We start from the raw sequence: 113166 nt of genomic DNA on the forward strand, positions 1-113166 counted from the left end.
CGTGGGTGGGGGGGTGGGGGGGGGGGGGGGGGGGGGGGGGGGGGGGGGGGGGGGGTGGGGGGGGGGGGGGGGGGGGCCGGCGCCCCCGGGGGGGGGGGGGGGGGGGGGGGGGGGGGGGGGGGGGGCCCCCCCCCCCCCGACAGGGAGCCGAAGAGGACAGCCAGGACAACCAGCAGACGTACTCGGATAGTCGGCATGTCCACTACAGTCCGGTGATTTCAGGACACCGTCAACACCCCTGACTCTGGAGTAAGTTCCCTCTCGGCCAGCGCGCACACCTCAACCGCCCACTCTTCGTGTCACGTTCAACAAGTACTCCTTCCTGTTCAGCGGGTTGTGGTCGGTGCGCGGACGCTCGGGAATCGTGCCGTGCATGACTGGCGCATAGTGGTCGAAGGCGCTCTCCAGTTCCCCCTCACCGCGTGTCAGCCCCGGCAGCAGTTGTCCGAGGGCGTGCACCCGGGCCGCCGGCACGGTGCCTTCGAGGACGCAGAGGTCGCCCCGGTTGCGCGTCGCCTCCGGTACGGCCGCGAGCCCGGCGAGGACCGGCAGCAGGGCGCCGAGGGTGTCGGCCGGGGCCTCGATGCGGAAGCGGTGCATCGGCTCGTGCACCCGCGTCCCGGCCCGCCGCAGCGCCTCGACGAGCACCAGCGGGGTGACGCCGCGGAAGTCGGCCCCGGTGCTCGACATGCTCTTGTCGAAGCCCTGGTGGGCGTGGCTCTGGCGGGGCGAGTAGCCGCTGTGGGTCATGGTGACCACGCAGTCGGCGACCTGCCAGCCGTGCAGCCCCTGGCCGAGGCTCTCGCGCACGGTGTCCTCGACGGCCTTGAAGAAGGCGTACGGCATGGAGCCGAGCTCCACCTCCAGCCGGAAGTCGACGCCCGAGCCGACCGGTGCCGGTTCGACGCGCAGGCCGACCGTCGCGAGGAAGGGGTTCGCGTCCTTCTTGTTGAACTCCACGGCATGCCCGCTGCCGACGAGCCGTTCGACACACAGCGGGGTGGTCTCGCGGAAGGTGACGTGGAGACCGTACTCGTCCGCCAGGGTCGCCTGGACGACCTCCTTCTGCACCTCGCCGTAGAGGGAGACGGAGGTCTCCTGCCGGCGTTCGTCGTGGCGCAGGCCGATCAGCGGGTCCTGTTCGGCGAGCTGGGTGAGCGCGAGGTGCAGTGCGCCTCTGTTCACACCGGGCCCCGGGACGACGACCGTCTCCAGGGTGGGCGGGGCGAAGACGTGCTCGTACGCCTTGCGGGGTTCGCCGATCGCGTCGCCGATCCTGATGTCGGCGAGACCCCACAGCCGGGCGATCTGCCCGGCGGCGACGGCGTCGGCGCGGGTGTCCGTGCCGTGGCCGAAGACGCTGATCCCGGTGATCCGGCCCTCGGCGCCGTCCGCTCCGCAGGGGATCCGGTCGCGGGTGCGCAGCGTGCCGGAGAACATCCGGGCGTAGGCGACCTTCTCCCCCGCCGGGCCCCGCTCGACCTTGAACACGGTGCCGGAGACCGGCCCGTCCGCGTCCCCGCCGGCGGCCGGCAGCAGTTCCTCGATACCGGACAGGAGCGCGTCCACGCCCGCGCCCGTCGCGGCGGAGCCGAAGTAGACCGGGTGGACCAGGGCCTCCCGGGTCTGGGTGACGAGTGCCCTGTGCAGGAGGCCGTCCGTGACTGTGTCCTCGACGTACGCGGACAGCAGGGCGTCGTCATGCTCGGCCAGGACGTCCAGGGCGGCGGCCGGGCCGGGCCCCGGGACGAAGCGGGCCGCGCGCGTGCCGAGGCCGGTGGCGGTTCCCATCGGCACGACCGCGGGTGTCAGGCGGGCCGCGACCGCCCGCAGCACCTCCTCGTCCCGCGCCCCGCGCCGGTCGATCTTGTTGACGAACAGCAGGGTCGGGATGCGCAGCCGCTGGAGGGTCCGCATCAGCACCCGCGTCTGCGCCTGCACCCCTTCGACGGCGGAGATCACGAGGACGGCGCCGTCCAGCACGCCGAGCACGCGCTCCACCTCTGCGATGAAGTCCGGGTGACCGGGTGTGTCGATGAGGTTGACCGTCACACCGTCGAGCGGGAACGAGACGACGGCGGACTTGATGGTGATGCCCCGCTGCCGCTCCAGCGCGAGGGTGTCGGTACGGGTGTTCCCGTCGTCGACGCGGCCGACCTCGTCGATCACCCCGGCCGAATGGAGCAGCCGCTCGGTCAGGCTGGTCTTACCTGCGTCGACATGGGCGAGAATTCCAAGGTTGAGCAACTGCACGAAGCGTCATGTCCTTCGGAGAGGGAGCCGTTCCTGACTGGGGGGACATGGACGCCTGGCGCATCTGGGCTCCTCGGGACTCGGTGACGTCGTCGCATCGTCGACCCGTGCAGTGCAGCAGACCGGCCCGGTGGGCCACAACGGAATTAACCGCCGACGGGGTACCCGGCGGGGGCACGGAAGGAGAGGAGCCGGTCGTGCGTGACATCCTCCCGGTGCTCGGCCGCTGGTACGCGGCCGGGCTCCCGTTCGGCCTCGCGACGGTCGTCGAGGTCAGCCGCAGTGCGCCGCGCGACCCGGGCGCGGCGATGGCGGTGGGTCCGGACGAGGAGGTCGTGGGCAGTGTGTCCGGTGGCTGTGTCGAGGGCGCGGTGTTCGAGCTGGCGCAGGAGGTCGTGGCAAGCGGTGAGGCCCGGCTGGAGACCTTCGGCTACAGCGACGAGGACGCCTTCGAAGTCGGTCTGACCTGCGGCGATGAGATCACGCTGCTGGTGCGTCCCGTGACGCCCGGGCTGGATCCCGCCTTCGGCACGGTCGTGGACTGCGTCGCGGCCGGAGAACCGGTGACCGTGGCGACGGTGACCGACGGCCCGGCGCCGCGCGGGGCGGCGCTCGCCGTCCGGCCGGACCGGGTGTCGGGCACGCTGGGCGCGAGCGGCCTGGACGCGGCCGTCACCGCCGACGCGCGCGGCGAGCTCGCTCTCGGTGCCACCGGCCTGCGGCACTACGGGCCTCAGGGACAGCGCCGCGAGGACTCCGTCAGCGTGTTCCTCCAGTCCTTCGCACCGCCGCCGCGGATGCTGGTCTTCGGCGCGATCGACTACGCGGCGGCCGTCGCCCGCATCGGGGACTTCCTCGGCTACCGGGTCACGGTCTGCGACGCCCGCCCCGTCTTCGCCACGCCCCGGCGCTTCCCCGAGGGCGTCGAGGTGGTCACCGAGTGGCCGCACCGCTACCTGAGGGACACGGACACCGACGAGCGCACGGTCGTCTGCGTCCTCACCCACGACCCCAAGTTCGACGTGCCGCTGCTGCTGGAGGCCCTGCGCCGGCCCGCCGCCTACATCGGGGCGATGGGCAGCCGCCGTACCCACGCCGACCGGGCGCGACGGCTGGCCGAGGCCGGGCTCACCGAGCGGGAGCTGTCCCGGCTGCGCTCACCGGTCGGGCTCGACCTCGGAGCCCGTACGCCCGAGGAGGTGGCGGTGTCGGTCGCCGCGGAGATCGTCGCGCTGCGCTGGGGCGGCACCGGGGCTCCGCTGACCGCCACGGAGGGAGCGGTGCATCCGCCCCGCCCCCGGTGAGTCAGGGCCGTCGGCCCCAGGCCGAGATCATCGGTGAGGTGGCGAGGTCGAGGCGCCCGGCCTCCACGTTGGCGAGGTGCCGCTCGATCTCCTCGTCCGTGGCGAGTCCCTCGGCGACCAGCTTCTCCCTCACCTGTCGGACGGTGGCCGCCTCCAGGACGTCGCACGCGGGCGAGGTGATCGGGAAGTAGGCGTCGGCCTCGACGTCGGTGAGCCCGGCCTCGCGCAGCAGTCGCGGCAGCCTGCGTCCGTAGGAGAGGTCGGCTCCCCGCTGCCGCAGCAGCTCACGGAAGCCGGTGCGGAGCCGATTGGCCAGCTCCTGCTCGGGGCCGTACTCATCGGGGCAGATCAGCGGCTGGAGCGCGGGGTCGGCGTCTTCCAGCAGCAGCCAACCGCCGGGGCGCAAGGCCTGGATCATGGTGCGCAGGGCGGCATCGCGCTCGGCCACGTGGACCAGGACGAGGCGGGCGTGGACCAGGTCGAAGGGCCCGGCCGGGGGTTCGTCGCGGCCGACGTCGTGGCGGAGCACCTCGACTCCGTCGGTCACGGCCGCCTCGGTCCAGGACACGTCGATGTCGGTGGCGAGCACGCGCCCGCGCGGCCCGACGCGCTCGCGCAGCCACGTGGCGACGCCGGGCCCGCCGGCTCCGACCTCCCAGCACCGCCACCCCTCGGCGATCCCGACCTGCTCGAAGTGCCGGAACGTCGAGGCGTCGAAGAGGGAGGCCAGCGCGTCGAAGCGCGTACCGGCCTCGGTCTGCCGGTTGTCCAGGAGGTATCCCTTGTCCCGCTTGTCCCGCACCATGCGCCGATCATGACATGGCGGTTCTGCGGCGGCCGCACGCCCCCTAGCTGGGCGTACGGGGTGGCAGCCGGTGCAGTTCGACGTCGGTGAGCCGGCCGTCGGCGACGGTGGCGGTCAGGTACGTGCAGTGCGGCTGACGGCGGCGGTCCGTCGGGGAGCCCGGGTTGAGCAGGCGCAGGCCGGTGGGTGCCGTGGTGTCCCAGGGGATGTGGCTGTGGCCGAAGACCAGCACGTCGAGGTCGGGGAAGCGGGCGGCGCAGCGCTTCTCCCGGCCCTGCGCGGGGCCCGTCTCGTGGATCACGCCGAAGCGCAGCCCGCCCAGGTCCGCGTACGCCACCTCGGGCAGCCGGGCGCGCAGGTCCGGTCCGTCGTTGTTGCCGTACACGCCGACGAGCCTGCGGCAGCGGTCCTCCAGCAGGTCGAGGGTGGCCGTGTCGACCCAGTCGCCGGCGTGGAACACGACGTCCGCGTGCGGGAGTTCGGCCAGCAGCGGGGCGGGCAGGGCCTTGGCCCGCTTGGGCAGGTGAGTATCGGACATGAAAAGCAGGCGCACGTCCTCACCCTAGAGGCTTACCTTCCCCCCGCCCGGGAACCCGGCCGATCTTCGAACATGCTGACTCCGCAGCTCAGTTGCCTCGTGGCCGGAGATGATCACGGCCCGGTCTCGAAAGGTGAGGCGGCATCGCCGACCGGGTTAGCATCGGGCATCACGCAAGACAACAGGACGTCTACGGCAAGCGACCCGAAGGGGCCCCGAAACCCGATGCCGGTCAAGGTCAGCGTCATCGTCCCCGTGTACAACCCGGGGATCTACATCGAGGACTGCATCGCCTCGCTCCAGAGGCAGTCCCTGCCTCCCGAAGAGTACGAGGTGATCTTCGTCGACGACGGCTCGACCGACGAGACACCGGCCCGGCTCGACGCGCTCGCCGCCGAGGACTCCCGGATGAAGGTCATCCACCAGGAGAACTCCGGCTGGTCGGGCAAGCCCCGCAACGTCGGCATCGAGGCCTGCCGCGGCGAGTTCGTCATGTTCGTCGACAACGACGACTACCTGGGCGACGAGGCCCTGGAGCGGATGTACGACTACGGCGTCGCCAACGGCGCCGATGTCATCGTGGGCAAGATGGCCGGCAAGGGCCGCGGGGTGCCGGTGGAGCTGTTCCGCCGCAACCATCCGCGCGCCACGGTCGAGAACGCCCCGCTCATCGACAGCCTCACCCCGCACAAGATGTTCCGCCGTGCCTTCCTGGACCGCATCGGACTGCGCTTCCCCGAGGGCAGAAGGCGCCTGGAGGACCACGTCTTCATCGCCGAGGCGTATCTGCGCGCGGAGAACGTCTCCGTGCTCAGCGACTACGTCTGCTACTACCACCTCCGGCGCGACGACGGCTCCAACGCCGGTTTCGAACGATTCGATCCGGTCGGCTACTTCAAGAACCTCCGTGAGGCCCTCGACGTCGTCGAGCGGTACACCGAGCCGGGACCGGTGCGCGACAAGCTCTTCCGGCGCTGGCTGCGCGTGGAGATGGTCGAGCGGCTGCGGGGGCGGCGTCTGCTGAAGCTGCCGGACGGCTACCGCAGGGAGCTCTTCGCCGAGATCCACGAGGTCGTCGTCGAGCGGTTCGGTCCGGGCGTCGCGGCCGGGCTCCAGCCGACGCAGCAGGTCGTCGCCGCGCTGACCGCGGCCGACCGGTACGACGACGTCGTGTCCTTCGCCCAGTGGGAGGCGGGTGTCGCGCCCAAGGCGTCCCCCGGGCACGTGGAGTGGCGGGACGGCTCCCTCAGCATCGGCTTCACGGCCGAGTACACCTCCGGCGGCGAGCCGATGACCTTCCCCGCCGACGCCGAGGCGACGCCGCTGGACGACGCGCCCAAGGACGTCATGGAGGCGGTGGAGTGGGTGGCCGCGCAGACCGCCGCACGCTTCGGCCAGGCCACCGCCGACCTGCTGCTGCGGGAGCGGTCCAGTGCCGCCCAGTACTTCCAGCCCGTGCGGTTCACCCGCGAGACCGTGCCCGTCGGGGACGGCGAGGAGGCCCGGCTGGTGCTGCGGGCGACCGCCACCGTCGATCCGGCCGACCTGCCGCGGGACGGCGTCTGGGACGCGCTCGTCCGGGTCAAGCTGGGCGGCTGGACCAAGGAATGCCGGCTGGGCCCGGCGCCGACGGCGAGCCGGCCCACGCCGGACGCCGGGGTCGTCGGGGGCCGTGCGGCGCTGCCGTACTGGACGGACCCGCACGGCAACCTCTCCCTGGAGCTCGGCCCGCGGGGCAAGCGGCTCGGGCTGGGCCGCGTGCAGCAGTCCGCCGTCACCGTCACCGGGGAGCAGGTGCGGGCGCGGCTTCCGCTGTACGTCCCCGGCGACACGGAGGTGCGGCTGCGGTTCGTCTCCGCCCAGCAGATCCTCGAGGCGCCCGGCACGCTCTCCCCCGCCGCGGGCGGGACAGAGGCGGTACTGACGGCGGCGCTGCCCGCGGAGAGCCGCTCGGGCGGGGTCTGGCGAGTGGCCCTGTGCCTGAGCCCGGACGCCGCCCGGCCCCTGTACACCGGGCTGCCGTTCGCGCTGCGCGCCGCGGGTGGGACTGTGCAAGTGGCGCCCGTACCGCAGCCGGGTGTCGCCCTGCGGGTGGCGCGCCGTGCGCGGCGCGTGCTCGGTGCCGCGCGCCGCAAGGTTTCCCGTCTCAGGATCGGAGGGCAGTGACAGCATGCGACCACTGGGGATAGAGGGCGCCTGGGTTCTGGAGCCCAAGGTCTTCCCGGACGACCGGGGCAGCTTCCACGAGTGGTACCGGGGCGCGGAGTTCCGTGAGGCCACGGGCTACGACCTGTCCCTGGCCCAGGCCAACTGCTCGGTCTCCCGGCGGGGCGTGCTGCGGGGCGTGCACTTCGCGGATGTGCCGCCCAGCCAGGCCAAGTACGTCACGTGTGTGCGCGGTGCCGTGCTCGACGTGGTGATCGACATCCGCGTGGGCTCCCCCACGTACCGGCAGTGGGAGGCCGTCCGGCTCGACGAGGAGACCCGGCACGCGGTGTTCCTCGCGGAGGGGCTGGGTCACGCGTTCATGGCCCTGACGGACGACGCGACGGTGGTGTACCTGTGCTCCGAGGGCTACGCCCCGGAACGTGAACACGGCATCCACCCGCTCGACCCGGCCCTGGGCATCGAGTGGCCCGACGGCATCGAGCCGCTCCTCTCCCCCAAGGACGACGAGGCCCCGACCCTGGCCGAGGCGGAACGCGAGGGCCTGCTGCCGTCGTACGAGACGTGCCTGGCGTATTACGAGGAACTGCGGGGTCGGCGGCAGGACGGCTGACGTCCACGGCGCTCCCGGCGGAAAGGCCGGGTCGCCTCACCCCGGCACGCCGAAGGCCCGGGCGCGTGCAGCGCCCGGGCCCGGATCCGCAAGGCGCCGGAGGCCTCAGCGGCTGACGCCCACCTGTTCCAGGGCCTTGCGCAGGGGCTCCCAGCCGATGGAGCGGGGCAGGCCGCGGTTGCGGGCCTGGACGAGGGGACGCCAGAAGCCCGCTTCCACGAGGGCCTCGGGGCGCACCGCACCGGCCCGTTCCAGGATCGCCTCGGGGACCTTCTGCGGGTCGGGGATCTTGTACTCGGCCATGATCTCGTCGTACTTGTCGTGCAGGACCCGGTTGTTCGGGTCGGCGCCGAAGACGACCAGCTGGCCGGTCGGGGCGGTGTCCACCTGGACCGTGACCAGGTCGGGGCGGTAACGCGCCAGCACCTCGGTGATCTTGAAGACGTCGCCGGTCCAGGCGTTGGTGTGCCGGTCCCGGGCCGCCTCGTCGATGCTGCGCGGCAGCATGTCGTCGAGGACGATCACGCTGGACCAGTCCGAGTACTTCTCGACGTTCATGAAGTCGCGCAGTGCGAACTCGAACAGGTGCATGCCGTCGATGAACGACAGGTCCAGCGTCGTCTTGCGCCAGTAGCCGATCGGGCTGCGGCCGCGGCGCAGGTTGCGCAGTGGGTGACGGCCGCCCTTGAGGTGCTGGAGGGGGTTGTCACGGGCGAAGAAGTCGTCGCTGGTGGCCTTCACCAGGTGGACGTCGCACTTCAGCTCCGAGACCACCTTGAAGGCGGGGTCGATCGCGATGCTGGGGACGCGGGACAACGTCAGGCTGCGGCCGTCGTTGACGCCGATCTCCAGGTAGTTGCGGTTGGCGCTGACCTTGTGCAGTTCCCGGAGGAACTCATGGCGTTTCACGAAGGGGGACCTTCCTTGCGGATACGGGGCAGTGCTTCGTGCAGGGCGGAGCGCCAGTCACGCGGCAGCGGCAGGCCGATCTCCTGCCACCGGCGGTGCGCGAGGGCGCTGTACGCCGGGCGGGGCGCGGGCCGGGGGAAGGCCGCGCTGCTGGTGGGGCGCACCCGGTCCGGGTCGGCACCGACGAGGGAGAACACCTCGCGGGCCAGTTCGTACCAGGTGGCCTCGCCGGAATTGGTGGCGTGGAAGACGCCGTGCGCGTCCGGTCCGAGCCGTACGCCGAGGTCGGCGATCCGTTCGGCGACGTCCGCGCTCCAAGTGGGCTGCCCGCGCTGGTCGTCGACGACGTCGAGCGTGTCGCGGCGGGCTTCGAGACCGATCATGGTCCGCACGAAGTTAGCGCCGTGGACCCCGTAGAGCCAAGCCGTACGCACGATCGCGCTCGCCCCGGGCAGTTCCTCGAGCACGGCCCGCTCGCCGGCCAACTTGGTGCGGCCGTAGGCGGTGCGCGGGCCCGTCGGATGGTCCTCCGGGTAGGGGGTCGTGCGGGCCTCGCCGGAGAAGACGTAGTCCGTGGAGACGTGGATCATGCGAGCGCCGTGCGCCGCGCAGGCGCGGGCCAGCAGGTGCGGCCCGTCGCCGTTGATCTCCAGGGCGCGGGCCTCGTCGCTCTCGGCGTCGTCCACGGCCGTGTACGCGGCGCAGTTCACGACCAGGTCGGGCCGGTGGTCGCGGACAGCCGTGTCGACGGCCGCGGGCGCGGTGATGTCCAGGGCCGCACGGTCCAGCCCCACCACGTCCTCGCCGCGCCGGGTGAGCTCCTCGACCACGTCGTGGCCGAGCATGCCGCCCGCCCCGGTGACCAGCCACCTCATGCGCGCTCCTGGGCGACGCGCTGCTTGAGGGGTTCCCACCAGGAACGGTTGTCGCGGTACCAGGCGACGGTCTCGGCGAGGCCGGTGGTGAAGTCGTGGCGGGGGCTGTAACCGAGTTCGTCGCGGGCCTTGGACCAGTCGACGGAGTAGCGCAGGTCGTGGCCCTTGCGGTCCTCGACGTACTCCACCCGGTCCCAGTCCGCGCCGCAGGCGTCGAGGAGCAGACCGGTGAGTTCCTTGTTGGTGAGCTCGGTGCCGCCGCCGATGTTGTAGACCTCGCCGGGCCGGCCCTTGGTGCGGACGAGGTCGATCCCCTGGCAGTGGTCGTCCACGTGCAGCCAGTCCCGGACGTTGCGGCCCTCGCCGTACAGCGGCACCTTGTGGCCGTCGAGGAGGTTGGTGACGAACAGCGGGATGACCTTCTCGGGGAACTGGTGCGGGCCGTAGTTGTTGGAGCACCGGGTGACGCGCACGTCCAGGCCGTGGGTGCGGTGGTAGGCCAGGGCGAGCAGGTCGGAGGAGGCCTTGGAGGCCGAGTACGGGGAGTTCGGTTGCAGCGGGTGGTCCTCCGGCCAGGAGCCGGTCTCGATGGAGCCGTAGACCTCGTCGGTGGAGACGTGCACGAAGGGGCCCACGGCGTGGCGCAGGGCGGCGTCCAGCAGGGTCTGGGTGCCCAGCACGTTGGTGCGGACGAAGTCGGCCGCGCCGGTGATCGAGCGGTCCACATGCGACTCTGCGGCGAAGTGCACGACCTGGTCCGCGTCGGCCATGAGCTTGTCGACCAGTTCGGCGTCACAGATGTCGCCCTGTACGAACTCCAGCCGTGGGTGGCCGAGTTCGAGGTTGTCGAGGGTGCCGGCGTAGGTGAGCTTGTCCAGCACGGTGATGCGCGGCGCGTCGGGTGTGTCCGGGGCGAGCAGTGCGCGGACGTAGCGGGAGCCGATGAACCCGGCTGCGCCGGTGACGAGGAGGTTCATGAAGTGATCTGCACCTTGCTGTGGTCTCCGAGGACGAAGCGGTGGGCGCTGGGGACGCTGGGGGCCGGCGTCACCTCGACGTGCCGGCCTATCAGCGAGGCCTCGATCCGGCCGACGCCCTGGATCGAGGAGTCCCGCAGCACGATGGAGAACTCGACTTCACTGTCGGTGATCCGGCAGTTCTCCGCGATGGAGGTGAAGGGACCCACGTAGGAGTTGCTGATGACGGTTCCGGAGCCGATGACGGCGGGGCCGACGATGCGGGAGTTGACGATCCGCGCGCCCTCCTCCACCACCACGCGCCCGATGGTCTCCGACGCGGTGTCCACGTCGCCGTCGATCCGGCGGTCCATGCCCTCGAGAACCATGCGGTTCACCTCGAGCATGTCGCCGACGTTTCCGGTGTCCTTCCAGTAGCCCGTGATGACCGTGGAGCGCACGTCGGCGCGGGAGTCGATCAGGTGCTGGATGGCGTGGGTGATCTCCAGTTCGCCGCGCCAGGACGGTTCGATGGCGCGTACCGCTTCGTGGATCAGGGGGGTGAACAGGTAGACGCCGACCAGCGCCAGATCGCTTTTGGGCTGGTCGGGTTTCTCCTCCAGGCCGACGACCTGGCCGGAGGGATCGAGTTCGGCGACGCCGAAGGCGCGTGGGTCGGCCACGCGCGTGAGCAGGATCTGGGCGTCGGGCCGGTTGCCGCGGAACTCGTCGACGAGGTCGGTGATGCCGCCGACGATGAAGTTGTCGCCGAGATACATCACGAAGTCGTCGTCGCCCAGGTAGTCCCGGGCGATCAGTACCGCGTGGGCCAGCCCCAGGGGCCGCTCCTGGGGGATGTAGGTGACCTTGAGGCCGAACTGCGACCCGTCGCCCACCGCTTCCTCGATCTCCGCGGCCGTGTCCCCGACGATCATGCCCACGTCGGTGATGCCGGCCTCGGCGATCGACTCCAACCCATAGAAAAGCACGGCCTTGTTGGCCACTGGCACCAGTTGTTTGGCCGACGTGTGCGTGATCGGCCTCAGTCTTGTTCCTGCGCCGCCGGACAGCACGAGAGCCTTCATTCGGTTCACCTTAGTCGTGATCCGGCGGATGTGAACATCACTTCTTTTGGTTGTCGATGCGCGGAGTTACGACCGTCGTCACCGCGCGGCCCCCTGGGGAGCGGTCAGTCCTCGCCCCTGACGATGTTCCAGTCCGGCTCGGAGCGCGCGGTCCTGGTGGTGGCCCGGTCCTCCACGGCGGGGAGGCAGGTCCGCAGCGCGGCCTTGCCGTGCAGGCGGCGTGCCTTCGACCAGCCGGTCTCGGGCCGACGGGTGAGGGGCTTGTCACTGGTCTCCATGGTCGTCACGGCTCATCATCTTCCTTCTGCTTTCCGCTGCTGTTCGAGTCCCCATGGACAAACCGAACAAACACGAGTCGTGACGTCTCGGCGGCGCTCTGAAGTCCCATGCGCCTCAAGGCCGTTGACTCCCGACATGCGACGGTCCCGCGCACCGTGCGTGCGCGGGACCGGCCGGCCGGCTGCCGTGGTCAGGTGTTGGGGCGCGCGGCGCTGATGTCGCCCAGCGCCGAGTCCGGGTCGCGCTCCATGGCCATGTCGCCCAGGGAGACGATGCCCACGGGGTGGCCGTGGTCGACGACCGGGATACGGCGCACGGAGTGCTCCCGCATCAGCTGCACCGCCTGGTCCAGGCCGTCGTCGGGGCTGACGGTGACCAGGTCGTCACTGCACGCGCCGGCCACGGTGGTCTGCTCCGGGTCACCGCCCTGGCTGATCGACCGGACCACCAGGTCACGGTCGGTGACCACGCCGCGCAGATCGTCGCCGTCCGTCACCAGGACGACGCCGAGGTCCTCGTCGCGCATGATGCGGGCCACCTCGGCGACGGAGGTCTGCGGCTCGACCGTGGCCGGATCGCTGGTCATGATGTCGCGGACATGCTGAGCCATGACGTTCCTCTTCCTTCGGCTCGGGTTCTCCGTCTTGCGCCGCCCGGGTACCCGGCGAACGGGCACGGTCACAGATGATCGTGGAGGTGTTCACCGCCCGAGCACGACCTCCGCCCACACCTGCTTGCCGCCGCTGACCGGCAGGGTCCCCCACGTCGCCGACAGGGCCTCGACGAGGAGGATGCCCCGGCCGCCCGTGGCCTCCCAGCCGATGCTGGTCGGCCGGACCGGGCTGCGCGGGGAGGCGTCGGCGATGGCGACGCGCAGGCGGTTGTTGATGAGGGTGAGGTCCATGCGGACCTGGCCGTCGGTGTGGACGAGGGCGTTGGTGACGAGTTCGGAGACGATGAGCAGGACGGCGTCGATGTCCTCGGTGACGCCCCAGGAGCGCAGGGTGCGCCGGGCGAAGCGGCGGGCGTGCCCGACCGCCTGCGGGACGCGCCACACCGTCCAGCTCTCGCGCAGCGGACGCAGGTCCATGCCGTCGTAGCGCAGGAGGAGCAGGGCGACGTCGTCGGTGCGCGGAGCGTTGCCGAGGAGGGCGTCGGCGACGAGCCCCAGGTCGGCGGGGGCGGCTTCGGCCAGCCGGCCGGCGAGCCGGTCCATGTTCTCGTCGATGTCGGTGCCGGGCGTCTCGACGAGCCCGTCCGTGACCAGGGCGACCACGGTGCCGGGCGGGAGGCGCAGCGGGCTCATGGGGAAGTCGGCCCGGGTGATCACCCCGAGGGGCGGGCCGCCCTCGGCCTCGGCGATCTCGGTCCGGCCGTCGGGGTAGCGCAGCACCGGCGGCAGGTGCCCGGCGCGCACGCACCAGGCGGAGCCCTCCTCCAGGTCGACGTCGACGTAGGCGCAGGTGGCGAAGAGGTCGCTCTCCATGTCCATGAGCAGCCGGTTGGCGTGCGCGACGACCACGTCGGGCGGGTGCCCCTCGACGGCGTAGGCGCGCAGGGCGGTGCGCATCTGGCCCATGAGGGTGGCGGCGCCCGCGCTGTGCCCCTGGACGTCGCCGATGATCAGGGCGACGTGGTTGTCGGGCAGCGGGATGACGTCGTACCAGTCGCCGCCGAGTTCGAGTCCGGCCGTGCTGGGCAGGTAGCGGGCGACGGCCACCGCGCCGGGCAGCCGGGGCAGGCGGCGCGGCAGCAGCTGGCGCTGGAGCATGCCGACGAGTTCGTGCTCGGCGTCGAAGGCCCGGGCCCGCACCAGGGCCTGCCCGGCGAGACCGGCGCAGGCGGTGAGCAGGGCACGCTCGTCCGTGCCGAAGTCGTGCGGGGTGTCCCAGCCGATCAGGCAGGCTCCGGCCATGCGGTTCCCGGCGGGCAGCGGCAGGACGGCGAGGCCGCCGGGGCCGACCTCCGCCAGGGCGCGTTCCAGGGGACTGCCGGCGGGCCAGATCCGGGCGCGGCCCTCGCGCAGCGCGGCGGCGAGGGTGGGCATGGCGCGCACGGGCGCGTCGGGCCACTCGCCGCGCCACTCCGTGCGCCACAGCTCGGGCCAGGCCTCGGGTTCGGGCGGGTCGAGGACGGTGACGACGAGCCGGTCGCTCTCCAGCTCGGCGAGGGCGATCCGGTCGGCCCTGAGCGGCCGGCGTAGGGCGGCGACCACGGCGTTGCCGACGTCGCGGACGGTGACGGCGGTGGCCAGCGCGGTGGCCAGGCGCTGGACGCGGGCGACGTCGGTGACGTCGGAGCGCAGGGTGGAGGCGTCGGCGACGGTGCCCACGAGCCGCGCCGGGTGACCCTCGCCGCCGGGCAGGAGGCGCCCGCTGAGCCGCAGCCACTTCGGCGGCCCGGTGGGCTGGAGCACGCGGAACTCCAGCTCGCGGTCGCCGATGGACATGTGGTCCGCCTCCACGACGGACATCAGCGAGGGCAGGTCCTCCGGCACGGTCAGGCCGAGCAGGGTCTCGACCCGGCCGTCGAACTCCACGGGGTCCAGTCCGAACAGGTCCAGCAGATCGTCGCCGATCCGGACGCGTCCGGTGTCCATGGCGAGGCTGAAGGCGCCCGGCGGCAGTTCACCGCCCTCGGCGAGCGCGGCCGGCGCGGTGAGGGCGACGGCCTCGGAGATGAGTTCCAGGCACGTGCGGTCGTCGGTGTCGAACCCGGCGGGGCGCTCGCTCACGGCGAGCAGGCAGCCGCCGCCGTTCCCGTGCACGGGCAGGGCCAGCAGATGGAAGTCACGGGACGGCACGCGCCGCGCCTGGGCGTGCTCGGCGAGTTCGGCCGGGCCCATCGAGACCGGCCGTCCACCGCGGTGCGCCTCGGCGACCGGGGACCGCCCGGCACGCGGGTAGCTGTCGCGCAGGCCGTACAGCGTCCTGGGCACCCCGGCCGACTCGACGAGGCAGAGCAGTTCGCCGTCCTGACCGGGCGCGTACACGGCGACGAACGCGGCACCGGCGAAGACGAGTGCCTGTTCGAGGGTGCGGTGCACCCGTGCGGGCGACTCCTGATCGGCCGCGATCGCTTTGAGGGCACCTTCGGCACGCACCGTTCGCGTTCCGCGCTCTTCGGCGCCCTCACTGACCACGTTGGCCATTACAGCGCTTATGAGACACCTGCGCAGCCCCTGTGAGCGTTCCGTGGAGCCCGGCCGGTGCGGGCGCTCGAAAGCCACCGAACATGTCTTTACCCATGCGTTCCGCACGGTGTTCTCGTGACAGGCGTGACTGTCCGGGCCCGTCGCGTGGCTGGAAGGCTCGGTGCCCGTCACGACAGGGGGACGCATGGACAAGCGGTACGAGGTGTACGCGCTCGCCGACCGGCATTTCTACGAGACCCCGGACCGGCTGGCGCGGGGCGGGCAGGATGCCGCGCAGGGGCCGGCCGCGCACCTCTACGAGACGGCCCGCCGGCCGGTGCCCGAGGGCTGGGAGGCGGCGCGGATCGGCGACTGGCTGACGATGACGCCGCTCGGCGCGGACGGCGAACCGGTGCAGGGCCCGGCGCAGGGCTGGAAGATCCACGCCTCGGCGACCCGGGCGAACGCGGAACAGATCGCCGGGATCGTCTGGGACTACTGCGTCGAGCGGCGGATCCCCTTCAAGTTCGTGCCGGGACCGCACCTGCTGCACCTGCGCAACACCAAGTACGCGCCGCGCGACGGCAGCGGCAAGTTCGTCACCGTCTATCCGGACGGCGAGGAGCAGCTGCACGAGGTGCTGCGCGAGCTGGGGGCGCTGCTGGAGGGGTTCGAGGGGCCGTACATCCTGACCGACCTGCGGTGGGGCGAGGGCCCGCTGTACGTCCGGTACGGTGCCTTCGCGCGCTCGTTCGTCGTGGACGACCGGGGCTCACTCGTGCCGGCGGTGCGGGACGGCGAGGGGCGGCTGGTGCCGGACCGGCGGGCGCCGTCCTTCCAGGTTCCGGAGTGGGTGACGCTGCCGGAGTTCCTCGAGCCCCATCTGGACGCGCGCAACAACACGACGACGGGCGACCTGCCCTACCGCATCGAGAAGGCGCTGCACTTCTCCAACGGCGGCGGTGTGTACACCGGCACCGACACGCGCGACGGGCGCAAGGTCGTGCTGAAGGAGGGCCGGCCGCACGCGGGGCTCGCCTCGGACGGCGCCGACGCGATCACCCGGCTGGAGCGGGAGAAGCGGGCGCTGGAACAGGTCGCGGGCACGGGTGTGGTTCCGGAGGTGCGCGACTGGTTCGAACTCGGCGGCCACCGCTTCCTGGTGATGGACTTCCTCGAGGGGCGTCCGCTCAACTCGTTCTTCGCCGAGCGGCATCCGCTGCTCACCCAGGACCCCGAACCGGAGGCCGTCGCCTCCTACACCGCGTGGGCGCTGCGCATCCACCGCAGGGTGGAGGAGGCCGTGGCGGCGGTGCACGCGCGCGGCATCGTCTTCAACGACCTGCACGTCTTCAACATCATGGTCGCGCCGGACGAGGAGACGGTCTTCCTCCTCGACTTCGAGGCCGCCGCCCCGGCCGGGGAGAACGGCCGCCAGGTCGTCGCCCACCCGGGCTTCTTCGCGCCGCCGGACCGGCGGGGCGCCGACGTCGACCGCTATGCGCTGGCCTGTCTGCGGCTGGCCCTGTTCCTGCCCGTGACCACGCTGTTCGTGGTCGACCGCGGCAAGGCGGCACATCTGGCCGAGGTGATCGCCGAGCAGTTCCCGGACGTGCCGCGGGAGTTCCTCGACGAGGCGGTCGCCGAGATCACGCGGGAGGTGTCCGGCCGCACGGTGGCCGCTCCGTCCTCTCCGGTGAACCCAGGCGACTGGCCCTACAGCCGCGACTCGATGGTCAAGGCGATCCTCGCCTCGGCCACCCCGGAGCGCGACGACCGGCTCTTCCCGGGCGACGTCGCCCAGTTCTCCGACGGCGGCGGGCTGGGGATCGCCCACGGCGCGGCCGGGGTGCTGTACGCGCTGGACGCGATCGGCGCCGAGCGGTACGAGGAGGGCGAGCGCTGGCTGCTGGCCCGGACGGCGCCGGCCCCGGTGGGCACGCCGCTCGGCCTCTACGACGGGCTCGCGGGCGTGGCCCTGGTCCTGGACCGGCTCGGGCACCGGCAGCGGGCGCTGGACCTGGTCGAGGGCATCCTCGCGGAGCGGTGGCAGAACCTGTCCTCCGACCTGCACGGCGGACTGGCCGGACTGGGCCTCGTCCTGGGCCACTTGGCGCACACCACCGGGGAAGCGGCGCTGCGCGAGCGGGCCGACGAGGCCGCCCGGATCCTCGTGCGACGGCTCACCGAGCCGCCGCCTGCCACGCCCCGGCGGCGCGCCGGACTGCTGCGGGGCGCGACCGGTCCGGCGCTGCTGATGCTGCGGCAGTACGAATGGACCGGCCGGGCCGAATGGCTTCAGGCGGCGGCCGTGGCCCTGCGCCGGGACCTGGAGTCCTGTGTGACCCGCGAGGGTGGTGCGCTGGAGGTCGACGAGGGCTGGCGGACCCTGCCCTATCTCGGCGACGGCAGCGCGGGAATCGGGATGGTCCTCGACGACCTCGTGGCCCACGCCCCGGAAACGGCCGGGGAGTTCGGCCCGGCGCGCTCCGGGGTGCTCACCGCGGCCACCTCACGTTTCTACGCGCAGCCCGGGCTGTTCCAGGGCCGCGCCGGAATGATCCTCCACCTCGGCCGCACCACCGAACCGGGCGCGACCGCGGACCGGCTGGCCGCCCAGATCGCCGGTCTCGGCTGGTTCGCGATGGCCTACGAGGGCCAACTCGCCTTCCCCGGCCACCAGATGATGCGGCTGTCCATGGACCTCGCCACCGGAACGGCAGGGTGCCTGCTGGCGCTCGGCGCGGCCCTCGACCCGGCGACCGACGCCCACCTGCCGTTCCTCCCGCCGCCGCACCGGCGGCCCACCGATACGCGGTTCCGCGATCCCGCGGAGTCGTGACACCACCCCGTCCCCACGGATGACCACGGACGGACACCCAACGGAAGGACACACCATGGCACTTCTCGACCTGCAGACCATCGAGTCCGAGGAGCGGACGGACGGTGGCGGCGCCAGCACGGTGAGCCTGTTCTCCTGCATCAGCGCGGCGAGCGTCCTGCTCTGTCTCTGACCGACGGTCCGCGGCATGGCTCCGGGCGGCTCCCTCCCTTCCGGGAGGGGCCGCCCGGGGTCCTCCCGTTTCCGAAAGGCCCGTATGACCACGCGTGGTGACGACGACCCGGCGACCGGACACGCCCGCGCGCTGCTCCGTACGGCCGGCCGGTACAGCGGGGCCCGCTGTGCGGCGCTGTGTCTGGTCAGCACCGCCGCGACCGGTGCCGGACTGCTGCTGCCGGCCGCGCTGGGCCGGGCCCTCGATCTGCTGCTGGCGCAGGCCCCGGCGACCCGCTGGGTGCTGTACTGCGCCGGCCTCGTGCTGTTGCTCGCCCTGCTGGACGCGGCCCAGACCGTCCTGACCGGGACCGTCGACGCCCGCAGCACCGCGTGGCTGCGCCGCCGACTGACCGGACATGTCCTGGGCATCGGCCCGCGGGCCGCCGACCGCTTCGGCTCCGGTGACCTCGTCGCGCGCCTGGTCGGCAACGCCGCCGAGGCGGGGACCACTCCGGCGGCCCGTGCGGCGCTGCTCGCCGCCCTCGCCGGTCCGCTCGGGGGCGTGGTCGCGCTCGGCCTGATCGACTGGCGGCTCGCGGCCGTCTTCCTCGCCGGGGCGCCCGTCCTGACGTTCCTGCTGCGTGCCGTCGCCCGGGACACCACGGAGAGCGCGACGCGGTACCAGCGGGCCCAGGGCCGGATCGCCGCCGCGCTGGCCGAGGCCGTCGAGGGCTTCCGCACCGTCCGGGCGGCGGGTACGGAGGGCCGGGAGACGGCCCGGGTGCTGCGGCCGCTGCCTGGCCTGTCGGAGGCCGGGCACCGCATGTGGCGGGTGCAGGGGCGCGCCGCCGCACAGGCGGTCGCCGTGGCGCCGCTGCTCCAGCTCGGGGTCGTCGCCGTGGCCGGTGTGCTGCTGACCCGGGACCTGCTGACGGTGGGCGACGTGCTCGCGGCGTCGCGGTACGCCGTACTCGCGACGGGCGTCGGCGTCCTGGTCGGCCGGCTCGCGGGCCTGGCCCGGGCCCGGGCGGCGGCCCGGCGCCTCGGCGAGATCGAGGCCGAGCCCGCCCCCGCCTTCGGCGCACGGCGGCTGCCCGACGGGCCCGGGCGGCTGGAGCTGCGCGGCGTGACGGCCCGGCGCGGCGGACGCCCCGTCCTCGACGGAGTCGACCTCGTCGTACCGGGCGGCACGACGCTGGCCGTGGTCGGCCGGTCGGGCGCGGGCAAGTCGCTGCTGGCCGCACTCGCGGGACGGCTGGCCGACCCGGACGCCGGTGAGGTGCTCCTCGACGGGGTGCCGCTGCGCGAGCTGCCGCACGACGACCTGCGGCGCGCCGTCGGATACGCCTTCGCCCGTCCGGCCCTCCTCGGCGGCACGGTCGAGCAGGCGATCGGCCTCGGCCTGGCGGCCCCCTCCCCCGACCGCATCCGCGAGGCGGCCCGCACGGCCCTCGCCGACGACTTCGTCCGCCGCCTCCCCGACGGATACGGCACGCCCGTCGCCGACGCCCCGCGCTCCGGCGGCGAGTCCCAACGGCTGGGTCTCGCCCGGGCGTTCGCCCACGACGGCCGGCTGCTGATCCTCGACGACGCCCTCTCCAGCCTGGACACGGTGACGGAACGCCGCATCACCGACGCCCTCCTCGGCGACGGCCCCGCCGGAACCCGGCTCCTGGTCGCCCACCGCGCCACCACGGCCGCCTGCGCCGACGCGGTGGCCTGGCTGGACGGGGGGCGCGTGCGGGCGGTGGGGCGGCACGAGGAGCTGTGGCGGCTCACGGAGTACCGGGCCGTGTTCGGGGAGGGGACGGAATCGGCGTACGCCGGGGCCGGGAGCGGGGCGGAGGCATGACGAGCGTGACGGGCATGACGGACAGCCCCGTGCGGCGCGGGCTGCCCTCACGGGGCCTGCGGTTCCTGCTGGCCCGGTGGCGGGTCCTGCTGCGGCTCACCGCCTGGTCGGTGCTGGAGACCGGGCAGACCTTCCTCATCGGGTACGGGACCGCCCGGGCCCTGGACGAGGGGTTCCTGCGGGGGCGGCCGGATGTAGGGCTGGCCTGGCTGGCGGTGGCCGGGCTCGGTGTCCTGGCCGGGGCGTACGGGACGGGGCGGGTGTACGCCGCCGTCGCCGCGCTGGTCGAACCGTTCCGGGACCGGCTCGTGGAGCGGGTGGTGTCCCGAGGAGTGCGGACCGGTGACGCGAGTTCCCTGTCGGGGCTCACCCAGCAGGTGGAGATCGCGCGGGACACCTTCGCCGGGCTGGTCATGGTCTCCCGCTCCTTCGTGTTCACCGCCGCCGGTGCCCTGGCCGGGCTGTTCACGCTCGCCCCGCCGCTCCTGCTGGTCGTCGGGCCGCCCCTGGCCGCGGGGGTGGCGCTGTTCGCGGCGACACTGCGGCCGCTCGCCCGGCGGCAGGAGGCGTTCCTCGTCGCCGACGAGGCCCTCGCGGGGCACCTGGGCACCGTCTGCCCGGGCCTGCGGGACATCACGGCGACCGGCGCCGAGGCGCACATCGCCGCCGGCACCGCCGACCGGGTCGAGGCGGAACTGCGGGCGGCGCGTGCCCTGGCCCACTGGGGCGTACTGCGCGTGGCGTCCCTGGCGCTCGGCGGCCAGCTGCCGATCGTGCTGCTGCTCGCCACCGCCCCGTGGCTCCTGGCCCACGGCGTCACCACGGGCGCCCTGGTCGGCGCCCTCGCCTACGTCACGCAGTCCCTGCTGCCCGCCCTGCGCAACCTGGTCCACGGCCTGGGCACGAGCGGCTCCCGCCTGACGGTGGTGCTGCGCAGGCTGACCGGGGCGGGTTCCGCCGAGGCCGGGGGCACGGGCGACGCCGGAGCGCGGGCCGGGGCGGCCCTGCGCGTGGGACCCCAGTCAGCGGACGCGACACAGCGGCAGGCGCTGCGCCCCGCCCCCGGCACCCGCGCCGACGGGCCCCGCGGCGCGATTCCGGACGCGGCAGGGGCCGCCGACGACACGCGCCGCACGCCGGCTGTCGCCGACGACACTGAGGGCACACAGGACACGCCCCCCGTCACCACCGGCCCCGACGGCACACACGACACGCCCCCCGTCACCGAGGCCACCGCTGGCACCCGCCACACGCCCGCCGCCACCCGCCGGACCGACCCCGCCACCCCCTCTCCGTCGCCCTCACCCTCCCCCTCTCCCTCTCCCCCGGCCCTGTCCCTCTCCTCCGTCACCTTCGCCTACGGCCCTGCCAGCGCCCCCGTCGTCGACGGGCTCGACCTCACCCTCCCGGTCGGCTCGCACCTGGCCGTCGTCGGGCCCAGCGGTGTCGGGAAGTCCACGCTCACCGGCCTCGTGGCCGGGCTGCTCACGCCGGACGAGGGCACCGTCGCCGTGGGCGGGCACCCCGTGCCCGGGCCGGAGGCGGCCGCCGCGCGGGTGCTCATCCCGCAGGAGGCGTACGTCTTCGGCGGCACCCTGGCCGAGAACCTCGCGTACCTGCGCCCGGACCCGGTGCCCGAGGAGGAGCTGCGGGCCGCGGCCGAGGCGGTCGGTCTTGTTCCGTTGGCCGAACGGCTCGGCGGCCTCGGCGCCCGGGTCGATCCGGCCGCCCTGTCGGCGGGCGAACGGCAACTGGTCGCGCTGGCCCGGGCGTACCTGTCGTACGCCTCGCTCGCCCTGCTCGACGAGGCGACCTGCCATCTGGACGCCGAGACGGAGGAGCGCGCGGAGCGGGCCTTCGCCGCGCGGCCGGGCGGGACCCTGGTGGTCGTCGCCCACCGCATCAGCTCCGCCCGCCGCGCCGAACGCGTGCTGGTCATGGACGGCCGGGACACGGCCTGCGGCGGCCATGCGGAGCTGATGCGGTCCTCGGCGCTGTACCGGGACCTCGTCGGGAGCTGGACGCCTGCCCCGGCCCGGCGGTCAGAGCCATCCCTGGCCCTGCGAGATGCGGATCGCGTCGATGCGGTTGCGGGCCCCGGTCTTGCGGGTGATGGCCGCCATGTAGTTCCGCACGGTCCCGTGGGACAGGTGCAGGCTCCCGGCGATCTCCGCGATGGAGGCTCCCTCAGCCGCGAGGGATAACACGCTCAGCTCTCTTCGGGTCAGCGGCATCTCGGCCGCCTTGAGGAAGCCGAAGCCCAGCGAGTCGTTGACGAAACGTTCCCCCTCGGCGACCCGGCGGATCCCGCGCAGCAGGTTCTGCGGCGAACCCTCCTTGTCGACGTAGCCGAGCGCCCCCGCCTCGGCAGCCCGTTTCAGCAGTCCCGGCCGGTTCGCGGTGGCGAGCACGAGCAGGCGCGGGCGCGTCCGGTCCGGGCCCGGCCGGCACAGCTCGCCCAGCGGAGGGATGCCGTAGGAATCCGCGCACTCCAGGTCCGCCGCGCAGACGTCCGGCCGCACGGTCGGCAGCAGTGTGGGCGCGCCTCGCCACGACGTGTCGTGCACCACGAGATCGGACTCCCCCCGCAGCCACTCCGCCAGCACCGATCGCACCAGACACTCGTCGTGCACCAGAAGCACCCGGATCACTGCCACCCCCTCGGCTCGCCGTACGCCTGCCTCGTCGTCGTGTTGAGCGCGTGACCCATTGTTCGGGACCGTGACCCTGCGTGGGCGCGATGATCCGGCCATCAGGGTGCGCGGGGGCGCACACGCGGCGCCCGTACACCCTGCCGCGCTTCGACTTCGGCGGCATGGGTCGCGGCGGTCGGGGTACGCGGGCGCCTGCAACGGGACCCCGTGAGTGTGACCGACGGTAACCAGGTCTGCCCCCCGGGCCGCTCGTCGTGCGCGACGGGCCGCCAGGGAGGACATTTGTTCCTGAGTCCGGTCGCGCGGCCGTGCGAGGAGGTGGTCGGCGTGTCCGACGGGCAGTCGTCCGCGCAGGCGCCGGCAGCCGCCAGGACGCCGGTCGGCCGTCCCCTGCTGTCCCTGGCCCTGGCCTCGATGATGGACGAGGTGCACGCCCACTCCGGCGCGGTGTACCTGCTGGGGCGGGACCAGCCGGTGCTGGAGATGGCGGTGATGGCGGGGCTGCCCCGGGCGTTCGCGGCGCCCTGGGAGCGGGTGGGGTTGAGCGCGCCGATCCCGGTCGCCGACGCGGCGCGCGAGCGGCGGCTGGTGTGGGTCGGCGGCGAGGAGGAGATGGCCCGCCGCTACCCGCGGATCGCCATGGTGCTGCCGTATCCGTTCGCCCTGGCCGCCGTGCCGGTGGCCACCGAGTCCACCGTGTACGGTGCGGTGTTCGTGACCTGGCCGGGCGGGCATCCGCCGGAGCTGACCGACCGGGAGCGCGAGCACCTGACGGCGGCCTGCGGGCGGCTGGCGGTCCGGCTGGAGCGGGCCGCCGAGCACAGCATCCCGCCGCACCCCGAGACCGATCTGGTCGCCTCGCCCTTGGTGGGCGGGATGGCCGGCACGCTCGGCACGGTCGAGGCGGCCCGGATGGTGAGCCGGCTGCCGTACGGGCTGGTCTCCCTGGATCTGCACGGGCGGATCGGCTTCGTCAACGCGGCGGCTGCCGAGCTGCTGAACGTCCCGGTCAGCCGGCTGCTCGGCACACAGTTGTGGGCGTCGGTGCCGTGGCTCAACGACCCGGTCTACGAGGACCGTTACCGGGCCGCGCTGATGAGCCAGCACACCGCCTCGTTCGTGGCGCTGCGTCCGCCCGGCGAGTGGCTGTCGTTCCGGCTGTATCCGAGCACGACCGGCCTCAGTGTCCGGATCACCAGGGCCCGGGCCGTGGCCGAGATGAACCGGACCGCACCGCCGCCCGACGGGACGCCGACCCGGCTGGTCACCATCACGCAGGTGCTGAACCTGGCCAGTGCGCTCACCGAGGCGGTGGGGGTGCAGGACGTGGTGCAGCTGGTCGCGGACGAGATCGCCCCGGCCGTGGGCAGCCAGGCCCTGGTGCTGCTGGGCTCGCGGGCCAACCGGCTGCGGGTGCTCGGGCACCGCGGGTACCGGGACGCGAACGTGGTGGAACGGTTCGACGGGATGCCGCTGACCGAATCGACGCCCGGCACACAGGTGCTGCGGACGGGCGTGCCCGCCTTCTTCGAGTCGCAGGAACAGCTGGAGCGCCTCTACCCGGCGCGGGCCGCGACGCCCGACGGGTTCGCGGCCTGGGCGTATCTGCCGCTGATCGCCCAGGGCCGGCCGGTGGGGACGTGCGTGCTCTCCTACACCGAGCCGCACCCCTTCCCGACGGAGGAACGGGCGGTGATGACCAGCCTGGCCGGGCTGATCGCCCAGGCGCTGGAGCGGGCGCTGCTCTACGACGCCAAGCACCGGCTCGCGCACGGCCTCCAGGAGGCGCTGCTGCCGCACTCCCTGCCGTCGCTGCCCGGCATCGAGGCGGCCGCCCGCTATGTGCCGGCCACGCAGGGCATGGACATCGGCGGCGACTTCTACGACCTGGTGCGCACCCAGGGCATGGCGGCGGCGGTGATCGGTGACGTGCAGGGCCACAACGTCACGGCGGCCGGGCTGATGGGGCAGGTCCGCACCGCGGTGCGCGCGTACACGGCCGTGGGCCAGGCGCCCGAGGAGGTCATGCGCAGCACCAACCGGCTGCTGCTGGACCTGGGGGCCGACCTGTTCGCCAGCTGCCTGTACCTGCGGCTCGACCCGGCGCGCGGCCGGGCCGTGATGTCGCGGGCGGGCCATCCGCCGCCGCTGCTGAGACGCCCGGACGGGCGGGTGCGCGTGCTCGACCTGGCCGGCGGCCCGCTGCTGGGCATCGACGCCTCCGCGGTGTACCCGACGACGGAGGTCGCCTTCGCCCCCGGCTCCCTGCTCGTCCTCTACACCGACGGGCTGGTCGAGTCCCCCGGCACCGATTTCGAGGAGGCCCTCGCGGCCCTGGGCCGTCGCCTGACCGACGCCGGGGACCAGCCGCTGGACGAACTGGCCGACAGCCTCGTCCGCCCGGAGCGCCACCGCACGGACGGGGAGGAACGACTCGACGACATCGCCCTGTTGCTGCTCAGGGCCGTCGGTTAGGACTCCGACGTTCCGCGCTCCTGCGATTTCCACTGACGCGCGAACGGACCGGCCCTCCCGCCGAAGGACCGGCCCACTCCACCGCCGGGCGGAACCACGAGAGCGCGGCTCAGGCCGGTCGGCGGCTTCGAGCGCCCGGCGCCACCGGCCGGAACCACGAGAGCGCGGCTCAGGCTGGTCGATGGCGCTGAAACGCCGGGGGCCTCCAGCCCGGACCCGCTCCAGCCCATCTCCAGCCGCTCAGCGGCCGGAAACGCCGGTGGGCACCGCGGACCCGGAACCGCGCCTCAGACCGCTGAGCTGCCGACATCGCCGACAGACACACCCGGCCCGGACCCGCCCAAGCGCCTCGCAAGCCGTTCCGCGGCGGGAACGCCGCCGGTGGGCGCCATCCGCCCGCGACCGCGGCTCAGTCCGCTCCGCTGCCGGAAACGCCGGTGGGCCGGCCCGGTCCCGCCAGGAAGGGGGCGGGACCGGGCCGGCATCGTCGGACCGGCTGCCGACGCTTACGGGTCAGCGGGACTCGGTCAGACCGGACTGGTCCTCGGCACCCTGGCCCGCGTCCTGACCGGCGCCCGCACCGGCTCCGGCGCCCGCTTCGTCGCCTCCGGCCTGCTCACCGGCACCAGCGCCGGCCTCTTCACCGGCACCAGCCTCTTCACCAGCGCCAGCGCCAGCCTCGCCGCCGGCTCCGGCTCCGGCTTCCTCACCGGCGCCCGCTTCCTCACCGGCACCGGCGTCCTCGCCGGCACCGGCCTCTTCGCCCGCGCCGCCGGCCGCGCCGCCCGCGCCGAGAGTCGCGCCGACCGCTTCCAGCGCGGTGGTCACCGGCTGGAAGAACGTCTCGCCGCCGGCCGTGCAGTCACCGCTGCCGCCCGAGGTCAGGCCGATCGCGAGACCGTCCTGGGTGAACAGGGAGCCGCCGCTGTCGCCGGGCTCGGCGCAGACGTCGGTCTGGATGAGGCCGGTGACCGTGCCCTCCGGGTAGTTCACCGTGGCGTCGAGGCCGAGGACCTGGCCGTCGGCGAGCCCGGTGGTGCTGCCCATCCGGAAGACCTCCTGGCCGACGGTCGCCTCCGCGGCCTCGGTGATCTGGACGGTCTGGTCGCCGGTGTTGACCTCGCTGGGCGCCTCGGTCGCCGGGTCGTCGTACTTCACGAGCGCGAAGTCGCCGTCGCCGGGGAAGGTCGACTGGTCGACGGTGGCGATCGGCTGGCCGCCCTGCGTGTCCGACCACTCGTTGCCGCCGAGGGTGCAGTGACCGGCCGTCAGGAAGGCCGGCGAGCCGTCGCCCGCGGTGACGTTGAAGCCGAGGGAGCAGCGCGAGCCGCCCGCGAAGATGGCGTCACCGCCCGAGACGAACGGCTTGAAGGTGCCCGAGGACTTCTTGAGGGTCGCCATGCCGGAGCCGAGGCTCTGCACGGTGGACTCCAGTCTGTCCCACTTGGCGCCGGTGACGGTGCTGTCGGCCGTCACCAGGAGCTTGTTGGTGCGCGGGTCGATCGCCCACGAGGTGCCCGCGATGGTCGCGTCCGACTTCAGGGTCTGCGCCCCGCTCTTCAGCTCCGACCAGCTGTTGTCGACCTCGCGGACCTTCGCACCCGCCGCCTTCGCCTGCACGACGACGTTGTTGTTGTCGCCCGGTACGACGTTGACGACGAGCTGCTGGCTGTCGCTGTCGTAGTAGGAGCCGCCGAACGCCTCACCGAGGAGCCCGGACAGCTGCGAGGCGAGATCCGAGGCGTCGCCCGCCTTCAGGGTCTTCGGCGCGGCCGCCGCGTCGTCGGACGAACCGTCCTGCGAGGCGTTGGCGTTGGGGAGCAGGATCGCGGCCGCGCCGAGCGCCACCACGCTGCCCGCCGCTATCGCGGCCTTGCGCTTCGGAATTCGCTTGTGACTCAAACTTCTCTCCTCCTGGGGAACGGAGTAGGTGCCGCCGTCCGGCAGCTTTGGGGGGCGCCTGGATGGCTGTTGGTACGCACGGGCTTCCTGGGGCGTTCAATTCCGTTTGCAAGTGATCCGTTCGCATCGCGGAATCAGCCAACTCCCGCCGCCCGCGCACCGAACCGCACGGTCTGCGACCCTCCTGGTCACGGCGGCACGCCGGGGAGTACGAAACGCGTCGGCCCACCGCTCCCCCATGGCCGGATGACGGCGTTTCAGGCCCGGGCCTCTGACGGCATACCGAACGATCACGATCCGTATCCGATCGGGAACGGTCTGTTGAGATCACGGAGCGGAATCCCACCTTCAGCGAATCTGCACACCGAATGCTCAACCTGGTCACCGAGTCCAGGATTGACCGGGCGCCGGCCGCGTCGGTCACGCCTTTGGGGCGGGAGTGCCGGATTCGCCGCTCCCCGGGACAGGGGCCGGATGAGCCGATGCCGTGCCCCCATGTGAAGAAGTCGCCACGAAGGCGTGCCCACACCTGCACGCTTCGGTGCCACTGGGGCGCAAGTTGCCTGGTGAGACGGCTGGTTGATTGGAAGCCCGCGCCCGCAGCGTGCTTTGATCCATCGCACCGCGGGGGCCGCACAGGGCACTCGGAAACGAGAGTCCGGCACCCGCGGTCGCGGCCGTCATCTGTCCCCAGAGGGGGCCGCTCCCCCCTTGTGAGATATCCATACGGAAGGAAGTTCCATCATGAACTCCACCCCCCAGGTTGAGACCGTCGAGATCGCCGACGCCGAGCTCGACGCCGTCTCCGGCGGCCTGTCCGTGAACGCCGTGAACACCGTCACCGACACGGTCGACGGCATCGCCCCGGTTTCCGGCCTGGTCAACACGGCCGTCGGCACCGTCGAGGGCGCCACCGGCCTGAACACGGCCCCGGTCACCAACCTGGTCGCCGGTCTCTGATCGAGCCCCAGTGCCGTTGACTCCCGGAGCCGCAGCCGGCGGTTCCGGGATCTTCGGGTGCCGTAACAGCCTCTGCTGCGGCCGTAAGAACCTCTTCTACGGGTGAGGGAAGTTCCTTGCAGTTCCGCCAACAGGCCCTCGCCAAGCTCCAGTCACCTGAGGAACTCGACCTGCCGGTGCGCTTCGCCCGCCCGCAGGGCTGGCTGGTGCTCTCGGTGACGGTCGTCGCGATGGCGGCCGCCTCGGTGTGGGCGGTGACCGGCTCGGTGACCTCCACCGTCAGCGCGCCCGCCATCCTCACGCACGGGCAGGGCAGCTACCTCCTGCAGAGCCCCGTGGCCGGCCAGGTCACCGCGGTCCTCGCGAAGCAGGGCCAGACGCTGCCCGCGAACTCCCCTGTGCTCAAGGTCCGTACGCCCAAGGGCGAGACCGTCGTCCGCACGCTCGACGCGGGCCGTGTCTCCGCCCTCGCCGCGACCGTCGGACAGATCATCCAGACCGGCGCGAACGTCGCCTCCGTCGAGAAGGTCGCCCACACCAAGGACGCCCTGTACGCGACGGTCTACGTCCCCGCCGAGAACGCCGCCTCCATCCCCGACGACGCCGCCGTCGACCTGACCGTGCAGTCGGTGCCGACCCAGGAGTACGGCGTGCTGCGAGGCCATGTGAAGTCGGTGGACCGCTCGGCCCAGTCCCCGCAGCAGATCGCCGCGTTCCTCGGGGACAGCCAGCTCGGCGAGCAGTTCACGAAGAAGGGCAGGCCGGTGGCCGTGACGGTCCGGCTGGACAAGTCGTCCGCCACGAAGAGCGGTTACAAGTGGTCCTCCGCGGACGGGCCGCCGTTCAAGCTGAACTCCATGACGCTGGCCTCGGGGTCGATCCAACTGGCCGACCAGCGTCCCGTCGACTGGCTGCTGCCGTGACCGCGACCGCACCGGACACCCGGGGCCGGCGCCGCGCCGCCCCGCCCAAGCGCAAGGTGCCCAAGGCCTCGGCGAAGACCGTCCGCACGCCCACCGTGCTCCAGATGGAGGCCGTGGAGTGCGGTGCCGCCTCCCTCGCGATGGTGCTCGGCCACTACGGCAAGCACGTCCCGCTGGAGGAGCTGCGCATCGCCTGCGGCGTCTCCCGCGACGGCTCGCGCGCCAGCAACCTCCTCAAGGCGGCCCGCAGTTACGGCCTGACGGCCAAGGGCATGCAGATGGACCTGGCCGCCCTCGCCGAGGTGAAGTCGCCGGCCATCCTGTTCTGGGAGTTCAACCACTACGTCGTCTACGACGGCATGGGCCGCCGCTTCGGCCGCCGTGGCGTCTACATCAACGACCCGGGCAAGGGCCGCCGTTTTGTCCCCATGGAGGACTTCGACGGCAGCTTCACCGGTGTCGTGCTGGTCATGGAGCCCGGCGAGGACTTCACCCGGGGCGGCCGCAAGCCCGGCATCCTCGGCGCCATGCCGGCGCGGCTGCGCGGCACCGCGGGCACGATGCCCGCCGCCGTCCTGGCGAGCCTGCTGCTGGTGGCGGTCGGCGCGGCGGTGCCCGCGCTCAGCCGCACCTACATCGACGAGTTCCTGATCGGGAACCAGACCTCGCTGCTGCCGACGCTGTTCACGGCGATGGCGGCGTGCGTCCTGTTCACCGTCGTCCTCACCTGGCTCCAGCAGGCCAACCTGCTGCACGGCCGGATCATCTCCTCGACCCTGTCCAGCGCCCGCTTCCTGCGCCATCTGCTGCGGCTGCCGGTGACGTTCTTCTCCCAGCGCAGCCCGGCGGACCTGGTGCAGCGGCTGCAGTCCAACGACGCGGTCGCCGAGACGCTGTCGCGCGACCTCGCGGCGGCGGGCGTGGACGCGGTCGTCGTCGTCCTGTACGCGGTGCTGCTGTACACGTACGACCCTCAGCTGACGTTCGTCGGCATCGGCGTGGCGCTGCTGAACATCGTGGCCATGCGGGTCGTCATCCGGCTGCGGGCCACGCGCACGGCGAAGCTGCGCGCCGACACGGCCCGGCTGACCAACACCGCCTACACCGGCCTCCAGCTGATCGAGACGATGAAGGCGACCGGCGGCGAGGACGGCTACTTCCGCAAGTGGGCCGGGCAGCACGCCACCACGCTGGAGGAGCAGCAGCGGCTCGGTGTGCCGAGCGCCTGGCTGGGCGTGGTCGCGCCGACGCTGGCCACCCTCAACAGCGCGCTGATCCTGTGGATCGGCGGTATGCGGGCGGTCGAGGGTCACATCTCGGTCGGTCTGCTGGTCGCCTTCCAGGCGCTGGTCACCCGGTTCACGGCCCCGCTGACCCGGCTGAACGGCGTCGCGGGCCGCATCCAGGACTTCGCGGCCGACGTGGCGCGGCTGAAGGACGTGGAGAACTTCAAGGCCGACCCGCTCTACGGCCGCCCCGAGTCCGGCGAGTCGACGCGCCGCCTCCAGGGCCACGTCGAGCTGGAGAACATCACCTTCGGCTACAGCCCGCTCGACAAGCCCCTGCTCACCGGCTTCGACCTGACGGTCGGTCCCGGGCAGCAGGTCGCGCTGGTCGGCGGGTCCGGCAGCGGCAAGTCCACGGTGTCGAGGCTGATCTCCGGCCTGTACGCACCGTGGGAGGGCGTGATCCGCATCGACGGACAGCGCATCGAGGACATCCCGCGCGGGGCGCTGGCCGCCTCCGTCTCCTTCGTCGACCAGGACGTGTTCCTCTTCGAGGGCACGGTCCGCGACAACGTGGCGCTGTGGGACCCGTCGATCCCGGACGAGGCGGTGGAGGACGCGCTGCGCGACGCCGCCCTGCTCGACGTGATCACGCGCCGTCCGGGCGGCATCCACAGCAAGGTCGAGCAGGACGGCCGCAACTTCTCCGGCGGGCAGCGCCAGCGCCTGGAGATCGCGCGGGCGCTGGTGCGCCGGCCGAGCATCCTGGTGCTCGACGAGGTGACGAGCGCGCTGGACGCGGAGACCGAGCTGGTCGTCATGGACAACCTGCGCAGGCGCGGCTGTGCCTGTGTGGTGATCGCGCACCGGCTCAGCACCGTCCGCGACAGTGACGAGATCGTCGTCCTCCAGCACGGCACGATCGTGGAGCGGGGACGGCACGAGGACCTGGTGGCGCGCGGCGGAGCGTACGCGGCACTGGTCAGGGAGCGGTGAGATGACGGCCGTTCAAGGACACGAGGGTGACCTCGTCCTCAACGCGTTCGGGCAGATGGGCGCGCGCATCGACTGCGCCGGGTTCAACCGCCTGGACCTGGAGGGCCCGCAGGTGCTGTGGCTGGTCGCGTCGGGTGCCGTCGACCTGTTCGCGGTGGACGCCGGCGGACAGGGCCACTGGCACCACCTGGGCCGGCTGGAGGCGGGCTCGCTGGTGCTCGGGCCGGTGCCGGGACCCCAGCACACGCTGGTGGCCCGCCCGCTGCGGGACTGCGTGGTGCACCGCATCGGCCTGCGCGAGCTGTACCAGCCCGCCAACACCGCGACCTGGTCGTACGACGAGTACGGCAACCCGCAGTACGTGCCGCCGACGACGAGCCCGCTGGAGTACGCCCTCGCCCTGGGCGTCGGCCGCAGTCTGTCGATCCTCTTCCAGGCGCCGATGGCGACCGAGCGGGCCGCCGCGCCCACGGACGACGACGTGTTCTGGATGCAGGTGCCGCCCGGCAGCGTGCAGTACGGCTCGCTGTACGGCGCGGAGGCCGCGGCCGACCTGCTGATGGACCCGGCGCTGTGGCAGTCCATGGTCGACCAGCAGTACCGGCTGCTGACCACGCTGGACCGCTGGATCGAACAGCTGGAGCGCACCCACGAGTCGCGCACGGCCGAGGGCATCAAGGCCGGTGAGGCGGTGCGCGCCCAGGCCGACCAGACGCTGCTCGCGTCGATCGGCAAGCGGTCGTCGAAGCGGACCACCGCGGCCGACGCCGACGCCACGTACGCGGCGTGCAAGCTCGTCGCGCAGGCGGCCGGGATCAGCCTCACCGAGCCCACCCAGAAGGGCACCGGCGGGGACCGTCTCGACCCGGTCGAGCAGGTCGCCCTGGCCTCCCGTGTCCGCACCCGGGCCGTGCGCCTGGACGGCCGCTGGTGGCGGGACAACGTCGGGCCGCTGGTCGGTCACCGGGCCCTGTCGGGCGCGCCGGTGGCGCTGCTGTGGCGGCGTGGCGGATACGTCGCCGTCCATCCGTCCACCGGCCGTGAGACACCGGTCGAGAAGGCCAACGCCGACGAGTTCGAGCCGCGCGCGGTGATGTTCTACCGCCCGCTTCCCGAGCGGGGGCTCAGTCCGCTGAGGCTGCTGCGGTTCTGCATGCAGGGCACGCGCGGCGATCTGACGGGGCTGCTGCTCAGCGGACTGGTCACGGTGGCGATCGGCGCCCTGGTGCCCATCGCGACCGGCAAGGTGCTCGGCGAGTTCGTGCCGAAGGCGCAGACGGACCTGATCGTGCAGGTGTGTCTGGCGGTGATGCTCAGCAGCGTGGTGGCGGCGGCCTTCATGCTCTTGCAGAACCTGACCATCCTGCGACTGGAGGGCCGGGTCGAGGCCACGCTCCAGCCGGCCGTGTGGGACCGGCTGCTGAGACTGCCGACGAGGTTCTTCACCGAGCGCTCCACCGGCGAACTGGCCAGCGCGGCCATGGGCATCAGCTCGATCCGCAGACTGCTGGCGGGAGTCGGGCCGACCGTCGCCCAGTCGGTGACGGTCGGGGCGATGAATCTCGGGCTGCTGCTGTGGTTCAGCGTGCCGATGGCGATGGCCGCGATCGGCATGCTCGTGGTCATCGCGGCCGTGTTCCTGGGGCTCGGGCTGTGGCAGGTGCGCTGGCAGCGGCGGCTGGTCGTGCTCTCCAACAAGCTGAACAACCAGGCCTTCCAGACGCTGCGCGGGCTGCCCAAGCTGCGGGTGGCCGCCGCCGAGAACTACGCGTACGCCGCGTGGGCGTCCCAGTTCGCGCGCAGCCGTGAGCTCCAGCAGAAGGTCGGCCGCATCAAGAACCTCACGTCGGTGCTGGGCGCGGTGTACCTGCCGCTGTGCACGCTGCTGATGTTCATGCTGCTGGCGGGTCCGGCCCGGGGCTCGATGTCGGCGGCCGCGTTCCTCACCTTCAACACCTCGGTGACGATGGTGCTGACCTCGGTGACGCAGCTGACCAACGCCTTCGTCTCGGCCGTGGCCGCGCTGCCGATGTACGAGGAGATCAAGCCGGTGCTGGACGCGACGCCGGAGGTGCGCACGGCGAGCACGCGTCCGGGCCCGCTGTCCGGGGCGCTGGAGGCGCGGCGGCTGTCCTTCCGCTACTCGGACGACGGTCCGCTGGTGCTGGACGACGTGTCGTTCGAGGTGCGGCCGGGCGAGTTCGTCGCGGTCGTCGGCCCGAGCGGCTGCGGCAAGTCGACGCTGCTGCGCCTGCTGATCGGCTTCGACCGCCCGGTGTCGGGCAGCGTCCTCTACGACGGCCAGGACCTGGCCGCGCTCGACCAGTCGGCGGTGCGCCGCCAGTGCGGTGTGGTGCTCCAGCACGCGCAGCCGTTCACCGGCTCGATCCTGGACGTCATCTGCGGCACCGAGCCGTACACGCCGGAGGAGGCGATGGCGGCGGCCGAGATGGCCGGGCTCGCCGAGGACATCAAGCGCATGCCGATGGGCCTGCACACCATCGTCTCGGGCAGCGGCGCCGTCTCCGGCGGCCAGCGCCAGCGGCTGATGATCGCCCAGGCGCTGATCCGCCGGCCGCGCATCCTCTTCTTCGACGAGGCGACCAGCGCCCTCGACAACGAGACCCAGCGCACGGTCATCGAGAGCACCAAGGCCCTCAACGCCACCCGGATCGTCATCGCCCACCGCCTGTCGACCGTGCTGGACGCCGACCGGGTGGTGGTGATGGAGGACGGCAAGGTCGTCCAGCAGGGCCCGCCCGCACAGCTGCTCGCCGACACCGGTGGCCGGCTGCACGAGCTGGTGCGGCGCCAGATGGCGTGACGATGCCCGGTCCGCCCGGTGGCGCGTCTTCGCCGTACGACGGGGCCCCGACCGTTGGGTTCTCCCGGAAATGGGTACCCACGGCCCATGCGAATCAGCGTGGTGGACGTGGGATCGAACACGGTCAGACTGGTGGTCGCGGACGCGGACGGTGGCGTACCGCTTCCGGTGCACACCGCCAAGTGGCGGCTCAGGCTGTCCGAGCAGGTCACACCGGGGGGACCCATCCCTGAGCAGGCCGTCGAACAACTGGTGCACGCGGTCGCCGACGCGAGCCGGACCGCCGCCCGGTGGGGCGCCGCGGCCCCGCTGGCGTTCGCGACCGCCGTGGTGCGCGGCGCGTCGAACCGGCACGAGGTGCTGCACGCCGTCCGGACCCGTACCGGCGTGGACCTGTGCACCCTGCCGGGCGAGGTCGAGGCGGAGCTGACGTTCCTCGGGGCCCGGCGCTGGATGGGCTGGCGGTCGGGCCCGCTCGCCCTGCTCGACATCGGCGGTGGCTCGCTCGAAGTCGCCTTCGGACGCGGCCGGTTGCCCGATTTCGTGGCCTCGCTGCCGCTGGGCGCCGGGCGGCTCACCCACGAGTTCTTCGAGGACGAGGACCCGCCGTCACCGGAGCGGGTGCGGGCGTTGCGCCGCAAGGTCCGTCACCAGCTGCGGGACGTGGCGGCGCGGATCCGCTGGGAGGGCCCGCGCACCGCGGTCGCCACCTCGCGCACCTTCCAGCAGCTGGGACGGCTGTGCGGTACGGCGCCCGGACGCCACGGTCCGTTCGTGGACCGGCAGTTGCACCGCGCGGCGCTGCGGAAGGCGATCCCGCGGCTGGCCGCCCTGCCCGCCGCGGAACGCGCGCAGCTGCCCGGCATCTCCGCCCCGCGGGCCGCGCAGAGCCTGGCCGGGGCGGTCGTCGCGCACACCGCGATGAAACTGACCGGCCTCAGATCCGTCACCGTGTGCCCCTGGGCGATCCGCGAGGGCGTGCTGCTGCGGCACATCGAGGACGGCCCGGCCTGGTGGGCGGAGGTCACCCGCCGCACCGAGGAGGCGGCCCCTCCCGACCCGGTGCCGCTGCGCATCGCCACCGCCTCCACCTGATCGCCGGCAGACGACAACGGACGCACCGAACGCAGGAAGGAGACCCCCGTGTCCCAGGACAACCATCACGACGGCTCCGACAAGAAGCCCGAGACGGCGCTGGAGGAGGTGCTGCGCGAGATCGAGGATGCCGAGAACCGTACGCAGGACTCCGCCGAGCAGCGACGCCACCGGGGCGAGGCCGGAGAGGCCATCACCCCCAACACGCGCGCCCAGGAGGAGTCCCACGGGGACTGAAAGGAAGGGCCGGGCGGGGCCGGGCTACTGGGGCGGCGGGCCGAGCGGCCGCTGCGCCAGGGCCCGCGCCACGCCGAGCAGGTTGGCCGCCATGGCCCGCCCGGTCGACCGCGACCAGTCGTGGCCGCGCTCGGCGTCCAGGAAGCTGGGCCCCGGGCCCGGCCCCTGGTTCCAGTATGTCCACGCCTGGCCGGGGATCGTGTAGCCGATGTCCTCCAGGGCGCCCGTGATCTCGTTGATCACATGGTGCGCACCGTCCTCGTTGCCGGTGACGACCACGCCCGCCACCCGGTTGTAGGCGACCGGCCGGCCCTCGTCGTCGGTCTCGGACATCATCGCGTCCATCCGCTCCAGCACCCGCTGGGCGACAGAGGACGGCCCGCCGAGCCAGGTCGGTGAGGCGATGACGAGGATCTCGGACTCCAGCAGCCGCTCGTGCACGCCCGGCCAGGCGTCGCCCTCGTGCACCGGCTCGCTGGTCACCCCCGGGCCGATGTCCAGGTCGACCGCCCGCACGACATCGACGGCGACACCCTCCTTCTCCAGCTGCTCGACGACGACGCTCGCCAGGGCCCCGGTGTTCGAGGTCTCCGGCGACTTCTTGAGGGTGCAGTTGACCACGAGTGCCTTCATGAGGTGCCGGAGTAACCCTCCGTACCGGCGCTACGCGGGTAGGTGACTGCGCACGCCGGCCGGGTACCCGGCGCGCATGGAGCACGACCGTGGAGGACCAGGACTGCCCGCCCCGCGCGGCCCCCTGAGCGGAGGCGTCGAGGCGTACCTGCGGGGCGCGGGCCGGCTGCCCCGCCTCGAGGACGTCGCCCGGGCCGCGGTGTACGGCGAGGATCTCCAGCTGGCCCTGTACGTGTGCTACGAGCTGCACTACCGCGGGTTCGCGGGGGTGTCCCCCGACCATGAATGGGACCCCGGGCTGCTGCGCACCCGCGCGGCCCTGGAGCACCGCTTCCTGTCGGCCCTGCGCGCCGACGCCCGGGTCCACGACAGCGTGGACGAGGCGCTGGCGGGCCTGCTGGTCGAGCCGGTCGACGGCACGGGCGTCAGTCATTTCCTGCGCGACGAGGGCGAGCTGTGGCACCTGCGCGAGTACGCGGTCCAGCGGTCCCTGTACCACCTCAAGGAGGCGGACCCGCACGCCTGGGTGCTGCCGCGGCTGTGGGGCCGGGCGAAGGCCGGGATGGCGGCGGTGGAGTTCGACGAGTGGGGCGGTGGCCGGGCCGACCGGGTGCACGCCCGGCTGTTCGCCGACCTGATGACGGACCTGGGCCTGGACACCACCTATGGCCGCTATCTCGACGCGGCGTGCGCCGAGGCCCTGGTCACGGTGAACCTCATGTCCCTCTTCGGCCTGCACCGGGCCCTCAGGGGCGCCCTGGTCGGCCACTTCGCGACGGTCGAGATCACCTCGTCGCCGGGTTCCCGGCGGCTCGCGGAGGCGATGCGCCGCACGGGCGCCGGGCCGGCGGCCGAGCACTTCTACGACGAGCACGTCGAGGCCGACGCGGTCCACGAGCAGGTGGTGCGCCATGACGTGATCGGCGGTCTGCTGGCGGAGGAGCCGCACCTGGCCGCGGATGTCGCGTTCGGGATCGACGCCACCGGGTTCGTCGAGGACCGCTTCGGCGCCCGGCTGCTCGCCGACTGGCGTGCGTCACGTTCGTCACTATGTGTCCCGATTGCGCATGAAACAGCCCATATCTCCTGAATGCCCGGGTACCCGAGCGCCGTGAACCCACTGGTCCCCCCGGGCGTGTACGCCCCGCAGGAAGACACCGAGCTGCTGGCCGGAGCCCTGTCCGACGAGCCGTTGCCGCCGGGCGCGGAGGTCCTGGACGTCGGCACCGGCACCGGCGCTCTGGCCCTGGAGGCCGCACGCCGGGGCTTCCGGGTGACCGCTGTGGACGTGTCACGCAGGGCGGTGTGGGCCGCACGGCTGAACGCCGTGCGGGCGGGGCTGCCGGTCCGCATCCGGCACGGGAACCTCTTCGATCCGGTGCGCGGCGAGTCGTTCGACCTGATCCTGGCCAATCCGCCGTACGTGCCGGCGCCGGACGGCACCCGCCGGCCGCGGGGCGCTGCCCGCGCCTGGGACGCGGGCGACGACGGACGGCTGGTCGTGGACCGGATCTGCCGGGAGGCGCCCGGCCTGCTGCGTCCGGGCGGGGTGCTGCTGCTGGTGCAGTCCGCGCTCAGCGGCCCGGACCTGACCGTCGGGTGCCTGCGCTCGTCCGGCATGAAGGCCGCGGTGACGCGCCGGCGGCGGATCGCGTTCGGCCCGGTGCTGCGCGGCCGGGAACGCTGGCTGCGGGTGCGGGGGCTGCTGCCCGCCGCCGAGGACAAGGAAGAGCTGGTGGTCGTCCGTGCCGAACTCCCCGTCTGACCGGTCCGCGGCACCGCGCCGCGTCACGGTCCAGCGCAAGGGCCCGCTGCTGCTGGAGGGCCCCGTCGAAGTGGAGCTGGAAGACGGTTCCGTCGTCACCTCGGACCGCTTCCGCGTGGCCCTGTGCACCTGTCGCCGCAGCCGCCGCTATCCGTGGTGCGACACGAGCCACCGCGACCGGGTCTGAGCCCGGTGCGCGGTGGCCGGTGAGCCCAGGGGCCGGCGGGTGGCCCCACTCCGCCCGCCGGCCCCCTTGTGCGAGATCGCAGGTCCCCGCGACAGCGGCCCGGCTCCCCAGCCTCGAACCGCTGTGCCTCACGGGAACAGCGCGATCCCGGTCCTTCAGAACGCGAAGACGCCGGAACCGTAGGCGTTCTTCACGCACTCGTTGGAGAACGTGCGCTCGTACGAGACCCTCTGGCCCTGCCAGACACCGTCGACGGTGACGACGACCGGGTCGTACTGCTTGGTGCACATCACGCCGTCCGTGGCGGTCAGGGCGTGGATGTCGCCGCCGACGCCGCGCAGTTCCGCGCAGGCGGAGGTGGCGACCGGGTGCGTGCCGGAGGACGTCGGGGCACAGGTCAGGGTGACCGCGCGTTCCGGTGTCGCTTCGGCCGCGCTCTCACCGTGGCCCACCGTGAGAACGAGGGCCGACGGGGCGTAGAGCGCGGTGGGGGCCTGACCCGGAGTGGCGAGCGCGGACCCGGTGAGGGGTCCGCAGACGGCGGTGGCCGTCAAGCCGAGAGTCATGGCCCAGCGCGCGGTGTTCCGCATTGTGTGCATCCTTCCGCTCGATTACAGGGTGTGCCGGCCCGTGCTCGGTCGGTGCCCGGGACGGCGAACGCGAGTCTGCCGAGTCCGTCGCCGAAGCACACATCGACCCCACGGGTTTCAGTAACCTTGCGTGTTGAATCAGTGGCGCGAAGTTACGGAACCCGCCCGCGTGAAGCCCGTAACCGCACGGCTCCCGGGGGCACGAAGCGGCCAGATGGCCGATTCCCACGTGTTCGTTAATAGGCCTGAAACATTCCGATTCCGCTCTCGGCCGACTGCTTTGTTACCCCTTGTGTTCAAGCTCTGGCGGAGTAATCGTCATTACATGATTACGACAGAGCAGCGAGAGAAACTGCGCGGCTGGTTCGCCGGCCGCCTTCCCGACGACCTCTTCGAGGAACTGACCGAGATCACGGTCGACCGCGAGGAGATCACCGTGATCGGCCGCATCCCCGCACCCCGGCTGGCCGAGGACGCCCCGGCCGCCGAGCGGGAGGCGGCCCTGGAGAGCCGGGTGCAGGAGTTCCGGGAACGCACGCGCGAGGACCGGATGGCCGTGGCCCGGGATGCCGAGCACCGGTTCCGCCGGAAGGTGTCCTGGGGTGTGGAGTGCGGCGGGCGGCGATCGCTCTTCACGCACGTGGCCGCGCCCGTCATGACGCGGCTGCGCCAGCCGGAGCGCCAGGTCCTCGACACCCTGATCGCCGGCGGCGTCGCCCGCAGCCGCAGTGACGCGCTGGCCTGGTGCGTGCGCCTGGTCCAGCGCCACACCGACGACTGGCTCGCGGAGTTGCGCGACTCCCTCGAACACGTGCAACGGGTCCGGGCCCAGGGGCCTGACGCCGAGCCGGATCAAGCGGATCACGCCGAGCACACACATGACGAGGAGTGACCACAGGGTGTACCGCCCCTGATCCACCGTCGCCCATACCGCTCGGTATCGTCGGCCGTGAAGCACGGTCTCGACGAGGAGACACGAGAGGCGGTTGCGTACGGTGGGCAAGCACTGGGCGGACTTCCAGTACGAGATCTATCTGAACGGGATGACGGGTGCCGTACCCCGGCTGCCCACCGATCTGACGCGGCTGGAGGAGCTGACCGAGCAGCGGCTCGGGCCCGGCCCGGTCGGCTATGTGGCGGGCAGCGCGGGCAACGGGAGCACGGCCCGCGCCAACCGGGCCGCCCTGGAGCGTCGCCGGATCGTGCCCCGCGTGCTGCGGGACGTGCACGAACGGGACCTGTCGGCCGAGGTGCTGGGCCGTGCCCTGCCGGCCCCCTTGGCGCTGGCCCCCGTCGGTGTGCTGTCGATCATGCACCCGGACGCCGAGTCCGCCGCGGCCCGGGCGGCCGCCGCGCAGGGTGTGCCCTTCGTGCTGTCGTCCGCGTCGAGCACGCCCATGGAGCAGGTCGCCGAGGCGATGGGTGACGCCGAGCGGTGGTTCCAGTTGTACTGGCCCAGGGACCCGGAGGTGGCCCGCAGTTTCCTGAACCGGGCGAAGGCGGCCGGGTTCAGCGTCCTCGTGGTCACTCTGGACACGCCGCTGCTGGCGTGGCGGCCGCGCGATCTCGACCAGGCGTATCTGCCGTTCCTGCACGGCGTCGGCACGGCCAACTACTTCTCGGACCCGGCCTTCCAGGCGGGTCTGGCCAAGCCGGTGCAGGAGGATCCGAACGCGGCCGTGATGCACTTCGTGGGGATGTTCGCCGACCCGGCGAAGTCCTGGCCGGACCTGGCGTTCCTGCGGGAGAACTGGGACGGCCCGATCGTCCTCAAGGGCGTGCTGTACCCGGACGACGCCCGGCAGGCCGCGGAGGCGGGCATGGACGGCGTCGTCGTCTCCAACCACGGCGGGCGCCAGGTGGCCGGGTCCGTCGCGGCGGCCGACGCGCTGCCCCGCGTCGCGCAGGCCGTCGGCGACCGGCTCACCGTCCTCTTCGACAGCGGCATCCGCACCGGCGACGACATCTTCAAGGCGCTCGCCCTCGGCGCCCGCGCCGTCCTCGTCGGCCGCCCGTACGTCTACGGTCTCGGCCTCGACGGCCGGTCGGGCGTCGAACACGTCATCCGCTGCCTGCTGGCCGAACTCGACCTGACCCTCGCCCTGTCGGGCCATGCCACGCCGGGCACGATCGGTCCGGCCGACCTCGTCGAGGACCCGGCCTGAGAAGGGGGCCGCGCGACGCGTGCGCCGCGCGGCCCCGCTCAGACGCCTGGGCCCCTGCTCACGCCGTCCGGCCCTGGGGCAGGGTCACCTGCCGGGCCGTCGGGCCCTCCTGCTCCTCGATCGACAGGGAACCCGCCGTCGTCGGCACGGGCTCGGCCTGCCAGCGCTGTGCGTCGGAGCGGTCGCGGACCTTGACGACGATGTCGGCACCGGGGTCGTCATGCGTGGCGGCGAGGGCGAGCTGCTCGTCCCAGCGGGGCAGCAACTGCCCCTGCACGGTGAGGTCGTAGCGCACGTCGTCGGTCCGCTCGGCATCCTCCTCGGCGCAGGTGCCGAGGACGACGACGCCGGCGTCCTTGTGCGAGTCCAGGCACAGGCCGGGATCGGCGACGCTGCGCAGCAGCCCGTCGTTCTCGTACGTCCACTGCTGGGTCCATTCCGCCGAGCACGCGGCCAGCTCGGTCCCCGCCCCCTCCTTCGGCAGGTCCCGGACGTCGAGGCACAGGTCGGCACCGGCGTTGCGCAGCCGTGTCACGCCCGGTGCCGTGGGAAGCCCGGCCGTGTCGGGCGGGGTCACGGTTTCGGCGCCGTTGCCGCCGGCGGCGCTGTTGGAACCGGCCGGGTCGGCCTGGCCGCCGTCGTAGGACGACGCGCTGAGGATGAGCACGGTGGCCAGCACCCCGGCCGACACCGCGCCGACGCCCGAGAGCAGCGCCCGTGAGGAGCGCAGCGCGTCCGGGATGCGCACGCCCTGGACCCGGCGTACCTGGGCGGGGAGCCGGGACAGCAGGCGGTGGCGTCCGCCCCCTGGCCGCCCGTCACCGCGCCCTGCGCCGCGCCGGCCCGCGCGTCCGCCCCGCGTGCCGTGCGAGTTCCGGCCCGGGCGGGAGTCGAGGTAGCGGCGGGCGCCCCAGCCGAGGACCGCTTCGGCGATCAGCAGGCCGAGCCCGCCCTCGAAATGGCTCAGTTGTTCGGCCGCGTCGCGGCAGTAGCGGCACTCCGCCAGATGGTCCTGGACGTCGGGCAGCAGTGCGCCACCCCGGCGGATCGGCACGTCGAGGAGGCGGTTGTAGAAGCGGCAATCCTGCGTCGGCGCGAGTTCACTATGGGCATGTACACAACCCTTGCGGAATTTTTCACGCGCTTGTTCGAGTGCGGCCGACGCGAGATCGGTATCCATGCCCAGCAGACCGGCCGGGACGCTTAAAGGATCGGCCTCGACCTCGACATGCCAGAGCAAACAGCGCGCGGCTGCGGGAAGTGCCTGAAATGCCCGCTCCGCGAGGACGCGATTTTCGGGCGTCATGGACGTCGCCGCGCGCAGCCCGCGCCCTCCGGCCGGTTTCTGCAACGCCGGAAGTACGGTGGATATTCGATCGTCGCCGGACCACTCGCGGACCGTGTCGCGCACGGTCACCAGAAGCGCCGGGCGCAGCGCGACGGCCGACTCACCGAAGGCGAGGCGGTTCAGGGTCCGGTGGAAGACGGTCCCGGTGACCATCTCGGCGACCTGCGCCGACGAGGCGAGACAGATGACCGTGTACTCGTACACCGGCTGCCAGTGCCGCGCCATCAGCAGCGCGACGGAATGGGCGGCGACCCCGCCCTCCGGGCTGCCTCTCAGCGGAGCGGCGAGAGATTCATCGGATTCCCCGGGATCCCCGCCGGGCGGGGGATACGGAGGGCGAGGGGGGTGGGGGGTGGGCACTGAGATGGTTCCTTCCCACGCGCATGTGGCACCAGAAGTCCTGCCGCCGAAAAAGGAGCCCGGTTGGTGCGTACCTTTTTGACGGGGCGCGGGAGGTGCGAATTCACCGACGGCGAATCGGACCCGGTCTACAAAAAGCGTGCGACACCCGGCCATTCCCCCCGCACGTGTGTTTCACTCTTGCACAACCCCCACAGGACCAACAAGGCGCCGGTGCAACATCAAGCCCATTGACAGAAAGTCAGAAATGGGAACAGGCGCACGCCGTTCGTACCGGTTTTCGACCTTTCAGATCTGCCAGGACCGCAGCCGGTCCGCCGCACCGTAGACGTCGGTCGTGCCGGACATCAGATCGCGGGCGAGGTCGACGAGGGCGCCGTAGGGCGGGTCGATGCCGACGCCGCTGACGAACATGTACGCCACGGCCGTCGCACATGCGAAGCGGGCGTTGGCCGACGGGAGCGGCCGCAGCAGGGTGATGGTGTGCAGCAGCGCGGCGGCTCGCCAGGCCGGGTCGGAGTTGACGCCGAGACGGGGCGGGTCGACACGGTGCCGGGCGACCGCGGCCACCAACGCGGAGAAGTCGTTGATGGTGGGCTGGTCCGGCAGGACCTCTTCGTGGCGCTGGAGCAGCCAGGGCACGTCGATGTGGAGGACGGGTGCCATCGGTCAGGCAGCCCGCCCCTCGCCCTTGGCGGGCGGTTCGTCGTCCGGGAAGGCGGCGGCGAACTCGTCGGCGTGGGTCGCGAAGAACCTGCGGAAGGCCTCCGCGCCCTCCTGCAGCGCCCGGTGGCGGGCTATGTCGGCGGCGGCCGCCTCCCGCACGAGCGCCTTCATGGACGTACCGCGCTCCTTGGCGATCTGCCGCAGGTCCTCAAGTTCGCGGTCGCTGAACTCCACGTTGAGAGCTGGCATGCCTTCACGGTACCGCTCGGGTACTGACTCGTAAATACGCCCAGGTCAGAGGGTTGAGCCGACGGTACCGAAGGCGGTGCACCACGAGTCATCCGCTGAGATCTGCATCACATCGCACCACCCGATGTCACATTCCGGGCCCCCGCGCGGCTCGCAGTAGTGAGCGCGTCTCTGGGAGGACCACGCATGACCGAGATCCCCGTACCCGGCACCGCCGCCCCGCTCGACGAGGCGACCGGGGTGTTCGTCGACCACCGCGAGCTGCTGTTCGGCGTCGTCTACAACATGCTGGGCAGTGTCGCCGACACCGAGGACGTCCTGCAGGAGACATGGCTGTCCTGGACGGCCCGCGGCGGGGGCGCTCCCCTGGCCGGCGTCGACAATCCCCGGGCCTATCTGGTCCGGGTGGCGGTCAACCACGCGCTGCGCCGCCGCGCCGTGATCAGCCGCAGGCAGGAGACGTACGTGGGCTCCTGGCTGCCCGAGCCGCTGGTCACCGACGAGGGCGCCGACACCGCCGACGGCCCGGCCCTGCGCTCGGAGTCGGTGTCGCTGGCGATGCTGGTGGTCCTGGAGTCGCTCACCCCGCTGGAGCGGGCCGTGTTCGTCCTGGGCGAGGTGTTCGGCTACCCGCACGCCGAGATAGCCGGGATCATCGACCGCTCCCCCGCCGCCGTACGGCAGTTGGCGCACCGGGCCCGGGAGCATGTGAACGCGCGGCGGCCCCGGTACGAGGCGCATCCGCGGGTGCGGCGGGAGGCGACCGAGCGGTTCGTGCGGGCGGCGCTCGGTGGGGACATCGCCGAGCTGATGGAGGTCCTCGCGCCGGACGTCACGGCGTGGACGGACGCCGGCGGGAAGCGCAGGCCGGCGAGCCTGCGCCCGGTGCACGGCCGGGACAAGGTGGCCCGACTGCTCACCTCCGGGCGGGGCGGCCCGAGCAACCCGGTTTTCCGCTACCGGCGCGTCAACGGCGACGACGCGGCGGTGCTGTTCGACGGCGACGCGCCCTACGCCGTCCTGGTCCTGGACCTCACTCCGGAGGGCGACCGGGTGCGCGGCATCTACGTCGTGGCCAACCCGGACAAGCTCGCCCACCTGCCCAAGGAGGCGGCGTGAGCGTCGGACGCGGTGAGCGGCTCGCGGACTGGTTCGACGGCCGGCTCGGGACCCACCCGCTCGGCCGGAAGTACCTGCGCAAGGTGTTCCCCGACCACTGGTCCTTCCTGCTCGGCGAGATCTGCCTGTACAGCTTCGTCGTACTGGTCCTCACCGGCGTGTATCTGACGCTGTTCTTCCATCCGTCCATGAACGAGGTGACGTACCACGGGAGTTACGCACCGCTGAACGGCGTGCGCATGTCCGAGGCCTACGCCTCCACGCTGGACATCAGCTTCGACGTGCGCGGCGGGCTGCTGATCCGGCAGCTGCACCACTGGGCGGCGCTGGTCTTCGTCGCCGGGATGCTGACGCACATGATGCGGCACTTCTTCACCGGCTCCTTCCGCAAGCCGCGGGAGGTCAACTGGCTGTTCGGCTGGCTGCTGCTCTTCCTCGGCCTGTTCGAGGGGCTGTTCGGCTACTCGCTGCCGGACGACCTGCTCTCTGGCACGGGCCTGAGGTTCGTGCACGGCGCGCTGCTGTCGGTGCCGATCGTGGGGACGTACCTGGCGATGTTCCTGTTCGGCGGCGAGTTTCCCGGCGACGACATCGTGGCCCGGTTCTACTCGCTGCACGTCCTGCTGATCCCCGGGGTCATGGCGGCGCTGATCGTGGTCCACGTGCTGCTGGTCGTCTACCACAAGCACACCCAGTTCGCGGGCCCCGGGCGCACCGAACGCAATGTCGTGGGCGCGCCCTTCATGCCGGTGTACCTCGCGAAGGCGGGCGGCTTCTTCTTCCTGGTGTTCGGGGTGCTCGCGCTGATGGCGGCGGTCGCGACGATCAACCCGGTGTGGTCGTACGGCCCCTACCGCGCCGACCAGGTGTCCACGGGCGCCCAGCCCGACTGGTACCTCGGCTTCGCCGAGGGGCTGGTGCGGATCATGCCCGGCTGGGAGGTCACGCTGTGGGGCCACACGCTGGTGCTGGGCGTGTTCATCCCGATCGTGGTGTTCCCGCTGCTGCTGCTCTTCATCGGCGTGTACCCGTTCCTGGAGGCGAGGTTCACGGGCGACCGGCACGAGCACCATCTGCTGGACCGGCCGCGCAACCGTCCGGTCCGCACGGCGATCGGGGCGGCCTGGATCAGCCTCTACCTGGTGCTGCTGGCGGGCGGCGGGAACGACATCGTGGCGACCCGCTTCCACCTGTCGATCAACACGGTGACCTGGGCGGTGCGGATCGCGGTGTTCGTCGTCCCGGCGGTCGTCTTCGTCGTCACCCGGCGGATCTGCCTGGGGCTCCAGCTGCGCGACCGGGAGCTGGTGCTGCACGGCCGGGAGACCGGCGTGATCAAGCGGCTGCCGCACGGCGAGTACGTCGAGGTGCACGAGCCGCTCGACCGGGCCCGGCTGCACACCCTGACCGCCCATGAGCGGCCCGGGGAACTCGTGGTCAGGAGCGGGCGCGACAGAACTCCCGGACAGTCCGGTTGAACGGCTCGGGGGCCTCGAGGTTGCTGAGGTGCCCGGTGCCGGGGAGCACGACCAGGGTGGCCTCCGGGATCGCCTCCAGGAGGGGACGGGCGACGAGGTCCACCGGCGAGCGTGCGTCGAGCTCGCCCCACAGCAGCAGGGTCGGCACCCTGATCTTGGGCAGCAGGTCGCGCTGGTCGGCCTCGGCCATGACGGTGAGCTCCGTCCGCATGCTCCGGGGCCGGGTGTCGGCGGACATCACGGACAGCAGGCGGACGGCTTCGGCCGGTGGCCGCCCCGCGAACAGGCCGGGCACGGTCGGCGCGAACTCCTCGTCCGGGACCGCGAGCATCCGCTCCGCGCCCTCGACCCGCTTGCGCACCTCCGCCGGAGGCAGCGAGCCCTTCCACCCCGCATAGGTGTCCACGAGGAGCAGGGTCCGGACCAGCTCGGCGTGGTGCCGGTAGAGCTCCAGCACGACGGTCCCGCCCCACGACAGGCCGAGGACGTGCGCCGGACCGAGGTCCACGTCCTCGATGACGGCCGCGAGACAGCGGGCGTAGTCCGCCAGGACGAAGGAGGGCGGTACGTCGGAGGAGCGGCCGGCCCCGGGCTCGTCCCAGGCGACGACGGTGAACTCGTCGGCGAGGTCCGCGAGCTGCGGACGCCACACGCGGGCGTCGGTGGTGGCGCCGTGCACGAGCACCAGGGGCGGGCCCTGGCCCACCCGGTCGTAGGCGACCTCGATGCCGTCTACCCGCACCGCGTGCATGACACCAGGCTACGCGCGGGTGCCGGAGGCGTCCTGTCGGCGGACTCCCCCGGCACCCGGCGTGCCTGGGCGGTCCCTATCCCTGGTCCGCCACGAAGGCGGCCATGCGGGTCAGGGCGGCGTTCCAGTTGATCGTGTGCTCGTTGGTCGACCACGACTGGATGTCGTCGATGTAGCAGAACTGACCGACGCAGCCCTGGAGTTTGCTCTGTGCGTAGGGGTCCTGGATGCTCGAGTTCGGTCCGCCCGCGAGGGTGCCCTTCGGCGGGTTCGGCTGGCTCGGGTCGAGCTGGCGGGCGTACCAGCGGCTGTGCTGGTTCTGGGCGCTGACCTCGCCGTAGCCGGTGACGTAGGAGATGTTCAGGGCGTTGCGGCCCAGGATGTAGTCCATGCTCTGGAGCGCGCCGTCCCGGTACTTCGAGGCGCCGGTGATGTCGTACGCGGTGGCGAGCACGACGGCGTTGTTGAGGACCTGGTGGCTGGAGCCCCAGTCGTACTTGTTGCCGTCCGGGGCGTACGGCATGCCGTAGGGGTGTGCCTTCAGGGTGGCCAGGTAGCGGTCGGCGCCCTTGACGACGGACTGGCGGACCTTGTCCCGGCCGGGCAGCCTGTTCGGCACCGTGGCGAGGTCGAGCCGTCCCGCCGCGCCCGTGCGGGCCCAGTCGAAACCGATGGGGGCGAAGATGTCGGCCGTGTGGACCGGCGACTTCAGTACGTAGTCCTGGAACTGCTTCTCGCCCGTGCTGAGGTACAGCTCGGCCGCCGCCCAGTAGAAGTCGTCGGTGACGTCGCCGTCGGCGTAGGCGCCGCCGCCGACGCCGTCGCTCTCGGAGGCGTAGCGGTCGGGGTGGGCGATCGCCGCCGCCCAGGCCTTGCGGGCGGCTGCCAGAGCCCGGTCGGCGAACGCCTTGTCGTAGGGCCGGTAGAGGCGGGCCGCCTGTGCGGCCGTGGCGGCCAGGTTCAGGGTCGCGGCCGTGGACGGCGGGTGCAGTTCGCGCTTCTGCGGGTCGTCGCTGGGCAGCAGCGGCAGGCCGGTCCACTGCTCGTCGTGCATCTTGTGGTGGGCCATGCCGGCCAGCGGCTTGCCGTCGGGCACCTGCATCCTGAGCAGGAACTCCAGCTCCCAGCGGGCCTCGTCGAGGATGTCGGGGACCTTGTTGCCGCTCTCGGGGATGGCGAGCGTGCCGTCGCCGAGCTTGCGGGGGTCGCCGGTGCGGGCGTGCAGCGCGCGTTCGTGGGTGCTCAGCACCTCCCAGGTGGAGATGCCGCCGTTGACGACGTACTTGCCGTGGTCGCCGGCGTCGTACCAGCCGCCGCTGACGTCCAGGCTGTAGTCGCAGACGCCGGGCTGGCACGGGACGTCGGTGTCGCCCTTGTTGGGGGCCACGCCCACGTGCCCGGCCGGGCGGCCGTAGCCGGGCCGCAGGTCGTCGCGTATCGCGATGCCGCTGCGCTGGGTGTAGTAGTACTTCGCCGAGTCCAGCCGGAGCCGCTCGTAGGCGCTCGCGTCGATGTCGAAGGGGCGGCTGGTCTCGCCGTCGGCGACGAGCGTGAGGCCCGTGCCCTTCTTGCGGTACGCGCCGAAGTCGATCGAGTGGACGTTCTGCCCGGAGGAGGCGTCGACGCCGCGCGGCACGGTCGTGCCCCGGGCGACCGTCTTCCCGCCGGAGGTCCTCAGCTCCCAGGGCAGTTTCGCCGTGGCGTCGGTGACCAGGGTGGCGTTCTTCGGCCCGGCGGGCAGATAGGCGACCTGGTTGACGCGGACCCGGGGCCCGGTGTCGGGCTCGTACGGCTCCGGGGTCACCCCGCCGAGCAGGGAGACGTCGTCCATGCAGAAGCGCCAGGGGTCCGCGCTGCCGCCCAGCTGGAAGCCGACCTGGCCCTGGGTGGTGTCGGCGGGTGCGGTGAAGGTGTAGGAGTAGGTGTCGCCGGAGACGCTGAGCTGCGGTGTCACCTCGTGGTAGGTGTCGTACGGCGACACGGACAGGCCCACGATCGCCCGCACGACGTGCCCGGCGGGCGTGCCGGTCGCGCTGAACGAGAAGCGGTACGACTCCCCCTTCACGAGGGTGATGTCGTTCTGCCCCACGGCGGCGTCCCAGCGGTTGGTGGTGCCGCCGGGGACGTCGGCGCAGAGCCGGCCGTCGGACAGCCCCGCGGTCACGTTGCTGGTGGCCCACCATGGGTCCATGGTCGTGTCGAAGGTGCCGTTCCTGACCTGCTCGACCTCCTCGGCCCCGGCCGGTGCGGAGGGCAGCGCGGTGAGCGCGGTCGCCAGCAGGGCCGTCAGGGACAACAGGGCGGTTCTGCGTCGTTTCACGTCCGGGCTCCTCTGGAGAGGTGCGGGTGGCGCTCGGCGTGGGAGCGCTCCCAGATGTGGATGCCCGCCATGGTTGTTGCTGATGTGACGCCCCGTCAACGGTCCGGACGGGAATGGCTGTTCGCCGCCCGTCCGGACCGTGGTGACCGAGAGGTCAGGCGGCCGGGGTCTCCAGCCTGCTGATGCGGAGGGCGCCCCGGGCCTCGTCGGGGTGGCGGCTCGTCATCGTGAGCCGGATCCGGGAGCCGCGGACGGCCTTGAAGGTGATCACGGTGGGGGCGTCGGAGGCGGTGGCCCAGTCGATCGCCGTGTCCCGCACGGCCCGCCACGCCCGGCCGTCCCACACCGCCACCTCGATCGTCGCGGGCAGGCTGTGCGTGGCGTCGACGGTGAAGGAGACGTCCACCCGGTCGAAGCCGCGGGTGCGTCCGTGGTCGACCGTGACCCAGTCCTCGGTGCGGGCGCCGTCGAAGGCGGGCAGCAGGGCCGTCGCCTGCTTGTAGAAGCCGTTGGACCAGCCGGTGGCCGGGTCGCCGTCGAGCATGGCGGCGGGCAGGGTGTCCGGGCGGCCGGAGTAACTGGCGTCCGCCTGGGGGTGGTCGACGGGCGCGGGGTGCTCCGGCCGGAAGGCGGGCGGGGTGGTCTCGGCCCGGTCCGCCGCCCGGGTGGCGCGTACGGTCGTCGTGCCGGTGCGCAGGCCGTCGGCGCGGGCGGTCACCTTCACCGTGCCCGCCTTCGTGCCGGAGCGGACGATGGCGAGGGCCTTGCCGTGGAAGGCGGTGCGGGTGCTCGCCTGGTAGCGCTCGGCGCTCTCCTGGCGGCCGTTGTCGAGCCCGGCGAGCGAGCCGCCCGCCACCTCGAAGGAGAGCAGGTGCTCCGCGTCCGGCACCACCACACCGCGCCGGTCGACCACCTCGGCGGTCACGAAGACCAGCGAACGCCCGTCGGCGGCAACGGAGTTGCGGTCCGGTGTCAGGCGTATCGCGTGCGGGGCGCCGGCGGTGCGCAGCACGTCGGTGGCGACCACCTTGCCGTCCCGCCGCGCGACGGCCTTCAACTGTCCCGGCCGGTAGGGCACCTTCCAGGTCAGGTGCAGCTTGCCGGCGCTGCCGTTCGGGCTGGTGTAGCTGCCGGGATACGGGCCGTCGGTGAAGGTCTTGTCGTCGCCGGTCGCCTCGGTCGTCTCCAGGTAGGTGCGGCCGTCGACGGTCTTCTTGGTGTCGAACCGCCGTACGCCCAGGGACTTTCCGTTGAGGAACAGCTCGACGGTGTCGACGTTCGAGTACGCCCACACCTCGACCGTGTCGCCCTCGGCGTGGTTCCAGGTCATCGGCAGCAGGTGGACCATCGGCTCCTCGGTCCACTGGCTCTGGAAGAGGTAGTACATGTCCTTGGGGAAGCCCGCGGTGTCGACGGCGCCGAAGAAGGACGCCTTGACCGGGAAGACGTCGTAGGGCGTGGGCTCGCCGATGTAGTCGATGCCCGACCACAGGAACTGCCCGGTGAACCACTTGCGGTCCCGGTCCTTCTTGTGGCCGTACTCGCCGCTCATGGTCCAGGAGGCGAGGTTGTTGTCGTAGGAGGAGGTCCCGCGCCTCCCGGGGGTGTAGTTCTCGCCGGTGTTGAGGTGTTCGGGCTCCTGGTACTCGCCCCGGGTCGAGGTCTCCGAGGAGGACTCGGACTCGAAGAGGAAGAGGTGCGGGTAGGCCGCGTGCAGTTGGTCCACCGACTTGGCGGTGTTGTAGTTGAGGCCGAGGCCGTCCAGCTTGGCCAGCATCAGGTCGGCCGCGGAGCCCTTGGCGGGGAGGCGGCGGTACTTGTCGGAGCCGATGACCAGCGGGCGGGTGTCGTCGGCGGCCCTGATCGCGGCGATGATCCGGTCGGCCATGGCGAGACCGGCGGTGGAGGTGGAGTCGGGGACCTCGTTGCCGATGGACCACATCAGCACGGCGGGCGAGTTGCGGGCCGCCAGCACCATCTCGGTGGCGTCCTTCTCGCACCACTCGTCGAAGAACCGGCCGTAGTCGTACCGGTTCTTGCCCGTGCGCCAGCAGTCGAACGCCTCCACCAGCATGACGATGCCCAGCTCCTCGCAGACCTGGATCACCTCGGGCGCGGGCGGGTTGTGGGAGGTCCGCAGGGCGTTGACGCCCATGGACAGCATGATCTCCATCTGGCGGCGGACGGCATCGATGCTGACCGCGGCGCCGAGCGCGCCCAGATCGTGGTGGAGGTCGACGCCCTTGAGCTTGTGGTGGGTGCCGTTGAGGAAGAAGCCCTCGTCCGGGTCGAAGCGGAAGGTGCGGAAGCCGAAGACCGTGCGGTAGGTGTCGGTGGTCCTGCCGCCGACGCGCAGCTCGGTGTGCAGGGTGTAGCGGTGCGGGGCCGCGATGTCCCACAGCTGAGGGCGCCGGACCGTGAGCTCGTGGGTCTCGGTCCTGGCGTCGGTGACGGCAGCTGTGGAGGAGGTACGGGCGACCGTCCTGCCCTTGGGGTCGACGATCCGGGAGACGACCTCCACGTCGGCGCCCGCGCCCGACGCGTTGACGACCGAGGTGTCGACGCGGACGACGGCCCGTTCGGCGGAGATCTCGGGTGTGGTGACGCGGGTACCCCAGCGGGCCACGTGCACCGGCTCGGTGATCACCAGGCGGGCCTCGCGGTAGATGCCGCTGCCCGAGTACCAGCGGCTGCTGGGGAGCCGGTTCTGGACCTTGACCGCGAGCACGTTCTCGGTGGTGCCGTCGGTGTGCACCAGGTCGGTGAGGTCGAGCGCGAAGCCGGTGTAGCCGTAGGGGTGGCGGCCGGCCTCCTTGCCGTTGCAGTGGACGGTGGAGTCCATGTAGACGCCGTCGAACTCCACCGAGATCCGCTTGCCGGCGAGGGCGGGCGGCAGGGTGAAGGCGAGGCGGTACCAGCCGAGACCGCCGGGGAGGAAGCCGGTGCCGCTGGTGGTGCCATGCTCGGTGGTGGGGGCCCGCTCGATGCTCCAGTCGTGCGGGACGGCGACCTCACGCCACTGCGAGTCGTCGTAGCCGGGCAGGGCCGCGTCGGCATAGGCGCCGGTCGGGTCGGTGATCCCGCCCGGGTTGACCAGCGCGAAGCGCCAGCCGTCGCGCAGCGCGACGGTACGGCGACCGGACGCCCCGCGCGCCGCGTCGGCGGCCCACGCCTCCGGAGCACCCAGCAGTGTTCCGGCCGCGGGCGCGGCGGCGGAGGCGAGCAGGACCGATCTGCGCGTGACCGACATGGCGGCTTCTCCCTCATGAAGACCCAGAAGTACTCACAACTGATCGTGAACAAACAGATTCTGTCGAGGTGTCACACCGGGCCGTCAAGGGTGCGGCAGCGCTGTTCTGCCCCAGAGGCCACATCGGCCGGAATTGCGCCTTCACCGTGCTCGGCCGGGCGGCACAGGGGTTACCGGGTCACGTCGGGCACCCACGGTCTAGTCTGGAACTCAAGCGACCTCCCTGATCACTGTGAGTGTCCGTATGGAGTGGCGACGATGAGCCCGGACGAGTCGATCGACGATGCCGTGGCCGCCCGTGCCGTCATCGCCGCCGACGGCACGCTCACCGAGTGGAGCGAGGGCGCCCACCGCCTCCTGGGCCACACGGCCGCCGAGGTCCTCGGCCGCCCGGCCGCCGAACTGCTGGCCGACGGAGCGGCACCGCCGCCCGTGCCGACCGACGCACGCTGGAACGGGGTGCTCACGCTGCGTCACCGCGATGGGCACGCGGTGACCGCGTGGGTGCTCGCCCACCGCAGACCGCCGGACGGCCCGGAGGCGACCGAGTGGCTCGCCGTCTCCCCTCCTCAGGCCCCCGGCCCGGAGCCGACGGACGATCCGCTGGTGCGGGCGGCCCTCACGCAGTCGCCCTGCGCCACGATGATCTTCGACGAAGGGCTGCGGCTGCGCGGTGTCAACGACGCCATGGCGGACCTCCTCGGACTGCCCGCCGACCAGCTGCGCGGCCTGCGGCCCACCGAAGTCGGCAGCCGGCCGCAGAACACGGAACTCGAAGAGAATCTGCGCCGCGTGCTGAGCACCGGCCGGCGGCAGGACATGCAGACGTACATGAAGGCCAGCGGCGAGAGCCGGGGTGCGCACGCCTGGCTGGCCCGGCTCGCACCGCTCACCGACGACTCGGGCCGGGTGCGGGGCGTGTGCGTGACGGCCCACGACTTCAGCGACCAGTACCGGTCACGGGAGCGGCTCCAGCTGGTCAACGAGGCGAGCGTGCGCATCGGCACCACCCTCGACGTCACCCGTACGGCCCAGGAGCTGGCGGACGTGTGCGTGCCGGCGCTCGCCGACTTCGTCAGCGTCGACCTGCTCGACGTACGCGACAACGGCGGCGAGTCCGCCGGCCCGCCGACCCCTCCGAAACCGCCGGTGAGCCTGCGCCGGGCCGCCCACCAGTCGGTCAACTCGGGCAGCCCCGAGGCCGTGGCCAAGCCCGGGCAGGTGGACGTCTATCCGGAGAACTCCCCGCAGGCCGCTTCGCTCCTCGCGGGGCGCACGGTCGTGGCGTCCGGAACGGACGGCGGCGACCTCGAGAAGTGGCTGGCCTGGGACCCGGTCCGGTTCCGGCGGATCCGCGAGTACGGCATCCACTCGACGATGTCCGTGCCGCTCCAGGCCAGGGGCTCGACCCTCGGGGTCGCGGTCTTCACCCGCTTCCGGCGCCCCGAGCCCTTCACCGACGACGACGTGCTGCTGGCCGAGGAGGTCACGGCCCGCGCCGCCGTCTGCATCGACAACGCCCGCCGTTACTCCCGCGAGCGCGAGACGACGCTCACCCTGCAACGCAGCCTGCTGCCCCGCAAGCTGCCGCACACGGCCGCCGTGGAGGCGGCCTCCCGCTATCTGCCCGCCACCCGCTCCGGCGTGGGCGGCGACTGGTTCGACGTGATCCCGCTGTCCGGGATGCGCGTCGCGATGGTCGTCGGCGACGTCGTCGGGCACGGCATCCAGGCCTCGGCCACCATGGGCCGGCTGCGCACCGCCGTCCGCACCCTCGCCGACATCGACCTGGCCCCCGACGAGCTGCTCACCCACCTCGACGACCTGGTGGTCCGGCTGTCCCAGGAGTCCGGTGTCGACGCCGGCACCGGGGAGGTGGGCGCGACCTGCCTGTACGCCGTGTACGACCCCGTGTCGCGGCGCTGCACCCTGGCCCGGGCCGGGCACCCGCAGCCCATGCTGGTGCCGCCGGACGGCCCGGCCCGGCAGCTCGATCTGCCCTCCGGTCCCCCGCTCGGTGTCGGGGGGCTGCCGTTCGAGAGCGCCGAGGTGGAGCTGCGGGAGGGCAGCGTCCTGGCGTTCCACACGGACGGGCTGGTCGCGAGCCGCGAGCGGGACGTCGACGCGAGCCACCGGATGCTGCGCGAGGCGCTGTCGGCTCCTTCCGACTCCCTGGACGAGATCTGCGACCGCGTGCTGCACTCCCTGCTCCCGCCGAGCGGCTCCGCCGACGACGTGGCCCTGCTGCTGGCCCGCACCCGGGGGCTGCCGTCCTCCCAGGTGGCGACCTGGGACATCCCCGCCGATCCGGCGCTGGTGGCCCCCATCCGCAAGCAGGTCGTCGACCAGCTCGACCGCTGGGGGCTGACCGAGGCCACGTTCACCGGGGAACTGGTGGTGAGCGAGCTGGTCACCAACGCCATCCGCTACGGCGCCCAGCCCATCCGGCTGCGGCTGATCCACGACGCGTCCACGCTGATCTGCGAAGTGTCCGACACCAACCACACGGCGCCGCACCTGCGCCGTGCCAAGACCTGGGACGAGGGGGGCCGCGGCCTGCTCCTGGTCGCCCAGCTCACCCAGCGCTGGGGCAGCAGGCACACCGCCGAGGGCAAGACGATCTGGGCGGAGCTGGCCCTGCTCGACGAGCTGTGACAGCGCACTTCCCGGTCTAGTAGTTCTCTTACCAACCCTTGGTTTCATGGGCGGGCACGCTGTGATCACGCCCCGGAGGACTCCGCCCTGAACGCCCCGCTCGCCGAAGTCCTGTCCGTGGCGCTGCTGACCTCCGTGCTGGTCTGGGCGGTGCTCCGTCCGCGGGGGCTGCCCGAGGCCGTGCTGGCCGTTCCGGCCGCCGGGCTCGCGGTCGCCGTCGGAGTGATCTCGCCGGGCCACGCGTGGGAGGAGATCCAGCGGCTGGGGCCCGTGGTCGGCTTCCTCGCGGCCGTGCTGGTGCTCGCGCACTTCTGCGACGTCGAGGGGCTGTTCACGGCCTGCGGGGCGTGGATGGCCCGCTGGGCGGCGGGGCGTCCCGCGCGGCTGCTGACCGCGGTGTTCGCGCTGGCCTCCGTCATCACGGCCGTGCTCAGTCTGGACGCCACCGTCGTCCTGCTGACCCCGGTGGTGCTCGCCACCGCCACCCGGATGGGCGTCCGGGCCCGGCCGCACCTCTACGCGTGCGCCCATCTGTCGAACACCGCCTCGCTGCTGCTGCCGGTCTCCAACCTGACCAACCTGCTGGCCTTCACGGCGAGCGGGCTGAGCTTCACCCGGTTCGCGGCGCTGATGGCGCTGCCCTGGCTGGTGGCGATCGGCGCGGAGTACCTGGTGTTCCGGCGCTTCTTCGACGAGGAGCTGACCGCCCCTCTCCCTTCGCCCGACGCCGAGCGGCCCTCCGAGCCGCCCCTGTTCGCCCTGGTCACCGTGGGCTGCACGCTGGCCGGGTTCGTCGTGGCCTCCGCGCTCGGGATCGCACCGGCCTGGGCCGCCCTGGCCGGGGCGCTCGTGCTGGCCGTACGGGCGCTGCTGCGGCGACAGGCCACCCCGCTGACCGTGGTGCGGTCCGCGGCCCCGGCGTTCCTGGCGTTCGTGCTCGCCCTCGGCGTCGTGGTGCGGGCGGTCGTCGACCACGGGCTCGCCGACGCGCTCCACCGGGTGCTGCCCGCCGGCTCGGGCCTGCTCACGCTGCTGGGCACGGCCGCACTGGCCGCCGTCCTGGCGAACATCGTCAACAACCTGCCCGCGGTCCTGGTGCTGCTGCCGCTGACCGCGGAGGCCGGTCCCGGTGCCGTGCTGGCGGTGCTGCTCGGCGTGAACATCGGCCCCAACCTGACCTACGCCGGATCGCTGGCGACCCTGCTGTGGCGGCGGATCGTGCAGCAGCACGGACACCGGGTCGAGGTCGGGGAGTTCACCCGGCTCGGGCTGCTCGCGGTACCGGCCGCGCTGGTTCCGGCCGTGGTGGCGCTGTGGCTGTCGCTGCGCGTCGTCGGGAGCTGAGCGCGCACCCGGTCAGCGGCGGCCGCCTCCGTAACCGCCGTAGCCATAACCGCCGTACCCGTAACCGGGGTAGCCATAGCCGGGGTAGCCGTAGCCGGGATAGCCGTCCTGACCGTCCCCGTCACAGGGATAACCGTCGTGGTGGCAGTCCGAGTCGGTGGGGGCCGGGCCGGTCGGTGTCGGCCGCTGTGCCGGCGGGGTGGCGGACGGAGTCGGGGTCGGGGTCGCCGTGGGCGTCTTCGAGGACGTGGGGGTGGGTGTCGGGGTGGGGCGCGGCGCGGGGGCGGCGGCGTGCCAGTTGACGGCCTCCATCTGGAGGTCCGCCTTGGAGGTGTCGATCGCCCACCGCTGATCCTCGTCGTCCGCCCGGGTCTTGAGGACCAGGGCTCCCGAGCCGTCGGTCGCGGCCGGGGCCAGGGCGAGGTCCTGGTTCCAGCGGGGCACCAGGGCGCCCTGGAGGGTGAAGTCGTAGCGGACGTTCCGGGCGTCCGGCCGGGACGCTCCCGCGCAGGGGGCCAGCCGCACCGAGTAGCCGAGGTGCGAGTCCAGGCACAGGTCCGGGGCGGCGCCGTTGCGCAGCAGGCCGTCGGTCTCGTACGTCCACTGCTGGGCGGCGGCCGAGGAGCAGGTGGTGAGTTCGGCCTCCGCGTCCTCGACGGCCTTGTCGTCCTCGATGCCGACGCACAGTCCCGAGTCCACGTTGTGCAGCCGGCCGCGCAGGGCACCCTTCTCGGCGTCGCCCGACCCGATCCAGGACCGGTCGCCCGTCGGCTCTCCCGCACCCGAGCCGGGCGTCTCCGAGGGCCGTCCCGCACCGGCCTGCTGGGGGCCCTCGCCGGAGCCGCCCAGGGACCACAGGACCAGCGGGATGACGACCAGGCCGCTGACGGTCAGGATGCTCACGGAGACGTTGCGGCGGCGGGCGGAACGGCGGGCCGCCTTGTGGGCGGATCTGCGCGCCGCGGCGCGGGGGCCTGCCGCACGCCGGCCGGGACGGGAACCCGCGGCACGCCGGCCGGGAGTGGTTCCAGCGGCCGGCGGGGCGTCGGGCGGGGGCGGGAAGCCGTCGTGGGCGTGAGCACGCGCCGCGTCCCCCGCCGCGGCGGCGGCCGGCGCGGCCGGCGTGCCGACCGGGTCGGTGAACGACTCCCCCGCCATGCCCGCGAGGACGACGGGGTCGGGGAAGGCTTCACCGCCGGCCACACCTGCGGGGAGTCCGGTCCCCGCGACAGCCGTCTCAGCGCCGGTCCGCGGGGCGTCCGTCCGCGTGCCGGGCCCCGGGGCGTCCGTCACATCGCTCTCCGCGACGCCGCTCGGTCTGCCCTCCGCGTACGCCAGGCCGCCCCAGCCGAGCACCGCCTCCGCCAGGGCGGGACCGAGCCCGTGGTTGAACCGGCCGAGCTGGTCCGCGGCGGCGGCGCAGTGCCCGCAGCCCTGGATATGCGCGCGTAGATCCGGGTCGATGCCGTGGCCGCCACGCCGGTACGTCACGTCGAGCAGGCGGAGATAGCGCCGGCACTCCTCGTCGGGCGCGAGTTCGCGGTGCAGTTGGAGGCTCTCCTCGCGCAACCGGTCACGGGCCCGGTCCAGTTCGACGCCTGCGCCCTCCTCGTCCAGGCCGAGCAGCCCGGCGGGGACGGCGAGCGGTTCGGCCTCGACCTCGACGTGCCACAGCAGACAGCGCGCCGACTGGGGCAGCCGCTGGAAGGCGCCGGACAGCAGGCGCCGGTGCTGCTGCGGCAGCAGCCGGGCGGCCACCCGCTCCCCCTCGCCGGCCCCGGACAGCAGTTCCGGGTGGAGCATGTCGCGTCTGTGGTCGGAGGCCCACTCGGCGGCGATACGCCGCACGGTGACGAGCAGATGGGGCCGCCATGCGGAGGTGGGGCCGGTCTGGCGCAGGGTCTCGCCGAAGAGTCGGGTGAAGGCTGCGGTCGTGAGTATCCCGGCGGAACGCGGCCCGTCGGTGCACAGCCGTGCGTAGGCGGAGGCCGCCTCCCAGTGCCGGTCCAGCAGTTCGCCGACGGGGTGAAGTGCGGGGGTCGCCCCGGTCCACTTCCTGAGCTCGGCGCTCAGTTGCTCGTCCGTCGCGCCGATCCTGTGGGCCGGACCCGGAGAATTCGGCGGGCCTGCGTCGTTCACGGCTGCATTCCTCTCAAGGACATGCGGAATAAAGTCCATACCAAGGGGTATGTCGGCCCGGTGGCCTCGCGCATGCGAAGAAAGGCGTGTTGTCCGGACGCCGACAAGGCACACCTTTGCACAGGTCATCGACAGGGAACAAGTGATCTCACGGTTTCGTGCATTGCGTACGCGGCCAGGGGCTTTTGACAAAACGTCAATGTGCGGTGCGAAAGGGATTTCCGCACTGTCCGTTCTGTTTTTTTCCGGCGCGTTTTCGCCCGGCTCCGGACGTCGCCCCAAAACCATTGGACTGCCGCCCGCACAGCAGCTCACACCCTCGGACCTTCCCGGAACAGCTCTTTCGGGGGCTCCTCCCGGAACCAATGACGACACCTCCGGCTCAGCCGCGCGGACCGCCGTGAGCGGCGTTCCGGTACGCCCCGGGAGATGTTCCGTAGCGCTCGCGGAAGACGCGGTTGAAGTGGAACGGGCTGGCGAAACCCGAGGCCGCGGCGACGCGTTCCACGGGCAGGTCGGTGCCCTCGAGCAGGCGGGCGGCGTGACGCAGCCGCGCCTCGCGCAGGGCGCGCATGGGCGGCCGGCCGAGCTGGCGGCTGAACAGATGGGCGAAGCGGGACGGCGACAGGGAGACCTGCCCGGCCAGCGAGCGGACGGTGTGCGGGGCGCCCGGGTCGGCGTCGATCAGCTCCTGGGCCCGTTGGATCCGCGCGTCGAGGCCGGGACGGGGTGCCGCCGGCCGGGCGTCGGCGGTGGTGAGGAGGACGATCTCCTCCAGGGCGCACAGGGCCAGTTCGCGGGCGGCGCCGCCGTGCGCGACGGCGATCTGACCGTCCGGGGTCGCGGTGTCGTCTGCGGCATCCTCCGAGGCCACCGCCTCGGAGGATGGTGTCCCGGCCCAGGCCCCGGGTCGGCGGGCGTCGGCGTGCATCCGCCGGAACGCCGCCTCGACACGGCCGTGCACTCCGGCCGGCGTGGACGTGACCACGTAGACCCCGTCACCGGCCTCGTACGGCCGCAGCCACACGGCCCACGACGGGCGGGCCTGGCAGTGTGCCCACCAGAACCGCCAGCGCCGGGCGCCGGGCTCGACCGCGTAGCGGTGCGGGGCACCCGGGGCGAGCACCACCAGGTGGCCCGCGCCGGCCGAGGTCTCCACCCCGCCCTGCCGGAGCAGCCCGCGGCCTCCCGTGGTCCAGGTGAACAGCCAACTCGTGGATCCGCCCGGCCGGTTGACGCCGTAGCCGGGCGGCTGGTCGAAGTGGCCGAGCACGACCAGGCCGGGCGGCGGTGCGGGGTCTCCGTCGGGCCCGTGCTCAGCAGTGCCGGGCAATCCGTCAGCACGCACGGGCATCCTCCTCGACGGCTCGGTCGCCTAGCGTGTCGTGCCGGGGACCACTGACCGAGGAGTGCGCTCATGACAGTCACGGGCAACGGCGCCGCCGGCGCTCCCATCCTGGACCCTGCCGCGCTCAGGCGGTACCGGGAGGGTTTCGAGGAGGACGGTTTCACGGTCGTGCGCGGGCTCTTCGGGGCCGACGAGACCGAGCGGCTGTGCGGCGAGTTCACGGCGCTGCGTGCGGCCGGACCGGTTCCCGGGCACTTCGAGCCGCGCGCGTCGGGGCCGGGCGCCGATCCGCTGCACGTCTGGCCGCGGGTGATGCACCCGCACGAGATCAACGAGCTCGCTCGCGACGTCCTGCTGGACGCCCGGCTGCGGACGGTGCTGGAGGTGCTGCTCGGGGAGGAGGTCCTGGCCGCGCAGAGCATGTTCTACTTCAAGCCGCCGGGGGCCCGGGGGCAGGCGCTGCACCAGGACAACTTCTATCTGCGGGTGGAGCCGGGCACGTGTGTGGCGGCGTGGCTGGCCTGCGAGGTGATCGACCGGGAGAACGGCGGGCTGGAGGTCGTGCCGGGCACGCACCGGATGGACGTGTTCTGCCCGGAGGAGGCGGACGCGGGGGTGTCCTTCGCGCGGGAGTACGTTCCGCCGCCGCCCGGTCTGGCGCCCGTGCCCGTGGACATGTCTCCGGGAGATGTTCTGTTCTTCAACGGCAGCCTGGTGCACGGGTCGCAGCCGAACCGTTCGGGTGATCGGTTCCGGCGGTCGTTCATCGGGCACTATGTGGGGCGGTCGGCGGAGCGGATCGGGGGGTTCTACCGGACGCTGACGATGAACGGGGCGCGGGTGGTGCTCCCGGAGAGCGAGGGGGCGGGGCCCTGCGGGACGGAGTTCGCGCCGCGGGGGCCCCACTAGTCGTTCGTCTGCGGGTTTGGTGTGGCTGGTCGCGCCGTTCCCCGCGCCCCTATGGGGGCGCTTTTAGTGACCGGCGATCGGATGCGGTGTGTAGGGCCGCTCAAGTTCTTCGAGTTCCTTGTCGCTGAGCTGGAGTTCCACCGCCGCCACCGCGTCCTCCAGGTGCCCGGGCTTCGACGCTCCCACGATCGGGGCCGTCACCGTGTCCTGGTGGAGGAGCCAGGCGAGCGCTACCTGGGCGCGGGGCACGCCGCGCTCCCCGGCGATGCGGGTGACCGCCTCGACGATGGTGCGGTCGCCCTCCTGGTACAGGTTGCTGCCGAAGGTGTCGGTGGCGCTGCGCTCGGTCGTGGTGTCCCAGTCGCGGGTGAGACGGCCGCGGGCGAGCGGGCTCCAGGGCAGCACGCCGACGCCCTGGTCCGCGCACAGGGGCAGCATCTCGCGCTCCTCCTCGCGGTAGAGGAGGTTGTAGTGGTTCTGCATGGAGACGAAGCGGGTCCAGCCGTTCAGCCGGGCGGTGTACTGGGCCTTGGAGAACTGCCAGGCGTACATCGAACTCGCCCCGATGTAGCGGACCTTGCCCGCCTTGACGACGTCGTGCAGGGCCTCCATCGTCTCCTCGACGGGGGTGTGCGGGTCGAAGCGGTGGATCTGGTAGAGGTCGACGTGGTCGGTGCCGAGGCGGGTGAGGCTCTGGTCGAGCTCGCTGATGATGGCCTTGCGGGACAGTCCGCCGCCGTTGGGCCCGGGCCGCATCCGGCCGTGCACCTTCGTGGCGAGCACGATCTCGTCGCGGCGGGCGAAGTCGCGCAGGGCCCGGCCGACGATCTCCTCGCTGGTGCCGTCGGAGTAGACGTTGGCCGTGTCGAAGAAGTTGATTCCCGCCTCGACCGCCTGCCGGATCAGCGGGCGCGAGGCCTCCTCGTCGAGGGTCCACTCGTGCCGGCCCCGGTCCGGCAGGCCGTAGGTCATGCACCCCAGACAGATCCGCGAGACGTCCAGGCCCGTCGAACCGAGCTTCACGTACTGCATCGTTGCTGCTCCTGTCTTCGGGAGGTGTTCCAGGGGGAGCGTACGTGCTCGTGTGCGCTCCAAGCCGTCGCGTGCCGCACCGGCTGACGGGCCGTCATCGTTGCTGCCCCCAGGTGACCGACCGGCGTGGGACCGGCCGGCGCGCGGGCCGCTGCCGCATCCTCGGCGCAGGTGACCGGCGCCCGGCCGGTCGGGTGCGTACGGGAGGACCCGGTGGCGGCACGACGGAGGACGCTCAGGATCCTGACCGGGGCTGCCGCGGCGTCCCTCGCTCTCGCCTCGGCCGCGTGGAGCCGGCCGGTCCCGCCGCGGCCCGAGGCCCGGGTCGAAGCGGCGCAGGCGGCGGAGGCGGCCGGGCCCGCGACGCTGTGCGCACCGGCGGGAGTCCTGCGCGGCCCGGACGGTGAGCGGGCCGCCGTCAGCCTGTGCGCGGGCAGCGGCACGCCGGTGACGGCGGTCTCGGCGCCCGCGACCTGCCGCCGCCCCGGGACGTCCGTCCGGTTCGCGTGCCTCACCTCCGGCACCTGGACGGCCAGGCGCGGAGGCGCGACGGTCGCCTCCGGGACCCTGCCCGGTTCCCAGCCGTATCCCGGCCCGGGGACGTACGACGTCACCGCCACCGTGCACGTCCGCTCCGCGCCGGCCGGTGTGGAGCTGCGCGGGACGGTGCGGGCGACGCTCACGCTGAGCGCGCCGAAGCCGAAGCCCACGCACCGCGTCGAGGTCGACCGGCGCGCCCTGCGCCCCGGCACCACGACGACGCTGACGTACCGCGTGTACCGCGACAGCGAACAGGGCGACGGCAGTGCGCGCTTCGGGCTGATCGGCGAGGAGACGACGGGGGTACGGATCAGCACGGCGGACGCCCGGTGTGTCAACCCGCTCATCGGCAGCCATCCGTCGAAGGCGCGGCTGACGCACTCCGTGGACTGCGCGCTCACCGACCTCCAGCCGGGGCGTGCGGCGACCGTGCGGGTGCGGGTGACGCTGGCGGCGGCCTGCTCGACGGTCGTTTCGAAGCTGGGTTACTGGATGCCGCGCGGGCAGGCGCTGTACACCGGCGGCATGGTGGAGGGACCCACGCTCGGCTGCGGCTGACCGGCCGGCCGTCAGCCGCGTTCGACCAGGTCCAGCACCCGTTCCCAGCCGAACTCCGGCCGCCCGCCGTCCTCGCCGGGTTCTCCGGTGTACGGCTGCCCGAACCGCACACCCATTCCCCGCAGCCGTTCGAGACTGTCCCGGTAGGCGGGGTGGGAGGCCAGCGCGTCGGCCACGCACGGCAGGACGGCGACCGGCACGCCGAGCCCCGCGGCCTCGCACAGGGTGCCCAGGGCGAGGGTGTCGGCGATGCCGGCCGCCCACTTGTTGACGGTGTTGAAGGTGGCGGGCGCGACGACCACGGCGTCGGGTGCCGGGAACGGGCGCGGCTCGCCCGGGGTGCGCCAGGCGGACCGGATCGGGCGGCCCGTCTGCGCCTCGACGGCCGCGGTGTCGAAGAAGCCGTTCATGGCGACGGGCGTCGCGATGACACCGACCTCCCAGTCGCGCTCCTGCGCGGCGGTGATCAGTTTGCTGACGTCCGCGGCGATACCGGCGGCGCAGACGACGACGTAGAGGAAGGGCTTCCGGGCGGACTGTTCGGTCATCCCGGAAACCCTAGTGACTCCGCGTGCGGCCGGGCTTCAGCTCACTTTCTCCGAGACGGTGATGGCGCTCACCGGGCAGGCCCGGGCCGCCTCCCGCACCAGGGGGCTGCCGCCGCCGTCCTCCTGGCCGGGGAGCAGTGCGCTGTAGCCGTCGTCGTCCTGGGTGAACACGTCCGGGGCGGTCAGGGCGCACTGGCCCGCGCCGATGCAGACGTCCTTGTCGATGTCGATGTGCATGTCCGGAAGCCTCTTACCAGGTCACGGGGAGTTCCAGCATCCCCTGGATCGTGTCGCCCGGTTTGAAGGGGATCTCCTCGGCCGGGGCGGCCAGCCGCAGCGCGGGCAGCCGGTCGAAGAGGGTGTACAGGGCGATCTCGAGCTCGGCGCGGGCGAGGTTCTGGCCGAGGCACTGGTGGATGCCGAAGCCGAAGGCGACGTGATGCCGGGCCGGGCGGCTCCAGTCGAGCGTGTCCGGCTCGGCGTAGACCGTCTCGTCGCGGTTGATCACGGAGGTGGCGAAGACCACGCCGTCACCCTTGCGGATCGTCGTCCCGGCCACCTCGATGTCCTCGACGGCCAGGCGCAGCAGGCCGTCGGCGATCGACAGCATCCGCATCAGCTCCTCGACGGCGGCCGGCAGCAGCCGCGGGTCGGCGCGCAGTTCGGCCAGCCGTTCGGGGTGCTGGAGCAGGGTGAAGGTGCCCAGCGAGATCATGTTGGCGGTCGTCTCGTGGCCCGCGACCAGCAGGATGAGCGCCAGGGCGATCAGGCCCTCGCGGTCGAGCTCGCCCTCCCGCAGCTGCCGCTGGACCAGGTCGTCGAGCAGGCCGGTGCCGGGGTCCCGCTGCTTGCGGTCGATCAGCTCGCCGAAGTACGCCTCCAGCCGGTCGCGGGCGTCCTCCACGTCCGAGGTCTCCGGGCCGCGCAGCAGCCGTCGTGACTGGGCCTCGAAGAAGTCGTGGTCGGCGTACGGGACACCGAGCAGGGCGCAGATGACCATGGACGGCACGGGCAGCGCGAAGGTGCTCACCAGGTCCGCTGGCGGGCCCTGGGCGATCATCGCGTTGAGCCGTTCGTCCACGATCTGCTGGATCCGTGGCCGGAGTTCGACGGCCCGTTTGAGGGTGAAGTCGCCGACGACCATCCGCCGCTGGGCGCGGTGCTCGGGGTCGTCGACGCCGAGCAAGGCAGTTCTGCGGTTCGTGATCCCGGCGAATCGCCGGGTCGGGGCGGGGAAGCCGGGACGGCTGCGGTTGGAGGACAGCCTCGGGTCGGCCAGCAGCGCGCGGGCGGTCGCGTGCCCGCTGACCAGCCACGCCTCACGGCCGTCGAAGAGGGTGATGCGGGTCAGGGGGCGCTCGTCGCGCAGCGAGTCGTAGGCGGCGGGCGGCTGGTAGGGGCAGGTCCGGCTCTGGGGGAAGGCGACGGGTGCGGTCGTTTCCGTCATGAAGACCTCGCAGACGAAGTGTGCGTCGTGCCGATCTTCATTAGATGCCCCAGGCACCTATGGAGCGACGCGAAGTTCGGCCAGATCGGTGGCGGCGACAACATGGCCGAGGAACGCCGTCTTCCAGTTCGAACGCCGGGCGTCCAGGGCCGGGTTGCGGGAGCCGGTCCCCTGCCGGAAGCGGCGGTGCGCCGGTGCCGTCGAGAAAACCGGTTGTCGGCGGAGCGGGGCAGGCCCCAGGATCCAGCCATGTCTGACTTCGCCGTCCTGCTGCCGCCGTCCACCGCCGCTCCTGCCGCACGCCGACAGCAGCGGTCCGGCCGCCGTGGAGGGCCGACGCCGCCGCGGTCATGACGGGCGCGCTCGTCGCGGGGCTGCTCGCCGGGTACGGCATTGCCGTCCCCGTCGGCGCCGTCGGGACGTACCTCGTCTCCCTCACCGCCCGTACGTCCCTGCGCACCGGTGTCTGCGCCGCGCTCGGCGTCGCCACCGCCGACGGGCTGTACGCCCTCGCGGCCACCCTCGGAGGCGCGGCCCTGGCCGACGCGCTGCGGCCGGTGCTCGGGCCGCTGCGGTGGGTCTGTGTCCTGGTGCTGCTCGCGCTGGCGGGGTGGGGCGCGGTCACGGCCGTGCGCGAACACCGCGGCCACCGGCTCGCCACACGGACGGCGCCCGCTCCCCCGGGGCCCGCCCGGGCCTACCTGGGGCTGCTCGGCGTCACCCTCCTGAACCCCACGACCGTGATCTACTTCGCGGCACTCGTGCTCGGCTCCCGGGCCGCGGGCCCGTCCGGCGCTCCGGAGCAGGGCGTCTTCGTGCTCGCCGCCTTCGCCGCCTCGGCGAGCTGGCAGGTGCTGCTCGCCGGGGGCGGAGCCCTGCTGGGGCGGGCGCTGACCGGTCGCCGGGGCCGGCTGGTGACGGCGCTGGCGGCGAGCGGGGTGATGACGGTCCTGGCCGTGCGGACGGCGGTGGCGCCGGGGTGAGACGCGCGGCCGGCCCGGATGTGCCGTTGTGCGGATGATTCGCGGGCGTACCGGTGTTGATGCCGATGCCGGTCAACCGTGACACGACGATGGGACGGATGCCATGCCTCTCCAGGGCGAGTACGAACCCAGCCCGACGCAGTGGGTGCGCACGCAGGTGGAGCTGTACGAGAGCTCCGGCGGCACGCAGGGCACGACTCTCCAGGGCTCGAAGATGCCGGTGGTCATCCTCACCTCACGGGGTGCCAGGAGCGGCAAGCTGCGCAAGACACCGGTGATGCGGGTGGAGCACGAGGGGCGTTACGCCGCGGTCGCCTCCCTCGGCGGCTCGCCGAAGCACCCGGTCTGGTACTTCAACATCAAGGCCGATCCGCACGTGGAGCTCCAGGACGGTCCGGAGAAGCAGGACATGGTCGCCCGTGAGGTCACGGGCCAGGAGAAGGCCGGGTGGTGGGAGCGCGCCGTCGCGGCGTATCCGCCCTACGCCGACTACCAGAAGAAGACGGACCGGGAGATACCGGTGTTCGTGCTGGAGCCGGCCGACGGCGGGTGACGCGGCAGGCCTTCGGCACCCCCGGGCGGCCGTGCGAGCAGGGCGAGGACGGGCCCCTGGACGGACCGGCAGTGGCGGCCGGCCGTCCAGGGGCCCTGTTTCCGGCCGCCGGGGGCGAAGCGGCCATCGCCCGTCCGTCGGGGCACGGCAGGCGGCCCGTCCGGCGGGCACGAAACGCCACCCGACCGTTGGGCCATGGATCGTCGCCCCCGTCCGGCGGCACGAACGCCACCCGACCGATGGGCCACGGACGGCCGCCCAACCGACGGAACACGGAAGGCCGCCCGACCGACGGGACACAGAACGCCACGCGGCCAGCCGGCACGAAACGCCACCCAACCGACGGGCCACGGACAGCCGCCCAACCGACGGAACACGGAAGGCCGCCCGACCGACGGGACACAGAACGCCACGCGGCCAGCCGGCACGAAACGCCACCCAACCGAGCGGCCACGCACGGCCGCCCGACCGACGGAACACGGAAGGCCGCCCGACCGACGGGACACAGAACGCCACGCGGCCAGCCGGCACGAAACGCCACCCGACCGAGCGGCCACGCACGGCCGCCCGACCGACGGAACACGAAAGGTCCCCCGACCGACGGGACACGGATCGTCGCCCGGCCAGCGGGCACGAAACGCCACCCACCCGGCGGGGCACAGTGCGTCGCCCACCCGGCGGGGCACAGGGCGTAGCCCGACCGGCGGGGCACAGGGCGTAGCCCGACCGGCGGCGGGCAGGGGCGGCGCCCCGTCCGCCCGGCATGCGGGGCGCCGGGCACGCCCCCGTCGGTGCTCCCTCGAACCCACCCGGAACGGGCGACCCCGCGGAGCGGGTCCGGGAAGCCGACCGCCCTGTCCGGGGCGGTCGGCGAAAAACTTCTCCGAGGGCGTGCATGAACCGTCGGCGACGGGGCACGCGAGGGTCAGGCCCCGCCGCGTTCCCCCGTCGCGGCGGGGCTTTCCGCTGCCTCCCGCGCGCGATGGTCCGTGACGTCGAGGAAGATCTGGTCGGCCTCGGGGACCGTCCGGGCGATGGAGCGCTTGATGCGGACGGCGACGTCCTCGACGTGCTCGCTCTCCAGGCCGGGCACGAGGTCGACGCGGGCGGCGACGAGGGCCGTGTCGAGGCCCGTCTTCATGGTGAACAGCGCCTCCACGCTGTCGATCTCGGGCTGTGCCCGCAGCAACTCCCGGATCCTCCCGCTCGACTCCCGGTCGGCGGCCTCGCCGATCAGCTGGTCGCGGGCGTCCCGGCCCAGCCGGTAGGCGACGTAGACCAGCAGCGCGCCGATCGCCAGGGAGGCCGACGCCTCCCACACCACCTGGCCCGTGACCATGTGCAGCGCCATACCGGTGATGGCGAGCGTGACGCCGAGCACCGCCGTGCCGTCCTCGGCGACGACCGTGCGCAGGGCGGGGTCGCGCAGCCCGGCGCCCGTGCCGCCCTGCCGGCGCACCTGGTACAGCGCCCGCAGCAAAGAGGCGCCCTCCGCGAGGAGGGCGATACCGAGCACGATCAGTCCGGCCACATAGCCGCCGGTGTCCTCCTCCGCTCCGCCCGCCAGGGCCTCGAAGCCCTGGAAGAAGGAGAAGCAGCCGCCCATGACGAAGATCCCGACGGCCGCGAGGAGCGACCAGAAGAACCGCTCCTTGCCGTAGCCGAAGGGGTGCCGCCGGTCGGCGGGGCGGCGGCTGCGGCGCAGCGCCGCCAGTAAGAACACCTCGTTCAGGCTGTCGGCCACCGAGTGGGCCGCCTCCGACAGCAGGGCCGGCGATCCCGCGGCCAGGCCGCCGACCGCCTTGGCCGCCGCGATCACCAGATTGGCAGCGAGCGCCACCAGCACGGTGACGCGTGTCCTCCGATCAGATCCTTCTGCAGTCACCCACGCCGATTGCCCCGGTCGGCGGTGCTCACACCGTGCCGTCGGCGGAAAAAGGGGAACGCGTTCACCAGGGCACACGCACGACAAGCAGGCCACACGTACGCCGAAGGAGGTCATCCCCATGAGCCGCGACGACGGCGACGACGGCAACAGCGCCTACGGAAGGAGTTCGTTCAAGCGGTCCAGGGCGCATTTCACGGACCGGATCACCGCCGATGGCCGGGACGGCTGGCCGGTGGAGGCCGACCGCTACCGTCTGGTCGTCAGCCGCGCCTGCCCGTGGGCGAGCCGGTCGCTGGTCTCCCGGCGGCTGCTCGGCCTGGAGGACGCGCTGTCCCTGGCCGTCGCCGACCCGATCCAGGACGACCGCAGCTGGCGCTTCACGCTGGACGAGGACGGCCGCGACCCGGTCCTCGGCATCCGCTATCTGAGTGAGGCGTACGACCGCCGGGAGACGGACTACCCCGGTGGTGTCAGCGTGCCGGCGATGGTGGACGTGCCCAGCGGACAGCTGGTCACCAACGACTACCAGCGGCTGACGCTCGACCTCGCGACCGAATGGACGGCCCTGCACCGGCGGGGCGCGCCCGACCTGTACCCGGACAAGCTGCGCGACGAGATCGACGAGGTGATGGCGGACGTCTACCAGGACGTCAACAACGGCGTGTACCGGGCCGGTTTCGCCACCGAGCAGGACGAGTACGAGACCGCCTGCGCGGGCGTGTTCCGGCGGCTGGAGCTGCTCGCGGACCGCCTGGAACGGCAGCGGTACCTCGTCGGCGACACCATTACCGAGGCCGACATCCGGCTGTTCACCACACTGGTCCGCTTCGACGCGGTCTACCACGGCCACTTCAAGTGCAACCGCTGGAAGCTGACGGAGAACCGGGTGCTGTGGGGGTACGTCCGGGACCTCTACCAGACGCCCGGCTTCGGCGACACCGTCGACTTCGACCACATCAAGCGCCACTACTACCAGGTGCACACCGGGATCAACCCGACGCGCATCGTGCCGCTGGGCCCGGACCTGTCCGGCTGGCTGACCCCGCACCACCGCGAGGAGCTGGGCGGCCGGCCGTTCGGGGACGGTACGCCGCCCGGGCCGGTCCGCGCCGAGGAGCGGGTCCCGGCCGCCCACACCCCCTGACCACTTCCGTCCACCCCTCACCGATCAAGGAGATTCACGTGGCCAAGAAGAAGAAGCTGCCCTTCGCCTACCAGCCCCTCGGGTTCGTGCTGGGCTGGTCGAGCGGCTGGCTGGCCGGGCTGGCCTTCCGCAAGACATGGATGGCGATCCGTCACGAGGAGGACGCGCCCGACGCGCTGGACAAGGACCGCGGCTGGGGAGAGATCCTGCTGGCCGCCGCGGTCCAGGGCGCCATCTTCGCCGTGGTGCGCAGCGCCGTGGACCGCGCGGGTGCCAAGGCCATCGAGCGTTCCACCGGCACGTGGCCGGCCGGGGAGAAGGGCGGCCGCGACTGAGCACGACGCGGCCCCGCCCCGCCGGTGCGGCGGGGCGGGGCCGGCCTGTGCGGGGCCGTCGGCCCCTCAGGTGTTGATCGTGCCCGCACGGAGATCGCGGGTGCGCCACCGGCGACCGGCCCGCCACCTCCGGTCAGCCCTGTTTGGGCGCGGTCGGTGGGGTGCGGCGCAGGACGAAGGAGTGGCCTGCCGGGTCGGCGTAGCCCCGCTCCTCCAGAGGGCCCGAGGCGTCCTTGGCCTCCAGGGGGCGGCCGCCGAGGGAGATGACCCGGCGTTCCACCGCGTCCAGGTCGTCCACCACGAACTCCAGGTGGGCCTGGAGGGAGTTCTCGGGGCGGGGCCAGCTGGGCGGTGTCGCGTTGACGTCCCGGCGCAGGGCGACGCGGAAGCCGTCCGCGCCCTTGATCTCCACCCGGTTGGCGGTCGCGTCCGCCTCTTCCCCTTCCAGCAGCTCCTTGTAGAACACGGCGAGCTTCTCGGGCTCGGCACAGTCGAGCACCAGGACACCCGCTTTCACCAGTGCCATGTCTCCTCCGCAGGATTCCGGCCGCGGGGCGGTCGTGCCCCGCGGGCCTGTACCTTGCGGTTATCCCGGTCCGGCCGATTCAGTCGGCCGTCAACCACCGTCCCTCGCACATGAGTTCGCGGCCGTCCAGTTCATCGGCCTCCCGCCAGGCCTGTACCCGCTGCGGCACGACGCGGAAGTAGAGGTACGGCGTGGCCAGCCCGCGGGGGTCGAACCCGGTCTTGGCGGCGAAGAGTTCGGCGTCCTGCTCGGTCAGCTCGCCGGGCTGGACGGTCTCCACGGTGCCCTCCACGAGCACGACGTCACGGGTCGGCCCGATGCCGACGCGGGCCCGGCCCGTCGCGGCCAGATTCCGTCCGGTGGGGCTCGACGCGGGGGTGGCGAACAGCAGGTACGAGCCGTTCCAGAGGAAGGACAGCGGGACGAGGTACGGCGTCCCGGACGTGCCGTCGGCCGTGGCGACCCAGGCGTCCACGTCGTGTTCCAGACGGTGCAGGGTGTCCTTCTTGCGCTGCTCGGCGCTGCGTGCGGGTGCGGACGTCATCTGGGTGCGCCTCCTGGTCGGTCGTCGAACGGACTGTGACCAGTGTGGCGTTCCGCGGCTGCGGAGGCTCGGTGGACGAGCCGGTACCGGGTGAGGGACGAGGGAGTATACGCAGCTCATGCGCTTCGGGCAGTAACGGAGATCACGGCGGGGTCACGGAATGGCTCATTCACGTCGTGGGCAGCCTGGTACCGCTTCTCGGTTCAACTTTCGGACTGCAAAAGCCAGTTCGAGTGTGCGGGCGGTCACGGCACCGTCCGCCGACAGGGGTGGGGGGCCTCTGTGTTCCGTCTCCCGAAAGGAAACGCATGCCTCAGGACGTCCGGTTCGACCTGCCCTTCGGCACCCCGGTCAGCTACCCACACGCCTCGGGCGAAGCAGCGCATCTCGGATCCAGGGGTCGCGCTACGCCTGACGGGCCGCGCGTGCTTCCTGATCAGCCCAGCTGAGGCGGCGATGCAGGCGCTCGCCTCGCGGCAGGAGTGCCGTACAGACGATTCCCGGACACGGCCGGTCAACGACCACGGTCGATCGATTCCGTTGCCAGGACCACAGTTCATTGGGAGACCGGTGTGAAATCTCGAGTCGCAGGTGCTGTTCCGAAGGCGTCCGCCGACAGCTCGATCCCGGCGCAGCCGAGCGCCCAGCTCCACCCCACCGAGGCAGGGGACACCCTGGCCCGCCTCTTGGTGAAACACATCAATGGGAGCACGGAGCAGTACCGAAGGTCCCAGAACGCAGCTCGGGAGCGGCTGAACGCATTCGGCTCCCCCCACTCCAGCACCACGCTGCAGGTGGAGGGAGCCCTCCATCTGGCACGGCCCGCGTTCCTCCCGCCCGACGAGGAGGGCTACGCCAGGTTGAGGCACCTCGACACCAGCCTGCGCATGATCGAAGCAGCCTTCCCCCAGGTCAGCACCGACATCGAGGTCTGCAGACTGGCCTGCACGATGCTGGAAGGGGCCTGGAGGAGCCGGGCGCTCACCCCGCCGCGCGAGGAGGAGCAGACAAGCGTCTGCGCCTGCCCTCTGTGCCGTCGGCTGCCCACGCCCCCCGCACGCACGCTGGACGACTACCGTTGGCGGCAGAGCGCCGGTCGTCCCCTCACCGTCAAGACCTGGCCACACCGCCGGGAACTCGACAGCGTCCTGACCGGTGGATGGTCCTGGACCCGGCAGATGAACGACCTCGAACGAGACCTCGGCCACCGCCACCGCTTCGAGGACGACATCCTCGTCTTCCACGAATACAAACGCGTGATCGACACCATCGACACAACGCGCCTCACCCGGCACGCCGAAGGCCGCCTGGCCGAGAATTTCAGCACCAACAGCGCACGGGCCCTGGTCTCCGGACTCTTCGCAGCCCACAAGCGATCCGTCGACGAGTACTGGCTGCAACAGCACGACGCGGGCAGCGTCATGCTCCCCCAGACCAACCCGCTCAACCAGAGCACCTACTCAGCCCTGCAGATGCTGGACTGCCTGTTCTGGCACGTCGCCCCCGACACCGAACTCTGGCAGGAAGAGAACCTCGCCTCCCTGCTGCTGTGCCGCGTCATCGACGACATGGCCGATGTACGAGCCGATGCCCTCACCGGCGAGATCAGCAACTTCTGGCTCGCCGACATGCCCGTCCACACCAAGGCGCTCTACGCCGCCTGCGCGATAGCCCTCGTCAAGTACGGCTGCATGCCCGAGGCCCACAGCCCGATGTGGAACACCTGGCTGATGACCACCACCATCGTCTGGATGGGGCTCACGGGCCGCCACGCCCTGTGGTTCGACGGCATCACCCAGGGCCTCCCCCCGGCCGAGGAGTGCCCGCTGTGCGACCTGCAGCCCAACCCGTGCACCGGCATCCTCACGCACGGCACCACCCTCACCATCGCCCCGCGGCCCACCGCACCGGCACTGAGCACCCGGGCCGCCGAGCTGTCCGCACGCTGTCGAGCCCAATTCCCCCGGACATGGGCCCTCTTCGACGCCGAGCTCCATGCCTTCGAAGCGCTGCACGGCCCCTGGTACGGCAACACGGACAGCACATGGGAGATCTTGCGCCGCACCTACATCGCCGCCGTGGAGGCATCCAGCGCCGCACCATCGCCGGACCGCGCCCGTCATGTCCAACAAGACGCCGGAGTGGTCGGATCGGAGAGGTTCCACACCCTGCACGACCCTCAGACCGGGAGGGAGGACACCGCACTGCTCGCCTACATGTTCGCCTGTGCCCACCCGCATTTCCTCTGGAACGCCACGGGATACCGTCCCACGGGCGTCGCAGGCGACTGGCTCGACGGCTGACGCCTCAACCCTGTTGACGACCTGCCGGGCGTGTGAGCCACCGCCTGCGCCCACGCAGACCGTTGCCCGGCCGGAAGCCGGCCGGGCAACGGTCTGCCGACGGGGCCTAGACGGTGAACTCGACCGGCAGGCTGTCCAGCCGGGACTCCCACGTGGAGGCGGTCGAGCCGAGTTCTTCCGGCGGTACGGCCAGGCGCAGGTCCGGCAGCCGGTGCAGCAGGACGTCCACGCCGATCTCGATGATGGACTGGCCGATGTTCTGCCCCGGGCACTCGTGCGGTCCGGAGCTGAACGCCAAATGCGACTGGTTGCCCTGCACGGCGACGGCCGAGTCGGGCCGTACCTCCGGGTCGAGGTTGCCGGCGGCCAGGCCCAGGATGAGCAGTTCTCCCTCCTGGACGTGATGGCCTCCGAGCTCCAGGTCGGCGGTTGCGAACCGGCCCGGCAGCACGGACAGCGGCGGGGTGTCCCACATGACCTCTTCCACCGCCGAGGAGATGTTCAGCTCCCCGCTGACCAGACCGGACAGCCGGGCGGAGTCGGTGAGGACCCGTTGCAGGACCCGGGCCAGCAGGTTGCTGGTGGTGGTGTGCGCGGCGATCAGCACCAGGCGCAGATGGCTGACGACCTCGTCGTGGTCGAGGCCGGCCGGGTGCTCCAGCAGGGCCGTGGCGAAGTCGGAGCCCGGCTCGGCCCGCTTGCGCTCGGCGAGTTCCGCGAGGATCTGCATGATCCGGCCGTTGTGCTCGAGGGCGCCCTCACCGCCCTTGAAGACCTCGGCGCAGGACTCGATCAGGCGTTGCGCGTCCGCCGCGGGAAGGCCCAGCATCCTGGTGAGCACGAGCATCGGCAGTTGCTCGGCGTAGTCGGCCACGAGGTCGGCGCGCCCGGCGTCGGCGAACGCGTCGATCTGCTTGTTCGCGAAGTACGTGACGTGCCGCCGGATGCCCCGGGCGGCCGCCGCCTGCAACCCGTCGGTGACGGCGCCGCGCAGCCTGCGGTGCGGTTCGCCGTCCTGGGACACACAGTCGGGGCGCCAGCCGACCATCGGCATGATCGGCGAGGTCTCCTCGATCCGGCCCTCCCGCCAGTCCCGCCAGATCCGCGCGTCCCGGCTGAACTGGCGGGGGTTGTTCAGCACCCGCCGGTTGTCGCGGTAGCCGAGGACCAGCCAGGCGGGCACGTCGCCTTCGAGCAGGACCGGCGCGACGGAGCCGTGTTCCTTGCGCAGCCGCTCGTAGATGCCCCCCGGGTCGGTCGCCGCCTCCGGCCCGTACAGCCGGGTCAGGTCGGTCCCGTGGTGGGCGACGGGGCAGCCCCGCACGGCCTGGGGTCCAGAATCGGTCGAATCGTTCATCGGGGCTCCAAGGCCACGGCCGAGCGTTCCTTCAGGTGGTGGATCAGGGCGACGAGGACGTCCCGGCTGGAGGCCCGGTCGCGGGCGTCGAAGGCCACGACCGGGGTGTGCTCGGGGATGTCCAGGGCGTCCCGGATCTCCTCGGCCGGGTAGTTCCGCGAGTCGGGGAAGACGTTCAGCGCGACGACGAAGGGGACGTCCTGCCGCTCCATCTCCTCGATCGCCCGGAAACTGGATTCCAGACGGCGCGTGTCCACCAGGACGATCGCGCCGAGCGCCCCCTTGAACAGCCCGTTCCACAGGAACCAGAACCGCTCCTGGCCCGGCGTGCCGAACAGGTAGAGCACGAGGCTCTCGTTGATGCCGATCTTGCCGAAGTCCAGGCTGACGGTGGTCTGCGTCTTGTCGGCGACGCCGATGAGGTGGTCGACGTCGACGCTGGCCTGGGTGAGGGTCTCCTCGGTGGTGAGCGGCTTGATGTCGCTGACCGACCGGACCATGGTGGTCTTCCCGGTGCCGAACCCGCCGGCGATCATCACCTTCACCGAGCGGGTGTCCCCGGCCGCCCGCCCTCCGGGTTGGTCAAAGCCTTTCAAGTCCACTGAGTACCTCCTCAAGGAGCGCGAGGTCGGGCCCGCGGCCGGCGTCGTGTGCCGGGATGGGGCCACGGGCTTCGACGCGACCTGCGTCCAGCAGGTCCGACAGCAGCACGGCGAGAATGTTGAAGGGCAGCCCGAGGTGGGCGCCGAGTTCGGCGACCGACAGCGGATCGCGGCAGCGCCGGAGGATCTCCTCGTGCTCGTGCTGCATTCCCGGTAACGGGGCGGCGCGGGAGACGACGAGGGTCGCCACGTCGAGGCTCGACGCCGAACCGCCCGGTCCGCTGCGCCCTCCCGTGAGGACGTAGTAGCGCTCGAGACCGGACGGGTCCGACGGCCTGCGGGGAGCACTCATCCAGAGTGCTCCTCCAGGCGCGGCGTGGTGCCGAGGAGCTCACCCATCCTGCGGGCCAGGTCCCTCATCTGGTGCCCGAGCAGGCCCTGGTCGAGGCCCTCCCTGGCAAGGACACCGAGGTACGTCTCCACACCGGCGCGGACGACGAAGAGGTGCCCGCCGTCGACCTCGATCATCGCGAGGCGCAACTGCCCGGCGTACTTGGGGAACTGTTCGGCGACCGGCTGGGCCAGTGCCTGCAGGCCGGCCACCACGGCGGCGAAGCGGTCGACGTCGTCGGGGTCTTCGGCGCCGTAGGAGGTGATGGCCTTGCCGTCGCTGGAGGCCACGAGGGCGAAACGGATCTCCTGGATGCTCTCGACGAGATCGCGGAGCGCCCAGCTCACATCTGTTCCTTGCTGCGTCATGAGGACTAGTCGCTCTCTTCGGTGCGGTGCTCGGTGGACTCGCGTCCGGCGGGAGTCTCGCGGTCGTCGGCCGCCCGGGACGCCTCGGCGGCGTCGCGTCCGGCGGTGGCGAAGGCCGCGAGACCGGAGAAGGAGGCGTCCGGCGGGACGGCGGAGACGGCCGTGCTCCGGTCGCTTCGCTCGGCCTGCCGGGACCCGTCCGTCTCGTTCCGCCTGCTGCGGCGCCGGGGCAGTCCGCCGGGTGTGGTCTCCACGCCTTCCGTCTGGGCGGCCGCCGCAGGTGCGGTGACCGTCTCGCGGGCCGGGGCGGGCGCGGCGGGGCGGGCCTCGGGGGCGGGCGCGGCCTGGGTGGTCGCGGCCGCGGGCAGCGGGCTGAAGTACTTGTGCGGCACCACGACCACCACGGAGGTGCCGAGCCAGGGCGAGTCCGCGAAGGTGACCCGGATGCCGTAGCGGCGGGCGAGGGCGCCGACGACGCGCAGGCCGATGCTCGCGTCCTCGGTGATGCCGCCGAGACCCGCGCCGGGCGCGGTGCCCGCGAGGGCGTGCTCGGCCTCGCGCTTCTTCTCCTCGCTCAGGCCCTTGCCGGAGTCCTGGATCTCGATGCCGACGCCGTTGGGGACCTCCTTGCCGGAGATGAGCACCGGCTCCGTGGGCGGCGAGTAGCGGGCCGCGTTGTCCAGGAGGTGGGCGAAGATCAGCGTCAGGTGGTCCACCAGGCCGCCGTCGACGCCGAGTTCGGGCAGGTGGCGCACCTGGACGCGGTGGAAGTCCTTGATCCGGCCGATGCCGCCGCGCACCACGCTCAGCAGCCGCTGCGGTTCCTGCCACTGGCGTCCCGGGCGGTCCGAGCCGCCGAGCACGCCGATGCTCGCGGCGAGGGAGTCGGCGGGGCCGAGTTCCTGGTCGAGCTCCATCAGGCCGCGGGCGACGGCCGGGAGCCTGCCGTGCTCGCCCTGCATCTCGTGCAGCCGGCCGCGGAGCTTGCTGGTCAGCACGTGGATGCGGTTGCCGATGCTGATCACGGCCTGCTCGGCGGTGGTGGAGCGGTCGAACTCCGCCTCCAGGCCGATCAGGGCGGTGCGCAGCAGCTTGCGCAGTTCCGTCTGGAGGTCGGCGCTGACCTTCGCGCACTGGGTGACGGTCGGCAGGACGTCGTCGATGGCCTCGCCCGAGCGCAGCTTCTCCATGGCGTCGGGCAACTGCTCGTCTGCGAGCCGGGCGACCGCGGCGAGCTGGTGGGAGAGCTGCTCCTGCCAGACCTCGGCCTGGTCGGCGAGCTGGGCCTCGTAGGACCTGGCCTGCTCGGTCAGCCGCTCTTCGTAGGCCCGGGTCTGGTCGGCGAGCTGCGACTCGTAGGTGGCGCTCTGCTCGGCGAGGCGCCGCTCGTACGAGGCGTTCTGCTCGGTGAGCTGGGACTCCAGGGTGGCTCGCTCGGCGGAGAACTTCCGTTCCAGGCCGGCGACATGCTGCTGCCACTGCTGGTTGTGCTCGGCCTGCGTGGTGCGGAAGGAGCCTTCCGCCCGGTGCAGTTGGGCCCGGGTGCGCAGCAGCAGGCGTACGCACACGGCACCGGCCGCCGTCGCCGCGATGCCGGCGACGGCCGTGGTTATTCGCTCCGAGCTCATGAACGTGGCGGCTACGGTCCCGCCTCCCAAGCCCAGCGGCATCAACCACCAGCTGTACCAGGCGACAGGGGCCCGCGCCGCCGGTGGCGGAGTGGCGAGTTCCATCTGCATCCTTCGAGGCAACACGATCGAACGGGGGGGTGTGTGGATCGCACTCATGAGTACGCACCGCGAGTCGACCGGACGCGATCGCGTCAACTCGCAGCGCCGTTCGGAACCTTATCGGGTTTGAACCCGAAAGGATCAAACCTGCCCCCTGGCGGACGTGAGGGTTCCGTCACGCTCCGACAGAAGGCAACAGGTCGACAAATGGCTTTGCTGCCCGTCCAGTTGAGCGGACGCCGGGCCGTGGCCCGGTCAGCGGGTGGTCTGGAACGTACGGCGGTAGGCCTGCGGGGTCACCCCGATGGCCGCGTTCAGGTGCTGGCGCAGGGAGGCTCCGGTCGCGAAGCCGACCCGGCCGGCGATCTGGTCGACGGTGAGGTCGCTGGACTCCAGCAGATGCCGGGCCCGGGCCACCCGCTGCTGGATCAGCCAGCGGCCGGGGCTGAGGCCCACCTCGTCGTGGAAGCGCCGGGCGAAGGTACGCAGGCTCATCCGGGCGTGACCCGCGAGGTCGGCCAGGGTGAGCGGTTCGCCGAGGCGTTCCAGGGCCCAGGAGCGGGTGGCCGCAGTGCTCGCGGCGCCCTGTTCGGGGACGGGCTGTTCGATGTACTGGGCCTGGCCGCCGTCCCGGAACGGGGGGACCACGCAGCGGCGGGCGACGGTGTTGGCCAGGCGGCTGCCGTGGTCCTTGCGGACCAGGTGCAGGCAGATGTCCACGCCGGAGGCGGCTCCGGCGGAGGTGAGGACCGGGTGGTCGTCGACGAACAGCACGTCCGGGTCGAGGTCGACGTGCGGGAACATGCGGCGAAAGTGGTCGGCGACCTGCCAGTGGGTGGTCGCCCTGCGCCCGTCGAGGAGCCCGGCGGCGGCGAGGACGAAGGCGCCGGTGCAGATGGAGACGATGCGCGTGCCGGGGCGGATGAGCGCGAGCGCGGCCAGGACGTCGCCGGGCACCTCGTCGGTCAGGTGGGCGGGGGCGACGGGCGCGATCACCACGGTGTCGGCGGTGGCCAGGATCTCGGGGCCGTGCTCCACGGTGACGCCGAAGTCCGCGTTCGTACGCACCGGACCGCCGTCGACCGAGCAGGTCAGCACCTCGTACCGGCCGTCGGCCGCGCCCAGGATCCGGCTGGGGATGCCCAGTTCGAACGGGTACACGCCGTCCAGGGCCAGGACCACCACTCGCTCACGTCGCATGGCACGATCCTATCGAAGGTTGACCATCCTGCCATTGGCGGGCCGGGCGCGGGCGGGCACGCTGGATGACCATGAGCACACAGAACACGATGCGAGCCATCAGCCAGGACGTCCTCGGCGGTCCCGAGGTCCTGAAGGAAGTGGAAGTCGAGCGCCCGGCACCCAGGCCGAACGAGGTGCTGGTCCGGGTACGGGCCGCCGGGGTCAACCCGACCGACTGGAAGCACCGCGCCACGGGCGGTTTCCTGGGGGAGCCGCCCTTCGTCCTCGGCTGGGACGTCTCCGGCGTGGTGGAGGCGGTCGGCATCGGCGTCGCGGCGTTCGCACCCGGGGACGAGGTCTTCGGCATGCTGCCGTATCCGTACGGGCACGGCTCGCACGCCGAGTACGTCATCGCCCCGGTGCGGGCCCTGACCCGCAAGCCGGCCGGGATCGACCACGTCCAGGCGGGCGCGCTGCCGCTGGTGTCGCTGACCGCGTGGCAGGCGCTCGTCGAGCACGCGGACCTGAAGTCCGGGCAGCGGGTGCTGATCCACGCCGCGGCGGGCGGGGTCGGGCACGTGGCGGTGCAGATCGCGAAGGCGCGCGGCGCGTACGTGATCGGCACGGCGAGCGCGGGCAAGCACGAGTTCCTGCGGGAGATCGGCGTGGACGAGGCGGTCGACTACCGGGAGACGGACTTCACCGAGGCCGTGAAGGACGCCGACGTCGTCCTGGACACGATCGGCGGCGACAACGCGCTGCGCTCACTGCGCGTGCTGCGCCCGGGCGGGGTCGTGGTGTCGATCCTGCCGGGTGGCTCGGACGACTTCTACGAGGAGGCCGAGCGGCTCGGTGTCCGCGCGGTCCGGATGCTGGTCGACGCCGACCGCGCCGGCATGGAGACGATCGCGGAACTCGCCGCGACGGGCAGGCTCCGCGCCACGATCGCCGGAACCTTCCCCCTGGCCGCCGCCGCGCAGGCCCACGCCTCCGGCGACACGGGCCGCACGACAGGCAAGCTGGTCCTGGTGAACGACTGAACCGAGAGACCCAAAGGGGCGCGGGGAACTGCGCGACAAGCCACGGCAAAGCCGCACGTGCCGGACCACCGCACCCCCCGAGCTCTCACGTGTCAGAACATCAGAACCGGCTTGATCGTCTTGCCCGACCGCATGTCCTGCACCGCCCGGTCGATGTCCCCGAAGGGATACGTGCCGATCAGGCGGTGCAGCGGCAGCCGGCCGTCCTTCACCAGGCGGACCAGCGCGGGAATCATGGTCTGGGTCTCACTGTCGCCGAGGGTGAGACCCACGATCCGCTTGCCGCCGAGCAGCCCGTTGACGTCCAGGGCGACCTCCGTGCCGAAGGGCGGGGCGCCGACCACGACCAGGGTGCCCCGGGCGGCGAGCCCGTCGACGCCCTGGCGCAGGACGCCGACGTTGCCCGTGGTCTCCACGACACCGTCCGCGCCCTGGCCGCCGGTGATCTCGGCGAGGGCCGGGGCGAGGTCCGTCCCACTCGTGTCGACGGTGTGCGTGGCGCCCAGCTCCGTCGCCAGGGAGAGGCGTTCGGCGACCCGGTCGACGGCGACGATCCGCGTGGCCGGGGTGAGGGCCGCCGCCATCACGGCCGACAGGCCGACCGCCCCGGCGCCCAGGACGACGACCGTGCTGCCCGTGTCCGGCTTCAGGACATTCCAGACGGCTCCCACACCGGTCTGCACGCCGCAGCCCAGCGGGGCGATGGACTCCAGCGGCACGTCCGGGTCGACCTTGACGAGGCTGCGCTCGTCGGCCAGCGCCCGCTCGGCGAAGGAGGACTGGCCGAAGAAGTGCCCGCCCAGGGCCTGACCCTCGCGGCTGATGGTGCTCGTGCCGTCGGCCCGGCCGCCGCCGAGCAGGTTCAGCGGCAGCCAGGTCGCGCAGTACGCCGGGTGCCCGCCGCGGCAGTTGCGGCAGTCGCCGCAGGAGGTGAAGGAGAGCAGGACGTGGTCGCCGGGCGTGACACCGGTGACGGCGGAGCCGACGGCCTCGACGACGCCCGCGCCCTCGTGGCCGAGGACCCCGGGCAGCGGGAAGGGCAGTCCGCCGCTCGCCACACCGAGGTCGGTGTGGCACAGGCCGGTGGCGACCATGCGAACCAGCGCCTCGTGCGGGCCGGGCTCGTCCAGGACGACGTCGGAGAGGGTGAAGGGCGCGCCGCCGGACTCGACGACCGCGGCACGGGTGGTGGTGGGCATCGCAGGAGCTCCTTGACGACTGTCTCAGTCGAGCGAGACGACGACGGACTTGACCTTGGTGTAACCGGCGAGGGCCTCGGGCCCGTACTCGCGGCCGTAGCCGGAGTCCTTCACGCCGCCGAAGGGGATGGCGGGGTCGAGCATCGCCCAGTCGTTGACCCAGACGATGCCGGCCTGGAGCCGGTCGGCGACCCGGTGCGCGCGGGCGAGGTTGGTGGTCTGGACCCCCGAGGCCAGGCCGTAGGGGGTGGAGTTGGCGAGGGCGACGGCCTCGTCCTCGTCGTCGAAGGGCTGCACCGTGAGGACCGGGCCGAAGATCTCCTCCTGGACCACGCGGGAGTCGTTCGACAGGTCGGCGATGACGGTGGGCTTGTAGTAGTAGCCGCCGTCCAGGTCGAGCCGCTCGCCGCCGCAGACGATCCGGGCGCCCTCCTTGCGGGCCAGGGCGACGTACTCCTCGACCTTCTTCAGGTGCTTCTCGGCCGCCATCGGGCCGATGACCGTGGCCGGGTCGCGCGGGTCGCCGACCGGCACCCCGGGCACGGCGTCGGCGAGGATGCCGAGCAGCGTCGGGTACACCGAGCGGGCCACCAGCAGGCGCGGGCCGCCCATGCAGAACTGGCCGGTGTTGAAGACGAAGCCCTTGATGACCGCGCCCACCGCCTTCTCCAGGTCGGCGTCCTCGAAGACGAGGTGGGCCGCGTTCCCGCCGAGCTCCATGGTGACGGGCTTGAGGGCCTCGCCGGCGACGCTCGCCACGTGCCGGCCGATCGCGGTGGAGCCGGTGAAGGCGACCTTGTCGACACCGCGGTGGCGCAGCAGGGCCTCGCCTGCCACCGGTCCGCTGCCGGTCACGACGTTGACCACGCCGTCGGGTACCCCCGCCTCCTGGAACAGCCGGGCCATGTAGAGGGCGCTCAGCGGGGTCTCGTCGGCGGGCTTGTGGACGACGGTGTTGCCGGCCGCCAGCGCGGGGCCGATCTTGCTGCCGGCGAGGATCAGCGGGAAGTTGAACGGGGTGATCGCGGCGACCACGCCGAGCGGCTCGCGCTTGGTGTAGGCGAGGGCGTTCATGGGGAGGTCGCGCAGGGCGCCGTCCTGGCTCTGGGCGAGGTTGGCGAAGTACTCGTAGTCGTTGGCCGCGTTCGTCACGTCGACCGCGCCGCACAGCGTGATCGGCTTGCCGACGTCGAGGCTCTCCAGCGCGGCGATCTCGTCGGCGTTCTCGCGGATCAGCTGGGCGACGCGGTGCAGCACCCGGCCCCGCTCGCGGCCGCTCAGACCCGACCAGGCGCCGTCGTCGTAGGCCTCGCGGGCGGCCCGTACGGCCGCGTCGACGTCGGCCGGGCCCGCCTCCGCGACGGTGGTGACGACCGCGCCCCGGGAGGGGTCGACCACCTCGGTGCGCGCCCCGTCGGCGGCCTCGCGCCACTGTCCCCCGATGAACAGCTGTCCGGGTTCCCTCTCGAAGGTGGTCATCGCCGCTCCTCAGCGTCGTCGCCAAGATTTCAGTCGCCAAGATTTCAACAAACAGGATTCCTGTTGGTTCGCAGTCTCATTACAGACAGGTTTCCTGTCAATGGTCTAGCCTGCATCCATGCTGGACGCACAGGTGACCAAGGCGCCCCCTTCCCTGCTCTACATGGTCAAGCAGGTGGAGCTCGTCGTGCGCTCCCACCTGGACGACCTGGTCAGACCCTCCGGGGTCACCGCTCTGCAGTACACCGCGCTGACCGTGCTGGAGCGGCACGACGGACTGTCGGCGGCCCAGCTGGCACGCGACTCCTTCGTCACCGCGCAGTCCATCGCCGACCTCGTCCGCTCCCTGGAGGGCCGCGGGCTGGTGCGCCGGGAGCGCAACCCCCGCAACCGCCGTGAGCTGCTGATCCTGCTCACCGACGCCGGACGGGAGCTTCTCTCACAGTACGCCGGGCCCGTCCGGGAGCTGGAGGAGCGGATGGTGCGCGATCTCACCGCGCACCAGACCGAGCAGTTCCGCCAGGCCCTGATCAAGGCCTGGCACGCCCTGTCGTAGCCCGGGGCACCCTGTCGTAGCCCGGGGGCACCCTGTCGCGACCCGGGGCGCACGCCGGGAATCACACCCGCGCTCACTCCCGCGCACGCTCCCGCGCGAACCTCGGCCAACCCGGCCGCAATTCAGAGACATATGTCAATCGAACATGCTCAAATTCACTCGTTGGAGGGTAACTTGCAGGGCGGGGAACGGTTCTGAGGACCGCGGCCCCTCCCCACGCACGGAGCAGGCTGGAGGCGATCTCGTCGTGCGGCAGGAACCTGCACCGCTCACCCGGCATCTGCGCGTCCGCCAGGAACGGGGGCACACGGTGCTGGAGTTCCGTGGCGAGATCGACCTCGCCGCGGCCACGGAGATCGCCCCGCACCTGGACCGGGAGACGAACCGCCGCGCCGCCCGGGTCGTGATCGACCTCAGCGGGATCGAGTTCTTCGACTGCTCGGGCCTGCGGCTGCTGTACCGGGCCAGGAGCCGGGTGCTCGACCGGGAGGGACAGCTGCTCCTCGTCTGCGCCCACCCCCTGACGCTGCGCGTCCTGCGGATCACCGGCCTGTCCCGGCTGCTGCCCCCGCAGCCGACGCTGGACGCGGCCTTGGAGCAGCCGGAGGCGGCGTCGGGCCCGGTGTGATGCCCGCGTGCGCCCTTCAGCGATTCCGCTGACGTCCTCCATCCTCAACCGGCCGGTCTGGCAAGGCTCCTGGCGGGCATCAGGACAGTAGGAAGGAGGGCCGTCGCATGACGACTCCCGTCAAGCGTCTCCCTGGGCGCGTGCCCGGCTGGGCGAAGGTGGTGGGCGCCCTCGTGCTGGTGCTCGTCGTGTTCTTCGCCGGGATCCGGCTGAGCGTGATCCCGGGCCTGAAGGACCTGTTCGGCTCCGAGACCCACGACCGGTCCGGCCCCGCGCTGCTGAAGTCCGTCCAGGACCTCAGCCGTTACGACGCCGCGTCCGGCAACTTCCAGGTCGTCGTGGACCTGGAGAAGGACGCCAAGTTCCTCCCCGACGCGATCCGCGGCACCCGCACCCTGTACGTCGGTGCGGGAACCGTCGACGCCTACGTCGACCTGGGCAAGGTCGGCGACGACGACGTGCAGGTCAACGGCGACCGCACGTCCGCCACGCTCCGGCTGCCGCACGCGCGACTGGGCAAGCCGGCCCTGGACCCCGACCGTTCCTACGCGGTCTCCAAGCAGCGCGGTCTCCTCGACCGCCTCGGCGACCTCTTCTCGGACAATCCGGGCGGCGAACAGGCCGTGCAGAAACTCGCGGTACGGCACATCGGCGACGCCGCCAAGGAGAGCGAACTGACCGCCCGCGCCGAGACCAACACCAGGGGCATGCTCGAAGGCCTGCTGCGTTCCCTGGGCTTCAAGGAGGTGCGCGTCTCGTACGGGAACTGATCAGCTCCCGAGGACCCCGGGCAGGGCCAGCGCGCCCAGCAGCGTGGTGCCCACCAGCAGCCACGCCACGTAGTCCCCGACGTGCCCGGACTGCAGGCGCCGCAGCGGCAGCGCCCGGTCCGGCGCGGCGAGCAGCCGCGGCCGGGTGACGGCCACCGCCGCGAGGGCGAGCGCCAGCGCGGTGGAGGCCAGGCCGAGCAGGACGCCGGGCGGGGTCCAGTGCACGGAGACGTGCACCAGGCCGCCGGTTCCGGCCTCCTGCACGGCGTGCCCCACCGCGCCGCCGAAACCGGGGACCACACCGACGGCGAGGGATCCGGCGAGCAGCACCGCCGGGACCGCCGTCATGGTGTCCGGGACCCGGCTCAGCCGCTGCCGGGTCTCGGGCTCCTCGCCGGAGCCGGTCGTCTCGTACGCGTCCCCTTCCTCCGGCCTGGGGCCGAGGCCGAGGAACACGCGCGCGGCGACCCGCAGGACCGCCCCGGCGGTGACCGCGCTCGCCAGGACGTACAGCACGGTGAGCGGGCCGCCCACGGCCTCCTCCGTGACCGACTTGCCGAGCGCCGTGCCGAACGGCGGCAGTCCGGCGAGGCCGAGCCCGCCCGCGACGAACAGCGCGGCCACTCCGCGCAGCCGCCGGGCCCGGCCGTGCAGCGCGTGCTCGTCGACCGAGCCGTACCGGTCGAGGAGGATGCCCGTGCAGGCGAACAGCGCGGCTTTCACCCCGGCGTGTCCCAGGACGTACAGGGCGACCCCGTCGTCCGCCTCCGGTGTGAGGGTGCCGATGCCGGTGAGGAACAGCCCCATGTGGGCGACGGTCGAGTAGGCCAGCAGCCGTTTGATGTGCCGCTGGTACCAGCACATGACCGCGCCGATGACCGCCGTCAGCACGCCGAGCGCCACCAGGGCCCGCTCCACGTCGGCGGCGGGCAGCCCGCCCGGCCCGGAGAAGACGGTGTCGTAGACCCGCCACACGCCGAAGGCCCCGAGCTCCACCATGACGCCCGACAGCAGCATGCAGACCGGGGTGGGGGCCACCGCGTGCGCGTCCGGCAGCCAGAAGTGGAACGGGACGGCGGCGCCCTTGACCAGCAGCCCGGTCAGGACCAGGACGAATCCCGCGAGGACCAGCGCGTCGGGCGGGCCGTGCGCGTCCAGCTCCTGCCCGATCCGCGTCATGCCCAACTCGCCGGTGCGGGCGTACAGCAGCCCGATGCCCATCAGCATCGCGTACGCGCCCAGCGAGTTGACGACGCCGAAGGTCAGCGCGCCCTGCACGGCCCGGGCCTCCTCGACCCGGTGGCCGGTCAGCGCGTAGGCGACGACGCTCATCAGCTCGAACCACACGAACGCGTTGAACAGGTCGCCCGCGATCGCGAAGCCGCACATGCCCGCCTGGAAGAGCAGCAGCAGCGCCGGGAACGATCCGGAGTGCCCGCGCGGCGGTTCGTCGAAGTAGTGCCAGGAGTACACCAGGGCGGCCAGGGTCAGCGCCGAGGCGAGCGCGGCCATGCCGAGCCCCGGCCCGTCCCCCACCAGGGCGATCCCGACGCTCTCGCCGCGCACGGGCACCCAGCCGCCCACCCACTCCACCCGCGGTGGCGAGGAGTCGAGCAGGAGCACGACCGCGAGCGCCGCGGTTGCGGCGGAGACGGCACAGCCGGCGGACTCGGCGGCGGCCCGGGGCACGCGGCGGCCCCCTGCGGCCAGCAGGGCGGCCCCGAGCAGCGGGACGGCGACGAGGAGCGGCAGCAGGTGGTGCATCAGCCACGCAGCTCGGACAGTTCGTCGGGGTCGACGGTGCCGTGCCGCTTGGAGACCTGCACGACGAGGGCGAGGAGCAGTGCGGTGACGGTGGCGCCGACGACGACATCGGTGAGGGCCAGGGCCTGCACGACCGGGTCGACGACCGGACGCGCGCCGGGCTTCAGGTCGGAGAAGACGGGTGCGGTGGCCCCGTCGCGGTAGCCGACGGCCAGCAGCAGCACATAGGTGGCGGACTGGCACACCGACAGACAGCCGACGGCGTGGATGAGGTTGCGGCTGGTGGCCAGGCCGTAGCAGCCGGCCAGGAAGACCCACGCGGCGACCAGGTAGGCGAACACGTCCATCACAGCGGCCTCACGTTCCGCTCTCCTCCTCGATCTCGACGGCCTGGTCCAGGAAGCGGGCGAGCAGCACGACGACGGCGCAGGCGACCTCCATGCCGACGGCCGCGTTGAGCAGCGGGACCGTGCCGCCGGAGGACAGCGTGTTGAACGTGCCGTGCGGCAGCAGCGTGTTGGCGAGGAAGGCGGCTCCGCCGAGCAGCGCCGCGACGCCCGTGACGAGGTAGGCGCAGACGGCGACTCCGTCGCCCACCTCGTACAGTCCGACCGGCCGGACGCGTTCCAGGGCGCGGTAGTCGGCGCCCAGGTACAGCAGGTGCAGGGCCGTCGCGGCGGCCACGCCGCCCTGGAAGCCGCCGCCGGGGCTGAGCTGCCCGTGCGTGATGACGTAGAGGCCGATGAGCAGGGCGACGGGCAGCACGAGCAGGGCGTAGCGGCGTACGGGCGGGGCGACCTCGGCGGGTTCGGGGCGGGCGCGGTGCTCGTCGCGGGTCTGGCGCAGCAGGACGACGCAGCCGAGCACGGCCGCGAACAGGATGGTCAGCTCGCCGAGCGTGTCGAAGGCCCGCTGGTCGAAGTTGACGGAGGCGATGGTGTTGGCGGTGCGGTGGGCCAGGGACGCCTCGACGGCGCGGTCGCCGTAGGGGTGACGGTCGCCGCCGAAGGCCGGCAGGCCCAGGCAGGCCGCGACGAGCAGCGCGGCGACGCCCGCGCCGCCCACGGCGACCAGCCACAGCCGCGTGCGGGGGCTCACTTCCCGCTCCCCTCGCGTCGCCGTCTCACCTTGCGGACCGTCAGCAGCAGCAACAGCGGCGTCAGCGCGGAGCCGACCGCGAGCTGTGACAGTCCCACGTCGGGGGCCTGGAGCACGGTGAACAGCACGGCGAGCACGACACCGAGGACGGACAGCACGAGGGCCTGGCGGACGGGGTCGCGGGTGGCCACGGCCACGGTCGCGCAGGCGGCCACCAGCACCAGCGCGACGGCGATCACGGCTTCGTCCACGGCTGCCCTCTCCCCTGCTCGTCGCTATCCACGGCGTGTGCCTCCGGCCGCATCGGTCAGCGCCCGCGAGGCGACGAGGTTGCCGCCGATCAGCAGGGCGCCGGTCACCAGCAGCTTCGCCATCGCCCGGCCCGGCCCGGTGACCGCGCACAGCGCCAGCACGACCACGGCTCCGAGTCCGGCCGCCGCCCAGGTCGCGCGCCGACCGCGGGGCGGGTCCTCGGCCAGTTCCGCGGCGAGCAGCCGGGCGAAGACGAGCGTGCCGACCGGGCCGAGCAGGGCGAGAACCAGGGCGAGATCGACGTAGGAGGGGCGGTCGTAGCCGTGGGCGAGGAGCAGCAGGCCCGGGCAGGCCACCGCCGTGGACAGGTTCTGGGCGACGACCCGGCGCCGCAGCGGTCCGGTGGCGACGCCCCACAGGGCCGCCGCCAGGCCGGCGCCGAGGGTGAGCGTCGCCGCGAGGATCCAGCCGTTCACCGTCCGGCCACCGCCCGTCGCGCGGCCCGCGCCGCGAGCGCCCCGAGGAGGGCCGCGCCCGCGCCGACCGCGAGCTCCAGCGGGTCGACGCTGGTGACGAACACCAGCCACAGCGCGGTGAGCGCGGCCCACCACAGCGGTACCTCGGCCACGGTGAGGAGCGTCGTACGCCGGTTCACACGCCACCTCCACGGGCGCTGATCGTTGTGGCGGTCATCCAAGCACCGCCCCGGCTGCGGGACGTGACGGCGCGCGGCGGCTCCCAGGGCGGAGTGCCCCGGCGGACGGCGGGGAAACCGTGGCCGGGAACGGCCCTCGGCGGCATCGTCGGCGCGCCCTTGGGTAACCGCCTTATCACCCTGGGAAGTTGAAGTCTGGAGGACACAATGGCCGGTGCAGCCTCACGTCCCCGTACGGCCGGCTCCGGCCGCGAGCGACGCCAGTTGCCGCTGCTCGTGCGGCTGCTGGCGATGCTGTGCGCCTTCATGTTCATGGTGGCCTTCGCCGTGGTGCTGGCCCGGCTCACGCTCCAGCCCTCGCCCGCGTCGGAGGCGCTGACCCACACCAATCTGCATCCGGGCCGCTCGCTGAAGGCCTATCTCGACCAGCCGGAACTGCGGGACGCCGTCCGGCAGATCGGCGGCAACATCCTGCTGGGCCTCCCCTTCGGCGTCCTCGTGCCCGTCGTCGCCCCGCGCACCCGCGGCATCCTGCGCGTGCTGCTGCTGACCGCCGTGGTGATGCTGCTGGTGGAGTTCGCCCAGGGCGCGCTGGTCACCGGCCGCGCCTTCGACATCGACGACGTCATCCTGAACACCGGGGGCGCGCTGATCGGTTACCTGCTCCTGGGCCGCCGGCTGAGCCGCGCGGTCCACGCGCGCGGGCGGCGCGGGGGTCGGGCGGGGAGGAAGCCGGCGCCCGAGAAGTCCTAGCGCACGGTCGAAGCCTGGTGCACGGTCGGGGCCTAGTGCACGGTCGGGGCCTAGTGCACGGTCCAGGTGAACTTGTCGCCGCCGACCCAGCGGACCACGTCCGGATCGTCCAGGTCGTGGACCGTGATGCCGAACGCGGCGGCGGCCGACAGTACGTCGGTGACGGCCTTGGCCTCGCCGACCACCTGGCCGTCGATCTCCACGATCCGGAACGGCGGTGTGCCCGGCTGCACCCCGAGCACCATGATCCGAGGGTGGGATATGTACGGGCTCGCGCTTTCGGTCATGCATCGAGCGTAGAACGCAACCGGCGGTAGTGCGGGGTTCAGTCAGGGGCGGCGCCAGTCGTCGCTCGTCAGGTGCGAGCCGGCCTGCGGGCCCATACGGAGCATGCCGCCGTCTACGCTCCAGGAGGCGCCGGTGACGTACGAGGCGTCGGGGCCGGCGAGGAAGGCGATGACAGCGGCGACCTCGCGGGCGTCGCCGGGCCGTCCCAGCGGCACGCCGGGGCGGCTCTCGGTGTGCGGGTCGGTGTCCTCCTGCCCGGTCATGGGCGTGGAGATCTCGCCGGGCGCGACGGCGTTGACGGTGATGCGGTACTCCGCGAGCTCGAGCGCCATGACCTGGGTGAGCAGGCCGAGACCGCCCTTGGCGGCGCAGTACGGGGCGGCGCCCACGCGCGGCTGGTGCTCGTGGACGGACGTGACGTTGACGATCCGCCCACCGTCGCCCTGCCGGATCATGTGGCGGGCCGCCTTCTGCCCACACAGGAAGGGCCCGACCAGATCGACGTCGAGGACCTCCCGCACGTCGGGCAGCTCCAGGTCGAGGAAGGGCGTCATGGTGCCGGTGCCGGCGTTGTTGACCAGCACGTCGAGACGGCCGAGGCGCTCGCACAGCTCGTCCACCGTGTCGGCGGCGTCGGGCAGCCGGGTGAGGTCCATCCGGGCGACCTCGGCCCGCCGCCCGTGCGCCCGGACCTCCTCGGCCGTCTCCTCCGCTCCCTTGTGGTCGCTGTGCCAGGTGATGCCGACGTCCATGCCCGCCTGGGCGAGCCGGACGGCGGTGGCCCTGCCGATGCCGGAGTCGGCGCCGGTGACCACGGCGACCGTGCCGGGGGACGCGGTGGGATCGGACATGGCGGGCCTCCTCGTCGGCGCGTTCGGGACGAGGCATCGCAGTACCCGGGTGCGTACCGGGCAAACCGCGTGCCCGTCGTGCGGCCCGCCGGGCGCTGGGGAACCCTTGAGGTGGCTGGGGAACCCTTGAGGTGGAGGTGACGATGGATCCCGTCGAGGCACTGGACCGGATCGCCTTCCTGCTGGAGCGGTCCCTGGCACCGACGTACCGCGTGCGCGCCTTCCGTACGGCGTCCCGGGTACTGAAGGAGCTGGGCGAGGACGAGGTGCGCCGGCGGGCGGACGCCGGGTCGCTGGAGTCGCTCAAGGGGGTCGGGCCGAAGACCGCGCAGGTGGTGCGGGAGGCCTTGGCCGGTGAGGTGCCGGGCTATCTGCGCAAGCTGGAGGGCGAGGCGAAGGAGCCGCCCGCCGTACGGGGCGGCGAGAAGCTGCGGGCGCTGCTGCGCGGCGACTGCCATCTGCACTCCGACTGGTCGGACGGCGGCAGCCCGATCGAGGAGATGGGCCGGGCCGCGGCGGCGCTGGGGCACGAGTGGGCGGCTCTGACCGACCACTCGCCGCGCCTGACGGTGGCCCGCGGGCTGTCGGCCGAGCGGCTGCGGGAGCAACTGGACGTGGTGGCGGCCCTGAACGAGACCTGGGCGCCGTTCCGGCTGCTGACCGGCATCGAGTGCGACATCCTCGAGGACGGTTCGCTCGACCAGGAGCCGGAGCTGCTGGACCGCCTCGACGTCGTGGTCGTGTCGGTGCACTCCAAGCTGCGCATGGACGCCCGGTCGATGACCCGGCGGATGGTGGCCGCGGTCCGTGACCCGCACTCGGACGTGCTGGGGCACTGCACGGGGCGGTTGCTGACCGGGCGGGGGCGGCCCGAGTCGGAGTTCGACGCGGACCAGGTGTTCGCGGCCTGCGCGCAGACGGGCACGGCCCTGGAGATCAACAGCCGGCCGGAGCGGCTCGATCCGCCGCGGCGGCTGTTGCGCCGGGCCGTGGACGCGGGGGTGCTGTTCTCCGTCGACACCGACGCGCACGCCCCGGGGCAGCTGGACTGGCAGATCAACGGGTGCGCGCGGGCGGAGGAGTGCGGGGTGCCGCCCGAGCGGGTGGTGACGACGTGGTCCCTGGACGAGCTGCTGGCCTGGACCCATGAGCGGCGGGTGCCGTCCGGCGTGGCGGGCGGCTGAGGTGGTACCCGGGCGGGCCGGAGAGCCAGGGCCTGCCGTTTGGATCACGCCGCAGACGCGGGGCCCGGCCGAGAGGAAGGGATCGTACGCATGGCGAAGGCGGGACGGGCGGCCGTGTTCGACGTCGACGGCACGCTGGTCGACACCAACCACCTGCACGTCGTGACGTGGTGGGAGGCCTTCCGGCAGGCGGGCCACGACGTCCCGATGCACGCCATTCACCGGGCCGTGGGCCTGGCCGCCACCGACCTCGTCGCGCACCTGCTCGGCGAGGACCGGGACACGGACCAGGACGCGGCGATCAGCGCCGCGCACAAGGCGCTGTACGGGCAGTACTTCGACCGGTTGCCCGCGCTGCCCGAGGCGGGGGCGCTGCTGCGGCGGCTGCACCAGGACGGCTGGACGGTGGTGCTGGCCACGTCCGCCGGCGGCGCCGAGCTGAGCGCGCTGCGCCGGGCGATCGACGCGGACGACGCCATCGCCGCCACGGCCAGCGCCGACGACGTGGACGCGGGCAAGCCCGCGCCCGAGCCGGTCGAGCACGCCCTGGAACTGGCCGGGGTGCCGGCGGAGCGGGCGGCCTTCGTCGGCGACACCGTGTGGGACATGCGGGCGGGCAGCCGCGCCGGAGTGCGCTGTGTGGGCGTCCTGTGCGGCGGCATCCCGCGCACGGACCTGGAGAAGTCCGGCGCGGACGCGGTCTACGCCGACCCCGCGCACCTGCTGTCGTCCCTGCGGGACGGTCCCCTGGCATGAGGCGGCGTGAAACCCCCGGTCACGCGGATACCCGCAGCGCATGACGCGTGTGAGGAGTGTGGTTCGACGGGCGGCTCAAGCCTTCGGCCGCCGAAAGGACGAATCCGCGACGGCGAACGACACCGGTCCCTCCGGGGGGCCGACCCGGGGGGTGGGACACGACGAGGTGCCGGAAAGCCGGACGGCCCGTGGGAAGGGGGCCGACGACCCGGAGGACAGCCGGCCGGCCCGGGACGCGGGACACCACCAGACGAGCAGCGGCCGGGCGGCCCAGGAGACACGGACGTGCAACGCGTCGGCCGGCCGGGCGGGCCAGGAGGCGTCGCCCGGCCGGGGGACGGACAGGTCGTCGGTCCGGGAGGACCGGGCCCGCAAGGTGGTGGACAGCCGGGTCGCCGCCGAGGCGTTGCGGGAGCGCATGGAGGATCTGGGGCAGGGGGTGCGCTCCGCGCGGCCGCTGGACGCCGTGCGGCGGGAGACGGGGCGGGCCGTGGAGGCCGTGCGGGCCGCCTGGCGTGGGCCCGGGCGGGAGCGGGACCTGGTCGTCCAGTCGTTGAAGGCGGCCGCGGCGGCGGTGATCGCCTGGCTGGTGGGCGGCGTCTGGATGGGCGACCCGCTGGCCCTGATGGCGCCGTGGGTCGCGCTGGTGCTGGTGCAGGCCACCGTCTACAGCTCGCTGGTGCAGGGCGCCCGGCAGTTCGGGGCGATCTGCGTCGGCACCGTGCTGGCCTCGGCATCGCTGGCCCTCACCGGCGACACGACGGGCGCGCTCGCCCTGTCCGTCCCGGTGCTGATGCTGCTCTCGAACTGGCCCCGCTTCGGCGACCAGGGCATCTACGCGGCGACCACGGCCCTGTTCACGCTCACCTCGGGCATGGCCGGCCTGGACGGTGTCGGGCACCGGGTGGGGCAGGCGGCACTCGGCGCGGTCATCGGCGTCGCCGTCAACGCGCTCGTGCTGCCGCCGATCCACCTCCGGGACGTCCGGGAGAACCTGGCGGCCCTCGCCCGGGAATCGGGTGACGTGCTGCGTTCCGTCGCGGCGGACCTGCACGAGGGCGACTGGGACGCACAGACCGCCGCGGGCTGGCTCAACGCCTCGGCACGGCTGGAGCACCGCCTGGACGCGTTGCGCTCGGCGCGCCGCTGGAGCCAGGAGAGCCTGCGCCTGACCTACGGCCCGCTGCGCGCCCTGCACCGCGTTCCGCACATGCCCCTGCCGCCGCCGGACGAGGACGAACGCCTCGGCCGCGTCACCGGGCACGTCACCGCCCTGACCCGGGCGCTCGCGGTGGCCGTGGACGGCAACCGCACGCCCGCCCCGCCGGAGGGTGCGGTCCTGCGCTCGTACGCGGATCTGCTGGACATGATCGGGGAGGTCTGCAACGCGGAGGCCGACCGCCTGCTCAACGGCAGCGTGGATCCCCGCCCGGACGACGAGAGGGAGGAGAGGATGCGGGAGCTGCACCGGTACCTGCAGGACAGGCTGCGGGAGCACGCCGGGCTGGGCGCCGAGCACACGGCGGTGCTCGGCACGCTGCTGCTCCAGGCCGAGAACCTGTGGGCCGAGATACTCCCGGAGCACGAGGAGCGGTGACACACATCACCGCGAACCGGGTCCACGCCCGGAACACCCAGAGGTAGTTCCCCGTTGAACAACATGTGGGTACGGAGGGGACGGTGTCCCCGGGCCGTACAACCACCTCTTGAGCCGCCCCGGCCGTGATTCCCCCGTCCGGCCGGGGCTTTCCTCTGCCCGCGCGCGATCGGCTGCCCCGGTGCATTCGCCCCGGCCCGGGTACTCGGTCATCTCCGAGGACGGTCGCGGCCGAGAGGAGCGGATGGTGAGCAGCGGAACAGGCATGAGGGTCGTCGTCACGGGCGCCACCGGCAACGTGGGCACCAGCGTCGTGCGCCTCCTCTCGGAGGATCCGGAGGTTACCTCCGTGCTGGGCCTGGCCCGGCGGATCCCCGACTGGTCGCCGCCGAAGACGGACTGGTCGGCGGTCGACCTCTCCTCCGAGCAGTCCGATCTGGCCGAGCAGTTCCAGGGCGCGGCCGCGGTGGTCCATCTGGCCTGGGCGTTCCAGCCGACGCACGACCCGGCGGCGACCTGGCGCACCAATGTGCTCGGCAGCATGCGGGTGTTCGAGGCGGTGGCCGAAGCGGGCGTGCCCGCGCTGGTGCACGCCTCGTCGGTCGGCGCGTACTCGCCGGGCCCGAAGGACCGGGCGGTGGACGAGTCATGGCCGACGCACGGCTGGCCGGACGCCGCGTACTGCCGGGAGAAGGCCTACCTGGAGCGCGCGCTGGACACGTTCGAGCGCGACCACCCCGAGACGCGAGTGGTGCGGATGCGGCCGGCCTTCCTCTTCAAGCGGCAGTCCGCGAGCGAGCAGCGCCGGATCTTCGGCGGGCGTTTCCTGCCCGGCCCGCTGGCCCGCCCGGAGCTGCTGCCCTTCCTGCCCGACATCCCGGGACTGCGGGTGCAGGCGCTGCACACGGACGACGCGGCCCACGCGTACCGGCTGGCCGTGCACTCCGACGCCCGGGGCGCCTTCAACCTGGCGGCCGAGCAGTCGGTCGACGCGCAGGTGTTGGGCGAGATGCTCGGGGCGCGCCCGGTGCGGCTGCCGCGTACCGCGGCCCGCTCGGCGATCGCCGCCGCCTGGGGCCTGCACCTGCTGCCCGCCTCCCCGCACCTGTTCGACGCCGTGCTGCGGCTGCCCCTGATGGACTGCACGCGTGCGCGCGCGGAACTCGGCTGGCGGCCCGAGCGCACGGCGACCGAGGTGCTGGAGGAGTTCCTCCAGGGCCTTCAGCAGGGCGCGGGCGCACGCACGGAACCGTTGCGGGGACGCAAGGTGGGTTGACCCCGGGTCCTCCCACCGTATGACCACCGAGACGACCGATGGCCGCAGCCGGCCCCCACGGTCGGCTGCGGCCATCGGCGCTCACGCCGCCGGAGCGCGAAGCAGCGCTCCGGCGGAGGATCAGGCGGAGGACTCGTCCGGCGCCGGATGCTCGGGGTGGACGGTTCCCGAGCGCGGTTCCCCCTGCCGTCCCGTCCCCGCTTCGTCGGTGTCGGGGACATCGCCGACAGGCTCGTCGGCCTCGTCCTCGTCGTCCTCGCGGTCCTTGCCGGTGCCCGTGAAGCGCGGGGCGACCTCCCAGGGGTCCTCGCCGGCGTCGGCCTGCTGGTCCGGCATGTCCCGCGGCACGGGATCACCGTTCTCGCCGGGTCCTTCGAGGCGGTGGTCGGTCACGGCGTGCTCCCTTCGCTGGTCCGGGCGCCACGCGAGTACCTCCGCTGTGACCTGGGAAACCTCAGCGCGCCCAATGGGACCAACCCAGGCGCCGGGAGGCCTCCTCGATCTCCTCCAGAGCCGCGACCAGTTCCGGAGCGACCGCCTCCTGTACCCAGCGCTCCTGCTCCTCTCCGACCTCGCGCGGAATCGTCTCGGTGAGCATGATCAGGTACAGGTACGCGCGGTACAGGGCCAGCCGGAGGCGGGCGGGGGCGTCGAAGCGGGCCCGCCCGCCGGCCTCCCGGTAGCCCGCCAGGAACGCCTCGTCCTGCTCGATGTCGCCCAGCAGCGCCAAGGAGACGAAGTCGGCCAGGGGGTCGCCCCAGAACATGCGCTCCCCGTCGATGAGGCCGCCGATGCGGGCGTCTCCGGCCGAGCGGTCGACCAGGATGTTGCCCCGCCACAGGTCGAAGTGCACGAGGCACGGGACGGTGACCTCGTCGAGGGCGCCGTACGCGGACCGGGCGGTACGGGCCACCGCGTCGACGGGGCGGGGCAGCCGCGCCCCGTAGCGCCGGGCGTCGTCGAGGACGGCGTCGAACATCGTCGTGAACGCGGTCCGCCAGTCGGGCGCGAGCGGGCCGAGGGCGCCGGAGGGATAGCCGAAGCCCGGGCCCGTGACGCGGTGCAGCCGGGCCGTCCGGCGCCCCAGCTCCGTGCGCAGCGCGGTCTGTTCCGCGTCGCTGAGCGAGCCGTCCCAGGAGTCGCCCGGGCAGGCCGTCATCAGCAGGAAGTCGTCCCCCATGGCCACCAGTCGGGGCACGGGGGCCCCGGCACGGGCGGCCGAGCGGTAGAACTCGGCCTCCGAGACGAGGAGCCTGCGCTCGTGGCGGAGGCCGGGGGTGGCCGCCGCGGGCGGGATCTTCAGCACGTAGCGGGTGCCGTCGGCGAGGCGGAGTTCCTCGACGGTGTTGTACGTGCCGCCGGTCAGCGGGGCGAGGTGGGCGAGGTGGCCGGGGTCCAGGCCCGCCACCTCCAGGATGTGCCGGGCCCGTTCCCAGGAGTCCACCACCGTGCGCCCACCCCTCCGCTTCGCCTTCGGTCAGCCGGCCGCGTACACGTCCTCGACGTAACGCCCGTCCGCGACCAGCCCGTCGAGCCACTGCTCGGCGGCCGTCTCGTCGGCGCCCGGCGTGTGCTTGCGGTACAGCGTACGGAACGCCTCCCGCACCCCGGGAGCCATCCGCGAACCGTCCCCGCAGACGTACACGCGCGCTCCGGCGGTCAGCAGGGCCCAGACCTCCTCGGCCTCGGCTGCGATGCGGTGCTGCACGAACCGCACCTCGCCCTCGGGGGCCTCGCTGAAGGCGGGGCGCAGGGAGACGGCTCCGGCGGCCTCGGCGGCGCGCAGTTCGCCGGCGTGCAGGAAGTCGGCGTCGGGCGCGTCGCAGCCGAAGTAGCAGACGGCCGGGGCGAGTTCGGCGCCTGCGGCGAGGGCGGCCGTACGGTCGGCGATCGCGCCGCGGAACGGGGCGAGGCCGGTGCCGGCCGCGATCATGACGACCGGCGCCGGTCCGCCGGTGGCGTCGATGCGGAAGGCCTCCCGGCACGGCTGCACGCGCGCGTACACCGTGTCGCCGGGCTCGGCGCCGGCCAGGTGGCCGGATCCGGTGCCCCGGTAGACGCCGCGGCCCGAGCGGGCCGGTGCCTCCAGCAGCGACACCATCAGGTCCACGTGAGCGGGGTCGACGGCGGGTGAGGAGGAGATGGAGTAGTGGCGGGGGCGCAGCGGGGTGAGGAGGTCGAGGAGCTGCGGCCAGTCCAGGGCGCCGCGCAGGGCCGGGTGGTCTTCGAGGATCTCCACGAGGGTGCGCGGGTCGTCGGTGAGGGCGGCCAGGGCCGTGCGCTCCGGCGGGCACGGGTTGGCGGCGGCGAGCGCGGCCAGTTGCCCGGCGCTCGGGCGCTCCTGCAACTCCACGTAGTGGGTGAGGAGGTGACGTACCGTCACGGGCCGGTCGACGGCGATCGAGTCGCGGCGCGGGCGGGTGGCGCGGATGTCCAGGACGGTGTCGAGGTCGGCGCCGAGCGCCGCGGCGGCGCGGGTGACGAGGTCCGGGTGGTTGGCGGGCAGCACGTTGAGGTGGTCGGCCGTGCGGTAGGTGACGCCGTCCGGCAGCGCGACGCGGAGGAACCGCTTGCGGCGTGCGTAGCCGGGCGCGGTGAGGTCGTGGGCCTCGGTGACCCGCATGGGGACGAGCCCGTGCCGCTGGGCGAGGGCGTCCAGCGGGCCGCCGGTCAGGGTGCGGACCTCGTAGGCAGCGGTGGGCTCGGGGTCCGGGGTCGTGGCGTCCGGGTCGCCGTACCGCTCCAGCAGGGCGACGCGGAGGGCCACCGTGAACTCCCGGACCGTGCCGGTGAGGTCGCCCGAGGCGTCGGCGGCGGCGCGGTCGAGCAGCCGGGTGGCGCCGGACTCGGCGAGCCGCTCGTCGATCCGGGTGGGGACGTGCTGGTAGGTGGCGGCCCAGTTGCGGTCGCCGACGCCGAGGACCGCGTACGTCACGCCGGACAGGTCGTGGGCCTCCTCCAGCCGGGCGGCGAAGGCGGTGGCGTCGTCGGTGGGGCGGCCGTTGTAGGAGGCGGCCGTGATGACGACGGGCCGGTCGGTGGGCAGGCCGCCCGCGTACGCGTCCAGGGGCGCCACCTGGGTCTCGCAGCCGACGGCGGCGGCCTCGTCGGCGAGTTGAGCCGCGAAGTCGCGGCAGGTGCCGTAGTTGCTGCCGTGCAGGAAGAGGGCGGCCGTGCCGGGACGGACGCGGGCGGGCAGGCCCCGCGGTTCGGCCGACCGGGAATCCCGGACCGGGGCGGCGCCGGGCAGCGGCGCGTGGACCCGGTCGGCGGTCGTGCGCGGGGTGAGCGTGAGGGTGAAGCCCTCGGGCTTGAGGGTGAGGGTCTCCTTGACGTGGAGCCGGTAGCCGGCGTGGTCGCTCAGCCGGTAGCGGTGGACGAGCATGGCCAGCAGCATGGTCGCCTCGTGCAGGGCGAACTGCCGCCCGATGCAGGCGCGCTCACCGGTGCCGAACGGCTTGAAGGCGTGCACCGGGCGCTCGGCCTCCGCCTCGGCCGTGAAGCGGGACGGGTCGAACAGCTCGGGGTTGTCGCCCCAGACGGGCTGGCGGTGCAGCATCGGCGTGAGCACCAGGGCGGACTGCCCGGCGCGCAGCGGGATGCGGCCGCCGAGCAGCGTGTCCTCGCGGGCCTCCCGGGCGAAGACGGCGGCCGTGGGCCACAGCCGGAGCGCCTCGTTGAGGACCTGGCGCGTGTAGGTCAGCCGGCCGATCTCGTCGTACGTCGGCTCGACGTCCGCCGCGTCGCCCCACAGCTCGTCGACCTCGCGCTGCACCAGCTGGAGCGCGGTGGGGTGCTTGGCGAGGTAGTACAGGGCGAAGGACATGGCGCCGGAGGTGGTCTCGTGGCCGGCGATGAGGAACGTGATGACCTGGTTGCGGATGTTGGCGGTGTCGAGCGTGCCGCCGTCGGCGGGGTGCTCGGCGGTCAGCATGAGGCCGAGTAGGTCGTCGGCCTGGCTCTGGTCGGTGCCGGTGCGGGAGGCGATGACGTCGTCGACGACCTGGGCGAGATAGGCGGAGTCGTCGCGGAAGGCGGCGTCCTGCGCCGAGTAGTCCTGGCCCGGGACGCGGGCGAGGCGGGTCATGCTCCACTCCAGGCAGCGGACCATCGATTCGACGAAGGGGTGCGGCTCGGAGCGCTCGAAGGAGCCGAAGTCGTAGCCGAACCCGGCCAGTCCGATGGTGTCGAGCGTCATGCGCGTCATGTCGCCGGGCACGTCGACGGGGTGTCCGGCGCGGGCGTCGCGGTCCCAGGAGGCGATGAGCCTGCGGGCCACCTTCAGCATCACGGGGTGGTAGGTCCGCATCGAGCCGAGCGCGAAGGCGGGCATGAGGATGTCGTGCGCCTTGGCCCAGTTGGGCTCGTCGTTGTACGCGGTGAACAGGCCGTCGGCGGCGAACTCGCGGACGTTCTCCAGACCGGGCCCGATGTGCTTGGCGAACCGCTGCTCGTCCGCGAGTTCCGCCACGAGGTCCAGGTCGCCCACGAACAGGGTGTCGCGTCCGTACAGCCGCCGCACGAACACGGGCCCGTGCTCGCGCATCAGGTCCATGGCCTGCTGGACGGGTGCGGCGCCGGGCCCGGTGCCGGAGATGTCGGCGACGGGGAGGCCGGGGAGGCCGTCTGCGGGCCGGGGGGTCTGTGCGGTGGGGCGCATGACGCGACAACTGCCTTTCGCGGTACGGACGTACTGCGATCCAGCGTGATCCACGGGACCCTGCGGGCCGTGCCGCCGCCCTACATGATTGTGTAGTACATGCAGACGCGTCGCCCTTGCGCGGGGGCGCCCCGGCGTGGCAGGAGATGACCGTGGACCAGGCCCGGCAGGAGGCCGTGACATGGCGCAACCGCGCCCTGCTCCTCTTCGACCGGGTCGCGATGCCGGTCGCGGTGTGCGACGTGTACGGCGCGGTGCTGCTGGCCAATCCGGCGATGGCCGCGGAGTGCGGTACGACGCCGGGGCGGCTGCGCGGCCGTGACGTCCTGGACCTGTTCAGCCCGCGGGAGGCCACGCAGGTGGAGCGCATCGCCCAGGCCCTGCGCCTGCGGCACCGCTCGCGCTACCAGGTGTCGGTGCGCTGGCGGGCACCCGGCGGCGCGGAGCGGTACGGGGAGCTGACGGCGGACCCGGTGAGCGACACGGTGGAGGACACACCGGCGCTGCTGGTGATGCTGCGCGTGGAGGGCGAGCGCGCCCCCTCCCCCGCCCCGCCCGCCGAGCAGGACCGGATCACCCCCGTGGAGGCCCGCATCCTGGCCCTGCTGGCCGCCGGCGCCACCACGGCCCGGGCCGCCCGCGAGACCGGCCTCACCACCGACGGCGTCACCTACCACCTGCGCCGCCTGTCCGCCCGCTGGCACGCCGCCAACCGCACCGAACTGGTGGCCCGCGCCTATGCGCTGGGGGTGCTCACGCCGGATGTCTGGCCACCGGAGGCCCCGGCCGCGGAGTAGGCGGTGCCCGCCCCCCACCAGTGGCGCCCGCCTACACGCTGGGGCCGCTCACCCCGGGGGGCCCGCCACCACGGGCCCCGGCCACGAAGCAGGCCCTGCCGGCTCCCCACTGGTGGCCCCCCGCCTTTCTGAAAATCCACTGGCTCCCCCTTCGTCGATGCTTTTACCCTGAACCACGAAACCTAGGACCCCTAGGTTTCGCCGACGACGAGCAGGAGCCCTCCCATGAGATCACTCACCGAACACGACATCCGGAACTCGTTTGTCAACTGCTCCAAGGGAGAGGCCAAGCGTCTGACCGTCCCGCGGGACCTCGCCGAGCGGCCCTGGGACGATCTCGACTTCCTGGGCTGGCGGGATCCGGGGGCGCCCGACCGGAGTTATCTGGTCGCCGAGCGCGAGGGGCGGCTCGTCGGGCTGGCGATGCGGTTCCAGGCGGCGCAGCGGGGCTTTCTGCAGCGCAGCATGTGTTCGCTGTGCCTGACGACGCATCCCCGGGGCGGTGTGTCGCTGATGACCGCGCGCAAGGCGGGGACGGCCGGGCGTGAGGGCAATTCCGTCGGGGCGTACATGTGCACCGACCTCGCCTGCTCGCTGTACCTGCGCGGGAAGAAGGTGCCGGAGAGCGGGACCCGCTTCGACGAGAGTCTCACTCTCCAGGAGCAGATCGAGCGGACCCGGGGCCACCTGGCTGCCTTCCTCGACAAGGTGTACGCCTGAGGCCCTCGGTCGCCCGTGGTTTCCCCCGGCGCTAACGTCCTTCATGAACGCGTTCGATGCGCCAGGGGAAGGGGAACAGCCTGAGGATGCGAGAGGTACGTGAGTGGACGACGCATGCCCGGCGGATCGTGCACAAGCGCCGGGACCCCGTGGTCGTCCAGACGGCGCGGTCCGCGTTCGCGGCGACGATCGCCTACGTCATCGCGCTCCGGCTGAGCCCCGAGGCGGCACCGCTCACCGCTCCCCTGACGGCCCTGCTGGTCGTCCAGGTGACCCTGTACGCCACGCTCACCAACGGCTTCCGGCGGGTGAACGCCGTGGTGACCGGCGTCCTCGTCGCCATCGCGTTCAGCCTTCTGGTGGGTCTGACGTGGTGGAGCCTGGCACTGCTCCTCGTGGCCTCGCTGGCCGTGGGACGGCTGGTCCGGGTGGAGGAGTACGTACCCGAGGTCGCGATCAGCGCGATGCTCGTGCTCGGGGTCACCACCCACGGGGACACGGCCTGGGCCCGGGTGGTGGAGACGCTGATCGGCGCGGTCGTCGGGCTCGGCTGCAATCTGCTGCTGGCTCCGCCGGTGTGGGTGGAGGAGGCGGGCGCGTCCATCGAGGGCCTGGCGCGCCGGCTGCGACAGCTGATGCTGCGCATGGGCGAGGAGGCCGCCGGCGGTACGCCCCCGGACCAGGCGGCGGAGCGGCTGCACGAGGCGCGGCGCCTGGACCACGACATCGTCGAGGTGGACGCGGCGCTCCGGCAGGCGGAGGACAGCCTGCGGCTCAACCCGCGCGTACACGAGGGCCTGCTGCACCGTGTGGTGCTGCGCACCGGCCTGGACACGCTGGAGATCTGCACGGTCGTCCTGCGCGTGCTCGCGCGTTCCTTCACCGACCTGGCGAAGGAACGCGAGCCCGAGCCGCTGTTCGACGCCGAGACGGGCGCCGCGCTGGAGCAGTTGCTGTCCGAGATCGCCGACGCCGTGGTGAGCTTCGCGGTGCTGGTGACCACCCATCTGAGCGCGAGCGCCGAGTCGGCGGAGGAACGTCTCGCCACGGAGCTGCGCACCGCGGCGGGCACGCGCGACAAGCTCGCCCTGCTGCTGCGCAAGGAGGCCGAGCTCGAGACGCGGCACTGGCAGTTGCTCGGTGCCGTCCTGACGGAGGTCAACCGGATCCTCGACGAACTCGACACCGAGCACCGCACCCGGCGCCTGTTCGAGGAACTGGACCAGGTGTCGCGGGAGCAGCGCGTGCGGATGCCCCGTCTGACGCGGCTGCGGGAGCGCCTGGGCGTCCAGGAGCAGATGTGGCGGAACCGTACGGGGGTCGGCGGACGTTCTCGCTGAGCGACCACCCGGAGTGGATTGCGCCACGCGCAACGCCCGGTGCCGTTGTTGCACCTGACGGGTGATCCACGCCAAGGTGGCTGTCACGACGGGGACGAGTGACGACCTGAGGGGCGACATGGGCAGTGGTGGCTGGAGCAGGCGCCGGTTCGTCGGCGCGCTGGCGGGCGGAGCCGCCGCGGCGGCGCTGCCCGCCTGTGACGACGCGCCCGCGCCGGGGGCCCCGACGAGTCCGACGGCCCCCGAGTCGGGCGTGAGCCCGTCCCGCCGGGCCGGGCGCCCGTCCGGCCCGCGCCCCCTCTACCTCGGCACCTACACCTCCGTCGAAGGCGGCGGCAAGGGCATCGGCCTGGCCACGTACGACGCGGCGACGGGCCGGATCAGCGGCTCGGGCACACTCACCGGCGTCGGCAACCCGTCGTACCTCGCGATCCACCCGGACCGCCACACGCTGTACGCGGTGAACGAGCGCGACGACGGGGCCGTGACGGCCGTCCGGCTGTCCGACCGGAAGATCCTGGGCAGCCGGAGCACCGGCGGCGCGGGCCCCTGCCATCTGTCGGTGCATCCGGGCGGGCGCTGGCTGTTCAGCGCGAACTACGGCTCCGGCAGTGTGGCCGTGCACCCGATCGACGCCTCGGGCGCCCTCGGCGAGCGGACCGGTCTCGTCCGGCACTCCCGTCCGGCACCGGGTCCGGGCCAGGAGGGTCCGCACGCCCACCAGATCTTCACCAGCCCCGACGGCGGGCATGTGCTCGCCGTAGACCTGGGCACGGACACCGTCTACACGTACCGGCTCGACGAGAAGGCCGGCACGCTCACGGAGGTCGCGCAGGCGCGGGCCCGGCCGGGCGCGGGCCCGCGCCACCTGACGTTCCACCCCGGCGGCCGGTACGCCTACCTCGCGAACGAGGTCGACAACACGGTGGCGGTCTGCGCGTATGACCCCGCCTCGGGCCGCGTCACGGTCGGTGAGCCGCAGTCCACGGGCACCGGTCCGGGCACCAACTACCCGGCGCAGTTCCAGGTGACCCCGAACGGCCGTCACGCCTTTCTCGCCAACCGCGGCGACAACAGCCTCACGCGGTATGCCGTCGAGGAGGACGGCGCCCGGCTCAAGCTGCTGGACACCGTGCCGGTGGACGGGGACTTCCCGCGCCAGATCGCCCTCTCACCGGAGGGGACGCTGCTGTTCGCGGCGAACCAGAAGTCCGGCACGGTGACCGTCTTCCGTGTCGACGAGGAGAGCGGCGCGCTGCGCCGCGCCGGTGAACCGTTTCCGTCACCGGTCGCCGTCTGTGCGCTGCCACTGTAGGGCCCGCGGACAGGCCGCGGCGGTCGCCTGGCCGAGGAGGACGTGCATGCGCTCGGTGAGCTGCGCGACGGTGTCGGCGGGGGTGTGGAAGGCGAGGCGTACGTCGCCGTGGGCACGGGTGCGTTCGATGCGCAGGGTCAGTCCGTGCCGGTCGACGGCGAGCGGCTGGACGCGGACCGCGCCGTGCAGGCTGTCGGCGTCGACGAGCCGGGTGAGCCGCTCGACCGCGTCCGCGTGGCAGTCGGCGAGGTGCGTCAGCAGCCGGGCCTCGGCTGTGCCGAGCGGGTCGGGCGTGGCGGCGGCGAAGTCGTCGAGGTCCACGACCACGGCCCCGGACGGCTGCCGCAGCACCACGCGCGTGGCCCGGAAGGCCAGCCGGCTCTCCCCCTCCACGGTGAACCGGCCCGCGAGCCACAGCCGGGCGCGGATCCGGCTGCGCACCGGGACGGGCGCCACGTCGGCGAACTCCAGCGCCGCCGACGGCTCGCCGCGGGGCGCGCAGATCGCGGCCCCGAGCAGGGCGCTGTCCCCGGGCACGTCCACCAGCACCCGGCCGTCGTCGGTCACCGTGTGCGCGCCGACCAGCTCCTCCCGCGTGCCCTCCGCGGTCACCGAGCAGGACCACGCGGCGGCGAGCACCGAGCGCGCCCGCTCCGCAGCGGCAGGGGCCGCCGTCCAGCTGTGGCTGTCGTCGTGGCTGTCGTCACCCATCCCAGACCTCCTTAGGTAAGCCTTGCCTAACCTACCGAAGATCGGGGCGTGAGCCAACCACGTCACGTGATCTTTACGAGGCCTTTCAGGGAGTGAGGACACCCAGCAGGGCGCGGGCGCACAGCTCACGCACCTGATCCCGGCTCAATTCCGTGCCCCGCAGCCACTCCAGACAGACGGACGTCGTGAACGCCAGCCAGCCGCGCACCGCGAGCCGCACCTCCGGCCGCTCCTGGAAGGCCGGGCCGAACTCGGGATCCGCGGCGAGCGCCGCGAGGATCTGCCGCTCCTGTGCGGCCAGGGCCCGCTGGTAGACGCGGCGCACCGCCTGGTCCCCGGCCGCGTCGGCACGGTGGAAGGCGCGGTAGCCGTGGGCGTGGGCCTGGACGTACTCAAGGAACGTGTCCAGACCGCCCGCGAGTTGCTCGCGCACCGGGACGCCGGGCACCGCCGCCGTCATGCGCAGCATCCGCTCGCTCTCGCGCTCGACGACCGCCGCGAAGAAGTCCCGCTTGGTCGGGAAGTAGTGGTACAGCAGCCCGCGCGACACCCCGGCGATCTCGGCGACCTGCTCGATCCACACGTCGTCGTACGGACTCTCCGAGAACAGCCGCGCCCCGACCGACAGAAGCTGCTCCCGGCGCTCCTCGGTGCTGAGCCGGCGGCGCGTGCGCCCGCTCTGGTTCGCGGCCATGCCCGCACTTTACTTGACGCCGGTTCAACAACCGGACCAGACTGAAGCGCGCTATTGAACCCACGTACAACACGTGCCAACCCGCCGCTGGATCAAGGGAGATCGCGTCATGACGGAGGCGTCGACACGGGACGGGCTGCCCAAGGGGTTCCGCAGTGCCGAGCTGGGCTGGCCGGAGCTGGGCCGCATTCCGCATCCGCCGCACCGGATCCCGTTGCTCGGTGACGTGGTGGGCGTGAACCGGCGCACTCCCCTGCAGGACTCGCTGCGGTACGCCCGCGAACTGGGTCCGGTCTTCCGCCGGAAGGCCTTCGGCAAGGAGTTCGTGTTCGTGTGGGGCGCCCGGCACGCGGCCGACCTCGCGGACGAGTCGCGGTTCGCCAAGCACGTGGGGCTCGGCATAGCGAACCTGCGGCCGGTCGCCGGGGACGGCCTGTTCACGGCGTACAACCACGAGCCCAACTGGCAGCTGGCGCACGACGTGCTCGCCCCGGGGTTCAGCCGCGAGGCCATGGCCGGCTACCACCCGATGATGCTGGCCGTCGCGCGGCAGCTGGCCGAACACTGGGACCGGGCGGCGGCCTCGGGCCGGGCGGTGGACGTGCCGGGCGACATGACCAAGCTGACGCTGGAGACGATCGCCCGCACCGGCTTCGGCCACGACTTCGGGTCGTTCGAGCGCGCCCGGCCGCACCCCTTCGTGACCGCGATGATCGGCACGCTGACGTACGCGCAGCGGCTCAACACGGTGCCCTTCCCGCTGGCCCCGCTGCTGCTGCGCAGCGCGAGCCGCCGCAACGCCGCCGACATCGCCTACCTCAACCGCACCGTCGACGAGCTGATCCGGGCCCGGCGCGCCACCGGCCGCGGGGACGGGGACCTGCTCGACCGGATGCTGGAGACGGCCCACCCCGAGACCGGGGAGCGGCTGGAACTCCAGAACGTCCGCCGCCAGGTCATCACCTTCCTCGTCGCCGGCCACGAGACGACGTCCGGCGCGCTCTCCTTCGCGCTGCACTACCTCTCCCGCCACCCCGAGGCCGCGGCCCGGGCCCGCGCCGAGGTGGACCGCGTCTGGGGCGACGCGCCGGAACCGGCCTACGAGCAGGTGGCCAGGCTGCGCTACGTCCGCCGGGTGCTGGACGAGTCGCTGCGGCTGTGGCCCACCGCGCCCGCCTTCGCCCGGGAGGCGCGGGAGGACACCGTGCTGGCCGGGGAGCATCCCATGCGGCGCGGGGCGTGGGCGCTGGTGCTGACGCCGATGCTGCACCGGGACACCGAGGTGTGGGGCGCGGACGCCGAGCGGTTCGACCCGGACCGCTTCGAGGCGCAAGCGGTCCGGTCCCGGGCCCCACACACCTTCAAGCCGTTCGGGACCGGGGCGCGGGCCTGCATCGGGCGCCAGTTCGCCCTGCACGAGGCGACGCTGGTGCTCGGCCTGCTGCTGCGCCGCTACGAGCTGCGGCCCGACCCGGCGTACCGGCTGCGCGTGACGGAGCGGCTGACGCTGATGCCGGAGGGGCTGCGGCTGCACCCGGAGCGCCGGACACCGGTGCGGGAGCCTGCCTCAGACCTGCGCTGTCCAGTGCCCGGGGCGGGTGACTGACGCGGGGAGCCATGTCCCGGCACTCCCCCGGGCCGCGCCGTCTCGGCCCACCCCGAACAGGGCCGGAGCCGAGTCAGCCCGCGAGGCCGGGCGCCTCCAGGCGCTCCAGCCGCTCGGGGTCGGCCAGGATGTACATGCCGGTGATCCGGCCGTCGGTGATCGTGACTCCCATGACCGACTGCACGCGTCCCCCGGGCGCGTTGACGACCCCGACCGAGCCGTTGACCAGCACCAGCTCCGCGGACTGCGCGAACCGGGCGAACATGAGCGCCTGCTCCGCCACCGCCTTCGCCCCCTGGAGGGCCTTGGACACGGCCGCGCCGCGCACCAGGGCACCCGAGTCGGCCCGCAGCACCACGTCCGGGTGCAGCAGCGCGAGCAGCGCCTCGAAGTCCCCGCCGCGCGAGGCGGCCAGGAAGGCGTCGAGGACCTCCTTCTGCCGGCCGAGGTCCGGCTCGGCCGCCGGGGTGGCGCCGCGCACCCGGCGCCGGGCGCGGCTCGCCAGCTGCCGGGTCGCGGCCGGGCTGCGCTCCACGATCGGCGCGATGTCGTCGAACGGCACGGCGAACATGTCGTGCAGCACGAACGCGAGCCGCTCGTCGGGCTCCAGGTTCTCCAGCACGACGAGCAGGGCCAGGCCCACCTCGTCGGCGTGCAGCACCTCCTGCTCCGGGTCGATGTGCGACAAGGGCCTGAGCACCGGGTCCGGGACGAAGGTGTCGTCCATGGGTTCCTCGCGGCGCGCGGTACGTGAGCGCAGAAGGTCCAGGCACACCCGGCCGGTCACCGTGGTGAGCCAGCCGCCGAGGTTGTGGATGTCGTCCGCGTCGGTGCGGCCGAGCTTCAGCCAGGCCTCCTGGACGGCGTCCTCCGCCTCGGCGAGCGATCCGAGCATGCGGTAGGCGACGGCCTTCAGCCGCCCGCGGTGCTCCTCGAACCGGTCGGCCAGCTCCTTGCTGTCTGTCATGGTCTCCCCCGTCTCCCCGGTCTCCCCCGTCTCCCCTGTCATCCGCGTCATCTGCCGAACAGTTCGAACGCCACCGCCGGCTTGCCCCCGAACCGCTCCCCGGTGGCCTCGGCGTGCTGCGTGAGGAAGCCCCGGACGTAGGTCTCCGGGTCCTCGTCGGTCAGGGCCTCGATGTAGGTGCGGTGTTCCAGCAGTGAGCGCACCGCGCGTTCCATGCCGGACGTCGCGTCGACCGCGTGCGTGGGGGTGCTGGAACCGGCGACGGCGACCCAGCGCACGCCGTCCCACGGTTCGAGGCCCCGCTCGGTGAGCTCCGGGAAGATCCACCGGTTGCCCGCGTCGCCGGCCGCGTCGAGCGTGGCCCGGCCGACGGCCACGTGGTCCGGGGTGTTCCAGGCGACGCCGCCCCAGGTGTCCCGGTGGTTGAGCGTGATGACCAGTTCGGGCCGGTGCCGGCGGATCGCGGCGGCGATGTCGCGGCGCAGGGCGGTGCCGTACTCGATGACACCGTCCCTGTGGTCGAGGAACTCCACCGCCGACACACCGACCACCGCGGCGCTCGCCCGCTGTTCCCGCTCCCGCAGCGGACCGCAGCGCTCGGGTTCCAGTGTGTCGATGCCCGCCTCGCCCCGGGTCGCCAGCACGTAGGCGACCTCGCGGCCCTCGTCGGTCCAGGCCGCGATCGCCGCCGAGCAGCCGTACTCCAGGTCGTCGGGGTGGGCCACGACCGCGAGGGCACGCCGCCAGTCGCCGGGCATGGGCTGGAGTTGAGTGGTCGTCATGCCCGCAGACTAATCCGCGCCACCGGCATCGCCACATGTTTCCGGCACGGCATCACGCCTCGTTCCGCACCAGCGCCAGCAGCCGGTCGAGGACCCGCTGGCCACCGGTCCGCACGCCGTCGTGCTCGAACTCGTCCGTGACCCAGGTGCGCAGGCCGCGGATCGTGCGGGCGGTCCGCAGGGAGTGGGCGGTGTCGACGTACATGTCGTCGTGGTAGACGGCGGCGACGACCGGTACCTCGTTCGCGGCGAGGCGGGCCGGGTCGTACAGGGGGGTCCAGTCGGTGCGGGCGGCGAGCAGGTCGGCGGTCTCGCGCAGGGGGCGCAGCGCCGGGTCGCAGTCGAACATCCAGGGATGGATCGACTCCCCGGTGAACAGCAGCGGTTCGTCTCCCGCGAGGGCCTTCGCGGCGTCGAACTGCGGGAACTCGGCGCGGACCCGCTCGGCCGACCAGGCGGTGGGCCGGGCGTCCTGGCCGTAGATCGACTCGTGGATCAGGGCGTACAGCGGGTGGCGGGCGTAGGACAGCATGCCCTGCGCCTGCTCCTGGAACGCGTCGGAGAGCGCGAAGCCCTGCGGGGTGCGGACGAAGGCGTTCTCCAGGAGGTAGTGCAGGCGGTGGGTGCCGTCGCCGGTGCCGAGGACGATGCCGAGGGACTGGAAGGCCTCGACGGTGAGCCGGTAGCCGTTCGGCAGGACCACGTCGTGCGTGAGGAGGTGGTCGGCGATCCGGCGGGCGCGTTCGGCGTCCTGCGGGTAGCGCGCGTAGTGCGCGGAGACCTTGCGTTCGATGCGCGGGAAGGCGGCCCGGTAGACGTCGTCGGCGTGGGCGTCCAAGGAGGGCAGTCCGCCGGTGATCACAGCGGTGGCCAGGCCCTCGGGCGCGAGGGACAGGTAGGTGGTCAGGCAGAAGCCGCCGAAGCTCTGGCCGAGGACGGTCCAGGGAGCGCCGCCGGTGACCTGGGCGCGGATGGCCTCGCAGTCGCGGACGATCGTGTCGGCGCGGAAGTGTGTGAGGTAGTCGGCCTGCTCGGCGGGGCCGCCGCGCAGCGGGAGCGTCTGCCGGTTGGCGGGCGTGCTGTGGCCGGTGCCGCGCTGGTCGAGGAGGAGGACGCGGAACTCCTTCAGCGCGCGGCCGAGCCAGCCGGGCCTGCCGACGGAGCGGTCCGCGCCGAAGCCGGGCCCGCCCTGGAGGTAGACCAGCCACGGCAGGTCCTGCTGCGCCTTGTCGGTCGCGACGACCTCGCGGGCGTACAGCTCGATCGTCTCGCCCTCGGGGCGAGTGTGGTCGAGGGGGACGGTGAAGCGGCGGTCGGTGAGGAGGACTCCGGGCTGGCGGTAGCTGAGGGTCAACAGGGCTCCCGGGACGGACGGATTTTCGGACCGCGTCCCAGTTCATCACAGCAGGCGTCCGCAGGTGGCCCCTTCGGATCATGAAATCTTCCTGAACGGCCGTTCAGGTTCAGCGGGCGGACAGGCTGGAGCGGCGGACCACCAGCTCGGGCTGGAGCACGACCCGCCGGTGCTCGTGCGGCCGGGCCTGGCCCTCCTCCTCCGTCTCCTCCAGGAGCAGGTCGGCCGCCATGGCGCCCATGGTGACGGCGGGCTGCCGTACCGAGGTGAGCGGCACGGCCGCGGCCGCCGCGAACTCGATGTCGTCGTAGCCGACGATGGCGAGGTCGTCCGGGACGCCGACACCGGCCGCGTACATGGCCTGGAGGACACCGAGCGCCAGCAGGTCGTTGGCGCAGAACACGGCGGTCGGCCGGTCGGCGAGGCCGAGCAGGCGGGCGCCGGCGTCGCGGCCTGCGGCGACGTCGAGCCGTTCGGTGGGCAGCTCGCGCAGCGCGTCGGGCCCGAGCCCGGCCTCCGAGAGCGCTTCGAGGGCGCCCGTGCGCCGGTCGCGGACCTGGTTGAGGCCGGGCGGGCCGCTGACGTAGGCGAGGGAGCGGTGCCCGGCGTCGACGAGATGGCGTACGGCCAGGGCGCCGCCCGCGACGTCGTCGACGGAGACCGAGCACTCGGTGGTGCCCTCGGCGACCCGGTCGACCAGGACGAACGGGATGCCGTGCCGGCGGAACGCCTCGATGTTGCGGCCCGTGGCGTCGGCCGGGGTGAGCAGCACACCGCGCACGCGCTGCTCGGCGAAGAGCGACAGGTACTCGGCCTCCTCGCCCGGGTTCTGGGCGCTGTTGCAGACCATCACGCCGAGCCCGGCCTGCCGTGCGGCGCGTTCGGCGCCGCGGGCCACGTCGACGAAGAAGGGGTTGCCCATGTCGAGGACGAGCAGCCCCATGATGCGGCTGCGGCCCGCGCGCAGCTGGCGCGCGGACTCGCTGCGGACGTAGCCGAGCCGGTCTATCGCGGACAGCACGCGGGCCCGGGTCTCGGTGGCGACCGTGTCCGGGCGGTTGATCACGTTCGACACCGTGCCGACGGAGACTCCGGCGGCTCGGGCGACGTCCTTGATACCCACCGACTGGGCCATCGGGCAGGGACCTCCAAGGGGAGACGAGAGGGGGCGGCGGCCGGGGCGGCTTCACATTACGGCACGCCGCCCCGGGAACCGGGCGCGGTCAGGCGGGCAGCCGGAAGTCGACGACGTGCAGCGCCGAGGGCGTCGTACCGCTGGATTTCTCCTGGTACATGAAGGACAGCACCCCGTCCTGGGCGACGCGCGTCTCGTCGACGACGACCTCGCCGAAGGCGTTGAGGCCGCTGCCGTCGAACAGGATCTTCCAGTCGGTGTACCCGGAGGCGGCCGAGGCACCGGCGATCCGCCCGAAGGGGAAGATCGCGTAGGCGTTGTCGTACTTGTCCAGGATCAGCTTGGTGCGCTGGCTGGAGTTCAGCGGGACCGGGATCTCGGTCTTCTGCCAGGAGCCCGAGGCGTTCTTGCGGACGTGGAAGGCGCGGCCGTTGCGCGTCCGGTCGGTGACGTAGTTGGTGGTGCACTGGCCGAAGCGGCCCGGGACGTAGGAGATGATCGCGTGCGGCCGGCCCGCCGAGTCGGTGAACTGGCTCTCCTGGTTCATCAGGGAGTGGTCCGGGTTGAGCGGGTCCACGACCAGGCCGGCGTCGTTCACGGACACCTTGTCGGAGCCGCCGGTGACGCCGACGACGGTGCCCGCGTTGTTGCGCCAGGTGCGGCCGCGGTCGTCGGAGTAGACGTAGCCGGTGTCGTGGTTGGTGATGCCGCCGCCGTTGCACATCACGGCGCCGTTCTGCTCGCGCCAGGTGAAGAAGGAGTGCAGCCGGCCGTTCCGGTCGTAGTCGATGCCGTGCAGGTACATGTTGCGGGCGGTCGAGGAGCCGTGCTCGCTGGTGTACGTGCCGGTGGAGCTGGACCACTCCCCCAGGTTGGTCCACTTGGTGCCGTCGTACTCGGCGAGCGCGTTGCGGCCGTTGCCGGAGACGGCGACGCGGTAGCTCAGCTGGAGCCTGCCGTCGGGTGTGGATATGAACTGCGGGTAGGTGAACTGCGAGGTCAGCGCGAGGCCGTCCAGGGTGGACTGGGGTGCGCCGAAGCGGCTCGCGGTCCAGCTCAGCCCGCCGGGGTTGTCCAGGAGCCCGGCGACCGACTTGACGTAGGTGAAGCCGTCGCTGTGGGAGTCCATGTTGAGGTGCAGCCGGCCGTCGACCTTGGAGACGCCCATGGAGATGACGTTGTGGGAGTCGTTGTACCGCAGGGTGTGCCCGACCTTCACGGTCGACCAGGTGCTCGCGCCGAGGGCCCGGCGTCCGACGACGGCGTTGCGGTCGGCGGTGTACCAGACGGCGTACTGGTAGCCCTTGTAGGTCAGCAGGCCGTTCTTCTGGAACGAGTTGTTGTTGACCAGGCCGTCGTACGACACGAAGAAGACGGCCTGGCTGTCGAGGGTCGTGGTGCCGGTCCGGGTGACGGAGGGCCCGGGGTCGGCGGCCCGCGCGGTGCCGGAGGCGAGGGCGGGGGTCACCACGGCTCCGGCGAACGCGGCGGCCAGCAACGTACGTCTGTGCATCTCATGAACTCCATTGTTCAGGCGAGGTGGAACACTTCGGTGAGCGGTTTCATGGCCTCGTCGGGCCGGGCGCCGTCCAGCGACTCGAAGAACGGCGCCATCTCCGCCTGCCAGCGGGCGTTGACGTCGGTGGCTTCCATACCGGCCTGGGCGGCCGCGAAGTCCTCGGTCTCCAGGTAGCCGACGAGCAGTCCGTCCTCGCGCAGGAAGAGCGAGTAGTTGTGCCAGCCGGTCGCCTTCAGGGCGTCGAGCATCTCGGGCCACACGACGGCGTGCCGCTCGCGGTACTCGTCGAGGCGGTCCGCCCGGACCTTCAGCAGGAAGCACACGCGCTGCATCAACAGCCCTTTCTGTGATCGGGACGCGGTGATCAGAAGTTGAACTGGTCGATGTTCTTGGCGTCGAACACGGTCGGCTTGCCGAGGCTGATCACGCCGTCCTTGCCGATGGTGTACTCGCCCATGGAGCCGGCCTTGAAGGTCTCGCCCTCCTTGCCGGTGATCTGCCCGGAGGACAGGGCGACGGCGGTACGGGCGGCCAGCTCGCCGAGCTTCGCCGGGTCCCACAGCTCGAACGCCTCGACGGTGCCGTTCTTGACGTACTTGCGCATGTCGTTCGGGGTGCCGAGGCCGGTCAGCTTGACCTTGCCCTTGTACTTGGAGCCCGACAGGTACTGGGCGGCGGCCTTGATGCCGACGGTGGTCGGGGAGATGATCCCCTTCAGGTTCGGGTACTCCTGGAGCAGGCCCTGGGTCTGCTGGAAGGACTGCTGGGCGTCGTCGTTGCCGTACGCGGTCTTCACCAGCTTCATGTTCTTGTACTCGGGCTTCTTCAGCTCGTCCTTCATGAAGTCGATCCAGGTGTTCTGGTTCGTCGCGGTCTGCGCGGCGGACAGGATCGCGATCTCGCCCTTGTAGCCGATCTGCTTGGCGAGCAGCTGCACCTCGGTACGGCCCAGGTCCTCGGCGGAGGCCTGCGAGACGAAGGCGTTGCGGCAGTCGGGCGTGGTGTCGGAGTCGTAGGTGACGACCTTGATGCCGTTCTTCATGGCCTGCTTGAGC

The 113166-nt window shown here is 72.6% G+C and carries 100 protein-coding genes and 1 pseudogene (1 of these 101 only partly in view); 44 read left to right on the plus strand and 57 right to left on the minus strand.

Annotated elements, in window-relative coordinates; translation table 11 throughout:
- Positions 1-279: 279 nt before the first annotated feature.
- Positions 280-2253 (minus strand): GTP-binding protein, encoded by a 1974-nt coding sequence (locus tag ACZ3I3_RS14950; protein ID WP_467365132.1) that lies wholly within the window; start codon positions 2251-2253, stop codon positions 280-282.
- 197 nt (positions 2254-2450) lie between these two features.
- Between ACZ3I3_RS14950 and ACZ3I3_RS14955 the strand changes: the two genes are divergently transcribed.
- Positions 2451-3557: an XdhC family protein gene (locus ACZ3I3_RS14955; protein ID WP_467365134.1), complete on the plus strand. Its 1107-nt coding sequence runs from the start codon at positions 2451-2453 to the stop codon at positions 3555-3557.
- A 1-nt stretch (position 3558) separates the two neighbouring features.
- Here ACZ3I3_RS14955 and ACZ3I3_RS14960 read toward each other — a convergent pair whose 3' ends face one another.
- Together ACZ3I3_RS14960 and ACZ3I3_RS14965 are read right to left on the minus strand one after the other, a co-directional pair.
- Positions 3559-4362 carry a class I SAM-dependent methyltransferase gene (locus ACZ3I3_RS14960; RefSeq protein WP_467365136.1) on the minus strand — a complete coding sequence of 268 codons (804 nt, stop codon included), beginning with the start codon at positions 4360-4362 and terminating at the stop codon, positions 3559-3561.
- Positions 4363-4405: 43 nt separating this feature from the next.
- Positions 4406-4915: a metallophosphoesterase family protein gene (locus ACZ3I3_RS14965; RefSeq protein ID WP_467365137.1), complete on the minus strand. Its 510-nt coding sequence runs from the start codon at positions 4913-4915 to the stop codon at positions 4406-4408.
- A 210-nt stretch (positions 4916-5125) separates the two neighbouring features.
- Here ACZ3I3_RS14965 and ACZ3I3_RS14970 point away from each other — a divergent pair, with 210 nt between their 5' ends.
- Both ACZ3I3_RS14970 and rfbC read left to right on the plus strand, forming a co-directional pair.
- Complete coding sequence (locus ACZ3I3_RS14970; RefSeq protein ID WP_467365139.1) at positions 5126-7066, plus strand: glycosyltransferase family 2 protein; 1941 nt, start codon at positions 5126-5128, stop codon at positions 7064-7066.
- A gap of 4 nt (positions 7067-7070) precedes the next feature.
- Positions 7071-7679, plus strand: a complete 609-nt coding sequence (gene rfbC / locus ACZ3I3_RS14975) for a dTDP-4-dehydrorhamnose 3,5-epimerase (protein ID WP_467365141.1) — start codon at positions 7071-7073, stop codon at positions 7677-7679.
- A gap of 105 nt (positions 7680-7784) precedes the next feature.
- Here rfbC and ACZ3I3_RS14980 read toward each other — a convergent pair whose 3' ends face one another.
- The 7 genes from ACZ3I3_RS14980 to ACZ3I3_RS15010 all read right to left on the minus strand — a co-directional run bounded on the left by ACZ3I3_RS14980 (position 7785) and on the right by ACZ3I3_RS15010 (position 14934).
- The gene (locus ACZ3I3_RS14980; protein ID WP_274821613.1) at positions 7785-8588 is read right to left on the minus strand and encodes a class I SAM-dependent methyltransferase; all 804 of its coding nucleotides are present in this window, start codon (positions 8586-8588) and stop codon (positions 7785-7787) included.
- Positions 8585-9463: a dTDP-4-dehydrorhamnose reductase gene (gene rfbD / locus ACZ3I3_RS14985; RefSeq protein ID WP_467365143.1), complete on the minus strand. Its 879-nt coding sequence runs from the start codon at positions 9461-9463 to the stop codon at positions 8585-8587. The genes ACZ3I3_RS14980 and rfbD overlap by 4 nt, the downstream gene beginning before the upstream one ends.
- Positions 9460-10440, minus strand: coding sequence for a dTDP-glucose 4,6-dehydratase (gene rfbB / locus ACZ3I3_RS14990; protein ID WP_467365145.1), 981 nt, complete (start codon positions 10438-10440; stop codon positions 9460-9462). Before rfbB ends, rfbD begins: the two co-directional genes overlap by 4 nt.
- Entirely contained in the window at positions 10437-11504 is a 1068-nt protein-coding gene (locus ACZ3I3_RS14995; protein WP_467365147.1) for a glucose-1-phosphate thymidylyltransferase, read from the minus strand. The genes rfbB and ACZ3I3_RS14995 overlap by 4 nt, the downstream gene beginning before the upstream one ends.
- Positions 11505-11608: 104 nt before the next feature.
- Complete coding sequence (locus tag ACZ3I3_RS15000) at positions 11609-11791, minus strand: hypothetical protein (RefSeq protein WP_467365519.1); 183 nt, start codon at positions 11789-11791, stop codon at positions 11609-11611.
- Positions 11792-11973: 182 nt separating this feature from the next.
- The gene (locus tag ACZ3I3_RS15005) at positions 11974-12393 is read right to left on the minus strand and encodes a CBS domain-containing protein (protein ID WP_150484613.1); all 420 of its coding nucleotides are present in this window, start codon (positions 12391-12393) and stop codon (positions 11974-11976) included.
- A 90-nt stretch (positions 12394-12483) separates the two neighbouring features.
- Positions 12484-14934, minus strand: coding sequence for a SpoIIE family protein phosphatase (locus ACZ3I3_RS15010; protein ID WP_467365150.1), 2451 nt, complete (start codon positions 14932-14934; stop codon positions 12484-12486).
- A 187-nt stretch (positions 14935-15121) separates the two neighbouring features.
- Here ACZ3I3_RS15010 and lanKC point away from each other — a divergent pair, with 187 nt between their 5' ends.
- The 4 genes and pseudogenes from lanKC to ACZ3I3_RS15030 all read left to right on the plus strand — a co-directional run.
- Positions 15122-17758: a class III lanthionine synthetase LanKC gene (gene lanKC / locus ACZ3I3_RS15015; RefSeq protein ID WP_467365151.1), complete on the plus strand. Its 2637-nt coding sequence runs from the start codon at positions 15122-15124 to the stop codon at positions 17756-17758.
- Positions 17759-17813: 55 nt separating this feature from the next.
- Positions 17814-17930 (plus strand): SapB/AmfS family lanthipeptide, encoded by a 117-nt coding sequence (locus ACZ3I3_RS15020; RefSeq protein WP_401463927.1) that lies wholly within the window; start codon positions 17814-17816, stop codon positions 17928-17930.
- Positions 17931-18014: 84 nt separating this feature from the next.
- Positions 18015-19766, plus strand: coding sequence for an ABC transporter ATP-binding protein (locus tag ACZ3I3_RS15025; protein ID WP_467365153.1), 1752 nt, complete (start codon positions 18015-18017; stop codon positions 19764-19766).
- A 413-nt stretch (positions 19767-20179) separates the two neighbouring features.
- A pseudogene (locus tag ACZ3I3_RS15030) lies at positions 20180-21520 on the plus strand (ATP-binding cassette domain-containing protein); the annotation flags it as partial.
- Between the two features lie 288 nt (positions 21521-21808).
- Here ACZ3I3_RS15030 and ACZ3I3_RS15035 read toward each other — a convergent pair.
- On the minus strand, positions 21809-22417 hold the full coding sequence (locus ACZ3I3_RS15035) for a LuxR C-terminal-related transcriptional regulator (protein WP_467365155.1): 609 nt from the start codon (positions 22415-22417) through the stop codon (positions 21809-21811).
- 321 nt (positions 22418-22738) lie between these two features.
- Between ACZ3I3_RS15035 and ACZ3I3_RS15040 the strand changes: the two genes are divergently transcribed.
- On the plus strand, positions 22739-24895 hold the full coding sequence (locus ACZ3I3_RS15040) for a PP2C family protein-serine/threonine phosphatase (RefSeq protein WP_467365503.1): 2157 nt from the start codon (positions 22739-22741) through the stop codon (positions 24893-24895).
- Positions 24896-25408: 513 nt separating this feature from the next.
- Here ACZ3I3_RS15040 and ACZ3I3_RS15045 read toward each other — a convergent pair.
- Complete coding sequence (locus ACZ3I3_RS15045; RefSeq protein WP_467365157.1) at positions 25409-26797, minus strand: S1 family peptidase; 1389 nt, start codon at positions 26795-26797, stop codon at positions 25409-25411.
- A 744-nt stretch (positions 26798-27541) separates the two neighbouring features.
- Here ACZ3I3_RS15045 and ACZ3I3_RS15050 point away from each other — a divergent pair.
- The 6 genes from ACZ3I3_RS15050 (at position 27542) to ACZ3I3_RS15075 (ending at position 35058) form a co-directional block, all read left to right on the plus strand.
- A complete protein-coding gene (locus tag ACZ3I3_RS15050) occupies positions 27542-27757 on the plus strand; it encodes a type A2 lantipeptide (protein ID WP_086851420.1) in 216 nt (71 codons plus the stop codon).
- A 116-nt stretch (positions 27758-27873) separates the two neighbouring features.
- The gene (locus ACZ3I3_RS15055) at positions 27874-28680 is read left to right on the plus strand and encodes a biotin/lipoyl-containing protein (RefSeq protein ID WP_467365159.1); all 807 of its coding nucleotides are present in this window, start codon (positions 27874-27876) and stop codon (positions 28678-28680) included.
- Complete coding sequence (locus tag ACZ3I3_RS15060; protein ID WP_467365161.1) at positions 28677-30902, plus strand: NHLP family bacteriocin export ABC transporter peptidase/permease/ATPase subunit; 2226 nt, start codon at positions 28677-28679, stop codon at positions 30900-30902. The genes ACZ3I3_RS15055 and ACZ3I3_RS15060 overlap by 4 nt, the downstream gene beginning before the upstream one ends.
- Position 30903: 1 nt before the next feature.
- Positions 30904-33726 (plus strand): NHLP bacteriocin export ABC transporter permease/ATPase subunit, encoded by a 2823-nt coding sequence (locus ACZ3I3_RS15065; RefSeq protein ID WP_467365163.1) that lies wholly within the window; start codon positions 30904-30906, stop codon positions 33724-33726.
- 87 nt (positions 33727-33813) lie between these two features.
- Positions 33814-34821 (plus strand): Ppx/GppA family phosphatase, encoded by a 1008-nt coding sequence (locus ACZ3I3_RS15070; protein WP_467365165.1) that lies wholly within the window; start codon positions 33814-33816, stop codon positions 34819-34821.
- Between the two features lie 48 nt (positions 34822-34869).
- Positions 34870-35058, plus strand: a complete 189-nt coding sequence (locus ACZ3I3_RS15075) for a hypothetical protein (protein ID WP_467365167.1) — start codon at positions 34870-34872, stop codon at positions 35056-35058.
- Between the two features lie 24 nt (positions 35059-35082).
- Here ACZ3I3_RS15075 and ACZ3I3_RS15080 read toward each other — a convergent pair whose 3' ends face one another.
- Positions 35083-35691 (minus strand): flavodoxin family protein, encoded by a 609-nt coding sequence (locus ACZ3I3_RS15080; RefSeq protein WP_467365168.1) that lies wholly within the window; start codon positions 35689-35691, stop codon positions 35083-35085.
- Positions 35692-35767: 76 nt separating this feature from the next.
- Here ACZ3I3_RS15080 and ACZ3I3_RS15085 point away from each other — a divergent pair, with 76 nt between their 5' ends.
- The 3 genes from ACZ3I3_RS15085 to ACZ3I3_RS15095 are packed head-to-tail and all read left to right on the plus strand — an operon-like array spanning position 35768 to position 37643.
- A complete protein-coding gene (locus tag ACZ3I3_RS15085) occupies positions 35768-36781 on the plus strand; it encodes an iron-containing redox enzyme family protein (RefSeq protein WP_467365170.1) in 1014 nt (337 codons plus the stop codon).
- Positions 36782-37456, plus strand: a complete 675-nt coding sequence (locus ACZ3I3_RS15090) for a HemK2/MTQ2 family protein methyltransferase (RefSeq protein ID WP_467365172.1) — start codon at positions 36782-36784, stop codon at positions 37454-37456. It begins immediately after the preceding gene.
- Positions 37437-37643 carry a CDGSH iron-sulfur domain-containing protein gene (locus tag ACZ3I3_RS15095; protein WP_467365174.1) on the plus strand — a complete coding sequence of 69 codons (207 nt, stop codon included), beginning with the start codon at positions 37437-37439 and terminating at the stop codon, positions 37641-37643. Before ACZ3I3_RS15090 ends, ACZ3I3_RS15095 begins: the two co-directional genes overlap by 20 nt.
- A 155-nt stretch (positions 37644-37798) precedes the next feature.
- Here ACZ3I3_RS15095 and ACZ3I3_RS15100 read toward each other — a convergent pair whose 3' ends face one another.
- Complete coding sequence (locus tag ACZ3I3_RS15100; protein WP_467365176.1) at positions 37799-38233, minus strand: protease inhibitor; 435 nt, start codon at positions 38231-38233, stop codon at positions 37799-37801.
- A 325-nt stretch (positions 38234-38558) separates the two neighbouring features.
- Between ACZ3I3_RS15100 and ACZ3I3_RS15105 the strand changes: the two genes are divergently transcribed.
- Together ACZ3I3_RS15105 and ACZ3I3_RS15110 are read left to right on the plus strand one after the other, a co-directional pair.
- On the plus strand, positions 38559-39125 hold the full coding sequence (locus ACZ3I3_RS15105; protein WP_467365178.1) for a hypothetical protein: 567 nt from the start codon (positions 38559-38561) through the stop codon (positions 39123-39125).
- A gap of 103 nt (positions 39126-39228) precedes the next feature.
- Complete coding sequence (locus ACZ3I3_RS15110; protein WP_467365180.1) at positions 39229-40398, plus strand: lactate 2-monooxygenase; 1170 nt, start codon at positions 39229-39231, stop codon at positions 40396-40398.
- 58 nt (positions 40399-40456) lie between these two features.
- On the opposite strand, the gene ACZ3I3_RS15115 is transcribed toward ACZ3I3_RS15110, so the two are convergent.
- From ACZ3I3_RS15115 to ACZ3I3_RS15125, 3 genes are all read right to left on the minus strand, one after another.
- Entirely contained in the window at positions 40457-42106 is a 1650-nt protein-coding gene (locus ACZ3I3_RS15115; protein ID WP_467365182.1) for an RICIN domain-containing protein, read from the minus strand.
- A 288-nt stretch (positions 42107-42394) separates the two neighbouring features.
- Positions 42395-42772, minus strand: coding sequence for a hypothetical protein (locus ACZ3I3_RS15120; RefSeq protein WP_029181218.1), 378 nt, complete (start codon positions 42770-42772; stop codon positions 42395-42397).
- A gap of 3 nt (positions 42773-42775) precedes the next feature.
- Complete coding sequence (locus tag ACZ3I3_RS15125) at positions 42776-43021, minus strand: hypothetical protein (RefSeq protein WP_030845137.1); 246 nt, start codon at positions 43019-43021, stop codon at positions 42776-42778.
- 186 nt (positions 43022-43207) lie between these two features.
- Between ACZ3I3_RS15125 and ACZ3I3_RS15130 the strand changes: the two genes are divergently transcribed.
- Together ACZ3I3_RS15130 and qcrB are read left to right on the plus strand one after the other, a co-directional pair.
- Positions 43208-44140: a sigma-70 family RNA polymerase sigma factor gene (locus tag ACZ3I3_RS15130; RefSeq protein WP_467365184.1), complete on the plus strand. Its 933-nt coding sequence runs from the start codon at positions 43208-43210 to the stop codon at positions 44138-44140.
- Positions 44137-45618 (plus strand): cytochrome bc1 complex cytochrome b subunit, encoded by a 1482-nt coding sequence (gene qcrB, locus ACZ3I3_RS15135; protein ID WP_467365186.1) that lies wholly within the window; start codon positions 44137-44139, stop codon positions 45616-45618. Before ACZ3I3_RS15130 ends, qcrB begins: the two co-directional genes overlap by 4 nt.
- Here qcrB and ACZ3I3_RS15140 read toward each other — a convergent pair.
- The 3 genes from ACZ3I3_RS15140 to ACZ3I3_RS15150 all read right to left on the minus strand — a co-directional run bounded on the left by ACZ3I3_RS15140 (position 45578) and on the right by ACZ3I3_RS15150 (position 51939).
- Positions 45578-46369 carry an alpha/beta fold hydrolase gene (locus tag ACZ3I3_RS15140; protein ID WP_467365188.1) on the minus strand — a complete coding sequence of 264 codons (792 nt, stop codon included), beginning with the start codon at positions 46367-46369 and terminating at the stop codon, positions 45578-45580. The two genes, qcrB and ACZ3I3_RS15140, sit on opposite strands and share 41 nt — an antisense overlap.
- A 76-nt stretch (positions 46370-46445) precedes the next feature.
- Positions 46446-48689 carry a glycoside hydrolase family 9 protein gene (locus ACZ3I3_RS15145; RefSeq protein ID WP_467365190.1) on the minus strand — a complete coding sequence of 748 codons (2244 nt, stop codon included), beginning with the start codon at positions 48687-48689 and terminating at the stop codon, positions 46446-46448.
- Positions 48690-48843: 154 nt separating this feature from the next.
- Positions 48844-51939, minus strand: a complete 3096-nt coding sequence (locus ACZ3I3_RS15150) for a glycoside hydrolase family 2 TIM barrel-domain containing protein (protein ID WP_467365192.1) — start codon at positions 51937-51939, stop codon at positions 48844-48846.
- Between the two features lie 258 nt (positions 51940-52197).
- Here ACZ3I3_RS15150 and ACZ3I3_RS15155 point away from each other — a divergent pair, with 258 nt between their 5' ends.
- Positions 52198-54594, plus strand: a complete 2397-nt coding sequence (locus ACZ3I3_RS15155; protein ID WP_467365194.1) for a SpoIIE family protein phosphatase — start codon at positions 52198-52200, stop codon at positions 54592-54594.
- A gap of 117 nt (positions 54595-54711) precedes the next feature.
- Positions 54712-55938, plus strand: coding sequence for an arsenic transporter (locus ACZ3I3_RS15160; RefSeq protein ID WP_467365196.1), 1227 nt, complete (start codon positions 54712-54714; stop codon positions 55936-55938).
- 12 nt (positions 55939-55950) lie between these two features.
- Here the strand turns inward: ACZ3I3_RS15160 and ACZ3I3_RS15165 are convergent, their stop codons facing one another.
- Positions 55951-58077 (minus strand): ricin-type beta-trefoil lectin domain protein, encoded by a 2127-nt coding sequence (locus tag ACZ3I3_RS15165; protein ID WP_467365198.1) that lies wholly within the window; start codon positions 58075-58077, stop codon positions 55951-55953.
- Positions 58078-58459: 382 nt separating this feature from the next.
- Positions 58460-59431, minus strand: a complete 972-nt coding sequence (locus ACZ3I3_RS15170) for a helix-turn-helix domain-containing protein (protein WP_467365199.1) — start codon at positions 59429-59431, stop codon at positions 58460-58462.
- A 63-nt stretch (positions 59432-59494) separates the two neighbouring features.
- Between ACZ3I3_RS15170 and ACZ3I3_RS15175 the strand changes: the two genes are divergently transcribed.
- On the plus strand, positions 59495-60334 hold the full coding sequence (locus tag ACZ3I3_RS15175; protein WP_467365201.1) for a phytanoyl-CoA dioxygenase family protein: 840 nt from the start codon (positions 59495-59497) through the stop codon (positions 60332-60334).
- Positions 60335-60397: 63 nt separating this feature from the next.
- On the opposite strand, the gene ACZ3I3_RS15180 is transcribed toward ACZ3I3_RS15175, so the two are convergent.
- Entirely contained in the window at positions 60398-61366 is a 969-nt protein-coding gene (locus ACZ3I3_RS15180) for an aldo/keto reductase (RefSeq protein ID WP_467365203.1), read from the minus strand.
- A 126-nt stretch (positions 61367-61492) separates the two neighbouring features.
- Here ACZ3I3_RS15180 and ACZ3I3_RS15185 point away from each other — a divergent pair, with 126 nt between their 5' ends.
- Entirely contained in the window at positions 61493-62464 is a 972-nt protein-coding gene (locus ACZ3I3_RS15185) for a hypothetical protein (protein WP_467365205.1), read from the plus strand.
- Positions 62465-62475: 11 nt separating this feature from the next.
- On the opposite strand, the gene ACZ3I3_RS15190 is transcribed toward ACZ3I3_RS15185, so the two are convergent.
- The 3 genes from ACZ3I3_RS15190 to ACZ3I3_RS15200 are packed head-to-tail and all read right to left on the minus strand — an operon-like array spanning position 62476 to position 64459.
- Complete coding sequence (locus ACZ3I3_RS15190) at positions 62476-63012, minus strand: flavoprotein (protein ID WP_467365206.1); 537 nt, start codon at positions 63010-63012, stop codon at positions 62476-62478.
- A gap of 36 nt (positions 63013-63048) precedes the next feature.
- Complete coding sequence (locus ACZ3I3_RS15195; protein WP_356929129.1) at positions 63049-63249, minus strand: ferredoxin; 201 nt, start codon at positions 63247-63249, stop codon at positions 63049-63051.
- 13 nt (positions 63250-63262) lie between these two features.
- Positions 63263-64459, minus strand: a complete 1197-nt coding sequence (locus ACZ3I3_RS15200; protein WP_467365209.1) for a cytochrome P450 — start codon at positions 64457-64459, stop codon at positions 63263-63265.
- A gap of 350 nt (positions 64460-64809) precedes the next feature.
- On the opposite strand from ACZ3I3_RS15200, the gene ACZ3I3_RS15205 reads away from it, so the two are divergent.
- Positions 64810-65442 carry a LysE family transporter gene (locus ACZ3I3_RS15205; RefSeq protein ID WP_467365211.1) on the plus strand — a complete coding sequence of 211 codons (633 nt, stop codon included), beginning with the start codon at positions 64810-64812 and terminating at the stop codon, positions 65440-65442.
- 103 nt (positions 65443-65545) lie between these two features.
- Positions 65546-65995, plus strand: a complete 450-nt coding sequence (locus ACZ3I3_RS15210; protein WP_467365213.1) for a nitroreductase family deazaflavin-dependent oxidoreductase — start codon at positions 65546-65548, stop codon at positions 65993-65995.
- Between the two features lie 925 nt (positions 65996-66920).
- Here ACZ3I3_RS15210 and ACZ3I3_RS15215 read toward each other — a convergent pair.
- A complete protein-coding gene (locus ACZ3I3_RS15215) occupies positions 66921-67841 on the minus strand; it encodes a cation diffusion facilitator family transporter (protein WP_467365215.1) in 921 nt (306 codons plus the stop codon).
- A 160-nt stretch (positions 67842-68001) separates the two neighbouring features.
- Here ACZ3I3_RS15215 and ACZ3I3_RS15220 point away from each other — a divergent pair, with 160 nt between their 5' ends.
- Both ACZ3I3_RS15220 and ACZ3I3_RS15225 read left to right on the plus strand, forming a co-directional pair.
- Positions 68002-69027 carry a glutathione S-transferase family protein gene (locus tag ACZ3I3_RS15220; RefSeq protein ID WP_467365217.1) on the plus strand — a complete coding sequence of 342 codons (1026 nt, stop codon included), beginning with the start codon at positions 68002-68004 and terminating at the stop codon, positions 69025-69027.
- A gap of 38 nt (positions 69028-69065) precedes the next feature.
- Positions 69066-69362 carry a DUF4235 domain-containing protein gene (locus tag ACZ3I3_RS15225; RefSeq protein WP_020274281.1) on the plus strand — a complete coding sequence of 99 codons (297 nt, stop codon included), beginning with the start codon at positions 69066-69068 and terminating at the stop codon, positions 69360-69362.
- A gap of 133 nt (positions 69363-69495) precedes the next feature.
- Here the strand turns inward: ACZ3I3_RS15225 and ACZ3I3_RS15230 are convergent, their stop codons facing one another.
- Positions 69496-69888: a VOC family protein gene (locus ACZ3I3_RS15230; protein ID WP_150484577.1), complete on the minus strand. Its 393-nt coding sequence runs from the start codon at positions 69886-69888 to the stop codon at positions 69496-69498.
- A 79-nt stretch (positions 69889-69967) separates the two neighbouring features.
- Positions 69968-70432, minus strand: a complete 465-nt coding sequence (locus tag ACZ3I3_RS15235; RefSeq protein ID WP_467365220.1) for a pyridoxamine 5'-phosphate oxidase family protein — start codon at positions 70430-70432, stop codon at positions 69968-69970.
- A gap of 794 nt (positions 70433-71226) precedes the next feature.
- Between ACZ3I3_RS15235 and ACZ3I3_RS15240 the strand changes: the two genes are divergently transcribed.
- Positions 71227-72735 (plus strand): hypothetical protein, encoded by a 1509-nt coding sequence (locus ACZ3I3_RS15240; RefSeq protein ID WP_467365222.1) that lies wholly within the window; start codon positions 71227-71229, stop codon positions 72733-72735.
- Between the two features lie 106 nt (positions 72736-72841).
- Here ACZ3I3_RS15240 and ACZ3I3_RS15245 read toward each other — a convergent pair whose 3' ends face one another.
- The 6 genes from ACZ3I3_RS15245 to ACZ3I3_RS15270 all read right to left on the minus strand — a co-directional run bounded on the left by ACZ3I3_RS15245 (position 72842) and on the right by ACZ3I3_RS15270 (position 78383).
- Entirely contained in the window at positions 72842-74092 is a 1251-nt protein-coding gene (locus ACZ3I3_RS15245) for a cytochrome P450 (protein ID WP_467365224.1), read from the minus strand.
- A complete protein-coding gene (locus tag ACZ3I3_RS15250; protein WP_356037460.1) occupies positions 74089-74694 on the minus strand; it encodes a GTP-binding protein in 606 nt (201 codons plus the stop codon). Before ACZ3I3_RS15250 ends, ACZ3I3_RS15245 begins: the two co-directional genes overlap by 4 nt.
- Complete coding sequence (locus tag ACZ3I3_RS15255) at positions 74675-75046, minus strand: DUF742 domain-containing protein (RefSeq protein WP_467365227.1); 372 nt, start codon at positions 75044-75046, stop codon at positions 74675-74677. Before ACZ3I3_RS15255 ends, ACZ3I3_RS15250 begins: the two co-directional genes overlap by 20 nt.
- A complete protein-coding gene (locus ACZ3I3_RS15260; protein WP_003994857.1) occupies positions 75043-75453 on the minus strand; it encodes a roadblock/LC7 domain-containing protein in 411 nt (136 codons plus the stop codon). Before ACZ3I3_RS15260 ends, ACZ3I3_RS15255 begins: the two co-directional genes overlap by 4 nt.
- A 5-nt stretch (positions 75454-75458) precedes the next feature.
- Complete coding sequence (locus ACZ3I3_RS15265) at positions 75459-77186, minus strand: ATP-binding protein (protein WP_467365229.1); 1728 nt, start codon at positions 77184-77186, stop codon at positions 75459-75461.
- Positions 77187-77438: 252 nt separating this feature from the next.
- Entirely contained in the window at positions 77439-78383 is a 945-nt protein-coding gene (locus tag ACZ3I3_RS15270; protein WP_467365231.1) for a GlxA family transcriptional regulator, read from the minus strand.
- Positions 78384-78454: 71 nt separating this feature from the next.
- Between ACZ3I3_RS15270 and ACZ3I3_RS15275 the strand changes: the two genes are divergently transcribed.
- The gene (locus ACZ3I3_RS15275; protein ID WP_467365233.1) at positions 78455-79405 is read left to right on the plus strand and encodes an NADP-dependent oxidoreductase; all 951 of its coding nucleotides are present in this window, start codon (positions 78455-78457) and stop codon (positions 79403-79405) included.
- A gap of 92 nt (positions 79406-79497) precedes the next feature.
- Here ACZ3I3_RS15275 and ACZ3I3_RS15280 read toward each other — a convergent pair whose 3' ends face one another.
- Together ACZ3I3_RS15280 and ACZ3I3_RS15285 are read right to left on the minus strand one after the other, a co-directional pair.
- On the minus strand, positions 79498-80604 hold the full coding sequence (locus ACZ3I3_RS15280; protein ID WP_467365235.1) for an NAD(P)-dependent alcohol dehydrogenase: 1107 nt from the start codon (positions 80602-80604) through the stop codon (positions 79498-79500).
- 24 nt (positions 80605-80628) lie between these two features.
- Complete coding sequence (locus ACZ3I3_RS15285; RefSeq protein WP_467365236.1) at positions 80629-82083, minus strand: aldehyde dehydrogenase family protein; 1455 nt, start codon at positions 82081-82083, stop codon at positions 80629-80631.
- 118 nt (positions 82084-82201) lie between these two features.
- Between ACZ3I3_RS15285 and ACZ3I3_RS15290 the strand changes: the two genes are divergently transcribed.
- The 3 genes from ACZ3I3_RS15290 to ACZ3I3_RS15300 all read left to right on the plus strand — a co-directional run bounded on the left by ACZ3I3_RS15290 (position 82202) and on the right by ACZ3I3_RS15300 (position 84037).
- Positions 82202-82639 (plus strand): MarR family winged helix-turn-helix transcriptional regulator, encoded by a 438-nt coding sequence (locus ACZ3I3_RS15290; protein WP_467365238.1) that lies wholly within the window; start codon positions 82202-82204, stop codon positions 82637-82639.
- A 247-nt stretch (positions 82640-82886) separates the two neighbouring features.
- Entirely contained in the window at positions 82887-83267 is a 381-nt protein-coding gene (locus tag ACZ3I3_RS15295) for an anti-sigma factor antagonist (RefSeq protein WP_356925778.1), read from the plus strand.
- 107 nt (positions 83268-83374) lie between these two features.
- Positions 83375-84037, plus strand: a complete 663-nt coding sequence (locus ACZ3I3_RS15300; RefSeq protein WP_467365240.1) for a DUF4230 domain-containing protein — start codon at positions 83375-83377, stop codon at positions 84035-84037.
- Here ACZ3I3_RS15300 and ACZ3I3_RS15305 read toward each other — a convergent pair whose 3' ends face one another.
- Genes ACZ3I3_RS15305 through ACZ3I3_RS15330 form a run of 6 tightly spaced genes read right to left on the minus strand, consistent with a single transcriptional unit; the run spans position 84038 to position 87806 of the window.
- On the minus strand, positions 84038-85801 hold the full coding sequence (locus ACZ3I3_RS15305; protein ID WP_467365242.1) for a complex I subunit 5 family protein: 1764 nt from the start codon (positions 85799-85801) through the stop codon (positions 84038-84040).
- On the minus strand, positions 85801-86148 hold the full coding sequence (locus ACZ3I3_RS15310) for a sodium:proton antiporter (protein WP_307173367.1): 348 nt from the start codon (positions 86146-86148) through the stop codon (positions 85801-85803). The genes ACZ3I3_RS15305 and ACZ3I3_RS15310 overlap by 1 nt, the downstream gene beginning before the upstream one ends.
- Before the next feature lie 10 nt (positions 86149-86158).
- Positions 86159-86899: an MnhB domain-containing protein gene (locus ACZ3I3_RS15315; RefSeq protein ID WP_467365244.1), complete on the minus strand. Its 741-nt coding sequence runs from the start codon at positions 86897-86899 to the stop codon at positions 86159-86161.
- Positions 86896-87150: a hydrogenase subunit MbhD domain-containing protein gene (locus ACZ3I3_RS15320; RefSeq protein WP_467365246.1), complete on the minus strand. Its 255-nt coding sequence runs from the start codon at positions 87148-87150 to the stop codon at positions 86896-86898. The genes ACZ3I3_RS15315 and ACZ3I3_RS15320 overlap by 4 nt, the downstream gene beginning before the upstream one ends.
- A 24-nt stretch (positions 87151-87174) precedes the next feature.
- Positions 87175-87627 carry a monovalent cation/H+ antiporter complex subunit F gene (locus ACZ3I3_RS15325; RefSeq protein ID WP_467365248.1) on the minus strand — a complete coding sequence of 151 codons (453 nt, stop codon included), beginning with the start codon at positions 87625-87627 and terminating at the stop codon, positions 87175-87177.
- The gene (locus tag ACZ3I3_RS15330) at positions 87624-87806 is read right to left on the minus strand and encodes a hypothetical protein (protein WP_467365250.1); all 183 of its coding nucleotides are present in this window, start codon (positions 87804-87806) and stop codon (positions 87624-87626) included. The genes ACZ3I3_RS15325 and ACZ3I3_RS15330 overlap by 4 nt, the downstream gene beginning before the upstream one ends.
- 207 nt (positions 87807-88013) lie before the next feature.
- On the opposite strand from ACZ3I3_RS15330, the gene ACZ3I3_RS15335 reads away from it, so the two are divergent.
- Complete coding sequence (locus tag ACZ3I3_RS15335) at positions 88014-88559, plus strand: VanZ family protein (protein ID WP_467365252.1); 546 nt, start codon at positions 88014-88016, stop codon at positions 88557-88559.
- Positions 88560-88609: 50 nt separating this feature from the next.
- Here ACZ3I3_RS15335 and ACZ3I3_RS15340 read toward each other — a convergent pair whose 3' ends face one another.
- Both ACZ3I3_RS15340 and ACZ3I3_RS15345 read right to left on the minus strand, forming a co-directional pair.
- Positions 88610-88846 carry a hypothetical protein gene (locus ACZ3I3_RS15340; RefSeq protein WP_356925774.1) on the minus strand — a complete coding sequence of 79 codons (237 nt, stop codon included), beginning with the start codon at positions 88844-88846 and terminating at the stop codon, positions 88610-88612.
- 42 nt (positions 88847-88888) lie between these two features.
- Positions 88889-89698 (minus strand): SDR family oxidoreductase, encoded by an 810-nt coding sequence (locus tag ACZ3I3_RS15345; protein WP_467365254.1) that lies wholly within the window; start codon positions 89696-89698, stop codon positions 88889-88891.
- 143 nt (positions 89699-89841) lie between these two features.
- Between ACZ3I3_RS15345 and ACZ3I3_RS15350 the strand changes: the two genes are divergently transcribed.
- From ACZ3I3_RS15350 to ACZ3I3_RS15365, 4 genes are all read left to right on the plus strand, one after another.
- Complete coding sequence (locus ACZ3I3_RS15350; protein WP_467365256.1) at positions 89842-90882, plus strand: PHP domain-containing protein; 1041 nt, start codon at positions 89842-89844, stop codon at positions 90880-90882.
- A 90-nt stretch (positions 90883-90972) separates the two neighbouring features.
- Positions 90973-91638, plus strand: coding sequence for an HAD family hydrolase (locus tag ACZ3I3_RS15355; RefSeq protein WP_467365258.1), 666 nt, complete (start codon positions 90973-90975; stop codon positions 91636-91638).
- A 418-nt stretch (positions 91639-92056) separates the two neighbouring features.
- Entirely contained in the window at positions 92057-93235 is a 1179-nt protein-coding gene (locus tag ACZ3I3_RS15360) for an FUSC family protein (protein WP_467365505.1), read from the plus strand.
- A gap of 247 nt (positions 93236-93482) precedes the next feature.
- On the plus strand, positions 93483-94511 hold the full coding sequence (locus tag ACZ3I3_RS15365) for an SDR family oxidoreductase (RefSeq protein ID WP_467365259.1): 1029 nt from the start codon (positions 93483-93485) through the stop codon (positions 94509-94511).
- A gap of 120 nt (positions 94512-94631) precedes the next feature.
- Here ACZ3I3_RS15365 and ACZ3I3_RS15370 read toward each other — a convergent pair whose 3' ends face one another.
- The 3 genes from ACZ3I3_RS15370 to ACZ3I3_RS15380 form a co-directional block, all read right to left on the minus strand.
- A complete protein-coding gene (locus tag ACZ3I3_RS15370) occupies positions 94632-94904 on the minus strand; it encodes a hypothetical protein (RefSeq protein ID WP_467365261.1) in 273 nt (90 codons plus the stop codon).
- 61 nt (positions 94905-94965) lie between these two features.
- Entirely contained in the window at positions 94966-95958 is a 993-nt protein-coding gene (locus ACZ3I3_RS15375; protein WP_467365263.1) for a phosphotransferase family protein, read from the minus strand.
- A 30-nt stretch (positions 95959-95988) separates the two neighbouring features.
- Complete coding sequence (locus ACZ3I3_RS15380) at positions 95989-99171, minus strand: cytochrome P450 (protein ID WP_467365265.1); 3183 nt, start codon at positions 99169-99171, stop codon at positions 95989-95991.
- A gap of 146 nt (positions 99172-99317) precedes the next feature.
- Here ACZ3I3_RS15380 and ACZ3I3_RS15385 point away from each other — a divergent pair, with 146 nt between their 5' ends.
- The 4 genes from ACZ3I3_RS15385 (at position 99318) to ACZ3I3_RS15400 (ending at position 103343) form a co-directional block, all read left to right on the plus strand.
- A complete protein-coding gene (locus ACZ3I3_RS15385; RefSeq protein ID WP_467365267.1) occupies positions 99318-99968 on the plus strand; it encodes a PAS domain S-box protein in 651 nt (216 codons plus the stop codon).
- A gap of 225 nt (positions 99969-100193) precedes the next feature.
- Positions 100194-100688, plus strand: coding sequence for an FBP domain-containing protein (locus ACZ3I3_RS15390; RefSeq protein WP_467365269.1), 495 nt, complete (start codon positions 100194-100196; stop codon positions 100686-100688).
- An 86-nt stretch (positions 100689-100774) separates the two neighbouring features.
- Entirely contained in the window at positions 100775-102028 is a 1254-nt protein-coding gene (locus tag ACZ3I3_RS15395; protein ID WP_467365271.1) for an FUSC family protein, read from the plus strand.
- 118 nt (positions 102029-102146) lie between these two features.
- Entirely contained in the window at positions 102147-103343 is a 1197-nt protein-coding gene (locus tag ACZ3I3_RS15400; protein WP_467365507.1) for a lactonase family protein, read from the plus strand.
- Here the strand turns inward: ACZ3I3_RS15400 and ACZ3I3_RS15405 are convergent.
- Positions 103311-104054 (minus strand): DUF2470 domain-containing protein, encoded by a 744-nt coding sequence (locus ACZ3I3_RS15405; RefSeq protein ID WP_467365273.1) that lies wholly within the window; start codon positions 104052-104054, stop codon positions 103311-103313. The genes ACZ3I3_RS15400 and ACZ3I3_RS15405 overlap by 33 nt on opposite strands.
- A gap of 85 nt (positions 104055-104139) precedes the next feature.
- On the minus strand, positions 104140-104748 hold the full coding sequence (locus ACZ3I3_RS15410) for a TetR/AcrR family transcriptional regulator (protein WP_020272125.1): 609 nt from the start codon (positions 104746-104748) through the stop codon (positions 104140-104142).
- A 109-nt stretch (positions 104749-104857) separates the two neighbouring features.
- Here ACZ3I3_RS15410 and ACZ3I3_RS15415 point away from each other — a divergent pair, with 109 nt between their 5' ends.
- A complete protein-coding gene (locus ACZ3I3_RS15415; protein ID WP_467365275.1) occupies positions 104858-106354 on the plus strand; it encodes a cytochrome P450 in 1497 nt (498 codons plus the stop codon).
- A gap of 73 nt (positions 106355-106427) precedes the next feature.
- On the opposite strand, the gene sigJ is transcribed toward ACZ3I3_RS15415, so the two are convergent.
- The 7 genes from sigJ to rhaS all read right to left on the minus strand — a co-directional run.
- Positions 106428-107321, minus strand: coding sequence for an RNA polymerase sigma factor SigJ (gene sigJ, locus ACZ3I3_RS15420; RefSeq protein ID WP_467365277.1), 894 nt, complete (start codon positions 107319-107321; stop codon positions 106428-106430).
- Positions 107322-107368: 47 nt separating this feature from the next.
- Positions 107369-108103 carry a PIG-L deacetylase family protein gene (locus ACZ3I3_RS15425; RefSeq protein ID WP_467365279.1) on the minus strand — a complete coding sequence of 245 codons (735 nt, stop codon included), beginning with the start codon at positions 108101-108103 and terminating at the stop codon, positions 107369-107371.
- 52 nt (positions 108104-108155) lie between these two features.
- Positions 108156-109457 (minus strand): alpha/beta fold hydrolase, encoded by a 1302-nt coding sequence (locus ACZ3I3_RS15430; RefSeq protein ID WP_467365281.1) that lies wholly within the window; start codon positions 109455-109457, stop codon positions 108156-108158.
- Positions 109458-109566: 109 nt separating this feature from the next.
- A complete protein-coding gene (locus tag ACZ3I3_RS15435; RefSeq protein ID WP_467365283.1) occupies positions 109567-110592 on the minus strand; it encodes a LacI family DNA-binding transcriptional regulator in 1026 nt (341 codons plus the stop codon).
- Between the two features lie 88 nt (positions 110593-110680).
- Entirely contained in the window at positions 110681-112105 is a 1425-nt protein-coding gene (locus tag ACZ3I3_RS15440; protein WP_467365285.1) for a BNR repeat-containing protein, read from the minus strand.
- Between the two features lie 17 nt (positions 112106-112122).
- Positions 112123-112443, minus strand: coding sequence for an L-rhamnose mutarotase (locus ACZ3I3_RS15445; RefSeq protein WP_467365509.1), 321 nt, complete (start codon positions 112441-112443; stop codon positions 112123-112125).
- A gap of 32 nt (positions 112444-112475) precedes the next feature.
- Positions 112476-113166: the 3' portion of a rhamnose ABC transporter substrate-binding protein gene (rhaS, locus tag ACZ3I3_RS15450; protein ID WP_467365287.1), read on the minus strand. The gene runs 392 nt beyond the window's last position; the window shows 691 of its 1083 coding nt (coding positions 393-1083); the start codon falls outside the window, past its right edge; it ends in the stop codon at positions 112476-112478.

The organism is Streptomyces sp. NPDC016851 (genome assembly GCF_055562795.1).

What these genes read in the sequence shown, in the direction of transcription:
- ACZ3I3_RS15395 (WP_467365271.1), top strand. Translation starts at nt 100,775, where the DNA reads ATGCGAGAGGTACGTGAGTGGACGACGCATGCCCGGCGGATCGTGCAC.
- ACZ3I3_RS15175 (WP_467365201.1), top strand. Translation starts at nt 59,495, where the DNA reads ATGACAGTCACGGGCAACGGCGCCGCCGGCGCTCCCATCCTGGACCCT.
- ACZ3I3_RS15140 (WP_467365188.1), bottom strand. Translation starts at nt 46,369, where the DNA reads ATGCACGCGGTGCGGGTAGACGGCATCGAGGTCGCCTACGACCGGGTG.
- ACZ3I3_RS15350 (WP_467365256.1), top strand. Translation starts at nt 89,842, where the DNA reads ATGGATCCCGTCGAGGCACTGGACCGGATCGCCTTCCTGCTGGAGCGG.
- ACZ3I3_RS15360 (WP_467365505.1), top strand. Translation starts at nt 92,057, where the DNA reads ATGGAGGATCTGGGGCAGGGGGTGCGCTCCGCGCGGCCGCTGGACGCC.
- ACZ3I3_RS15105 (WP_467365178.1), top strand. Translation starts at nt 38,559, where the DNA reads ATGATTACGACAGAGCAGCGAGAGAAACTGCGCGGCTGGTTCGCCGGC.
- ACZ3I3_RS15235 (WP_467365220.1), bottom strand. Translation starts at nt 70,432, where the DNA reads ATGACGTCCGCACCCGCACGCAGCGCCGAGCAGCGCAAGAAGGACACC.
- rfbB (WP_467365145.1), bottom strand. Translation starts at nt 10,440, where the DNA reads ATGAACCTCCTCGTCACCGGCGCAGCCGGGTTCATCGGCTCCCGCTAC.
- ACZ3I3_RS15120 (WP_029181218.1), bottom strand. Translation starts at nt 42,772, where the DNA reads ATGGCACCCGTCCTCCACATCGACGTGCCCTGGCTGCTCCAGCGCCAC.
- ACZ3I3_RS15005 (WP_150484613.1), bottom strand. Translation starts at nt 12,393, where the DNA reads ATGGCTCAGCATGTCCGCGACATCATGACCAGCGATCCGGCCACGGTC.
- ACZ3I3_RS15265 (WP_467365229.1), bottom strand. Translation starts at nt 77,186, where the DNA reads ATGGAACTCGCCACTCCGCCACCGGCGGCGCGGGCCCCTGTCGCCTGG.
- ACZ3I3_RS15425 (WP_467365279.1), bottom strand. Translation starts at nt 108,103, where the DNA reads ATGACGACCACTCAACTCCAGCCCATGCCCGGCGACTGGCGGCGTGCC.
- ACZ3I3_RS15210 (WP_467365213.1), top strand. Translation starts at nt 65,546, where the DNA reads ATGCCTCTCCAGGGCGAGTACGAACCCAGCCCGACGCAGTGGGTGCGC.
- ACZ3I3_RS15405 (WP_467365273.1), bottom strand. Translation starts at nt 104,054, where the DNA reads ATGGGTGACGACAGCCACGACGACAGCCACAGCTGGACGGCGGCCCCT.
- ACZ3I3_RS15385 (WP_467365267.1), top strand. Translation starts at nt 99,318, where the DNA reads ATGACCGTGGACCAGGCCCGGCAGGAGGCCGTGACATGGCGCAACCGC.
- ACZ3I3_RS15190 (WP_467365206.1), bottom strand. Translation starts at nt 63,012, where the DNA reads ATGACCGAACAGTCCGCCCGGAAGCCCTTCCTCTACGTCGTCGTCTGC.
- ACZ3I3_RS15070 (WP_467365165.1), top strand. Translation starts at nt 33,814, where the DNA reads ATGCGAATCAGCGTGGTGGACGTGGGATCGAACACGGTCAGACTGGTG.
- ACZ3I3_RS15010 (WP_467365150.1), bottom strand. Translation starts at nt 14,934, where the DNA reads ATGGCCAACGTGGTCAGTGAGGGCGCCGAAGAGCGCGGAACGCGAACG.
- rfbD (WP_467365143.1), bottom strand. Translation starts at nt 9,463, where the DNA reads ATGAGGTGGCTGGTCACCGGGGCGGGCGGCATGCTCGGCCACGACGTG.
- ACZ3I3_RS15260 (WP_003994857.1), bottom strand. Translation starts at nt 75,453, where the DNA reads ATGACGCAGCAAGGAACAGATGTGAGCTGGGCGCTCCGCGATCTCGTC.
- ACZ3I3_RS15100 (WP_467365176.1), bottom strand. Translation starts at nt 38,233, where the DNA reads ATGCGGAACACCGCGCGCTGGGCCATGACTCTCGGCTTGACGGCCACC.
- sigJ (WP_467365277.1), bottom strand. Translation starts at nt 107,321, where the DNA reads ATGACAGACAGCAAGGAGCTGGCCGACCGGTTCGAGGAGCACCGCGGG.
- ACZ3I3_RS15200 (WP_467365209.1), bottom strand. Translation starts at nt 64,459, where the DNA reads ATGACGGAAACGACCGCACCCGTCGCCTTCCCCCAGAGCCGGACCTGC.
- ACZ3I3_RS15435 (WP_467365283.1), bottom strand. Translation starts at nt 110,592, where the DNA reads ATGGCCCAGTCGGTGGGTATCAAGGACGTCGCCCGAGCCGCCGGAGTC.
- ACZ3I3_RS15195 (WP_356929129.1), bottom strand. Translation starts at nt 63,249, where the DNA reads ATGCACATCGACATCGACAAGGACGTCTGCATCGGCGCGGGCCAGTGC.
- ACZ3I3_RS15340 (WP_356925774.1), bottom strand. Translation starts at nt 88,846, where the DNA reads ATGACCGAAAGCGCGAGCCCGTACATATCCCACCCTCGGATCATGGTG.
- ACZ3I3_RS15255 (WP_467365227.1), bottom strand. Translation starts at nt 75,046, where the DNA reads ATGAGTGCTCCCCGCAGGCCGTCGGACCCGTCCGGTCTCGAGCGCTAC.
- ACZ3I3_RS15345 (WP_467365254.1), bottom strand. Translation starts at nt 89,698, where the DNA reads ATGTCCGATCCCACCGCGTCCCCCGGCACGGTCGCCGTGGTCACCGGC.
- ACZ3I3_RS15310 (WP_307173367.1), bottom strand. Translation starts at nt 86,148, where the DNA reads ATGGACGTGTTCGCCTACCTGGTCGCCGCGTGGGTCTTCCTGGCCGGC.
- ACZ3I3_RS15415 (WP_467365275.1), top strand. Translation starts at nt 104,858, where the DNA reads ATGACGGAGGCGTCGACACGGGACGGGCTGCCCAAGGGGTTCCGCAGT.
- ACZ3I3_RS15380 (WP_467365265.1), bottom strand. Translation starts at nt 99,171, where the DNA reads ATGCGCCCCACCGCACAGACCCCCCGGCCCGCAGACGGCCTCCCCGGC.
- ACZ3I3_RS15050 (WP_086851420.1), top strand. Translation starts at nt 27,542, where the DNA reads ATGAACTCCACCCCCCAGGTTGAGACCGTCGAGATCGCCGACGCCGAG.
- ACZ3I3_RS15180 (WP_467365203.1), bottom strand. Translation starts at nt 61,366, where the DNA reads ATGCAGTACGTGAAGCTCGGTTCGACGGGCCTGGACGTCTCGCGGATC.
- ACZ3I3_RS14970 (WP_467365139.1), top strand. Translation starts at nt 5,126, where the DNA reads ATGCCGGTCAAGGTCAGCGTCATCGTCCCCGTGTACAACCCGGGGATC.
- ACZ3I3_RS14995 (WP_467365147.1), bottom strand. Translation starts at nt 11,504, where the DNA reads ATGAAGGCTCTCGTGCTGTCCGGCGGCGCAGGAACAAGACTGAGGCCG.
- ACZ3I3_RS15400 (WP_467365507.1), top strand. Translation starts at nt 102,147, where the DNA reads ATGGGCAGTGGTGGCTGGAGCAGGCGCCGGTTCGTCGGCGCGCTGGCG.
- ACZ3I3_RS15285 (WP_467365236.1), bottom strand. Translation starts at nt 82,083, where the DNA reads ATGACCACCTTCGAGAGGGAACCCGGACAGCTGTTCATCGGGGGACAG.
- ACZ3I3_RS15130 (WP_467365184.1), top strand. Translation starts at nt 43,208, where the DNA reads ATGACCGAGATCCCCGTACCCGGCACCGCCGCCCCGCTCGACGAGGCG.
- ACZ3I3_RS15410 (WP_020272125.1), bottom strand. Translation starts at nt 104,748, where the DNA reads ATGGCCGCGAACCAGAGCGGGCGCACGCGCCGCCGGCTCAGCACCGAG.
- ACZ3I3_RS15155 (WP_467365194.1), top strand. Translation starts at nt 52,198, where the DNA reads ATGAGCCCGGACGAGTCGATCGACGATGCCGTGGCCGCCCGTGCCGTC.
- ACZ3I3_RS15280 (WP_467365235.1), bottom strand. Translation starts at nt 80,604, where the DNA reads ATGCCCACCACCACCCGTGCCGCGGTCGTCGAGTCCGGCGGCGCGCCC.
- ACZ3I3_RS15355 (WP_467365258.1), top strand. Translation starts at nt 90,973, where the DNA reads ATGGCGAAGGCGGGACGGGCGGCCGTGTTCGACGTCGACGGCACGCTG.
- ACZ3I3_RS15275 (WP_467365233.1), top strand. Translation starts at nt 78,455, where the DNA reads ATGAGCACACAGAACACGATGCGAGCCATCAGCCAGGACGTCCTCGGC.
- ACZ3I3_RS15150 (WP_467365192.1), bottom strand. Translation starts at nt 51,939, where the DNA reads ATGTCGGTCACGCGCAGATCGGTCCTGCTCGCCTCCGCCGCCGCGCCC.
- ACZ3I3_RS15090 (WP_467365172.1), top strand. Translation starts at nt 36,782, where the DNA reads ATGCCCGGGTACCCGAGCGCCGTGAACCCACTGGTCCCCCCGGGCGTG.
- ACZ3I3_RS15220 (WP_467365217.1), top strand. Translation starts at nt 68,002, where the DNA reads ATGAGCCGCGACGACGGCGACGACGGCAACAGCGCCTACGGAAGGAGT.
- ACZ3I3_RS15230 (WP_150484577.1), bottom strand. Translation starts at nt 69,888, where the DNA reads ATGGCACTGGTGAAAGCGGGTGTCCTGGTGCTCGACTGTGCCGAGCCC.
- ACZ3I3_RS15270 (WP_467365231.1), bottom strand. Translation starts at nt 78,383, where the DNA reads ATGCGACGTGAGCGAGTGGTGGTCCTGGCCCTGGACGGCGTGTACCCG.
- rfbC (WP_467365141.1), top strand. Translation starts at nt 7,071, where the DNA reads ATGCGACCACTGGGGATAGAGGGCGCCTGGGTTCTGGAGCCCAAGGTC.
- ACZ3I3_RS15065 (WP_467365163.1), top strand. Translation starts at nt 30,904, where the DNA reads ATGACGGCCGTTCAAGGACACGAGGGTGACCTCGTCCTCAACGCGTTC.
- ACZ3I3_RS15300 (WP_467365240.1), top strand. Translation starts at nt 83,375, where the DNA reads ATGACGACTCCCGTCAAGCGTCTCCCTGGGCGCGTGCCCGGCTGGGCG.
- ACZ3I3_RS15020 (WP_401463927.1), top strand. Translation starts at nt 17,814, where the DNA reads ATGGCACTTCTCGACCTGCAGACCATCGAGTCCGAGGAGCGGACGGAC.
- ACZ3I3_RS15290 (WP_467365238.1), top strand. Translation starts at nt 82,202, where the DNA reads ATGCTGGACGCACAGGTGACCAAGGCGCCCCCTTCCCTGCTCTACATG.
- ACZ3I3_RS15170 (WP_467365199.1), bottom strand. Translation starts at nt 59,431, where the DNA reads ATGCCCGTGCGTGCTGACGGATTGCCCGGCACTGCTGAGCACGGGCCC.
- ACZ3I3_RS15025 (WP_467365153.1), top strand. Translation starts at nt 18,015, where the DNA reads ATGACCACGCGTGGTGACGACGACCCGGCGACCGGACACGCCCGCGCG.
- ACZ3I3_RS15440 (WP_467365285.1), bottom strand. Translation starts at nt 112,105, where the DNA reads ATGCACAGACGTACGTTGCTGGCCGCCGCGTTCGCCGGAGCCGTGGTG.
- ACZ3I3_RS15205 (WP_467365211.1), top strand. Translation starts at nt 64,810, where the DNA reads ATGACGGGCGCGCTCGTCGCGGGGCTGCTCGCCGGGTACGGCATTGCC.
- ACZ3I3_RS14960 (WP_467365136.1), bottom strand. Translation starts at nt 4,362, where the DNA reads ATGGTGCGGGACAAGCGGGACAAGGGATACCTCCTGGACAACCGGCAG.
- ACZ3I3_RS15390 (WP_467365269.1), top strand. Translation starts at nt 100,194, where the DNA reads ATGAGATCACTCACCGAACACGACATCCGGAACTCGTTTGTCAACTGC.
- ACZ3I3_RS15080 (WP_467365168.1), bottom strand. Translation starts at nt 35,691, where the DNA reads ATGAAGGCACTCGTGGTCAACTGCACCCTCAAGAAGTCGCCGGAGACC.
- ACZ3I3_RS15245 (WP_467365224.1), bottom strand. Translation starts at nt 74,092, where the DNA reads ATGAACGATTCGACCGATTCTGGACCCCAGGCCGTGCGGGGCTGCCCC.
- ACZ3I3_RS15335 (WP_467365252.1), top strand. Translation starts at nt 88,014, where the DNA reads ATGGCCGGTGCAGCCTCACGTCCCCGTACGGCCGGCTCCGGCCGCGAG.
- ACZ3I3_RS15125 (WP_030845137.1), bottom strand. Translation starts at nt 43,021, where the DNA reads ATGCCAGCTCTCAACGTGGAGTTCAGCGACCGCGAACTTGAGGACCTG.
- ACZ3I3_RS15305 (WP_467365242.1), bottom strand. Translation starts at nt 85,801, where the DNA reads ATGCACCACCTGCTGCCGCTCCTCGTCGCCGTCCCGCTGCTCGGGGCC.
- lanKC (WP_467365151.1), top strand. Translation starts at nt 15,122, where the DNA reads ATGGACAAGCGGTACGAGGTGTACGCGCTCGCCGACCGGCATTTCTAC.
- ACZ3I3_RS15445 (WP_467365509.1), bottom strand. Translation starts at nt 112,443, where the DNA reads ATGCAGCGCGTGTGCTTCCTGCTGAAGGTCCGGGCGGACCGCCTCGAC.
- ACZ3I3_RS15085 (WP_467365170.1), top strand. Translation starts at nt 35,768, where the DNA reads ATGGAGCACGACCGTGGAGGACCAGGACTGCCCGCCCCGCGCGGCCCC.